Raw genomic sequence first — 115,343 nt, forward strand, 5'->3', positions numbered from 1 at the left:
TGATGAACGCCCCGGAGCCCATGACATTGGTGGCGATAGGGCCATTGACCAATATTGCGTTGCTACTGATGCACTATCATCGCTATCCGGGATGTGCTGATGAACGCCCCGGAGCCCATGACATTGGTGGCGATAGGGCCATTGACCAATATTGCGTTGCTACTGATGCACTATCCGGAGTGCCGCTTCAACATTCACCGGCTGGTGATTATGGGCGGTTCCGCAGGGCGCGGCAATTTTACGCCTAATGCTGAATTTAACATTGCTGTCGATCCGGAAGCCGCCGCCCACGTATTTCGTAGCGGCATTGAGATTGTGATGTGTGGGCTGGACGTCACCAATCAGGCCGTGTTGACGCCGGAGTATCTGGCTACGCTTCCTGCGCTTAATAAAACCGGCGGCATGCTGCATGCATTGTTCAGCCATTACCGCAGCGGCAGTATGCAAAGCGGTCTGCGGATGCACGATCTCTGCGCTATCGCCTGGCTGGTGCGTCCGGAGCTTTTTACCCTGCAATCCTGTTTTGTGGCCGTAGAAACGCAGGGGCAATATACCGCCGGTACCACGGTGGTGGATATTGAAGGGCGTCTGGGGCAGCCCGCCAACGCGCAGGTGGCGCTGGCGCTGGATGTGGACGGTTTTCGTCAGTGGGTGGCTGAGGTGTTTGCCTGTGCGCCGTAATTACATGTTGGCGCCATAATCTCATACTTTGCCGCGATAGAGTCTCTCCGGCCTGCCCACTTTCCCGTAGCTGATCTCCGCTTCGAGAAAGTTATTTTTCACGCCTTGTTCCAGATAGCGTCGGGCAGTGGTTTTACTGCTGCCCAGAATTTGCGCCAGAGTGTCTGCTGTATGTACTGCCTGCGGGTCGGCGAATATTTGTCGTACCCGGTTGAAGGTGTTTTCATCAATTCCCCGCAGTCCGCTATTCGGTTCTGCGGTTTGTTCTTTGGCCTGGATATTAAATAAGGCATCAACGTGCGTCTGGTTTGCCTGCTCACTGGAACGTAACGAACTGCGGTAACGGGTGAACCGCTCCAGGGTATGCTGCAGGCGCTGATAATGTACCGGCTTAATCAGATAATCGAATACGCCCATGCGTAAGGCATCGCTGATGGTATCCATATGATTGTCGGCGGTAATGAAAATAATTCGCCCCGTGTAGTTGGTGCTGATGGTATGACGAATTAAATCGATCCCTTTGCCATCGGGTAAAAAATTATCCAATAGAATTAACTGTGGTTGATAGAGGCGTATTTGCTTCTTTGCACTTTCCAGTTTGTCTGCGATGCCGACGATTGAAAACTGGGGAAAAAGCTTGATGGTGTCCACCAGGATTTCCGCTAGCATCGGTTCGTCTTCAACGATGAGTGTCGTAATGCTATCCATGTTATTCTTCTCTGGTAAAAGGGATATAGAGGGTAAAAATGGTGCCAAAAGGATTATTGTTATCGACGATAATGTCACCATTGGCCTGCTTGACGTAGCTGTGCACCAACCATAATCCAATTCCGTGATCGCCGTTGTTGTGGGTGGTCACTCCACGCTCGAAAATATGCTGGCGGATATTTTCGTCAATACCACATCCCTGATCGGCAACTTCAATAATGACTTCATTACCTTCGCTGTTGATCAGGCACTCAATCTGTCGCGAGCCTTCGCGATTGAGCAGGGTGGCGTTATAGGCGTTGTCCAATAAATTGCCAACAATCGAAATCCATTCATTATGCGAGAGCGATGACGGCAGGTGTTCAACAAAGCTTGAAGGATCGAAAATCAGCTCCAGCCCCAGCTCTTTTGCCCGATAATATTTACCGATTAATAGCCCCGCAAGGTGGTGGTCGCGGAAATTATGGGAAATAAAATCGAGTACTTTCTGGTGGCTTTCCGACTGCTGCTGAATCAGCGCCAGCGCATTATCGTAGCGCTTCAGGAACAGCAGTCCGGCAATGGTGGAAATAAGGTTGCGATGCTCATGCTGCACGGCGCGCAGGTTATCGGCGTATTGCCGCACCTGACTTAACTGCAGGCTGAGTGTATTGATATCGTCTTTGTTGCGAAAGCTAATAACCCAGCCCTGAGGCTGGTTGTCAATAATGACCGCCATGCGACTGGCGATGACTTTCATTTGGTTAAAGGTGACGATCTCATCTTTTTTGTTTTTTTGCGGCGCATCGTAAAAAAAAGCCTCCGGCAACACGATATGGTGGATTGCATAGCCAATGAGTTCAGACTCCGGTTGGCTCAGATTCAGTAAGCGGCGAGCCGTTTGGTTAATGGCGGTAATACGGTGATGGGAGTCAATGGCGATCAACCCTTCAAATACCGACTCAAATAACACGCTTTGCTGAATTAATAGTTGTGAAAGCTGCTGCGGCTCCATGTTAAGCATCTGCTTTTTAATATGCAGCGAGAAGCGGCGGGCGCAGTACAACAGCACCAGCAACAGTATCGCCATCGGGAACAGCAACGAGCTGATTTGTAAGTTAAGCCAGCTCTCCAACTGTTCCAGAGTATAGCCGACGGAAACAATACCGATGACTTTACCGGTACTGTCCTGAATCGGGGATTTACCACGTAAGGAAGAGCCTAATGAACCTTTACGCACCGATACGTAGCTTTTAGCGTTATACAGCGCGTCGTCGCTATCGCCGCCCTCCATATATTTGCCGATCTCATTCGGGTTGACGTGATACAGTCGCTGACCTTTTTCGTTGCCAACGGTAATGTAAGTCGCATCCGAAAACGAGCGCATTGGGTCAATCAGCGCTTTGATGCGTGGCAAATCATGCGCCTCTACGGCTTCAACTAATTCTGGCATAGCGGATATTTGCATTGCCTGAATAAGCGCACGTTGGCCCACCTGATAATGCAGGCGCTCTTTCGTGATATCGGTCAGATACCAGGTGATTGCCAGCATCACGATGGTGGATGTAAACAGGATCAGTAGAAATATCCGGTTTTGAAACGAGCGTCTGGCAAACCAGTGTGTAATTTCCCGTATAAACATATTGGTATTTAGATATTTAATTACGGTATTTTCTTGCATTCGGCATCACCGGAACCTGAACCAGTTCATACTTACTTTTCTTTCAGAAAAAATTTGGATGAAAATGGGATACGACATGCGTATCCCATCCACTATTACATCGCCAGCACGTATTTCAGCATCACGCCCGCCGCAATGGCCGAACCGATAACCCCCGCCACGTTCGGGCCCATCGCATGCATCAGCAGGAAGTTCTGCGGGTCCGACTCCAGGCCCACTTTGTTCGACACCCGTGCCGCCATCGGCACCGCCGACACCCCCGCCGAACCGATAAGCGGGTTGATTTTGTTCTTACTGCACAGGTTCAGCAGCTTCGCCATCAGCACCCCGGCCGCCGTCCCGATACCAAAGGCAATCACCCCCAGCAGCAGAATGCCCAGCGTCTGCGGCTGCAGGAACTTGTCCGCCACCAGCTTGGCGCCCACCGACAGCCCGAGGAAGATGGTCACGATATTAATCAGCCCGTTCTGTACCGTGTCGCTCAGACGCTCCACCACCCCGCTTTCACGCATCAGATTGCCAAAGCAGAACATCCCCAGCAGCGGCGCGGCGTCCGGCAACAGCAGGGCCACCAGCATGAGCAGCACCACCGGGAAGAGGATTTTTTCCCGCTTGCTGACGGTGCGCAGCTGCACCATGCGGATTTTGCGCTCAGTCTCCGTGGTCAGCGCCTTCATAATCGGCGGCTGGATTAACGGCACCAGCGCCATATACGAGTACGCCGCCACCGCGATGGCCCCCAGCAGCTCCGGCGCCAGCTTGCCCGACAGATAAATCGCCGTCGGGCCGTCCGCGCCGCCGATGATGCCGATGGCCGCCGCCTGCGGCAGGGTGAAGGAAATCAGGCCGAAGTAGTTCAGCGTCAGCGCCCCCAGTACCGTAGCGAAGATGCCGAACTGCGCCGCCGCGCCGAGCAGCAGGGTGCGCGGATTCGCCAGCAGCGGGCCGAAGTCGGTCATCGCCCCCACGCCCATAAAGATGACCAGCGGCGCGACGCCGGAGCCAATCGCCACTTTATAGAACAGCGCCAGTACCCCCGGCGTGTAGCCCATGTCCACCGCCAGGTTCTCCATCTGGCTCTGCACCGACGGCAGCGCCAGCGCTAACGCCTCCTTGATGGCATGAACGTCCGGCGCGCAGTTGAGCTTCGCGGCAATCACCGCCAGCTGCCCGGCGTCGTGATGCGCCAGCAGGCTTTCCAGCGCGGTCAGCGCCATGCCCGCTTCCGGGATGTTGGAGAGCAGCCCGCCGAAGCCAATCGGCAGCAACAGCAGCGGCTCGAACTTTTTCGCAATCGCCAGCCACAGCAGCAGCAGGCTGACCAGCAGCATGATGGCCTGGCCTGCGCCAAGGTGCATCAGCCCCATGCCCTGAAGCAGGGCGTTCAGACTTTCCATTTCAGTTCTCCGTTACGCCAGCGTCATCAGGGTGTCGCCCACAGAGACCGCGTCTCCGGACTTCACCGCGATACCGCGTACCGTCCCGGCCTGCGCGGCGCGGATTTCGGTTTCCATCTTCATGGCCTCCAGAATCAGCAGCACATCGCCTTCGGCCACCGTCTGGCCCTCGGTGGCAATCACCTTCCAGATATTCCCCGCCAGCGGGGCGGTGACCGGGGTGCCTGCGCCTGCGGGGGCGGCGGCCTGAACCGGTGCGGAAGAGGCCGCCGGTTCAGCCGCAGTGAGCTGGCTGATATCGCCGCCGTCGCTGACCTTCACCACAAAGGCTTTGCCTTCCACTTCCACGGTGTAGATACCGGAAGCTGCGGCTTTTGCCGGGGCAGCGGCAGGCTGCGCGGCTTCCGCCTGCGGCACCGGCTCAAACGCCGCCGGGTTGTGGCGGTTCTCAAGGAATTTGAGGCCGGGTTGCGGGAACAGCGCCACGGTGAGCACGTCGTCGATGGCGTTTCCCGCAAGCTGGATGCCCTTCTCCTGCGCCTGGCGCCTGACGTCCGCTTCCAGTTCAGCCAGTTCCGGTTTGAGTAAATCCGCCGGACGGCAGGTCACCGGGGCTGCCCCTTCCAGCACGCGGGCCTGTAACGCGGCGTTAACCGGCACCGGGGTGTGGCCGTATTCGCCTTTCAGAATGCCCGCCGTTTCTTTGGCAATGGTTTTGTAGCGTTCGCCGGTCAGGACGTTGAGCACCGCCTGGGTGCCGACAATCTGCGAGGTGGGGGTCACCAGCGGGATAAAACCGAGGTCCTCGCGCACGCGGGGGATTTCCGCCAGCACCTGGTCCAGCTTGTCCGCCGCATTCTGCTGCTTCAGCTGGCTTTCGAGGTTGGTCAGCATCCCGCCCGGTACCTGCGCCACCAGAATGCGGCTGTCGTAGCCTTTCAGCTGGCCTTCAAAGGCGTGATATTTTTTGCGCACCTCGCGGAAGTAGGCGGCGATGCTTTCCAGCTTCAGGATATCCAGCCCGGTGTCATATTTTGTGCCGGCAAGCGTGGCGACCAGCGCCTCGGTGGCCGGGTGGCCGTAGGTGGCGCTCATGGAGGAAATCGCCGTGTCCACGCCGTCAACGCCCGCCTCGATAGCCTTCAGCAGGGCCATCTCCGCCATCCCGGTGGTGGCGTGACAGTGCAGGTGCAGGCGCACCTCAAAACGTTTTTTGATTTCACTGACCAGCTCAAAGGCGGCCATCGGCGTCAGGATGCCGGACATATCCTTGATGGCAATCGAGTCAACGCCGGTTTCCAGCAGCTGTTCGGTCAGGTCCAGCCAGGTCTGCAGGGTGTGCGCCGGGCTGGTGGTGTAAGAGAGCGTGCCCTGGGCGTGTGCGCCGTGGCTGCGCACCGCCTGCAGGGCGGCTTTCATATTGCGCGGGTCGTTCATGGCATCAAACACGCGGAACACGTCCATGCCGTTTTTCACCGCGCGTTCGACAAAACGCTCCACCACGTCATCGGCGTAGTGGCGGTAGCCGAGCAGGTTCTGGCCACGCAGCAGCATCTGCAGCGGGGTTTTGGGCATGGCTTTTTTGAGTTCGTGCAGGCGCAGCCACGGGTCTTCGCCGAGAAAGCGAATGCAGGCGTCAAAGGTGGCGCCGCCCCAGCATTCGAGGGAGCCGTAGCCCACGTCATCGAGCGCGGCGGCAATGGGCAGCATATCGTCAAGGCGCAGGCGGGTGGCGAACAGGGACTGGTGGGCGTCGCGCAGGACGACATCGGTAATGGCAATAGTCATGGATCCCTCCGGGAATTAAGCGTTAAGGCGGTGATGGTGAATGGCGGCGGCAATCACCGGCTTTAAGCGGGTGAAGTCGTCCACGACGGGAACGGCGCGCGGTGCGGGCGCGGCGACGGGTTCCGGGAAGAAGCGAGTAATCACGGCAGACATGCCGCGAATAGCAAAGATGAGCAGGAACAGAAAGCTCAGTACGAACCCCATCCCTAAAAACATCAGGGTGAAACCTTCACCCAGTAGTACAGCTTCATTCATGAATCATTTTCCATAATGAGAGGCACGACGGTGGCCTTGACGACAACCTTCCTGGTGAATCCGGCTAAGGAGTAGAGTGGATTTCCCTTGGCCACCTCTGGCTTTGGCCTCTACTTTTCTCCAGGTCGTTTGCGGCAAAGACACCGCCGTGCGTTTTTTTACACCATCATGCTGAACACGATGCTAGCGATAACCAGCACAATACCGCCGCCCAGACGAGAGGAAATTTGTGCATATGAAATGAGGTTCATACGGTTACAGGCGGAGAGCACTTCCAGATCGCCGGAGCCGCCGCGGTTGGCCATACAAAGACCCGCAGTAATGGATGATTCAATCGGGTAGAAGCCAATCAACCAGCCCCCGATAGCTGCGCCAACGACAGCGCCGACCACAATGATTGCGGCGATAACGACGTTCGCGAACGTCAGGGCATCGATGATCTCTTGCAGATCGGTGTAGCAAACGCCCACACCGACCATCAGCACCCACAGCAGTTGTTTAGAGAAGAAGTCAGAAAGACGTTTCGCCCCGGCTTTAATCTCCGGTGAGCAAAGGCCTGATGCGTTCAGCGCAGCAACAATCAGGACCATCCAGGCGAAGTAGTGAATAGAGACGCCGCCGATGCTTGGCAGAATTTTTTTGGCAACGACATAGGCCAGCAGGAAGCAAGTGGTGGATAGCACCATGCCAACCGCCGTTTCACGATGGGTAATCTGACCGGCTTTTTCATCATCTTCGGTTTTGAAGGAAGCCTTACGAACCAACTCACCTTCACCGCTAAGCCAGGTGTATTTTTTGCCAATCATATCGAGGAGTGCAGCGAAAATAATGGCGAAGATGTTTGCGATGGTCAGAATGGCGATAGCCGTTGAGTAGTACTCTTCGCGAGAACGTCCGGTAACCGAGTGATAAATTTCAGACAGAGGCACGGCGCCCGCGCCGTTACCACCGCCCATAATCGGCAGAACGTACAGCATCATGATACGGTCGACCGGGATACCGAAGCACAGACCAATGACGATACCGAAAAGGGACGCGCCGACGATCCCGGCGAGGATGGTTGGGATATAGCCCAGCAGTGATTTTAATAGCAGCTTACGGTTTACCGACAGGATAGCGCCTGTGATCAACACCGCGATAAACAGGTTAAGGAAGTTGCTTTTATCCATTACGTTGCTGATCGCATCAATTTCTTTCTGCGTAAATATGCCAGCATAGACAAAATAAGCTGCAACCAGAAATATCATAACCGGTGCGCCGCCAATATATTTATTGAAGATCGGTAAACGTTTGCCGATTTCACCAAAAATGGCCCCCATCACAAACATAAGGGCAAAACCACCGACTAAGTCAGTAGGTATAGCATTATAAAAATGAGAAAGTAATAAAGTAATTAATGCAAAAGCATAAAGCGGTAGCGGCATACCAAAGATTTTGAATCTGAGTAAATCGCTAGCCCCCTTTCTCTCCGTAGCCGAAGCCTGGGTCATGTTGGTCATAAACATTTTCCTGTGTATTGATGGGTAACAAGACCTGCGCATACTAATAAATTCAATGAACCGTGAGATGTGACTATCTTCACTGAATGGTTGTGTTTTTAATTAATTTAATTGTTTTTATTAACTCTGATTAATTAAGGAAATAAAAACTATAAAGGTCATAAAGGCAGCGGGGAAAGTGTGATGTCTATTCCAGACGAATAATATAAACACTGGCGAAATATGCGGCGTTATTTGCTGACGGATGCTGAATAGAGTGAATCTGATATTTAAACGCATTTATTTGCAAAAGGATGTATTGCGTCGCGAGTCGGTCGCCATGTTTCTGAAGGGCGAGGGACTCGCCCTGGAAGACGATTGTGAAATCGCGGTATGCGCATATTGGCAGGGTGAGATAGTTGGATGCGGCTCGCTGGCCGGGAACGTACTGAAATGCATCGCTGTTTCCCCAGTTTTACAAGGGGAAGGGCTCAGCCTCAAACTGCTGACTGAGTTGCTTACATTGGCCTACGAGTTAAGCCGCAGCGAGCTTTTCCTGTTCACTAAGCCGCAAAATCGGTTGCTGTTTTCTGGCGCGGGGTTTTGGCCCATTGCGCAGGCAGGTGAGCTGGCGGTGTTAATGGAGAACAGCAGTGAACGGTTAGCGCGCTTTTGTCGCCAACTGGCGCTTTATCGTCAACCGGGAAAAACGATCGGCGCCATCGTCATGAACGCCAATCCGTTTACCTTGGGCCACCGTTATCTGGTGGAGCAAGCGGCTGCGGCCTGTGACTGGCTGCATCTGTTTGTGGTCAAAGAAGATGCTTCATTTTTTTCCTATACCGACCGTTGGGCGCTGATCGAACAAGGAATCGCGGGTATTGACAACGTCACGTTGCATTCCGGCTCCGCTTATATGATCTCGCGTGCGACGTTTCCCGGCTATTTCCTCAAAGAAAAAGGGGTTGTGGACGACTGCCATTGCCAGATCGATCTGCAACTCTTCCGTGAACATCTGGCTCCAGCTCTGGGGATTACCCATCGTTTTGTCGGCAGTGAACCGTTTTGTCCTCTGACCTGTGCCTATAACCAGCGAATGCACGACATTTTACACGATCCGAAGCGCAGCGGCCCGGTTATTGAGGTCGTCGAGCTGGCGCGGGTGGAGAAAAACGGCACGGCTATTTCCGCCTCTCGCGTCAGAAAACTGTATAGCGAACGTAATTGGCCGGCGATAAGCGCGCTGGTGCCTGCTGGTACCCTGGCATATCTGCAGCGGCATGCCGCCAGACACACTGAAACCATATGACGTAACACCGTTAACAAGGAACATAACTAATGAAAATCATTAAAGATGCCCTGGCAGGCACGCTGGAATCCAGCGATGTGATGATCAGGATTGGTCCATCCAGCGAGCCAGGAATTCGGCTGGAGCTAGAGAGTCTGGTGAAGCAGCAGTTTGGCGCGGCGATTGAGCAAGTCGTGCGCGAAACGCTGGCGAAGCTGGGCGTTGAACGCGCGCTGGTTAGCGTCGATGACAAAGGCGCACTGGAGTGTATTTTACGCGCCCGAGTGCAGGCGGCGGCGCTGCGCGCTGCAGAACAAACGGAAATTCAATGGAGTGCGTTATGAGACCACGTCGCAGTATGTTGTTTATCCCCGGCGCAAATGCGGCCATGTTGAGCACCTCGTTTGTCTATGGTGCGGACGCGGTGATGTTCGACTTAGAAGACGCCGTAGCGTTACGTGAGAAAGATACCGCCCGTCTTTTGGTTCATCACGCGCTTCAACATCCGTTCTATCAGGATGTTGAAAAAGTGGTGCGCATTAATCCACTGAACACGCCGTTTGGTCTGGCCGATCTTGAGGCCGTCGTGCGTGGTGGCGCGGATATTGTGCGTCTGCCGAAAACCGACAGCAAAAACGATGTGCTGGAGCTGGAAGCGCAGGTCGAACGGATCGAACGTGAATGCGGACGCGAGGTCGGCAGTACCAGGCTGATGGCGGCGATCGAATCAGCGAAAGGCGTGGTCAATGCCGTCGACATCGCCACCTCCAGCCCGCGCATGGTGGCAATTGCGCTGGCGGCATTTGATTACGTGATGGATATGGGCACCAGCCGGGGCGATGGCACCGAGCTGTTCTACGCCCGCTGCGCAGTGCTGCACGCGGCGCGTGTTGCGGGTATTGCCGCCTATGATGTTGTTTGGTCGGATATCAATAATGAAGAAGGCTTCCTGAAGGAAGTGCAGTTGGCGAAAGGACTTGGTTTTAACGGTAAGTCCTTAGTGAATCCACGTCAGATTGAGCTGTTACATCAGGCTTATTCTCCGACACGTAAAGAAGTTGAGCATGCGTATGAGGTGATTGCCGCCGCTGAAGAGGCTGAGTCTCGCGGTCTGGGCGTCGTTTCACTCAACGGCAAAATGATTGACGGCCCGATTATCGACCACGCGCGCAAAGTGGTGGCGCTGTCGGCTTCCGGTATTCGTGATTAAGGAAGGAACCATGAAAGAGACTGTAACCATGCTCAACCAGCAATATGTCGTACCGGAAGGATTACAGCCCTACCAGGGGGTAACAGCGAACAGCCCGTGGCTTGCCAGCGAAACGGAAAAGCGTCGGCGTAAAATTTGTGACTCGCTTGAAGAGGCTATCCGTCGTTCCGGGCTTAAAAATGGTATGACGATCTCCTTCCACCATGCGTTTCGTGGTGGCGACAAAGTCGTCAATATGGTGATGGCGAAGCTGGCGGAAATGGGATTCCGCGATCTGACGCTTGCCTCCAGCTCATTAATTGATGCCCACTGGCCGCTTATCGAACACATTAAAAATGGCGTGGTGCGGCAGATTTACACCTCCGGGCTGCGCGGCAAGTTAGGGGAAGAGATCTCCGCTGGCCTGATGGAAAACCCGGTACAGATCCACTCTCACGGCGGCCGCGTAAAACTGATTCAGAGCGGTGAGCTGAATATTGATGTCGCTTTCCTCGGCGTGCCGTGCTGCGACGAATTTGGTAATGCGAACGGCTTTAGCGGCAAGTCACGCTGCGGCTCTTTGGGGTATGCGCAGGTTGATGCGCAGTACGCTAAATGTGTGGTGCTCCTGACTGAAGAGTGGGTCGAGTTCCCCAATTATCCGGCCAGTATCGCGCAGGATCAGGTTGATTTGATCGTGCAGGTGGATGAGGTAGGGGATCCGGAAAAAATCACTGCGGGCGCGATTCGTCTGTCCAGCAACCCGCGTGAACTGTTGATCGCCCGACAGGCGGCCAATGTAATCGAACACTCAGGCTATTTTTGTGACGGTTTCTCGCTGCAAACCGGCACCGGTGGCGCATCTCTGGCGGTCACCCGTTTCCTGGAAGACAAAATGCGTCGCCACAACATTACGGCGAGTTTTGGCCTGGGCGGGATCACCGGCACCATGGTGGATCTGCATGAGAAAGGGTTGATCAAAGCGCTGCTGGATACGCAATCATTCGATGGCGATGCAGCCCGTTCGCTGGCGCAGAATCCACATCATATTGAAATCTCAACCAATCAATACGCGAACCCCGCCTCTAAAGGCGCGGCATGCGAACGCCTGAATGTGGTGATGCTGAGCGCACTGGAAATTGACGTGAATTTCAACGTTAACGTGATGACCGGTTCAAACGGCGTACTGCGTGGCGCATCGGGCGGCCATAGCGATACGGCAGCAGGGGCCGATCTCACCATTATTACCGCACCGCTGGTCCGTGGCCGAATCCCATGCGTGGTGGAAAAAGTGCTGACTACCGTCACGCCTGGGGCAAGTGTTGATGTGCTGGTTACCGACCATGGTATTGCGGTGAACCCTGCGCGTCAGGATCTGCTTGATAACCTGCGTGCTGCGGGCGTGGCGCTGATGACCATCGAACAACTGCAACAGCGCGCTGAGCAACTGACCGGTAAACCGCAGCCGATTGAGTTTACCGATCGGGTGGTGGCTGTGGTGCGTTATCGCGACGGTTCAGTGATTGACGTGATTCGCCAGGTTAAAGGCTGATGAAGGGCACAGACCTGCTGTACCAGGGCCAGGCAGTTACGCTGGAGGAGATGCTACAAGCGCGCGATAAACGTGCCGCCAGGCAGCGTCAGGCGTTGAACTGCTATCGGCTACCGTTGATTTCCCTCACGCTGGTTGCACCGGGCGCCGTTAAAAACTCAGCGGTCTGGCGGCGTGTCGCCGATTATGCAATTGCCGAAATACTGGCGCTTTGCGAACAGAAGGAGTGGGTCAACGTCTGGGAAATGCAGGTGAATGAACGCAGCGGCCCGGAATGGATGGCAGCGGTCTGTGCGCCGGCAATGGCGTTGAAACAGCACATGTCGACACTAGAGATGAGCCATCCGTTAGGGCGGCTTTGGGACATCGACATTATTGATAGCGACGGTAAGTCGCTATCACGCCGTGAACTCGGGCATCCTGCCCGGCCATGTTTGATATGCCAGCAGGATGCTCATCTCTGTGCCCGGGGCAAGCATCACACCCTTGACCTTTTGTTGGATGAAATTGCACGAAGGATTGAATGCTATGAACGTGAGCGTTGTGACTGAACGGCGTACGCCAGCGTACTCATCGCTGGCGGCTGGCGAACTTAATGGGTTGGTTGCAAGAGCGCTGCTGACGGAAGCCAGGCTGACACCAAAACCCGGTCTGGTCGATATTCGTAATTCGGGAGCGCATAGGGATATGGATCTGGCGGCATTTGAACGTAGCACTACCGCCATTGCTCCATGGATGGAAAAGTTTTTTATCATGGGCAACAACACGGCGGCGGTGGCGGCAGAAAATGTCCTGGTGATGCTGCGTCCGCTGGGGATGGCCTGTGAGAACGATATGCTACAGGCGACCAATGGTGTGAATACCCATCGCGGGGCGATTTTCGCTTTTGGCCTGCTGAGCGCAGCGATTGGCCGACTTCTCGCGCGGGGAGAACCGTTGGAGCAAAATCGTATCTGCGACCAGGTTGCCCGCCTGAGTCGGAATATTGTTGCCCACGAGCTCTCAGCAAAAAAAGCGGGAAAACTGACAAAGAGTGAAACCCATTTCCAGTGCTATGGCCTGTCGGGCGCGCGGGGAGAAGCGGAAAGCGGTTTTCGAACCGTCAGAACGCAGGCTTTGCCGGTGTTTAACCGGGTCGTACAGGAGCATGACGATACCCATCTTGCCCTGCTGCAAACATTGTTGCATCTGATGGCGTGGAATGATGATACCAATCTGGTGTCACGGGGAGGCCTGGAAGGGCTTTACTACGTGCAGCAGCAGGCACAAAAATTGTTGTGGCAAGGGGGCGTATTGGTTGAGGGGGGCATTGAAGCGATGCAGTCCCTCGATGATGAACTCATCCTGCGTAACTTAAGCCCTGGCGGTAGCGCGGATTTACTGGCAGTGACCTGGTTTTTAAGTCATTTTCCTGCCGGTTCCCTCTATCCTGAGTAAGTTTCTCTTCTTTCATTCTCTCCAGCAATGATTCATCCTGCGGGATGAATCATGTCTTTTACTGATATCGCTCCCTGTTTATCATTAATTTCTAATTATCGGCGATTTTAGATGGCGGCCTCCGGGCGCGCTGGTTACTCTGAAAACGGTTTACGCAATTTTTACAAAAGAGAATAGCTATGCATGAAGCACAGATCCGCGTTGCGATTGTCGGCGCCGGTGGCCGCATGGGACGGCAGTTAATCCAGGCCGCCATGGCGATGGAAGGTGTTCAGCTGGGTGCTGCGCTGGAGCGCGAAGGCTCTTCATTGCTGGGTAGCGATGCGGGCGAACTGGCAGGCGTGGGGAAAACGGGCGTCATCATTCAAAGCGATCTGGCGTCGGTCAAAGATGATTTCGATGTTCTGGTCGATTTTACCCGTCCTGAAGGCACACTGGCGCATCTGGCATTCTGCCGTAAATATGGTAAAGGGATGGTGATTGGTACTACCGGCTTTGACGACGCCGGTAAACAGGCCATTCGCGAGGCGTCGCAAGAGATTGCGATCGTTTTCGCCGCAAACTTTAGCGTCGGCGTTAACGTCATGCTCAAGCTGCTGGAGAAAGCCGCCAAGGTAATGGGCGACTACACCGATATTGAAATTATTGAAGCGCACCACCGCCATAAAGTGGATGCACCGTCGGGTACGGCGCTGGCAATGGGCGAGGCAATCGCCGGGGCGCTGGATAAAGATCTGAAGGACTGCGCGGTCTACTCGCGTGAAGGTTATACCGGCGAGCGCGTACCGGGAACGATTGGCTTTGCAACCGTTCGGGCGGGCGACATCGTCGGCGAACATACCGCGATGTTTGCCGATATTGGCGAGCGCGTAGAGATTACGCATAAAGCTTCCAGCCGCATGACGTTTGCAAATGGCGCGTTGCGATCGGCATTATGGCTAAAAACGAAGAAAAATGGGCTATTTGACATGCGGGATGTGCTGGGACTGGATGTACTATAACGACTAAATACCTTCGTGATGTGGTTGTGGTAATCAAGATTAATTGATTACAAAGGGCAATATATTATTGCCCTTTTGTTTTTTTGCCCCCCGGTTATTCGGTCAGATAAATAACGCCTTTCACCATTCATGTTTCGATAGTTTCTTCGCCCACGACATGTTCTGCCGTTGTTTTCGCGTTAAGAATAGTCACTTTAAAGACATCCGGGCCAACGGCATCCATTTGCGTGACGTAATTGCCATTACGATAAATGCGGTTAATTGGCCCTTCAGGCGCATCGGTACGGGTCATTACGTTCAACGGGAAAAAAATTACTGCCTGAACTGATGTTAGTCATATTCAGCCGCAGTGGCTTACCGTATGCAAAATGCACCTCGACCAGACTGATAAGACTGATATCCATCGTGGGGTTAGTGCTGTTCCACGGGGGGGGCGTTTTATCTCTTTTGTTTCAATAGGTTACCTTTTTTATGCTGTAGTGAGGCTGGTTGTGGTTCAATCGTATGCGCTAGTCTTAAAGAAAAAGAAGTTAGACCTTTATATCGCGATTGTGATTCTCATTACATTATCTTAATTTGCTGTTTTTGTCGATTTTTTGATGTGTTTGTTTTATTTTTTATGTTTTTAAAATATTGATTTTTAAAATGTTTTTGTCGTTAATTTTCGTAATTTTGAATTTTTATGCATTTAATGGAGTTGATGACTATTAAATGAATTTTTATCGTTGTTTTTTGTTGTTTTAATGTGAAATTTGACCATTTGGTCCACTTTTTATCATGCCAGCCAGTTTTTTGCGAACTCAAGGAAGCGCAAGCGTTTTCTATCGTCACTTAGTTGATCTTTTTGCCTCTTAAACAGAATAACTTCCTTATAATGTGCAAAATAACATAAAAAATACCCTCTTTAAGTTGACTTTTATCCGGCTTAACTTCAGAATGCCGCCGTTTGCCAGAAATCCACGGGTAAGCAAATTTGCATTGCTTCATACTGACTGAATGAATTAATATGCAAATAAAGTGAGTGAATATTCTCTGGAGGGTGTTTTGATTAAGTCAGCGCTATTGGTTCTGGAAGACGGAACCCAGTTTCACGGTCGGGCCATTGGGGCAACGGGTTCGGCGGTTGGGGAAGTCGTTTTCAATACTTCAATGACCGGTTATCAAGAAATCCTCACTGATCCTTCCTATTCCCGCCAAATCGTCACTCTTACTTATCCCCATATTGGTAATGTCGGCACCAATGAAGCCGATGAAGAATCTTCTCAGGTTCATGCGCAAGGTTTAGTGATTCGCGATCTGCCGTTGATTGCCAGTAACTTCCGTAACACAGAAGACCTCTCTTCTTACCTCAAACGGCATAACATTGTGGCGATTGCTGATATCGATACCCGCAAGCTGACGCGTCTGCTGCGTGAGAAAGGCGCACAGAACGGCTGTATCATTGCAGGCGATAGCCCGGATGCGAAGCTGGCGCTGGAAAAAGCGAAAGCATTTCCTGGACTGAACGGTATGGATCTGGCGAAAGAAGTGACCACGGCGGAAACCTACCGCTGGACGCAGGGGAGCTGGACGCTGAAAGACGGTTTACCGGAAGCGAAATCTGAGGATGACCTGCCGTTCCATGTGGTGGCCTACGATTTTGGCGCCAAGCGCAACATCCTGCGTATGCTGGTGGATCGCGGCTGCCGCCTGACGGTGGTGCCAGCGCAGACCTCTGCTGAAGAGGTGCTGAAAATGAACCCGGACGGCATCTTCCTGTCGAACGGCCCTGGCGACCCGGCGCCGTGCGACTACGCCATCGAGGCGATTAAGAAATTCCTCCAGACCGACATTCCGCTATTTGGCATCTGCCTCGGTCATCAGCTACTGGCGCTGGCGAGCGGTGCGAAGACCGTTAAGATGAAGTTCGGCCATCACGGCGGCAACCATCCGGTAAAAGATATGGACAGAAACGTGGTGATGATCACCGCGCAGAACCACGGCTTTGCGGTGGATGAAGACTCGCTGCCAGCCAACCTGCGCGTGACCCACAAGTCGCTGTTCGACGGCACCCTGCAGGGCATTCACCGTACCGACAAACCGGCGTTCAGCTTCCAGGGACACCCGGAGGCGAGCCCGGGCCCGCACGATGCGGCGCCGTTGTTCGACCACTTTATCGAGCTTATTGAGCAATACCGTCAGTCCGCGAAATAATCAGGAGTAATAAGAGCCATGCCAAAACGTACAGATATAAAAAGCATCCTGATTCTGGGCGCGGGCCCGATTGTTATCGGTCAGGCGTGTGAGTTTGACTACTCCGGCGCTCAGGCGTGTAAAGCGCTGCGCGAAGAGGGTTACCGCGTCATTCTGGTGAACTCCAACCCGGCCACCATCATGACCGACCCGGAAATGGCCGATGCCACCTACATCGAGCCGATTCACTGGGAAGTGGTGCGCAAAATCATTGAAAAAGAGCGTCCAGATGCGGTGCTGCCGACTATGGGCGGCCAGACAGCGCTGAACTGCGCGCTGGAGCTGGAGCGGCAGGGCGTGCTCGAAGAGTTCGGCGTCACCATGATTGGCGCCACCGCCGACGCCATTGATAAAGCCGAAGACCGTCGTCGCTTCGATATCGCGATGAAGAAAATTGGTCTCGACACCGCGCGTTCCGGTATCGCGCACACTATGGAAGAAGCGCTGGCGGTTGCCGCTGACGTGGGCTTCCCGTGCATTATTCGTCCGTCCTTTACCATGGGTGGCACCGGCGGCGGTATCGCTTACAACCGTGAAGAGTTCGAAGAAATCTGCGAACGCGGTCTGGACCTCTCGCCAACCAACGAGCTGCTGATTGATGAATCGCTGATCGGCTGGAAAGAGTACGAGATGGAAGTGGTGCGTGATAAAAACGACAACTGCATCATCGTCTGCTCTATCGAAAACTTCGATGCGATGGGCATCCATACCGGCGACTCCATCACCGTGGCGCCCGCCCAGACCCTGACCGACAAAGAATACCAAATCATGCGTAACGCCTCGATGGCGGTACTGCGTGAAATCGGCGTCGAAACCGGCGGTTCTAACGTCCAGTTCGCAGTAAACCCGAAAAACGGTCGTCTGATCGTTATCGAAATGAACCCGCGCGTCTCCCGCTCCTCGGCGCTGGCGTCGAAAGCCACCGGTTTCCCGATTGCCAAAGTAGCCGCCAAACTGGCGGTGGGTTACACCCTTGACGAACTGATGAACGACATCACCGGCGGGCGTACTCCGGCCTCCTTCGAGCCGTCCATCGACTATGTTGTCACCAAAATTCCGCGCTTTAACTTCGAGAAATTCGCCGGTGCCAACGACCGTCTGACCACCCAGATGAAATCGGTTGGTGAAGTGATGGCGATTGGCCGCACGCAGCAGGAATCCCTGCAAAAAGCGCTGCGCGGCCTGGAAGTGGGCGCTACCGGCTTCGACCCGAAAGTCAGCCTCGACGACCCGGAAGCGCTGACCAAAATCCGCCGCGAGCTGAAAGACGCGGGCGCCGAGCGTATCTGGTACATCGCCGATGCTTTCCGCGCGGGCTTGTCTGTGGATGGCGTCTTTAACCTAACCAACATCGACCGCTGGTTCCTGGTGCAAATTGAAGAGCTGGTGCGTCTGGAAGAGAAAGTGGCTGAAGTCGGGATTACCGGCCTCAACGCCGACTTCCTGCGTCAGCTCAAGCGCAAAGGGTTTGCCGATGCGCGTCTGGCGAAACTGGCGGGCGTGCGCGAGGCGGAAATCCGCAAGCTACGCGACCAGTATGACCTGCACCCGGTCTACAAGCGTGTGGATACCTGCGCGGCGGAATTCGCCACCGATACCGCCTATATGTACTCCACTTATGAAGATGAGTGCGAAGCGAACCCGTCCGTTGATCGCGATAAAATCATGGTCCTCGGCGGCGGCCCGAACCGTATCGGCCAGGGCATCGAATTTGACTACTGCTGCGTACACGCCTCGCTGGCGCTGCGCGAAGACGGTTACGAAACCATTATGGTCAACTGTAACCCGGAAACCGTCTCCACCGACTACGACACCTCCGACCGCCTGTACTTCGAGCCGGTGACGCTGGAAGACGTGCTGGAAATCGTGCGCATCGAGAAGCCGAAAGGCGTTATCGTGCAGTACGGCGGCCAGACGCCGCTGAAGCTGGCGCGCGCGCTGGAAGCGGCAGGCGTGCCGGTTATCGGCACCAGCCCGGACGCCATCGACCGCGCGGAAGACCGTGAACGCTTCCAGCATGCGGTTGACCGTCTGAAGCTGAAGCAACCGGCCAACGCCACCGTCACCGCCATTGAACAAGCGGTTGAGAAGGCGAAAGAAATTGGCTACCCGCTGGTGGTACGTCCTTCTTACGTGCTGGGCGGCCGGGCGATGGAAATTGTCTACGACGAAGCCGACCTGCGTCGCTACTTCCAGACAGCGGTCAGCGTCTCTAACGATGCGCCGGTACTGCTGGACCGCTTCCTTGATGATGCGGTTGAAGTGGACGTGGACGCTATCTGCGACGGCGAAATGGTGCTGATTGGCGGCATTATGGAGCACATTGAGCAGGCTGGCGTACACTCCGGCGACTCCGCCTGTTCCCTGCCAGCCTACACGCTGAGCCAGGAAATTCAGGACGTGATGCGCCAGCAGGTGCAGAAGCTGGCTTTCGAGTTGCAGGTGCGCGGCCTGATGAACGTGCAGTTTGCGGTGAAAGACAACGAAGTCTATCTGATTGAAGTCAACCCGCGTGCGGCGCGTACCGTACCGTTCGTCTCCAAAGCCACCGGCGTGCCGCTGGCGAAAGTAGCGGCGCGCGTGATGGCCGGCAAATCGCTGACCGAGCAGGGCGTGACCCAAGAAATTATCCCGCCGTACTACTCGGTGAAAGAAGTGGTGCTGCCGTTCAACAAATTCCCCGGCGTTGACCCGCTGTTAGGGCCAGAAATGCGCTCTACCGGGGAAGTGATGGGCGTCGGTCGTACCTTCGCGGAAGCGTTCGCCAAGGCACAGTTGGGCAGTAACTCCACGATGAAGAAACAGGGCCGTGCGCTGCTCTCCGTTCGCGAAGGCGACAAAGAGCGCGTGGTGGATCTCGCGGCCAAGCTGCTGAAACAGGGCTTTGAGCTGGATGCCACTCACGGTACGGCGATTGTGCTGGGCGAAGCCGGTATCAACCCGCGTCTGGTGAACAAGGTGCACGAAGGTCGTCCGCACATTCAGGACCGCATCAAGAATGGCGAATATACCTATATCATCAATACCACCGCAGGCCGCCGCGCGATTGAAGACTCCAGGGTGATTCGTCGTAGCGCGCTGCAGTATAAAGTGCATTATGACACCACGCTGAACGGCGGTTTTGCCACGACGATGGCGCTCAATGCCGATGCCACCGAGAAGGTAACCTCGGTGCAGGAAATGCACGCGCAGATCAAAAAGTCGTAAATAAAGAGTCCGGTGGATATTGCTCTAACCGGACCTGTAATATAATTCTGAAAGGGTTTCTGTAAAGAAACCCTTTTTTTATCTTGCGTAAGGTCATTCCTGGAGAAGTCCGTTTCCGTAACCACATTTTCTATGTAATAAGCACGATATTGCTCACACTAATCAATATTTAAGTCGCATACTATCTTGCATATCCACAATTTTAATATGGCTTAGTTTTTATTAGTTTGGACAGGCCGTAGCCAGATTTTTAATTTGTGAAATGGTGTGCTTATGTGTGAAAAATATGTTGAAAGACCGCTTTATTTGTTAATTGCTGACTGGATGATGGCAGAGAACCGATGGATCACGGCCAGGGAGATTTCCCGTCAATTTGATATTGAACACTGCAAAGCAATTAATACGCTCTCCTATATTCTGTCAGAAGTGGGGGAAATTGTTTGTGAAGTGAAGATGATCCCTAACCAGATTGCAGGACGAGGCTGCCAGTGCCAGCGTCTGGTGAAAGTCGTGAGTATCGACTCTCAACTCTATCGCCGATTGAATCATAATTTGCAGGAAAGAAAAGTGAGCGTGGCGAAAGCGCCGCGACTGTCTGCCGTTCCCCCCACAGAGCTAAACCGTGAGCAGAAATGGCAGATGATGCTCTCCAAGAGTATGCGTCGCTAATTGTCTGTTTACCTGATGGCGGGGTAAACGGTAATTGACGCGTAGGCCGGATAAGCGTGAGCGCATCCGGCATCAATTACTGTGCTGATTTTGGCTTCACGTCCGTCGTGCCTTTCAGGCGCGGCCGGTTTTCTTCGACCTGCGTTAACGGCTTCGTTTCAGATAACCCCGTTCGACAACGGATCGCAAGATCCTGATATTCTTTAGTGTTGAGGCGTTTCCAGTGCAGCTCCTGGTCCGTAACCTGGCGTAGTACGCGCGCCGGTGATCCCACCAGCAGTTGCCTTGCCTCACCCTGAAATCCGGCTTTGACAAAACTCATGGCGGCGACAATGCTCTCTTCGCCAATCACTGCGCCGTCCATAATGACGCTATTCATGCCGACCAGGGCGTCCCGTCCCACCACGCAGCCATGTAGAATAGCGCCGTGGCCGATATGGCCGTTTTCATGCACGATGGTATCGGTATCGCAGTAGCCATGCATAATGCAGCCATCCTGCAGATTAGAGCCTGCCTCCAGGATCAGGCGACCATAATCCCCACGCAATGACGCGAGTGGGCCAATATAAACACCAGCACCCACGATGACATCGCCAATCAGCACGGCGCTGGGATGGACAAACGCGTCCGGGTGCACCACCGGGATCAGTCCTTCAAAGGCGTAATAGCTCATGGTTGTACCTCGGTTTTTTTGCCGGATGGCGGCGTAAACACCTTATCCGGCCTACGGTTGCGCATGTGCTGTAGGCCGGATAAGCGAAGCGCCATCAGGCATAGTCACATTAACGACCCTTCCACACCGGATCGCGTTTTTCGGCAAATGCCTGCGGTCCTTCGAGCGCATCTTCTGAATGCAGTACCGACGGATAATGTTTCAGCACGCCGCTGCGGATGTAGCGGTAGCCTTCTTCTACCGGCATTTCGCTGGTCGCGCGATAAATCTCTTTCAGCGCCGCGATAGCCAGCGGGGCGCTATTGACCAGTTGTTGCGCCAGTTCGCGCGCGCTATCCATCAGTTCGCTCTGGCTGACAACGCGGTTCACGACTCCCCAACGCAGCGCTTCTTCGGCGCTCATTCGTCTGCCGGTCATTACCATTTCGTTGACGATAGCCGGTGGCAGCAGCTTAGGCAGACGCAATACGCCGCCGCTGTCAGGCACGATGCCTAGCTTTGCTTCCGGCAGCGCGAAGCTGGCGTTTTCGGCGCAGACAATAAAGTCCGCCGCCAGCGCCAGCTCAAAACCGCCGCCAAACGCGTAGCCGTTCACCGCGGCGATAACCGGCTTATCGAGGTCAAATATTTCGGTTAAACCAGCAAAGCCGCCGGGACCAAAATCAGCATCCGGCGCTTCACCTTCCGCTGCCGCTTTTAAGTCCCAGCCAGCAGAAAAGAATTTCTCCCCGCCGCCGGTAATGATTGCTACGCGTAATTCCGGATCGTCACGGAAATTAAGAAAAGCTTCACCCATTGCAAAGCTGGTTTTGGCGTCAATGGCATTCGCTTTAGGTCGGTCAAGGGTAATTTCCAGGATCGGGCCGTTACGGGTCAGATGTAATGACTCACTCATAGTTCATCTCCAGATAAATAGTTTCCCGGCGGGAGGGATTCCTGCCGGAAGGTTTATTTCAGATTTTTTTTGATTATTTTTCCTGAACAGTTGCGCGGCAGGTCAGTTCTGATCTCCATAAAAGAGGGAACCTTGAATTTCGCCATATTGTTTTCGCAGAAGCTGAAAAACTCGGCCTCGCTTAATGTTTCACCTTCATTAAGGACGATAAACGCTTTAATGGCTTCATCACGGATCGCATCTTTAATACCGACCACCACAATGTCCTGAATTTTCGGATGTGCAGAAATAATATTTTCCAGCTCGACGCAGGAGACATTTTCCCCGCCGCGTTTAATCATGTTGCAGCGTCTGTCGACAAAATAGAAATAGCCATCCTCATCCTGGTAACCCGAATCACCGGTATGTAACCAGCCCTCTGGTTCCAGCGCCCTGGCGGTTGCCTCCGGCTGCATGTAATACTCTTTGAAGATAGTCTTGCCGGGAATGCCTTTAATACAGATTTCGCCAATTTCTCCGGCGGGCAGCGGGCGATTTTGATCGTCGCGAATTTCAGCTTCATAGCTAAAACCCACGCGACCAATGGAAGGCCAGCGCCGTTTGTCTCCGGGACGGTCGCCAATAATTCCGACAATGGTTTCAGTCATACCATAAGAGGTCAGCAGCCTGACGCCAAAGCGTTCGGTAAAGGCGTCTTTTTCCTGCGCGGATAGATTGAGATAGAACATCACTTCGCGCAGATGATGCTGCCTGTCCGTTGGCGCGGCGGGCTGGACCATCAGCGTGCGGATCATCATCGGAATGCACTCGGTCACCGTCGCCTGATATTTACGTACCTGATCCCAGAATGCCCTGGCGCTGTACTTTTCCAGGAGCACAAAGGTGCTGCCGGCGGAAAAGGCTGGCATTGCGGCGGTACACTGGCAGTCGATATGAAACGCGGGCATCACCGTCATGTACACGTCATCATCGCGCAGGGCGATTTGCCAGGCAGAGTAGTAGCCTGCAAAACGCAGGTTGTAGTGGGTAATTACCACCCCTTTAGGCCGTGAGGTGGTGCCTGAGGTAAACAGAATTTCCGCCGTATCGTCAGTGGATAACGCGGGCGTATAGCACAGCGTGGTGGACTGGCGGGATTGCAGTTGGGTAAAGTGACTCACGCCGTCGTCAGCCGGAAGCTGCTCGCCAATCAGACAGATATGATTAAGCGGAGTGCTATTGTCCTGGCGTATTTCACGGTACATAGGATAAAACTGGGCGCTGGTAACCAGCAGACTCACCTGGCTGTTTTGCAGGATCCAGGCGCTTTCTTCGCCCAGTAAGCGGGCATTAATCGGCACCATAATGGCGCCGATTTTTGCCAGTCCAAACCAGCAAAAGATGAATTCCGGACAGTTATCCAGATGCAGCGCGACCCTATCACCCTTGCGGATCCCTAAGGAGTAAAAAAGGTTCGCCGTGCGGTTAATCTCTTCATTGAGCGAAGCATAGCTAAACTGCCGAACGATTCCCTCACAGGATTCGAAAATTAACGCCGTTTTATCTCCGTACACCCCGGCCAGGTCGTCCCACATCTGACGTAAGTTTTGTCCGCCAACGATATCCATATTGCTTTATCCACTGAAATCAGGCGTGAGCGCTAACCGGAAAACCGATTAGCGCATCGCGTTTAATCCTCAACTTTGGCCAGGCCTTTGCCGACCAGTTCCTTAATATCTGCTTCGCTATAACCAATGTTTTTCAGAATGGCGGCGGTATCCATGCCGTGTGACGGCATGCCACGCCAGATTTTCCCCGGGTTGTTTTTAAATTTCGGCATGATGTTCGGCCCCTTACAGGTGCGACCGTCCATTGTTTGCCACTGAGTAATCGATTCGCGGGCAACGTACTGCGGATTACCTTCCAGTTCCGGAATGGTGAGCACCTTCGCACAGGCGATATTCAGCTCAGCAAAGCGCGCCTGAACGTCGGCGATAGTGTGTGTTGCCAGCCAGGCGTCCAGTTTCTCTTCGACGAGCGGGCCGTAAGGGCATTCCACGCGATGGATGAGCTGCGTGCCTTCCGGAACTTCCGGCGTACCGAGAATGTGGGCCAGGCCAATATCTTTAAAACACTCGTTGATTTGCGTGATGCCGACCAACTCCATGACGATGTAACCATCGGCGCATTTATACAGGCCGCAACCGGCGTAGTAGGGGTCTTTCCCTTTCGTCATACGTGGACAGATTTCGCCGCCGTTGAAGTAGTCCATCATGAAGTACTGACCCATGCGCAGCATCACTTCGTACATGGCGATATCGATGCTTTCACCTTTACCCGTTTCGCGTACTTTGTGCAGGGCTGCCAGCGCGGCTGTCGTCGCGGTCATCCCGGAGAAGTAATCGGCGGTATACGGGAAGGCTGGCATCGGCTGATCAACGTCGCCGTTTTGGATCAGATAACCACTGAATGCCTGCGCGATGGTGTTATACGCCGGAAGATTGGTGTACTCCTCGGTACCATACTGGCCGAAGCCGGAAAGGTGGGCAATGACCAGTTTCGGGTTATGTTCCCACAGCACTTCATCAGTAATACCACGGCGGGCAAAGGCCGGGCCTTTACTGGCTTCAATGAAAATATCGGTGGTTTCCATCAGTTTCAGAAACGCTTCCCGACCTTCATCTTTGAAAATATTCAGCGACAGGGCGTGCAGGTTGCGGCGTGAGAGCTGCGGGTAGTTAGGCTGTACGCGGATGGTATCGGCCCATGCGACGTTTTCAATCCAGATAACCTCGGCGCCCCATTCGGCGAACATCTGTCCGGCGAATGGACCGGCGATTTCGATTCCTGAAAAAACAACGCGTACCCCAGCAAGCGGGCCAAAGGTTGGCATTGGTAAATGATTCATCATTTTTCTCCTGGCATTTTTTGTGGTATGTAGGCCGGATAAGCACAGCGCCATCCGGCATGATTGCCTGATGGCGACGCCCCGCGTCTTATCAGGCCTACAAGGGATCGATTAGCGGTATTGCTTAAGTACCGCACGACCCAACGTCAGGATCTGCATTTCATCAGAACCACCAGAAACACGGTCAACGCGCAGGTCACGCCAGAAACGCGTGATGCGGTGGTTGCCCGCGATACCAACACCTCCCAGTACCTGCATGGCGGTGTCTACCACTTCAAACGCGGCGTTGGCGCAGAAGTATTTGCACATTGCCGCGTCGCCGGAGGTAATAGTCCCGTTATCTGCTTTCCACGCGGCTTCCAGCAGCATATTTTTCATGGAGTTCAGTTTGATCGCCATATGCGCAAACTTCTCCTGAATCAGCTGGAAACGGCCAATAGCTTCACCAAACTGCACGCGCTGATTCGCGTAACGCGCAGCGTCTTCAAAAGCGCACATTGCGGTACCGTAGTTGGTCAGCGCGACGAGGAAGCGCTCATGGTCAAACTCTTCTTTCACGCGGTTGAAGCCGTTACCTTCCCGACCGAACATGTCTTTCTCGTCCAGTTCAACGTCGTCAAAGGTGATTTCACAGCAGCTGTCCATGCGCAGACCGAGTTTCTCCAGTTTGTTGACCTTGATACCTGCTTTGCTCATGTCCACAAACCACTCGGTGTAAACCGGTTTATCCGGCGATGCACCGTCTCTCGCCATGACCACGATGTACGGGGTATAGGCGCTACTGGTGATAAAGCACTTACTGCCATTGAGATAAACCTTACCATTTTTGCGTGTATAAGTGGTTTTCAGACTACCAACATCCGATCCCGCTCCCGGTTCGGTGATAGCAGAGTTCCACATCTGCTTACCGGTGCCCCGGAAGGCCATGATTTTATCAATTTGCTCCTGAGTTCCTTCACGCAGGAAAGTGTTAAAACCTCCCGGCAATTGGTACAACACGTAAGTTGGCGCGCCAAGACGTCCCAGCTCCATCCAGACGGCAGCGACGGTAACAAAACCCGCTTCCAGACCGCCGTGTTCTTCCGGGATCAGCAGGCTATCAATACCCATATCCGCCAGTGCTTTTACAAAACGCTCAGGGTAGACGCTGTCACGATCGCACTCGGCAAAATAAGCTTCCCAGTTCTCACTGGCCATCAGTTCGCGAATACCGGCGACAAACAGCTCCTGTTCGTCATTTAAGTTGAAATCCATCTTTCAGCCTCTTGATCAATTGGGTTAATAAGAATTACTTGTCTTTCCAGTGCACTTTGGCGTCTTTAATAAAGGACAGCGTCACCATAATGTTGACGAAGAACAGCGGGCATCCTCCGGCGATAATCGCGGTCTGAATCGGCTTCAACCCACCCAGCGCCAGCAGAACGATACCGATGATGCCGACCAGCACCGACCAGCCGATACGCACTAACAGAGGCGGCTCTTCACCATCGCGAACTTCACGACAGGTCGACATCGCCAGGGTGTAAGAGCAGGCGTTAATCAGCGTGACGGTGGCAATAAAGCAGAGGATGAAGAAGCCCCACATGGTGGCGGTGCTGAGCGGCAAGGCGGCCCAGGTTTCGATAATGGCGCGCGCCACGCCGTGTTGTTCAATCAACTGCGGAATGTTGAGGATGTTTTTATCCATCAGCAGCAGCGTGTTGCTGCCCAGCACTGTCCACAGGATCCAGGTAGACGCGGTCAGACCCATCACCATCCCGAAGCACAGTTCACGTACGGTACGACCACGGGAAATACGGGCCAGGAAGATACTCATCTGGATGGCGTAAATAACCCACCACGCCCAGTAGAAAACAGTCCAGCCCTGTGGGAAGCCGCCTTTACCGATGGCGTCGGTATAGAACAGCATCCGTGGCAGGTGCATTAACAGCATCCCGACGGAGTCGGTGAAGTAGTTCATGATGAAGCTGGCGCCGCTGACGATAAACACCCAGCCGAGCATCAGGAAGCTCAGGTAGCTACGCACATCGCTGGCGATTCTGACCCCTTTTTGCAGGCCGCAGGCCACGCAAATCGCGTTCAGAATGATCCAGCAGGTAATGATGATGGCATCCAATTGCAGCGTATGCGGAATACCGAACAGCCATTGCATACACTCGGTGACCAGCGGGGTAGCCAGACCGAGACTGGTGCCCATCGCGAAGATCAGCGCCACCAGGTAGAAGTTATCGACGATGGTACCGAACAACCCTTTCGCATGCTTTTCACCGACGAGCGGTACCAGCGTGGAGCTGGGACGGATGACATCCATCTTGCGTACAAAGAAGAAGTAGGCGAAGGCCACGGAAAGGAAGCTATAGGTTGCCCACGGTAGCGGCCCCCAGTGGAACAGGCTGTACGCCAGACCTATCTCTTTCGCGCCGGTGGAGTTTGGTTCTAGGCCGAACGGCGGGGTGGAGATATAGTAGTAGATCTCAATAGAGCCCCAGAACAGAACCGCAGCTGATGTACAGGAGGCGAACATCATGAAAATCCAGCTGGCGGTGCTAAACTCCGGTTTTTCGTCGCCTAATCTCTTTTTAGCATAGGGGCCAAAAACCAGCCAGAACCAGCCGAAGAGCATGACGACCATATACCATTCAAATGCCCAACCCCAGACGTTGGTGACATAACTGAATACCGCATTAATAACGACGTTAGCGGCATCAAGATCTCTGACTGTTAGCCAGCAAAGTATCCCGACAATTATTAATGGCGGAAAAAAAACCTTCGGTTCAATTCCCGATTTTTTCTTTTCATTTTTCATAAGTGAATTCCAGTGTGAAAACGAAATTTATTTAGCGTGCCAGTCCATGAACGTTTGTTTATTTATTATTAATGATTTGTTGATAAGTTTTTAACCTCTGGGACGCCTCAATGAGTAACTCATGATGGGTATTCACTTCGGGTGATTCTGTTATCTTCGTCACACTTTTTTGCGTTGATTATTTTGTGTCTAAATTTTGATTTTTTCTTTATTTATCAATTTGTTGGTTGTGGTTTTTTAACTTTTTTAAGTATCTGACGTTCAATATTGTTGAGCCAGCAAACAATATTGAAAATTTTCATATTTGGCATATTTCTTTCAATATTGGTGAGGTGCGTAACACTATTGAAAGTTACGAATATCAATGTGTGACATTTTCAATATTGGTGATTAAGGTTTTATTTCCGAATTAAAGAGCGTGATATCTGTATTTAACACCGCCGATATAAATACGTTTCCTTCATGATTTCTGGAGATGCAATGAAGATAATTACTTGCTACAAATGCGTACCTGATGAGCAGGATATTGCGATTAATAATGCTGACGGAACACTCGATTTCAGCAAAGCGGATAGCAAAATCAGCCAATATGATCTGAATGCAATTGAAGCTGCTTGCCAGTTAAAACAGCAGTTGGGAGACGCTCAGGTTGTCGCCATGAGCGTTGGCGGCAAAGCGCTGACTAATGCAAAAGGGCGCAAAGATGTCCTCTCTCGTGGCCCTGATGAACTGATTGTGGTCATTGACGATCAATTTGAGCAGGCGCTGCCGCAACACACCGCTACCGCGCTGGCCGCTGCCGCGCAAAAATCAGGTTTCGATCTGCTTATCTGCGGCGACGGTTCTTCCGATCTTTATGCTCAGCAGGTTGGTTTGCTGGTGGGCGAAGCGTTGAACATTCCGGCGATTAACGGCGTGAGTAAGATCCTCTCTCTTACCGACAGCACATTGACGGTAGAACGCGAACTGGAAGATGAAGTTGAAACGCTGAGCATCCCGCTCCCGGCGGTGATCGCGGTTTCCACCGACATTAACACCCCACAAATCCCTTCGATGAAAGCCATTCTTGGCGCGGCGAAAAAACCGGTTCAGGTCTGGTCGCCTGCGGATATCGGGCTGAACAGCGTACCCGCGTATTCCGCACAACAGGTTGCCGCACCGAAGCAGCGCGAGCGTCAGCGTGTGGTGATTGAAGGTGACGGTGAAGAACAAATCGCCGCGTTTGTCGAGAATCTGCGCAAAATCATTTAATTATCAGGGGATGTTATGAACAAATTTTCCAGTGTCTGGGTATTCAGCGATACCCCTTCTCGTCTGCCCGAACTGATGAGTGGCGCGCAGGCTGTAGGTGAAAAAGTTAACGCGTTCGTACTGAACGAAGCGGATAGCGCGACAGCATGTCACTTAGGCGCGGATCATGTCTGGCTGCTCAGCGGCAAACCAGAAGACCGCATGATCGAAGACTACTCTGCTGCGATGGCTGAGACTATTCGTCAGCATAGCGAGGGCGGCGCGGTGCTGCTGCCGAATACGCGTCGGGGCAAGCTGTTGGCGGCAAAGCTGGGCTATCGCTTGTCGGCTGCGGTTTCCAACGACGCCAGCGACGTCGCCCTGCAGGATGGAAAAGCGGCGGTTAAACATATGGTCTACGGCGGTCTGGCGATAGGGACAGAGACCATCGCTTCGCCGTTTGCCGTGATCACACTCAGCAGCGGAACGTTTGACGCACAACAACCGGATGCTTCCCGCAGCGGCGAGATGCACACCGTGCAGTGGCAGGCTCCGGCCACTGCCGTGACCCGCACCGCAACCCAGGCGCGTCAGAGCAACAGCGTTGACCTCGACAAAGCGCGTCTGGTGGTCAGCGTGGGACGCGGCATCGGCAGCAAAGAGAATATCTCGCTGGCCGAAGCGCTGTGCCAGACGATTGGCGCCGAGCTGGCCTGTTCTCGCCCGGTGGCGGAAAACGAGAAGTGGATGGAGCACGAGCGCTACGTCGGTATCTCCAACCTGATGCTCAAGCCTGAACTGTATCTGGCGGTGGGGATCTCCGGGCAGATCCAACACATGGTCGGCGCCAACGGCGCGCAGACGATTTTCGCCATCAACAAAGATAAAAACGCGCCAATCTTCCAGTATGCGGATTTTGGCATCGTTGGCGATGCGCTGAAGATCCTGCCTGCGCTGACGGCTGCCTTAGCGCGATAAACCATTTCGGGCAGGATGCGAAGGTATCCTGCCGCTGACAGGAGTACGTATGTCCGAAGATATCTTTGATGCCATCATCGTGGGTGCAGGTCTGGCCGGTTCGGTTGCGGCGCTGGTGCTTGCTCGCGAAGGTGCACAGGTGCTGGTTATCGAGCGCGGCAATTCTGCTGGCGCGAAGAATGTCACCGGTGGGCGCTTGTATGCACATAGCCTGGAACGCATCATTCCCGGCTTTGCGGATCAGGCCCCCATTGAACGCATGATCACCCACGAAAAACTCGCCTTTATGACCGACAAAGGGGCGATGACGATGGATTATTGCAACGACGAGGACGCCGCATCGTCGCAAGTTTCTTATTCCGTTTTGCGCAGTAAATTTGACGCCTGGCTGATGGAGCAGGCCGAAGAGGCGGGGGCGCAACTGATCACCGGTATTCGCGTCGATAACGTCGTTCAGCGTGATGGCAACGTCGTGGGCGTGGAAGCCGATGGCGATATTCTGGAAGCCAAAGTCGTAATCCTCGCTGACGGGGTGAATTCTCTGCTGGCTGAAAAGCTGGGCATGGCCAAACGCGTTGAGGCATCGCATGTTGCTGTCGGCGTGAAGGAACTGATCGAACTGCCGAAGTCGGTCATTGAAGATCGTTTCCAGTTACAGGGCAACGAAGGTGCCGCCTGTCTGTTTGCCGGGGCGCCAACCGATGGTCTGATGGGCGGTGGCTTCCTGTATACGAATGAAACAACCCTTTCCCTGGGGCTGGTCTGTGGACTTCATCATCTGAAAGACGCGAAAAAATCGGTCCCGCAAATGCTGGAAGATTTCAAACAGCATCCGGCAGTTGCGCCGCTGATCGCCGGTGGCAAGCTGGTGGAATATGCCGCACACGTTGTACCCGAGGCGGGAATGAATATGCAGCCTGAACTGGTGGGCGATGGCGTACTGATTGCCGGGGATGCTGCCGGCATGTGTATGAACCTCGGCTTTACCATCCGTGGTATGGATCTCGCCATATCCGCAGGCGAAGCGGCGGCGAAGACGGTGCTTTCGGCGATGAAGCGCGACGATTTTAGCAAGCAATCGCTGGGGGAATACCGTCAGCATCTGGACGAAGGTCCGATGCGCGATATGCGTATGTATCAGAAACTGCCGGCTTTTCTTGATAATCCCCGCATGTTTACCGCTTATCCCGAAATGGCGGTCAATATCGCGCGCGACCTGTTCACCGTGGATGGCTCCGCGCCGGTGCCCATGCGTAAAAAAATCCTGCGCCATGCGAAGAAAGTGGGCTTCATCAACCTGATGAAAGATGGCCTGAAAGGAGTGACCGTATTATGACATCTCCCGTTAATGTGGACGTCAAACTGGGCGTCAATAAGTTCAATGTGGATGAAGACAGCCCGCACATCATTCTCAAAACCGATCCTGATAAACAGGCGCTGGAGGTGCTGATTAAGGCCTGTCCGGCGGGACTGTATAAAAAGCAGGACGACGGCAGCGTTCGTTTTGATTACGCCGGGTGCCTGGAGTGCGGAACGTGCCGGATCCTCGGCCTTGATACGGCGCTGGAAAAATGGGAATACCCGCGCGGGACGTTTGGCGTGGAGTTCCGCTACGGCTAATAAGTACGAAGTTGTGCCCCCGTTGGCCGGATAAGATGCGGTAGCGTCGCCATCCGGCAATCATGTGGCGCCAATGCCGGATGGCGGCGGAAACGCCTTATCCGGCCTACAGATGACGCTTTGCCCGTGTTGAAACAGGACATCACCATGCCGCAGCCCAGGAACTTTGACGACCTTAAATTCTCCTCCATCCATCGCAGAATTATGCTGTGGGGAAGCGGCGGCCCGTTCCTTGATGGCTACGTGCTGGTGATCATTGGCGTGGCGCTGGAACAACTGACGCCGCTATTGCACCTTGATGCTGAATGGATTGGCGCGCTCGGCGCGGCTACGCTTGCCGGACTGTTTATCGGCACCTCGTTGTTTGGCTATATTTGCGATAAAGTCGGGCGGCGTAAAATGTTCCTGCTTGATATTATCGCTATCGGCGTTATCTCCGTGGCGACCATGTTTGTTTCCACGCCGCTTGAATTGCTGGTGATGCGCGTTTTAATTGGCATTGTTATCGGCGCGGATTACCCTATCGCCACTTCCATGATTACGGAGTTTTCCAACACCCGCCAGCGTGCGTTCTCCATCGGTTTTATCGCCGCGATGTGGTACGTCGGCGCGACCTGCGCCAACCTGGTGGGTTACTGGCTGTATGACATGGAAGGCGGCTGGCGCTGGATGCTTGGCAGCGCCTTTATCCCGTGCTTAATCATTTTGATTGGCCGCTTTGATCTGCCGGAATCGCCACGCTGGCTATTGCGAAAAGGACGGGTAAAAGAGTGCGAACAAATGATGATCAAACTGTTCGGCGAACCGGTCTGCTTTGACGATGAGCCGCCGCAGGAGACCCGCTTCCTGCAACTGTTTAATCGCCGTCATTTCCCGTTTGTACTGTTCGTTGCGGCTATCTGGACCTGTCAGGTAATCCCGATGTTCGCTATCTATACCTTTGGGCCGCAGATCGTCGGGTTACTCGGCTGGGAGCAGGGGCGCAACGCGGCGCTCGGCAATGTGGTGATTAGCCTCTTTTTTATGCTGGGCTGTATACCGGCGATGTTCTGGCTAAACAGTATTGGCCGTCGCCCTCTGCTTATTGGCAGCTTCGCCATGATGACTATCGCGCTGGCGCTGCTGGGGCTGGTGTCAAATCTGGGCATCATACTGGTCGTGGTGGCGTTTGCGGTATACGCCTTCTTTTCCGGCGGGCCGGGCATACTGCAATGGCTTTATCCTAATGAACTCTTCCCGACGGATATTCGCGCTTCGGCCGTGGGGGTCATCATGTCATTAAGCCGCATCGGAACCATTGTCTCCACCTGGGCATTACCGATTTTTATTACTCGTTACGGCATTAATAACGTCATGCTGATTGGCGCGTTGATTTCGTTAGTCGGGCTTGGCGTATCGGTGATGTTTGCCCCGGAAACTCGCGGCTTGACGCTAACACAGACCGGAAACATGACTTTGCGCGGAACGCCATCGGATAACCCTCGTTAAGAGTGTTCTGCATTTCTCCTTGCTTTTCGCCAATAACGCTACAGTTAACAGTCACATGCTAAAACAACTGAAAAGCAGGGAGAACACCATGCAAAAACGTCTTATGACCGCACTGTTTACCGCAGCAACACTATTCACCGTCGCAGGATGCTCTTCTAACCAGGCGGTTGAAACCACGAATGGCAAAACTATTGTCACCGACGGGAAACCCGAGGTCGATAACGATACCGGTATGGTGTCTTACAAAAACGCCGCCACCGGGAAAACCGAACAGATTAACCGCGATCAGCTGAAAAATATGAGCGAGCTGGATAATTAATTCAATTTTTTCTGATTAGCCGCTCAATAATATTCTCTCTTTATGCGCATCCATTTATTCCCATGCGAATAAACGGATGCCTGAACAGGCAGGGACGCCGGAAAACGTCGAAATACGTTAGACCATTCGCCCGTGTTCCCGCTTTCCCCACCGCGCTGTCCGCTTACATGAGGTTACACTCATCGACATTTCTCTGAACAGCGGCTCAACATTTCCCGGAAAAAAACATATCGCAGGGCATTTATCCTTATGATTAGGTATAAATGACCAGGTATAAGGAACAGGAGTCTGTAATGAAACTGAAACTAATACCTTTTTATTTGCTCGCGCTATTTTCTGCCGCCTCCGGAGCTACGGAGATAAACGCCTGCAAAGACCTGATCGGAACATGGAAAACCACGGCAGATAACCCGCCTTATACCATGACAATATTGCCGCCAGTAGAAGGCTGCGGGGAAAAATGTGTGAAACTGAACGTACAGTATGAACTTGACGTGACTCACCGCAACGCGCTTTATTGCCATGAAGGACAAGAGGGGGTAAAAGGGCAGGGCCCCATGGTGATAGCATTTGAAGGGGCGTATGGTGGACACGCTATTGGAACCTATAACCGACAGCTGCAATTACTTTGGGCTGGCGTAATACCGAAAAATAAAAAGGGGAAATGGATAACGAAAATGGAAAATTACTGGTTCAGGCAGGTAAAAGCGCACTAAATATTACCTTAAAACAGCCCGCAAAACCGTCTTATTCACGAAGGGCTTACTGCCTGCGCGCGCACATTCCAACGGCTTGCCTGCCCCGGATGAACTGTTGATAAAAAAGAGGGCCAGCATCTGTTTCCAGACGGCCCTGAGTGGATTGTGACGGAACATGGCACCTTGCTGGCGCTCTCTTATTATTTCATGCCTGTGCCCTCGTTATGGCGCAATCAGAGCTTTATTTCGTCGCATCGTTATAAACTTCGGCAACGGCTTCAAAATTCGGACCATGCTCACGTGCAGCGATAATATGGTAATATTTTCCGCCTTTCGCATCGGCTAATGCTGACAGTTTTTCGCGTAGATCAGAGGGTGAGGAAATCTGCCCGCCACTCTGGGACACATTTATGGTGCCGACCTTAACCAGTTTGAAGTGGCTGATTTCTTGCTTAGAGACCTGCTCTGCCGCAAGCGTGCTGAATGAAGCAACCGTTGCCAGTAATGCGGCGGCAATAATGCGTTTTTTCATGGTTCTGTTCCTGTTGCATTGATGATAAGGTTTGCGCAATATCAGTAATCCGTAACGAAATTATTTATCCCCTTCATACTTCAGGTTGCTTACGGGTTGGCTACGGATTACTCGGCCCACCTATGGGCCTCGCCCTGACGGGCCGTCGCACGCGACGTTCAAATCTGCTCCCGGCAGATTTGCCGCTCACCCCAGTCACATAATTATCTATGCTCCAGGGGACTCACTCCCTTGCCGCCTTTAAGCAACTCGAATTATTTTGGGTATATAACCTCGGTTGATTATCTGAAAATAGACTTATTTGGTGTGACCGTCTTATATCTTGTTATAGTCACCTCTTTATGTTGTTGTCAATGTAAAATAATGCACTGTCAGTTAAAAAGAAACTTAACCCCCTGTAAATAATAGTTTTTATATTATTTCTTGTAATGACGGAATTTTTATTGAATCACGCGGCAATACGATAGTTTTATTCATAAGCAATATAACAGAATTGAGTTATGTTTTAATTTCCCAGAGTGATATTACCGGTTGTATGTCTATGGTTGCGCGGCCTGTTACTGATAGTGTTTCTTTCGGGGAGATTTTCTTGTAGCGGCATAGGGTAATCACCGTAGCTGAAGGGAAAAGGCACGAACACAGCGCTATAGAGTATGTTTAATAATGTATTTTTTTATGAAGTAATGTCTGCAGTTGTATCTCTAAAATAAAAACAATGAACTTTTCATCTAAATAATTTTTCAGTGAATTATGGTTGTTTATTAATATATTTCTAATTTGAAATACAAATCAATTTATAACACATATTCTTACCCGGAAGGCATTGATACATATCCACGTTTCCTCGTACAGTAATAAATGAATATGTGATAAAGTTACTGACTACAGGTATAATAATATGAGTAATAAAAAAAATCTGTCCGCAGAAGAGACGGATCTTACGCGTAGGAAACTGTTAACCAGTGCCGGTATTCTTGCCGCAGGCGGTATGTTATCCGGCGCGGTAAAGGCTGATGAAAAATGCGCCGTCAAGGCGAAACCGGCGTGGGATAAACCGTTTACCGGCGAAATCCCGGAAAAATTGCCAGAAGGATATAATATTCTGTTAGTCGTGACCGACCAGGAGCGTTTTTTTCCTACGTTTCCTTTCCCGGTACCCGGCAGAGAGCGGCTCATGAAAACGGGGGTGACATTCTGTAATCATCAGAATACCAGTAATGTCTGTACGCCTTCCCGCTCCGTATTGTATACCGGCTTACATATGCCCCAGACAAAGATGTTTGATAATCTGGGATTACCCTGGATGCCTTATGACCTTGACCCCGCTCTTGGAACCACAGGCCATATGATGCGGGAACTGGGATACTATACGGCCTATAAAGGTAAGTGGCATCTTACAGAAAAACTGGAGAAGCCTTTGCCTGACGAAAAAGATGAGGATATTGATGTCGGGGATATTCCTGAACCAGAATTACATAAAATTATGGAAAAATATGGTTTTGCTGACTATCACGGCATCGGCGATATTATTGGCCATAGTAAAGGCGGCTATTTTTATGATTCAACCACCACGGCTCAGACTATAAATTGGTTAAGATGCAAGGGGCAGCCCTTGAATGACCAACACAAGCCCTGGTTCCTGGCCGTTAACCTCGTTAATCCTCATGATGTCATGTTTATTGATACCGATAAAGAGGGAGAAAAGGTACAGTGGCGTGGCGAGTTGGATCAGGATGATAATACCCTGGCGCCCACGCAGCCGCCGGAAAACGAGCTTTATCAGGCAAGCTGGCCGAACTATCCGCTGCCGGCAAACAGGCATCAATCATTCAATGAGCAGGGAAGACCGCCGGCGCATCTTGAATACCAGACGGCGCGCGCTGCGCTGGAAGGGCAGTTTCCTGATGAAGATCGTCGTTGGCGTAAACTGCTTGACTACTATTTCAACTGTATCCGCGATTGTGATACTCACCTTGACCGGATATTAAATGAACTTGATGCCCTCAAGTTAACTGATAAAACGATTGTTGTATTTACTGCCGATCATGGCGAATTAGGCGGAAGCCATCAGATGCACGGTAAAGGCGCTTCCGTTTATAAAGAACAGATCCATGTACCGATGATTATTTCCCACCCGGCGTACCCCGGTAATAAGAAATGTCAGGCGTTGACCTGTCATCTTGATATCGCGCCGACATTAGTTGGGCTGACCGGTTTGCCGGAAGAAAAACAGCACCAGGCGTTAGGCAACCGCAAAGGCGTTAATTTTAGCGGATTGCTAAAAAACCCGGAAGGCGTTGCGGTTAATGCGGTGAGAAATGCCAGCTTATATTGCTATGGCATGATCTTGTATACCGATGCCCATTATCTCCACCGCGTTATCGCGCTACAAAGAGATAAACAAAAAACGGTGGCGCAAATCAAGCAGGAAATATCCCATTTGCATCCTGATTTCAGCCATCGTTCAGGGACGCGGATGATTAACGATGGCCGTTATAAGTTTGCACGCTATTTCTCGCTAAGGGAGCATAATACGCCGGAAACCTGGGAGGATCTTATTAAGTACAACGATCTTGAACTTTACGATCTTAAAAATGATCCCGATGAGAACCATAACCTTGCTGCTGATAAACAGAAATATCAGGATCTCATTCTTACGATGAATGAAAAACTGAATAAAATTATCAAGGACGAAATTGGCGTGGATGACGGCAGTTTTATGCCGGATGCGGCCCATGAGCCGTGGGATCTTACTATTGAGCAGTTTAACCGCATGGCGAAAGATTAAGAGCCTGGCCATTAGGCTATTTTATTCGCCATTTTGGGACCGGGCAGTGCTCAAAATCCTCACGTACTACGTGTACGCTCCGGTTTCTGCGCGCTGGTCGGCCCCAAACTGGCTTCAACAATTACGCCTGGTGGGCCAGGCTCTAAGTACCTGACCCATTAGGTTAATTTATGCGTCGGCGATCTGGCATCCAGCGTGTCTGGAGGTTCAGATGCTGTTGGCGCTGCGCTTATTGGGCCTGTGTCATCATGTAATGGATTGATATTACAGTCATTACAGGCAAATTTAGCGCAGCGCCGCCCGACAAGAAGGCCTTAAACCGATTGGTCAGCGATTTAAGGCTGCTATCATCACCGACCTTTCCACACCGGATCGCGCTTTTCCGCAAACGCCTGCGGCCCTTCGAGAGCGTCTTCCGGGGGCAGGATGGCGTCAACTCCTTGCTGGCGTTAATTCAATTTTTTCTGGTTAGCCGCTCAATAATATTCACTATTAGCCTGGCGAATTTGTCACTACACTTTGTGATAAAAAACAGATCATCACAGGCTAATCATGATCCTCATTATTTATGCGCATCCGTATCCGCATCATTCTCATGCGAATAAACGGATGCTTGAACAGGCAGGGACGCTGGAAAACGTCGAAATACGTTCGCTTTATCACCTCTATCCCGATTTCAATATTGACGTTGCCGCCGAGCAGGAGGCGCTGTCGCGCGCGAGTCTTATCGTCTGGCAGCATCCGATGCAGTGGTACAGCGTCCCTCCTTTACTCAAATTATGGATGGATAAAGTCCTCACCCACGGCTGGGCTTACGGTCATGGCGGTACGGCATTACACGGTAAACATCTGCTGTGGGCGGTAACGACCGGCGGCGGTGAAAATCACTTTGCTATCGGCTCCCATCCGGGATTTGACGTCCTTTCTCAGCCGCTACAGGCGACGGCGCTCTATTGCGGCCTCAAATGGCTGCCGCCGTTTGCCATGCACTGCACGTTCATTTGTGATGATGACACCTTACAGGCGCAGGCGCGTCAGTATAAACAGCGTTTACTGGCATGGCAGGAGGTGAATCATGGATAGCCATACTCTACTGCAGGCGCTGATCTATCTTGGTTCGGCGGCGTTGATTGTGCCGATTGCGGTACGTTTGGGCTTAGGAGCGGTGCTGGGGTATCTGATTGCGGGGTGTATTATCGGCCCCTGGGGACTACGGCTGGTGACGGACGCCGAATCTATTCTGCATTTTGCGGAAATCGGCGTCGTGCTGATGTTGTTTGTTATTGGGCTTGAGCTGGACCCGCAACGGTTATGGAAGCTGCGCGCCTCGGTATTTGGCGGCGGCGCGTTACAGATGGTGGTCTGCGGCGGACTGATTGGTCTGTTCTGTATGTTTCTTGGCCTGCGTTGGCAGGTGGCGGAACTGATTGGCATGACGCTGGCGCTTTCGTCCACGGCTATCGCCATGCAGGCAATGAATGAGCGTAACCTGACCGTTTCACAAGTAGGACGTAGCGCATTCGCAGTGCTCTTGTTCCAGGATATCGCGGCGATCCCGCTGGTGGCGATGATTCCGCTGCTGGCCGCCAGCGGCGCATCCACCACGCTTGGCGCGTTTGCGCTATCGGCGTTGAAAGTCGCAGGCGCGTTGGCGCTGGTGGTGCTGCTGGGACGCTACGTCACGCGCCCGGCGCTGCGCTTTGTCGCGCGTTCTGGTTTGCGGGAAGTGTTCAGCGCCGTGGCGCTATTTCTGGTGTTTGGTTTCGGCCTGTTGCTGGAAGAGGTTGGGCTGTCAATGGCGATGGGCGCGTTCCTGGCGGGCGTTCTGCTGGCGAGTTCGGAATATCGTCATGCGCTGGAAAGCGATATTGAACCCTTTAAGGGGTTGCTGCTGGGGCTGTTCTTTATTGGCGTCGGCATGTCGATTGATTTCGGCACGCTGGTGGAGAATCCGCTGCGCATTCTGCTGTTGCTGGCCGGTTTTCTGGCAATCAAAATCGTCATGCTGTGGCTGGTCGCGAGGCCCCTGGGTGTACCGGCAAAACAGCGTCGCTGGTTTGCCGTCTTATTAGGCCAGGGAAGTGAGTTTGCGTTTGTGGTTTTTGGCGCGGCGCAAATGGCGGGTGTACTTGAGCCGGAATGGGCAAAAGCGCTGACGCTGGCGGTCGCGCTGTCGATGGCGGCAACGCCGATTTTTCTGGTGCTGCTGACGCGCATGGAGAAGACCGCGACGGGTGAAGCGCGCGAGGCGGATGAAATCGACGAAGAGCAGCCGCGGGTTATTGTGGCCGGGTTTGGACGATTTGGGCAGATAGCCGGGCGTTTGCTGCTGTCGAGCGGGGTGAAGATGGTGGTGCTCGATCACGATCCCGATCATATCGAAACGCTGCGTAAATTCGGCATGAAGGTTTTTTATGGCGACGCGACGCGTATGGATTTGCTGGAATCTGCCGGAGCGGCGAAGGCGGAGGTATTGATTAACGCCATTGACGATCCGCAAACCAATTTGCAACTGAGTGAACTGGTGAGGTCGCATTTCCCGCATCTGCAGATTATCGCCCGCGCCCGTGATGTCGATCATTACATCCGCCTGCGCCAGGCAGGTGTGGCGATGCCCGAACGTGAAACCTTCGAAGGCGCGCTCAAAAGCGGGCGACAGGCGCTGGAAGCGCTGGGGCTGGGGCGTTATGAAGCCCGCGAGCGCGCGGATCTGTTCCGCCATTTTAATACCCGGATGGTGGAAGATATGGCGAAAGGGGAAAACGATCCGTTATCTCGCGCCGCCGCCTATAAACGTACCAGCGCGATGTTGAGCGAAATTATTACCGAGGACCGGGAGCATCTGTCGTTGATTCAGCGCCACGGCTGGCAGGGAACGGCTGGGGGCAAACATTCCGGGGAGGCCGCTGATGAACCCGAGGTCAAACCGTCAATCTAAAGTAAAAAATGTGATGTTCTGCAAACTTTACTGCTAATTGGCTGTTTTTGAACTACTGTAATGCTGGCGCTCCACATCAAATGAGTGGCGTCGCCAGCAGAACGAAAAATTTTCGTGCTCATCCTCTTTTCGTCAGTCGACGAAAGATTGCGCTTTACGTATAGTGGCGGCAATTTTTTTTGTATCAGGAAATAATTAATGATCAGTCTGATTGCGGCGTTAGCGGTGGATCGCGTCATCGGTATGGAAAACGCCATGCCGTGGAACCTGCCTGCCGATCTCGCCTGGTTTAAACGTAACACGTTAAATAAACCTGTCGTTATGGGACGTCACACCTGGGAATCCATCGGACGCCCCTTACCGGGACGTAAAAATATTGTTATCAGCAGCCAGCCGGGCACCGACGATCGCGTGCAGTGGGTGAAGTCTGTCGATGAGGCGATTGCCGCTTGCGGCGATGCGCCGGAAATTATGGTCATTGGCGGCGGGCGCGTGTACGAGCAGTTCCTGCCAAAGGCGCAGAAGCTTTATCTGACGCATATTGATGCGGAAGTCGAAGGCGATACCCATTTTCCGGATTATGAACCGGATGACTGGGAATCGGTATTCAGTGAGTTTCACGATGCCGACGCGCAGAATTCTCACAGCTATTGTTTCGAGATTCTGGAACGTCGTTAACGCTGTAGTGCCGGATGGCGTCGAAACGCCTTATCCGGCCTACTCTTGAGCCGGATGTAGGCCTGATAAGCGTAGCGCCATCAGGCATAAACCTATCAGGCGTTGACCGCTTCGCCTTCGCCCATATCCATCTGGCGGTTTGACGGCTGCACAAAATACTGTTTATCTTCCCAGCGTAAACAGGTCAACTCCCCGCCCCAGCAGCAGCCGGTATCCAGCGCGTAAATACCTTCCGGCGTCCCTTTCCCTTCCAGCGACGCCCAGTGCCCGAACGCAATACTGTAAGCCTCGCTCACCGGCCCCGGAATGGCGAACCACGGCTTCAGCGGCGCAGGGGCATTTTCCGGCGACGCTTTACTGTACATATCCAGTTGACCGTTAGGAAAGCAGTAACGCATACGGGTAAAGGCATTAGTAATAAAGCGTAGCCGCGCCAGACCGCTTAACTCCGGCGACCAGTTATTTGGCATATCGCCATACATCGCGTCGAGGAAAAAGGGGTACGAGTCGCTCGACAGCACCGCTTCAACATCGCGGGCGCACTCTTTTGCCGTCTGCAAATCCCACTGCGGGGTAATACCCGCATGCGCCATGACCAGCTTTTTCTCTTCATCTACCTGCAACAGCGGCTGACGGCGTAACCAATTCAACAGCTCATCGGCGTCCGGCGCTTCAAGAAGCGGGGTCAGCCGGTCTTTAGGTTTGTTGCGGCTAATCCCGGCGAATACGGCCAACAGGTGTAAATCGTGATTCCCCAGCACCAAACGCACGCTATTGCCAAGCGATTTGACGTAGCGTAACACGTCCAGCGAACCGGGACCGCGGGCGACCAAATCGCCAGTCAGCCACAGAGTGTCTGTGTCTGGCGTAAATTCCACTTGCTGTAATAAGGCGATCAGTTCGTCGTAGCAACCGTGAACGTCGCCGATGAGATAAGTTGCCATTGTTATAATTTTAGTGAATGAGTGTAGGGACGGCGAGTCGAAACACGGGAATGTCGATGGTAAAGGCGTCGCCATTTTCATCGATCATTTCGTAATGACCCTGCATGGTGCCCAGCGGCGTTTCAATTACCGCGCCGCTGGTGTACTGATACTCTTCGCCAGGCGCAATGCGCGGCTGGACGCCAACCACACCTTCGCCCTGGACTTCGGTTTCACGGCCATGACCATTGGTAATCAGCCAGTAGCGGCCCAATAGCTGCACTGGCGCCCGGCCCAGATTGCGGATGGTTACGGTATAGGCAAAAACGTAACGTTCATCGTCAGGTGAGGATTGCGCCTCAATGTAGACGCTTTGCACCTGAATACACACTCTGGGCGAATTGATCATGTTTAACTCTCCTTCAAAGGCGCGTTTTCCGACAGATAATTGGCCATCTGGCAGTACTGCGCGACAGAGATATTTTCCGCGCGCATTGCCGGGTCAATACCCATTTCCGTCAACGTCTCAACGCTAAAAAGATTGCCGAGACTGTTACGGATCGTTTTACGGCGCTGGTTAAAGGCCTCGGTGGTAATACGGCTCAACACGCGAATATCTTTAACCGGGTAAGGCATTGTTGCGTGTGGAACCAGACGCACCACGGCGGAGTCCACTTTGGGCGGCGGCGTGAAGGCGGATGGCGGCACTTCAAGCACAGGGATCACCTGACAGTAATATTGCGCCATCACGCTTAAACGACCATACGCTTTGCTGTTCGGCCCTGCAACCAGACGATTTACCACTTCTTTTTGCAACATAAAGTGCATGTCGGCAATGGCATCAGTATAGCTAAAGAGATGGAACATCAGCGGGGTGGAGATATTATAGGGCAGATTGCCGAACACACGCAGCGGTTGGCCCAACTGCGCAGACAGTTCGCCAAAGTTCATGGTCATGGCGTCCTGCTGATAAATAGTCAGCTTCGGCCCTAAGAACGGATGGGTTTGCAAACGCGCCGCCAGATCGCGGTCAAGTTCAATGACCGTGAGCTTATCCAGTCGTTCGCCGACCGGCTCCGTCAGCGCCGCCAGACCGGGGCCGATTTCAACCATCGCCTGGCCTTTTTGCGGATTAATAGCAGAAACAATACTGTCGATCACAAACCGATCGTTGAGAAAGTTTTGCCCGAAGCGTTTACGGGCTAAATGGCCCTGATGGACTCGATTATTCATTGGGTATTAACAATCATTTTGATGGCGAGATTAAGCGCCGTAATAAAACTGCCGACATCCGCTTTTCCACGACCTGCCAGTTCAAGCGCGGTGCCGTGGTCAACGGAGGTTCGAATAAAAGGTAGGCCGAGCGTAATATTCACTCCCCGACCGAATCCCTGGTATTTTAGCACGGGCAGGCCCTGATCGTGGTACATCGCCAGCACCGCGTCGGCATTATCGAGATATTTGGGCTGAAACAGCGTATCAGCAGGTAGCGGCCCGTTGAGTTTCATCCCCTGCGCCCGCAGCTCGTCGAGCACCGGAATGATGGTGTCTATCTCTTCCGTGCCCATATGACCGCCTTCGCCCGCGTGCGGATTCAGGCCACAGACAAGAATGCGCGGTTCGGCAATACCAAATTTGGTCCGCAAATCGTGATGCAAAATAGCAATCACTTCGTGCAAAAGCGCAGGGGTGATGGCGTCTGCAATCGCCCGTAGCGGCAGATGCGTGGTCGCCAGCGCCACGCGAAGTTCTTCGGTTGCCAGCATCATCACGACTTTTGTCGCCTGCGAACGCTCTTCGAAAAACTCGGTATGACCGGTAAACGGAATGCCTGCGTCGTTAATAACGCCTTTGTGCACGGGGCCTGTGATCAGCGCGGCAAATTCACCGTTCAGACAGCCATCACACGCTCGCGCCAGCGTCTCTACCACATAGGGGCCATTTTCTACCGTCAACTGACCGGGGATGGCAGGCGCGCGCAGCGAGACCGGCAATAGGGTCAGCGTTCCCACGGGCTGCGGCGCAGCGGGGACATCAGGCGAGTAAGGGAGAAGCGAGAGGGGCAGGCCGAGCATGGCGGCCCGCTCCGTCAGGAGCGCGCCGTCCGCACAGACGACCAGTTCAATCGGCCACGCGCGTTGCGCCAGTTGGACAACAAGATCGGGGCCAATCCCGGCGGGTTCGCCGGGAGTAATAACAACGCGTTGCGCACTGCTCATTAGTTACTCAAAATCTTAACATAAGCGCTGGCGCGCTGTTCTTGCATCCAGGTCGCCGCTTCTTCTGAGAATTTACGGTTCATCAGCATACGATAAGCGCGATCTTTCTGCGCCGCATCGGTTTTGTCTACCTTACGCGTATCCAGCAATTCGATCAGATGCCAGCCGAAAGAGGAGTGTACCGGCGCGCTTATTTGGCCTTTATGCAGCTTCGTCAGCGCGTCGCGGAACGCCGGATCGAAAATATCTGGCGTAGCCCAACCCAAATCACCGCCCTGGTTAGCGGAGCCCGGGTCCTGAGAGTACTCTTTCGCCGCAGCGGCAAATGTGGTTTTACCACTCTTAATGTCAGCCGCGATTTCTTCCAGCTTCAGGCGCGCCTGCTGATCGTTCATGATCGGCGACGGCTTAAGCAGAATGTGACGAGCGTGAACTTCGGTCACGGAGATACTCTGGCTCTGACCGCGCAGGTCATTTACTTTCAGAATGTGGAAGCCGACGCCGGAGCGAATCGGGCCGACAATGTCGCCTTTCTTCGCAGTGCTCAGCGCCTGGGCGAAAATCCCCGGCAGCTCCTGGATGCGGCCCCAGCCCATCTGACCGCCTTTTAGCGCCTGCTGGTCGGCAGAGTAGGTAATCGCCAGTTTGCCGAAATCTGCGCCGTTACGCGCTTCTTCAACAATGCTTTCCGCCTGGCGCTGCGCGTCGTTAACCTGCTCGGAGGTTGGGTTTTCCGGCAGAGCAATCAGGATATGGCTCAGGTTCAGCTCGGTGCTGGCGTCGTTTTGGGTGCCAATCTGTTTTGCCAGCGCGTCAACTTCTTGCGGCAAAACGGTGATACGGCGACGAACCTCGTTGTTGCGCACTTCAGAGATAATCATCTCTTTACGAATCTGGTTACGGTAGGTTGAATAGTTCAGCCCATCGTAAGCCAGACGGCTGCGCATCTGATCCATCGTCATATTGTTTTGTTTGGCGATGTTGGCGATGGCCTGATCCAACTGCTCATCCGTGATCTTCACCCCCATCTTCTGACCCATCTGCAGGATAATTTGATCCATAATCAAACGTTCCAGGATCTGGTGACGCAGCGTGGCGTCGTCCGGAAGCTGCTGACCTGCCTGACCCGCGTTGAGTTTGACTGATTGCATTAAGCCATCAACGTCGCTTTCCAGCACGACGCCATTATTGACGACGGCTGCGACTTTATCGACTACCTGGGGGGCAGCGAAACTGGTATTCGCGATCATGGCGATACCGAGAAGCAGCGTTTTCCAGTTCTTCATACTTTTTCCATTTCAATTAACCGCAATGCGGATTACGTTGTAAATCAATCAGATTACATAGAGCTTTGGTACGGCAGAATGTTCGAACGCAACATTTCTTGCGTGCCGAGGCCGTAGTTAGAGCTCAAACCGCGCAGCTCAATGTTGAAGCCAATCGCGTTATCATAAATCGCGTGTTGTTTATCGTTATCCCAACCGTTCAGCTTACGTTCGTATCCGACGCGGATCGCATAGCAGCAAGAGTTGTACTGCAAGCCGAGCATCTGGTCTGCAGGTTTGCTCGAATTGGTATCGAAGTAGTACGCGCCGACAATCGACCAGCGATCGGCAATCGGCCAACTTGCCACCGCGCCCACCTGGTTGATGCCGTTTTTATACTGCTCTGCCGTGGAATAATACGAAGGCAACGTAGCCTGAATATATTCCGGGCTGGCATAGCGGTAGTTCAACTGTACCAGACGATCCTGATCCCGACGGTATTCGAGGCTGCTGCTGCTGGTAGCGACGCTATCCAGACGGGTATCGTACTGCACTCCGCTACGCAGCCCCCAGCGTTCTGAAATACGCCAGTAAGTGTCGCCTGCCCAAACCAGCGAACCGGTTTTGTCGTCATTCTCCCATTTAATGTTGTCATCGCCGGTGCGAGACTCCGTGAAATAGTAGATTTGACCAACAGAAACGTTAAAACGTTCAACGGCGGCATCATCATAAACGCGTGTTGTGACGCCGGTCGTGACCTGGTTGGCGGAAGCAATACGGTCGAGACCACCATAAGTGCGGTCGCGGAACAGGCCGTTATAGTCGGATTGCAGCAAAGAAGAATCGTAGTTATAGATGCCGCTCTGGTCGCGGTACGGCACATACAGGTACTGCACGCGTGGTTCCAGCGTCTGGGTATACCCCGGCGCCAGCATCGCCATATCGCGTTCGAAGACGAGCTTACCGTCGACTTTAAACTGTGGCATGACGCGGTTAACCGAATCTTCCAGTTTTTTGCTGTTATTGGCGTTGTACCAGTCCAGATTCGTTTGCTGATAGTGCGTCGCCATCAGCTTCGCTTCGGTGTTCAGGCTGCCCCAGCGGTTGGAGAGCGGCAAATTGATGGTTGGCTCCAGGTGGACGCGGGTCGCTTCCGGCATATTGTCTTTGGTGTTGACGAAATGTACCGCCTGGCCGTAAATCCGGGTATCAAACGGCCCGAGATCGTTATAGTAGTAGTTAACGTCTAACTGCGGCTCCGCAGAGTAGCTGCTGGTGTTCTGATCGTTAAACACCTGGAATTGCTTGGTCGACACCGTAGCGTCAAAGTTTTGTACGGCGTAGCCGACGCTGAATTTCTGCGTTGCGTAGCCGTCGGTACTCGAACCGTACTTACTGTCGAAATCATTAAAATAGCTGGAGTCGCTGACTTTGGTGTAATCGACGTTAAAACGCCACACCTGATCCATCACGCCTGAGTGCTGCCAGTAGAATAACCAGCGGTGCTTATCGCCCTCTTTGGGGTGATCGTCCTCGTAGACTTTATCAGAAGGCAGATAATCTAATTCCATCACTCCCTCGCCTGCCTGCGTGAGATAACGGAATTCGTTCTCCCACATAATATTGCCGCGGCGGTGCATATAGTGCGGGGTGATGGTGGCGTCCATATTGGGCGCGATGTTCCAGTAATACGGTAAGTAGAACTCGAAATAGTTCTTGGTCGTGTATTTCGCGTTCGGGATCAGGAAACCTGAGCGACGTTTGTCACCGACGGGGAGCTGTAAATAGGGGCTATAAAAGATCGGAACCGGACCTACTTTAAACCGGGCGTTCCAGATCTCCGCAACCTGTTCTTCACGGTCATGGATGACTTCACTCCCCACCACGCTCCAGGTATCGGAGCCAGGCAGACAGGAGGTAAAGCTGCCGTTTTCCAGAATGGTATAGCGGTTTTCGCCGCGCTGCTTCATGAGATCGGCTTTACCGCGTCCCTGACGGCCCACCATCTGGTAATCGCCTTCCCAGACGTTCGTGTCTTTGGTGTTCAGGTTCGCCCAGCCCTTCGGCCCTTTAAGGATGACCTGATTGTCATCATAATGCACATTACCCAGCGCATCGACGGTGCGTACAGGTTCCGGCTGACCTTCCGCCTGCTTCTGATGAAGCTGCACTTCATCCGCTTGCAGGCGGCTATTCCCCTGCATAATGTCCACGTTGCCGGTAAAAACGGCATCGTCCGGGTAGTTACCTTTAGCGTTATCGGCATTGATAGTAACCGGCAGATCGTTGGTATCGCCTTTTACCAGAGGACGATCGTAGCTCGGCACGCCCAACATACACTGTGAGGCGAGATCGGCTGCCAGCCCCTGATGACTATAAAGGGCGCTGGCGATCATGGTGGCCAGAAGAGTGGGAATACGTTTTTTCATACGTTGTATTTATTGTTCCATCATCGGTAGCGTTGCGCGTGACAAACGGTCACAGCCTAACTTACTCATCTTCGCTGCGCCAGTGTTAATCCTGCCGTTTAGCGTCTGTGGTGTTAGGCACGGCATTGAATGACAGGTATGATAATGCAAATTATAGGCGATGTCCCACAATTGACCGTAGCCTTCATTCGCAGAAAAGCACCTTATTTTGTGGGAGATAGCCTCACCGATAGCGTAACGTTTTGGGGAGTCTATGCAGTACTGGGGAAAGATAATTGGCGTCGCCGTAGCCCTGATGATGGGCGGCGGCTTTTGGGGCGTGGTCCTGGGTCTGCTGGTGGGCCATATGTTCGACAAAGCCCGCAGCCGAAAAATGGCGTGGTTTGCCAACCAGCGGGAACGGCAGGCGCTGTTTTTTGCCACCACCTTTGAGGTGATGGGCCACTTAACCAAATCAAAAGGACGGGTGACGGAAGCGGATATTCATATCGCCAGTCAGTTGATGGATCGCATGAATTTACACGGCGATTCACGTACTGCCGCGCAGAACGCCTTTCGGGTCGGAAAAGCGGATAATTACCCATTACGTGAAAAGATGCGGCAGTTTCGTAGCGTCTGCTTCGGGCGTTTTGATCTGATCCGGATGTTTCTGGAAATTCAGATCCAGGCGGCGTTTGCCGATGGCTCGCTGCACCCTAATGAGCGGGAAGTGCTGTATGTGATTGCGGAAGAGTTAGGTATTTCCCGCGTACAGTTCGATCAGTTTCTGCGCATGATGCAGGGCGGCGCGCAGTTTGGCGGTGGTTATCATCAACAGTCCGGCGGCGGCTGGCAGCAGGCGCAGCGCGGCCCGACGCTGGAAGATGCCTGTAATGTGCTGGGGGTTAAAACCACCGACGATGCAACCACCATTAAACGCGCTTATCGCAAACTGATGAGCGAGCATCATCCGGACAAACTGGTCGCGAAAGGTTTGCCGCCGGAAATGATGGAAATGGCGAAGCAAAAAGCGCAGGAAATTCAGAAAGCGTATGAGCTAATCAAAGAACAGAAAGGCTTCAAGTGATTGAATTGCCGGATGCGGCTAGCGCCTTATCCGGCCTACGTTAATGAATGTAGGCCGGGCAAGCGAAGCGCCCCGGCATAAATTGGCTCAGAATTTAAAAATCTGCCGGGACTTTAAACGTCATGCTGTTACCGTAAGCGGGATGGGTAATGGTCAGCATTTCGGCGTGTAACTGCAAACGCGGCGCCAGCGACAACGCTTCCGGCGAGGCGTAAAACCGATCGCCTAAAATCGGGTGGCCTAACGCCAGCATATGCACACGAAGCTGATGCGAACGTCCGGTGATCGGTTTTAGCACCACGCGGGCGGTATTATCCGCCGCAAACTCCACCACGTTATATTCCGTTTGCGCCGGTTTGCCGGTTTCATAACACACTTTCTGCTTTGGCCGGTTCGGCCAGTCGCAGATGAGCGGTAAGTCGACCAGTCCTTCCGCCGGGGAGGGATGCCCCCATACGCGCGCCACATACTGCTTTTTCGGCTCACGTTCGCGGAACTGGCGTTTTAGCTCCCGCTCCGCGGCTTTGGTCAGCGCCACTACAATCACGCCGCTGGTGGCCATATCCAGACGATGCACCGACTCTGCCTGCGGGTAGTCGCGCTGGATACGCGTCATAATGCTGTCTTTGTGCGCTTCCAGACGCCCCGGCACGGACAACAGGCCGCTGGGCTTATTGACCACCATAATGTGCTCATCCTGATACAGGATAACCAGCCAGGGTTCCTGCGGCGGATTGTAGTTTTCCATCCCCATGTACGGCTCCGTTATTGGTGCGTGACGACGATAAGACGCAGCGCGTCCAGACGCCAGCCTGCCTGATTCAGGCTTTCCAGCACCTGCTGACGGTTACTGTCGATAGCGGCAAGTTCGTCGTCGCGAATGTTCGGGTTGACGGCGCGCAGCGCTTCCAGACGCGACAGTTCCCCGGACAGTTTTTCATCCGCCTCGCGACGCGCGTTATCAATCAGCGCTCTGGCGGACTTTTCAATCTGCGTCTCACCCAGTTGCAAAATGGCGTGGACGTCCTGTTGCACGGCGTTCACCAGTTTGCTGCCGGTGTGGCGATTCACGGCGCTGAGCTGGCGGTTGAAGGTTTCAAACTCGACCTGGGCGGCCAGATTGTTGCCGTTTTTATCTAACAGCATACGTACCGGCGTCGGCGGCAGGAAGCGGTTCAGTTGTAGCTGTTTCGGCGCCTGCGCTTCCACGACGTAAACCAGTTCGACCAGCAGCGTGCCGACGGGCAGCGCTTTATTTTTCAACAGCGAAATGGTGCTGCTGCCGGTATCGCCGGAGAGGATCAGATCCAGTCCGTTACGGATGAGCGGATGTTCCCAGGTAATAAACTGCGCATCTTCGCGAGACAGGGCTACGTCACGTTCAAACGTGATAGTACAGCCGTCTTCCGGCAGGCCGGGGAAATCCGGCACCAACATGTGGTCAGACGGCGTCAGCACGATCAGATTGTCGCCGCGATCGTCCTGGTTAATGCCGACGATATCGAACAGGTTCATGGCGAACGCGATCAGGTTGGTGTCGTCGTCCTGTTCTTCAATGCTTTGTGCGAGCTGTTGGGCTTTTTCTCCGCCGTTGGAGTGGATCTCCAGCAGGCGGTCGCGGCCCTGTTCTAACTGGGCTTTTAGCGCTTCATGCTGTTCGCGGCAGGATTTGATCAGATCGTCAAACCCGTCGGTTTCTTCAGGCGCGGCCAGATAGTTAATCAGACTGGCGTAGGCTGAATCATAAATCGCGCGACCGGTCGGGCAGGTGTGCTCAAAGGCGTCCAGCCCTTCGTGATACCAGCGAACCAGCACCGACTGGGCGGTTTTTTCCAGGTACGGGACGTGGATCTGGATATCATGCGCCTGGCCGATACGATCCAGACGACCAATACGCTGTTCCAGCAGATCCGGGTTAAACGGCAAGTCGAACATCACCAGATTGCTGGCAAACTGGAAGTTACGTCCTTCGGAGCCGATTTCAGAACATAACAGCACCTGCGCGCCGGTATCTTCTTCGGCGAACCAGGCGGCGGCGCGGTCGCGTTCGATAATCGACATGCCCTCATGGAACACGGCGGCGCGGATGCCTTCGCGTTCGCGCAGCACCTGCTCCAGCTGTAACGCGGTGGTCGCCTTAGCGCAGATCACCAGCACTTTTTGCGAACGATGGCTGGTCAGATAGCCCATTAGCCACTCAACGCGTGGGTCGAAGTTCCACCAGGTGCCGGTATCGCCTTCGAACTCCTGATAAATTTGTTCCGGATAGAGCATATCGCGGGCGCGATCTTCCGCGCTCTTACGCGCGCCCATAATGCCGGAGACCTTAATGGCGGTCTGATACTGGGTCGGCAGCGGCAGTTTTACCGTATGCAGTTCACGTTTCGGGAACCCCTTGACGCCGTTACGGGTGTTGCGGAACAGAACGCGGCTGGTGCCGTGGCGATCCATCAGCATCGACACCAGCTCATCACGGGCGGCCTGCGCGTCGTCGCGATCGCTATTAGCGGCCTGCAACAGCGGTTCAATATTCTGTTCGCCGATCAGATCGCCCAGCCTGTTCAGTTCGTCGTTGCTGAGTTTATTGCCCGCCAGCAGCATGGCCACCGCATCAGCGACAGGGCGGTAGTTTTTCTGTTCTTCGACAAACTGTTCGAAATCGTGGAAACGGTTCGGATCGAGCAGGCGCAGACGGGCGAAATGGCTTTCCATCCCCAGTTGTTCTGGCGTGGCGGTCAGCAGCAGCACGCCCGGTACGCGTTCAGCTAACTGTTCGATGGCCATATATTCACGGCTCGGCGCATCGGTACTCCACACCAGATGATGCGCTTCGTCGACCACCAGCAAATCCCACTCGGCGTCGCACAAATGTTCCAGACGCTGCTTATTACGGCGGGCGAAATCCAGCGAGCAGATCACCAGTTGTTCGGTTTCAAACGGGTTATACGCGTCGTGCTGCGCTTCGGTATAGCGTTCGTCATCGAACAGCGCGAAGCGCAGGTTGAAACGGCGCAGCATTTCTACCAGCCACTGGTGTTGCAGGGTTTCCGGAACGATGATCAATACGCGTTCCGCCGCGCCGGATAATAACTGTTGATGCAGAATCATCCCGGCTTCAATGGTTTTACCTAAGCCCACTTCATCCGCCAGCAGTACGCGCGGCGCGTGGCGACGACCCACATCATGAGCGATATTAAGCTGATGCGGGATCAGGTTGGTCCGCTGACCACGCAGGCCGCTGTATGGCATCCGGTACTGCTCGCTCTGAAATTTACGGGCGCGATAGCGCAGCGCGAACCGATCCATTCGATCGATTTGACCGGCGAACAGACGATCCTGGGGCTTACTGAAAACCAACTTGCTGTCGAGCAGAACTTCGCGCAGCGTCACATTGGTCTCTTCGGTATCCAGGCGGGTGCCGACATAAACAAGCAGGCCATTTTCTTCTTTTACTTCATCGATATGTAGCTGCCAGCCTTCATGGCTTGTAATCGTATCGCCAGGGTTGAACATGACGCGGGTCACGGGAGAATCACTACGCGCATACAGGCGGTTTTCCCCCGTGGACGGGAAAAGTAAGGTGACGGTTCGCGCATCCATCGCAACAACGGTTCCAAGTCCCAGCTCGCTTTCTGTATCGCTGATCCAGCGTTGACCAAGTGTAAAAGGCATATGTGTTCGGCTCTATATCTTTAATTGCAGGCATTACTCGCCATTCCCAGGCGACAGCACTGGATAATTGCGAGTATACGACCCCGCTACCAGGCTAATGTGGTAGTGGCGTTAATTAGGTCCAGGAATGGAAAGGGCGCTATGGTACTGGAAGGCGGCGCTTTCGTCACGCGTCAAAATAGCCCCAGTTGCCCGGTCAGTAGTGTAGCAAAATTATCTTCAACGAAGGGAAGAATTCCTTCCGCCACGGGTTGTAGCTGGCGGGTAAGATAGTGTTCGTAATCCAGCGGCGACTGCTGGTAATCCACGGGCTCGGGGCCGTTAACAGTCCAGACATATTTTATGGCGCCGCGATTCTGATACTGCGCCGGACGACCCCGCTTCAGGTTTTGTTCATCCGCCAACCGGGCGGCGCGAACGTGCGGCGGGATGTTACGTTGGTACTCATGTAAAGGGCGACGCAGACGCTTGCGATAAACCAGCTGCGCGTCCAGTTCGCCCGCCATCAGTTTATCAATAGTCTCGCGCACATAGTCTTGATAAGGTTCATTGCGAAAAACGCGCAGATACAGCTCCTGTTGAAAGCGCTGCGCCAGCGGCGTCCAGTCGGTCCGCACCGTTTCCAGACCTTTAAATACCATGCGCTGACTGTCGCCTTCCTGAATCAGGCCCGCGTAGCGTTTTTTACTGCCAGTATCCGCGCCGCGGATGGTCGGCATCAGAAAACGGCAAAAGTGGGTTTCAAACTCCAGCTCCAGCGCGCTGGTCAAATTTTGCTGTTGTAACGTCTGCGCCCACCATTCGTTCACGTGACGCACCAGCCTGTGCCCGATTTCCGCCGCGTCGGCTTCTGAATGCGCGCGCCGGAGCCAGACGAAAGTGGAATCGGTATCGCCATAAATTACGTTATAACCCTGCGCCTCAATCAGCGCTTTGGTCTGGCGCATAATCGCATGGCCGCGCATGGTGATTGACGACGCCAGACGGGGATCGAAAAAGCGACAGGCCGTGGTGCCGAGTACGCCATAAAAGGCGTTCATAATGATTTTAAGCGCCTGCGAGAGCGGTTTATTACCCTGACGTTTGGCTTCATCGCGCCCGTGCCAGATTTGGCTAACAATTTCCGGCAGGCAGTGCTTTTCTCGTGAAAACCAGGCGTCAAGGAAACCTTCGGTACTGTGTTCCGGATCCGGCTGCGCCATGCCTTCGACCAGCCCGACGGGATCAATCAAAAACGTGCGGATAATCGACGGGTACAGGCTTTTATAATCCAGCACCAGTACTGAATCGTATAATCCGGGTTGTGAATCCATTACGTAGCCGCCGGGACTTGCCAGCGGCGGCACTTCGCCGAGATTGGGCGCGACATAGCCGGCGCGGTGCATTCGCGGAAAGTAAAGATGCCCAAATGCGGCGACCGAACCGCCGTGGCGATCGACCGGCAGGCCGTTGATCGTCGCGCGTTCCAGCAAAAACGGCATGATCTCGGTTTTATGGAAAATGCGCGTGACCAGCTCGCAGTCTTTCAGGTTGTAGGTGGCGAGGGCGGGTTTATCCTGGGCAAAGCGGCGATCGATCTCATCCATACGATCCCAGGGATTATCAATGGATTTTCCTTCGCCGAGCAGTTCCTGCGAGACGGCTTCCAGCGAAAAAGACGAAAAATTCCAGAACGCGGATTTAAGCGCGTCGATACCATCGATAATGACTCGCCCTCTGGCCTGGGCGAAAAAAACGCCGTTTTTGAAGCCATGTTCGCGCCACTCCAGTTCGCTATTGTCTCGCCCCAGCCGTAAAGGGATACGGTAGCGTTCGGCATGTTTTTGCAGCATACGCAGGTCGAACTGCACCACGTTCCAGCCGATGATGACGTCGGGATCATGTTCGGCAAACCAGGCGTTGAGTTTTTCCAGCAGCTGCGGGCGGCTGGCGACATACACAAGCTCGAAGTCCAGTTGGCGGTCATCGCCATTCGCCGGGCCCAGCATATAAACGGTACGCTGGCCGCAGCCTTCCAGACCAATGCAATACAGTTCGCCGTGTCGCGTGGTTTCGATATCCAGCGAGACCCATTTTAGCGGCGGTCGATAGTCGGGGTGGGGTTTAAGACGCGCATTGCGGATAACGCCGTTGCGCATCTCGCCGTCTACCCAAACGGGCGACGTAATAAAACGCTCCATCAGGTAACGTTCCGGCGGGCGTACATCCGCTTCATAAACGGTGACGCCGTTTTCGCGCAGCAGTTTCTCCATCCGCATAAGCTGGCGGTGAGTACGGCAATACAGACCGGAGACCGGCTGACGATGAAAGTCTCGCAGCTGGAGCGGCGTCAGGCGATAGTCTTTTTCCGCCTGTAGCAGCGAGGCGGCGCGGGAGGTCTGGCTGGTCGGAATAAACGCCACGGACTCTTGCGGCGCCAGCGTCGCCTGCACAGGGCCGTTGTCTGTCGCCAGCCAGAAAGAGACCTCCGTTCCTTGCGGCGTATCCCGCCAGTGCCGGGTTAAAATGAAACCTGCCTGCGCCACGATGATTACCTGTCTAAAAAATTCACGCTAATTATAACCTGTTTTAGGGGGTAATACTGTTATTTTGTACAGGCATATAACGTAAAAGCCGATATCCGCTGTAATAAAAAGTTTCTCGCAGTAAGAAGCGGGTTTTCGCCCACCAGGATTTATAGCGGGTGGATCGCGTGGGTGATGAGCGGCTATCGATACCATTATCCTGAGCGATAGTTTTCAGACGCAGCATATGCAGCGGATCGCTGACCAGTAACGCTGTGCGCCATTGTTGTTGCCGCTGTATCTGTTTTGCGTAACGAATATTTTCGCGCGTCACGGTAGAGCGCTCTTCAATAAAAATCGCCTTAGCCGGAATGCCTTTTTCCAGAACGTATTGACGGGCTATCGCCGCGTCGGAAACCGTTGCGCCAGCGCCGTAGCCGCCGGTTAATACCAACGCGCGGACAATGTGTTGTTGGTAAAGCCAGATGGCATGATCCAGTCTGGCCTGAAAAACGGGAGAAGGCGTTTTTCCGCTAACGCCTGCTCCTGCGACAATCGCGCAGTCAGCTACGCGCGTCTGGTCTTGCTGACTGAACTGATAAATAGCGATAGCGTTATTGATAAACACCGTGGCCATAATGAGAATTATGCCTGCCGCGATTCTGGTGATGTAGCGATATTTCATGAATGAGTTCGTTCCCCGTGACGGGTGTAATGAATATTTTAACGATAAAAGAACTTTTAGCGTCAGATATTTTTGCTGACGTGTATTTATCAATATAATGATGTCGGTGTAGACAGCTGATATAATTATCCTATAACTGCTAATTTTGAATCATGTTTATTTACAATTTTTATCCATAGGTTGGCTGTTTTGTGTCAAGTCTGTTTCCATACATTAAGTATTTTTCAGAATAGTGCTTGCTCGAATTTGTTACTTATTTCTCGGATTAACAAAAAAGCGATATTTTTTGTTTGTTTTAATTAATGAAAAGTGTAAGAATTTTATTTGAAACATCCGCACCGTCAGGTAGAAATATAATATTCCAATTGGCCGCTATGGTTAAATAAAAATGGATTACAGTGCGAATTCGTCGGGAACTCTCTGCATAATTTAATTTTTATTTTAGAATATAATTTTATTTTGACTTTCAGGTGCGGGTGTTTTTATCAAAATGTGTGGTATTCGGGAATTATCTTTTATGAATGTGAATATGCAGGCGTGTCCGGTAGGGAACGCACGTTATCTTTTCGTCAATACTCAACGCGCTAACCCTTCCATAAAAACCGTGAGTCGATTTTTTGAGTATAAAACATGGACAGATCAGATTTGGCGTACCGAAATTATTGAAAACGGCAATGCTTTTTTTCACTGGCAAGGGCACGACAGAAAAAACGGACATCTGGATACCATTATTAACTATCTGTTAAATGGGCAACGCTGGCAGTCAACAATCGAAGATTATATTTTCTTCCATGCGCTGGAAGGAAAAGTGTTGCAGGGACATTATGATAATATTATTGAATATGTGAGTTCTGATAATTACGTCTATCAAAGCGCATTTGCTGAATATATCACCGACCAGACTCATCAACGCGCCCCCAATGGGACGCGTTTTTAGAGGCATTACTGCCCGTAATAGGCTTTTGCGCCGTGTTTGCGTAGATAGTGTTTATCCAGCAGGGATTGCTGCATGTCGGGCAACTGCGGCGCAAGCTGGCGGCAGAAGATCCCCATATAGGCCACTTCTTCCAGCACGATGGCGTTATGCACTGCATCCTCGGCATTTTTACCCCAGGCAAACGGGCCGTGCGAATGGACAAGCACGCCGGGCATTTGAGCGGCGTCAATACCTTGTTTTTCAAAGGTTTCAACAATGACATTGCCCGTTTCCCATTCATACTCGCCATTAATTTCCGCTTCGGTCATTTTGCGAGTGCAGGGAATCGTACCGTAGAAATAGTCGGCATGGGTGGTTCCTGTCGCCGGAATCGGCTGACCCGCCTGCGCCCAGATAGTCGCGTGGCGCGAATGGGTGTGTACGATGCCGCCGATAGTCGGAAATGCCTGATATAACAAACGGTGGGTTGGCGTATCGGACGACGGTTTCTTATGACCTTCAACGACTTCACCGGTCTCCAGGCTGACCACCACCATATCGTCAGCGGTCATGACGCTATAATCGACGCCGGACGGCTTAATCACCAGTACGCCGCGTTCGCGATCGACGGCGCTGACGTTACCCCAGGTGAGGGTGACCAGGTTGTGTTTTGGCAGCGCCAGATTGGCTTCCAGTACCTGGCGTTTGAGATCTTCTAACATTGTTTTCTCCCTGCCGGATGGCGCTTCGCTTATCCGGCCTACGAGCGACGGTGTGCCGGATGGCGACACAAATGCCTTATTCGGCCTACAGGACCGTAGGCCCGGTAAACGCAGTGCCACCGGGCATTCAGACTTCACTTTTAGCGTTTTAAACCGTAATACACCTCGTTCCAGCGCAGCGCGTCCTTAAAGGCCGGCAGACGGGTATCGTTATCAATTACCGCGATTTCGATATCGTGTATTTCTGCGAACTGGCGCATATCGTTCAGATCCAGCGCGTGGCTGAAGACGGTATGGTGCGCGCCGCCAGCCAGAATCCACGCTTCGGAGGCGGTCGGCAGATCCGGCTGCGCCTTCCACAGCGCGTTAGCCACCGGCAGTTTCGGCAGGGAGTGCGGCGTTTTTACGGTGTCAATGCAGTTGACCAGCAGGCGATAACGATCGCCGAGGTCGATCAGGCTGGCGACGATCGCCGGGCCGGTTTGGGTATTGAAAATCAAACGCGCCGGATCTTCCTTACCGCCAATGCCGAGGTGCTGGACGTCGAGGATCGGTTTCTCTTCCACCGCGATGGAGGGACACACCTCCAGCATGTGCGAGCCGAGCACCAGATCGTTGCCTTTCTCGAAGTGGTAGGTGTAATCCTCCATAAATGAGGTGCCGCCCTGCAGACCGGTTGACATCACTTTCATAATGCGAAGCAGAGCGGCGGTTTTCCAGTCGCCTTCGCCCGCAAAGCCGTAGCCCTGTTGCATAAGACGCTGTACGGCCAGACCCGGGAGTTGTTTCAGACCGTGTAAATCTTCAAAGGTAGTAGTGAATGCGTGGAAGCCGCCCTGTTCCAGGAAACGCTTCATACCGAGTTCAATACGCGCCGCTTCCCGCACGTTCTGGCGTTTATCGCCGTGGATCCGGGTGGCGGGCGTCAGGGTATAGCTGCTTTCATACTCGTCAATCAGAGCGTTGATATCGCCGTCGCTGATGGAGTTCACCACCTGCACCAGATCGCCGACCGCCCAGGTATTGACCGAGAAGCCAAATTTGATTTGCGCGGCCACTTTATCACCGTCAGTCACTGCGACTTCACGCATATTGTCGCCGAAGCGGCAGACTTTTAGCTGGCGGGTATCCTGTTTAGAGACCGCCTGGCGCATCCAGGCGCCGATACGCGTATGGGCCTCTTTATCCTGCCAGTGGCCAGTGACGACCGCGTGCTGCTGGCGCATCCGCGCACCGATGAAGCCGAACTCGCGGCCGCCGTGCGCAGTCTGGTTCAGGTTCATAAAGTCCATATCGATGCTGTCCCACGGCAGGGCGGCGTTAAATTGGGTATGGAATTGCAGTAGTGGTTTGTTAAGGATACTCAGCCCGTTGATCCACATTTTGGCCGGGGAGAAGGTGTGCAGCCAGACCACCAGCCCCGCGCAGCGATCGTCATAATTGGCGTCACGACAAATAGCGGTAATCTCATCCGGCGAGGTGCCCAGCGGTTTTAATACCAGCTTACATGGCAGTTTGGCTTCGGTATTCAGTGCGTTGACCACATGCTCGGCATGTTGGGTGACCTGACGCAGGGTTTCTGCGCCATACAAATGCTGGCTGCCAATCACAAACCATACTTCATAATTATCAAAAATCGTCATTGTCGTGTCCTTAATGAGTCAGGATTGCCTGATTGGCCGGGGTCGTTGGCGCCGGCGCGGCAGTCGGAAGATAATGTTGTTCTGCACTTAGCGCCCACTGCTGGTAGCGGCGGTAAAGCTGTTCGAAGCGTTGAGCCTGTTCAGGGCGGGGGCGCAGAGTGCGTTCTACCGCGCTCGCCATGCTTTGCTGGGCGGCAGGAATATCGGCATGGACTTTCGCAGCGACGGCGGCAAAGATAGCGGCGCCTAATGCGCAGCACTGGTCGGAAGCGACGATCTGCAACGGACGATTCAGTACGTCGCAGCAGACCTGCATAATGACCTGATTTTTACGGGCGATGCCGCCAAGCGCCATCACGTTATTGACCGCGATACCCTGATCGGTAAAACACTCCTGAATGGCGCGCGCGCCGAAGGCGGTTGAAGCGACCAGACCGCCAAACAGCGCTGGCGCGTCGGTGGCGAGATTGAGATCGGTAATGACGCCTTTCAGACGCTGATTAGCGTTTGGCGTGCGGCGACCGTTAAACCAGTCGAGCACCACCGGCAGGTGATCCAGGGACGGATTTTTCGCCCAGGCGTCGGTGAGCGCTGGCAGTAGCTGCTTCTGGCTGGCGTTAATCTGGGTTTTCAGTTCCGGGTGCTGCGCGGCAAGTTGTTCCAGCGGCCAGCTCAACACGCGGCTAAACCAGGCGTAGATGTCGCCGAAAGCGGACTGGCCCGCTTCCAGACCGATAAAGTTCGGCACCACGCTGCCATCAACCTGACCGCAAATGCCTTTCACGGCGCGATCCCCGACGCTCTGTTTATCCGCAATCAGAATGTCGCAGGTAGACGTGCCGATGACTTTTACCAGCGTATTGGGCTGCGCGCCCGCGCCGACCGCGCCCATGTGACAGTCGAACGCGCCGCCGGAAATCACTACGCTTTCCGGCAAGCCGAGGCGCTGCGCCCATTCGGCGCACAGGGTGCCCACGGGCAGATCGGCGGTGAAGGTTTCGCTAAATAACGGGTAGCGCAGATGACGGTTAATGCACGGATCGAGTTCATCAAAGAAGCTCGCGGGTGGCAGGCCGCCCCAGCTTTCATGCCACAGCGTTTTGTGCCCGGCGCTGCAGCGGCCACGGCGGATATCCTGCGGGCGAGTGGTGCCGGAAAGCAGCGCCGGCACCCAGTCACACAGCTCAATCCACGAGACGGCGGCCTGCGCGACGGCGCTATCCTGACGGGTGACGTGCAGAATCTTCGCCCAGAACCATTCGCTGGAGTAAATGCCGCCAATATAGCGGGAGTAGTCGACCTTACCTGGCTTATGGCACAGACGAGTGATTTCGTCGGCCTCTTCCACGGCGGTGTGATCTTTCCACAGCACAAACATCGCATTCGGGTTCTCGGCGAACTCCGGACGCAGCGCCAGGACGTTACCGTCGGCGTCAATCGGCGCTGGCGTAGAACCGGTGCTGTCAACGCCAATGCCAACGACATTTGCGCGTTGCGCGGAGCTTAATTGTGCCAGAACGGCTTTCAGCGCGGCCTCCATTGACTCCATGTAGTCGCGCGGATGATGACGGAACTGGTTGTTCGGGCCGTCGCAATAACGGCCTTCTTGCCAGCGCGGATACCACTCTACGCTGGTGGCGATCTCGTCGCCGGTGGCGCAGTCCACTGCCAGAGCGCGCACTGAATCACTGCCAAAATCGAGGCCAATTGCAATTGCCATCGTCTTACTCCATCCAGAAAAACAGGTATGGAGAAACAGTAGAGAGTCGCGGCAAAAACCGTCAGGCAGGATCCGCTAATCTTATGGACAAAAATGCTAATGCTTTGCAAAGTGTGACGCTGTGCAAATATTCAATGTGGACATTCCAGCCATAGTTATAGACACTTCTGTTACTTAATTTTATCGCCTGAACTGTACGCTTTTGTTACAAAGCGCTTTTCACAAGCGGGGTTGATACGTGCTTTCATTAAGCGCAAGGTCTTGCGGAGACGTAAGCTCTGTCGTCCTGGTCAATATGGACAATTTGTTTCTTCTCTGAACATCGGGGGGTAGAGAAATCATGGCTGAAACGCAAAATGATCCGCTATTGCCGGGATATTCATTTAATGCCCATCTGGTCGCCGGACTGACGCCAATTGAAGCGAATGGATATCTGGATTTTTTTATCGATCGTCCGTTGGGTATGAAGGGATATATTCTTAACCTGACCATCCGCGGAGAGGGCGTCATTAATAATAATGGTGAGCAGTTTGTCTGTCGGCCTGGCGATATATTATTGTTTCCGCCGGGCGAGATTCATCACTATGGACGGCATCCGGACGCCAGCGAGTGGTATCACCAGTGGGTTTACTTCCGGCCCCGCGCCTACTGGCAGGAGTGGCTGACCTGGCCGACAATCTTTGCCCAGACAGGATTTTTCCGCCCGGACGAGGCGCGCCAGCCGCATTTCAGCGAACTGTTCGGGCAGATCATCAGCGCCGGGCAAGGGGAAGGTCGCTATTCTGAGCTACTGGCGATCAATCTGCTGGAGCAGTTGTTGCTCAGACGTATGGCGGTAATTAATGAGTCGTTGCATCCGCCGATGGATAGCCGTGTGCGCGATGCCTGCCAGTATATCAGCGACCATCTCGCGGACAGTCATTTTGATATCGCCAGCGTCGCCCAGCATGTCTGCCTGTCGCCCTCCCGGTTATCGCATCTGTTCCGCCAGCAGTTAGGCATTAGCGTATTGAGTTGGCGCGAAGATCAGCGTATCAGCCAGGCGAAACTCCTGCTTAGCACCACGCGAATGCCGATAGCGACCGTTGGGCGCAATGTTGGATTTGACGATCAGCTCTATTTTTCGCGGGTATTTAAAAAATGCACCGGGGCAAGTCCTAGCGAGTTCAGGGCCGGATGTGAATAAAAAGTGAATGATGTGTCCACAAAGATGTCATAAGCCGTAACTATTCGGATAATTGACGGCTTGACGAAGGGGGACGGGGTAAGCAGAATCCCTGCTTCATCACGCTGACGGACACACTATGCAAGCACTGCTGGAACACTTTATCACCCAATCCACTCTGTATTCGCTTATCGCCGTGTTGCTGGTCGCCTTCCTGGAATCGCTGGCGCTGGTGGGGTTGATTTTACCCGGCACGGTACTGATGGCGGGGCTGGGCGCGCTTATCGGCAGCGGCGAGCTCAATTTTTGGCATGCCTGGCTGGTGGGTATTATCGGCTGTCTGATGGGCGACTGGATTTCGTTCTGGCTGGGGTGGCGCTTTAAAAAGCCGCTACACCGCTGGTCTTTTATGAAAAAGAACAAGTCGCTGCTGGATAAAACCGAACACGCGCTGCATCAGCACAGTATGTTCACGATCCTGGTCGGACGTTTTGTCGGCCCGACGAGGCCGCTGGTGCCGATGGTGGCAGGGATGCTGGATCTTCCCGTGGCGAAATTTATTGGGCCGAACTTGATTGGCTGTTTGCTGTGGCCGCCGTTTTATTTCCTGCCGGGTATTCTGGCGGGAGCGGCAATCGATATTCCTTCCGATATGCAGAGCGGAGATTTCAAATGGCTGCTGCTGGCGACGGCGTTGCTGCTGTGGGGCGGAGGCTGGCTATGCTGGCGGCTGTGGCGCAGCGGCAAAGCGGCAGTCGATCGTTTAACCGCGTATCTCCCCCGCAGCCGTTTGCTGTATCTGGCGCCGTTGACGCTCGGGATCGGCGTGGTCGCGCTGGTGGTGCTGGTTCGCCACCCGCTGATGCCGGTATATATCGATATTCTGCGCAAAGTTGTGGGTTACTAATGATTCCTTTGCCGGATGGCGGCTTCGCCTTATCCTGCTTACAAAATATGAGATTTGATGCCCAATAGCGCTGAGGCGCTGGCTTGACCGCTTAGTAGCTCGTCTGTTTTGCCTTGCCACGCAATGCGTCCGTCGGCCACGACGATTGACCGGGGCGCAATTCGCGCCGCATCTTCCACGCTGTGCGAGACCATCAACAGCGTGAGCTGTCGCTCGCGGCAGATATCGCTGACCAACGTCAGCATCTCCTGACGCAGCGCGGGATCGAGCGCGGAGAACGGTTCATCCAGCAGCAGTACCGGCTGTTCACGTACCAGGCAGCGCGCCAGCGCTACCCGCTGACGCTGGCCGCCGGACAGTTCGCCCGGTAAACGCGTCATCAGACTCTCAATGCCCATCTGATGTGCGATAGCGTCCCGTTTTTCCCGCTGGCTGGCGTTGAGCGTTAACCCAGGGTTTAGCCCCAGACCGATATTTTGCTGCACATTCAGGTGGCTGAATAAATTATTCTCCTGAAACAGCATTGAGACCGGACGGCGTGAGGGCGGCGTAAGCGTATGATCGTCGCCGGCAATCAGTAGCGTACCGCTGGCAGGCTCAAGAAAACCGGCAATTAAATTCAACAACGTGCTTTTCCCCGCGCCGCTGGGGCCAAGAATCGCCACCTGCTCGCCGCGTTCTACCGCCAGCGTAAAACGCATCGGCAAATGATGGTAAAGCCAGGTGATATCAATCAGTTTTAGCATGTCGGCCCGGTAGTTTCTCTATGAGGGTAAATAACGTAAAGCAGAGCAGCAGCAGTATCAGCGCGGTCACCGCGCCGTCCTGGCTGCGGTAGGAGCCGATCTGCTGATACAGATAAAACGGCAGCGTGCGGAAATTGTCATTGCCGAAAAGCGCGACGACGCCAAAATCACCGATAGAAAGTACGCAGGCAAACGCCAGCGCCTGCGCCAGCGGACGTTTCAGCGCCCGCAGTTCCACGACCTTTAACCGCGACCAGCCTTCAATTCCTAATGACTGGCACAGCATTCCATAACGGGCGGTAATATCGCGCATTGGGTTTTCCAGGACTTTTAGCGCGTAGGGGATTGCCATCAGCGCATTGGTGAAAATCACGATGCCGTCGGCGGATTCCGGTAAGCCAACGCTGCTATTGAGCAGTAAAAAGAAGCCTGTCGCCAGCACGATCCCCGGCATCGCGAGGATCAACATCCCGCTGAGTTCCAGCGTTTGTCCGGCGAATAGTTGCTGGCGTTGGCGTAGCTCGCGGCTACTCCACAGCAGCATCATGGTCAGCACCACACACAGAACGCCCGCCGCCAGCGCAATGCGTAGCGATGTCCAGACAGCCTGCCACAGAATGGGTTGCGCCAGCACCTCCGGCAGGCTGCGGTTGACGCCATCGACCACCACGGCGACCAGCGGCGGAAGCAGCAGCAGCAGCGCCAGCACGATTAATAAGGCGTCAGTCAGACGGCTGTGGAGACGATCGTCAGGATCGCGCCAGCCCTGCGTCAGAGTCATCCCCGGCGCAATCGCTTTGCTCAACCGTTGGCTTAGCAGTACCAGCGCCAGGCAGCAGACCATCTGGATTAATGCCAGCATCGCCGCGCGGGCAGGATCGTAGTCATAACTGAGCGCCTGAAAGATAGCCAGCTCGATAGTGGTGGCCTGCGGGCCGCCGCCGAGCGACAGAACCGTTGCGAAACTGGCGAAGCAGAGCATAAAAATCAGCGCCGCGACGGGCGGAATTTGGCGGCGCAGCCACGGCCATTCGACAAAACGGAAAAAATGCCAGCCGCGCATACCGAGCTGGGCGGCGAGCTGGCGCTGCTCGCCGGGAATGCTTTCCAAAGATTGCAGCAACAAACGGCTCGCCATTGGCAGGTTAAAAAAGACGTGCGCCAGTAAAATGCCCTGCAAGCCGTAGGGGGAGAATGTCCACTGAAGCCCCAGCATCTGCCACAGCGAGGCCAGCCAGCCCTGACGGCCATACACGCTAAGAATGCCGAACACGGCAACCAGTACCGGCAGAATCAGCGTCATGGCGCACAGACGCAGCAGCACCAGACGCCCAGGAAAACGGCGTCGATAAAGCGCGCGGGCGAGAAAAACCGCCGGGACCACAGACAGCACTGCGGACAGAAACGCCTGCCAGAATGAGAAGCGCACCACATGCCACAGGTAGCTATCCCGCCAGATTGTCGACCACGCGCCCGCCGGCGCGTTCAGCCAAAGCGCCAGAAAGGCCGCCAGCGCGACGGTTATCATCAGCGCGGCGGCGCACAGCCCCGGAATCAGCCAGCCGGGAATTAACGGCTGACGGCGCGTTGCCATTCGCTAATCCATGCCTGGCGTTGTGCTGCCACTTGTTGCGGCGTGAATTCCAGCGTTGTGGCGGGTTTGGCCAATGATTCAAACCCTGCGGGTAAGGCGACGTCCGCTACCGGGTACATCCAGTTGCCGGTGGGTATGGCGTTCTGAAACGCCGGAGAAACCATAAATTTGAGAAATTTCTCCGCCAGTTCCGGCTGCTTACTGGCGACGGTACGCGCCGCGACTTCTACCTGTAAGTAATGGCCTTCGCTGAAGTTCGCGGCGGCGTAATTATCCTTCTTCTCTTCAATAATGTGATACGCCGGAGAGGTGGTGTAACTGAGCACCAAATCGCTTTCACCTTTCAGAAATAAACCGTAGGCCTCGCTCCAGCCTTTCGTCACCGTCACCGTTTTGGCCGCCAGTTTTTGCCAGGCCTGCGGCGCGTTATCGCCATAGACTTTGCGCATCCACAGTAACAGCCCCAGCCCTGGCGTACTGGTACGCGGGTCCTGATAAATTACCCGCCATTTTTGATCGCTCTCGACCAGTTCTTTCAGGCTTTTCGGCGGATTTTTCAGCTTGCTTTTATCGTAGACAAAGGCGAAATAGCCGTAATCGAACGGCACAAATGTGTCGTTTTTCCAGCCGCCGGGCACCTTGACCGCCTCATTCGCCACGCCGCTTTTGGCAAAGAGTTTAGTTTGCGTGGCCGCTTCCAGCAGATTGTTGTCCAGCCCCAACACCACATCGGCTTTGCTGTTCCTCCCCTCCATCCGCAGGCGGTTGAGCAGCGAAACGCCATCCTCCAGCGCCACCAGTTTCAGCTCGCAGTTGCAATCGGCTTCAAACGCTTTTTTCACCGCCGGGCCTGGCCCCCAGTCGGCGGCGAACGAGTCGTAGGTATAGACGGTGAGAACGGGTTTGGCGAAAGCAGGCGCCGCGCACAGGAGTAAAAGCGGAAGATATTTTTTTAACACTTTGCACCTCAGTTAAAGAGTGGCAAAGGACTTGAGAGGTAGCCTCAAATCCCTTCGCCGGCATTATCCGGATCAGGTTCGACGGGTATTTTCTCAGCGCGCGCATGAGCGCGGCACCCCGTTGAGTTCGGCGTTAGTGTAGTGATTTTGTTGCCGGGCAGCAATCAAGAGCTGGCGTTAAGGATCTGGCGGCGCAAACCACGCCGATTTAAAATCAAACCAGCCGAGGGTATTCATGCGCAGCCCGCGCATACTGCGCTGTCCCTGGATAATCAGCCAGTGGTGGATCAGCGGCACAATCGCTTTGTTGGCCAGCAGTTGCTGGCACCAGTTCGCCAGGTTCATCTCGCCAGCGCGCCACTGCGCGGCGTCGTCCTGCCAGTCGCGCGGAATGCAGTTCTGCAAGAGCGGTACTTCGCACAGGTGCGCGAACAGCGAGAAATCCAGCGGCAGCGTAAAGTTAGCGCTATTGAGCCAGATATCGCTTTCGATCTCGCCGGCGTGCCATTGATCGTAGTCGATCTCCTGAATATGCAAATGCACCTGATGTTCAGCCAGAAGCGCGCTCATGATACGGGCGATAACCCGGTGCTCAATGTGTTCGCGATAGAAGGTCAGCGTGAGGGTTTCCAGACCGGCGGGTTTTTCGCCCGGGCCTGGACGGGCGTGATGCCAGCGCGGTAAAAGCCCATAGGCCGGGAACCAGAGCTGCTGTAGCGGTTCATCGGCATGATAGAGTAAATTGGTGGGGGAGAGGACGTGGCTTACCCATTCTCTGACCTGCAGATGCGCGCCGCGCGGCGTTCTGGCGTCGAATAGCAGGTAATAGCACCCCTCTTCCAGTCGGCTTTCTATCGCTTTTTCACCGCCTTGTATCGGCCCTTCCAGCATCAAGCCGCAGGCCGGTTCTTCACTGATATCCGGCAGTACCCAGACGTTCACTTCGTCTATCAACGCCCGATAGCCGAAGTAGTCATCAAAGGCGAGTATCTTGAGTTGGTTCGGCGTATTACGCCGCACGGCATAAGGCCCGGTGCCGATAGGGTGGCTGGCGAAATTAGCCAGCGTTTCCCACTCCCGCGGCAAAATCATCGCCGGGACCTGGCCCAGCAGCCACGGCAACCAGCGATCCGGCTGTGAAAGATGAATATCCAGCGTCCACGCGGTAGGGGAGTCTATCTTTGTGATGTGCGAGTAAAGCGGAAGCGTATTGATACGCGTCAGCGAGGCGATGACATCTTCCATCTCCAGCTCGCGGCCATGATGAAAATGAATGCCGGGGCGCAGGTAGAAGCGCCACAGTAAAGGGGAAATTTGCTGCCAGTGGTGCGCAATGTCCGCTTCCAGTTCCCCGTTTTCCTCATTTACCCGCGTGAGCGAACTGAAAATTTGCCGGGCAATATGAGTTTCCGAGCGACGTAATGCGGTTCCCGGCAGGAGATTGTGCATCGGACGATAGTAAAGAACCCGCAGAATATGCCGCCCCTGGCGGAAGCTGCGTCCCAGATGGGAAATCAGCATTTGCCTGACAGCGCTTTTATCGCCGACCAGTTGTACCAGTTGATCGATTCGATCTTGTTCCAGCAGGTCTTCCGCCCGCTGCTGTTGCAGCGCCAGTCCGGTATACAGGAACGTCAGACGCGAACGCTTTCCGCGTCCAACTTCGGCTTCCCATGTTAGCCAACCGCGCGCCTGCATCGTATTTAGCAGCGTACGCATATGGCGACGCGAACAGTTCAGCAGATCCGCCAGCTCATTAAGCGTGGTGTCTTGCGTTTTACCGTCACAACATTGCCAGAGACGGATAAATTGTTGTTGCAGGCGACCTGAGGGCATAAAAGGGGAACTCCGATGAAAAACTCAGCAATTTTATTATCCCTATATTAGGCCAATAATATCTTTCGATGAAGCAAGAGGAAGAGGTCACTATGCACCAGTTCTGGTTGAGATATTTTGCCGTGACGGAAAAAACGTCCTGGCTGGCTTGCCTGAGCGCGCCGCAGCGCTTAAAAATGCTCGCGGAACTGATGCAGTGGGAGGCGACCGATTGAAGCCAATTGCAGACATCATGTGTGACTGAGTATTGGTGTAGGCGATAGCCTAAAATCACCCGCCAGCAGATAATATCTGCTGGCTTTTTTTATTTCGGCGGTTTCTGTGGTCACGCAGGTGGTGACCGGGCGAGTAAAAATCGTATAAAAAATGCCGGAATATCCCCGGCATGAGCGACTGATGAGTAACCCGGAGCTTGATGGCGCTACGCTTATCAGGCCTACAGAATATAATGGCAACCGGGTGATATTGCATAACCTGTAGGCCCGGTAAGGCGTGAAGGGTTACCGCATAAATGCCGGTTGTTTATTTTCGTAGGCGGCAATCGCGTCTTCGTGCTGCAGCGTCAGCCCAATGCTGTCCAGACCGTTCAACATGCAGTGGCGGCGGAAGTCGTCGATTTTAAAGCTGTAGGTCTTATCGCCTGCTTTCACCACCTGTGCTTCCAGATCCACTTCAAATTTAATGCCCGGATTGGCTTTCACCAGGGCAAACAGCTCATCGACCTGTGCGTCGCTCAGGGTTACCGGCAGCAGTTGATTATTGAAACTGTTGCCGTAGAAAATGTCGGCGAAGCTTGGCGCGATCACCACTTTAAAGCCGTAATCGGTCAGCGCCCACGGCGCGTGTTCGCGCGACGAGCCGCAGCCAAAGTTTTCTCGCGCCAACAGAATCGACGCGCCTTGATATTCCGGAAAGTTCAACACGAATTCCGGATTTGGCTGTTGGCCCTTTTCGTCCAGGAAGCGCCAGTCGTTAAACAGATGGGCGCCAAAACCGGTGCGCGTAACCTTCTGCAAAAACTGTTTAGGGATAATTGCATCGGTATCGATGTTGGCGGCATCCAGTGGGACAACCAGGCCGGTATGCTGGGTAAATTTCTCTGCCATGGTAGTTTCCTTATTTGATGCTGCGAATGTCGGCGAAGTGGCCGGTAACGGCGGCAGCGGCGGCCATCGCCGGGCTGACTAAATGCGTGCGACCCCCGCGGCCCTGACGGCCTTCAAAGTTACGGTTGCTGGTGGATGCGCAGCGCTCGCCCGGGTTCAGGCGGTCATTATTCATGGCCAGGCACATGGAACAGCCCGGTAAGCGCCATTCAAATCCTGCTTCGATAAAGATCTTGTCCAGACCTTCCGCTTCCGCCTGCGCTTTCACCGGACCTGAACCCGGCACCACCAGCGCCTGCACGCCAGGCGCGACTTTGCGCCCTTTGGCGACTTCCGCCGCCGCGCGCAAATCTTCAATACGCGAATTGGTACAAGAGCCGATAAAGACTTTATCAATAGCAACGTCCGTTAACGGTACGCCCGGCTGTAAGCCCATATAAGCCAGCGCTTTTTCGGCGCTGGCGCGCTCAACCGGATCGCTAAAAGAGGCGGGATCGGGGATGATGTCGGTGACGGAAATCACCTGGCCCGGATTCGTGCCCCAGGTCACCTGCGGCGCGATCTCTTCTGCTCGCAGGGTGACGACAGTATCAAAGGTCGCGCCGTCATCGGTTTTCAGCGTTTTCCAGTACTCGACGGCTTCGTCAAAATCGCGGCCCTTCGGCGCGTGCAAACGCCCTTTTACGTAGTTAAAAGTGGTTTCATCCGGGGCGACCAGACCGGCTTTGGCGCCCATCTCAATCGCCATATTGCACAGCGTCATGCGGCCTTCCATACTCAGCGCGCGGATAGCGTCGCCGCAAAATTCAACCACGTGCCCGGTGCCGCCGGCGCTGCCGGTTTTACCGATGATCGCCAGCACGATGTCTTTGGCGGTAATGCCCGGTGCGGCGTTGCCCGTGACTTCAATCTTCATGGTTTTAGCGCGCCCCTGTTTCAGAGTTTGCGTCGCCAGTACATGTTCTACCTCAGAAGTGCCGATGCCGAAGGCCAGCGCGCCAAACGCGCCGTGGGTGGCGGTGTGGGAGTCGCCGCAGACGATGGTCATGCCCGGCAGGGTGACGCCCTGTTCCGGCCCCATCACATGGACGATGCCCTGATATGGGTGATTCAGGTCATACAGCTCGACGCCGAACTCGTTACAGTTCTTAATCAGCTCCTGCATCTGGATACGCGCCATTTCACCGGAGGCATTAATGTCTTTAGTCTGCGTCGAGACGTTGTGATCCATCGTGGCGAAGGTTTTCCCTGGCTGACGTACCGGACGATGGTGCGCGCGCAGACCGTCAAACGCCTGCGGAGAGGTGACTTCATGCACCAGGTGGCGGTCGATGTACAGCAGCGGCGTTTCGTTTGGCGCCTCAAAGACCACGTGGGCATCAAATAATTTTTCGTATAACGTTTTGGCCATGATTACACCCCTTCTGCGACATAGCGGGCGATAATATCGCCCATCTCATCGGTACTGACTGCGGCAGCGCCCCTGGCTAAATCGCCGGTGCGAACGCCCTCTTCTAATGCGCGATTGATCGCCTGTTCAATGGCCGTTGCCGCATCGTTGGCATCCAGGCTGTAGCGCAGCAGCAGCGCCAGCGACAGGATCTGCGCAATTGGATTGGCGATATTTTTCCCGGCGATATCCGGCGCGGAGCCGCCAGCCGGTTCATACAGGCCAAACCCTTGCTCGTTCAGGCTGGCGGAGGGCAACATCCCCATTGAGCCGGTGATCATGGCGCATTCGTCGGACAGAATGTCGCCGAACAGGTTAGAGCACAGCAGTACGTCAAACTGCGACGGGTCTTTAATCAACTGCATGGTGGCGTTATCGATATACATGTGCGCGAGTTCCACATCGGGATACGTTTTCGCGACATCATTGACGATCTCACGCCACAGGATAGAGCTTTGCAGTACGTTGGCTTTATCAATAGAGGTGACTTTACGGCGGCGTTTACGCGCCGATTCAAAGGCGATACGGGCAATGCGCTCGATCTCAAAGCGGTGATAAACTTCGGTATCAAAGGCTTTTTCGTACTGACCGCTGCCTTCACGGCCTTTTGGCTGTCCGAAATAGATCCCGCCGGTCAGCTCGCGCACGCACAGGATATCGAAACCGTTAGCGGCGATATCGGCGCGCAACGGGCAAAATGCTTCCAGTCCCTGATACAGTTTCGCCGGACGCAGATTACTGAATAATTTGAAATGTTTGCGCAGCGGCAGCAGGGCGCCGCGCTCCGGCTGGCTTTCCGGGGGCAAATTTTCCCATTTCGGGCCGCCGACGGAGCCAAACAGAATGGCATCCGCCTGCTCGCACCCTTCAACGGTGGCTTTCGGCAGTGGATGACCATGATTGTCGATAGCAATACCGCCGACGTCATAGTGGCTGGTGGTGATACGCATATCAAAACGGCTGCGTACCGCATCCATAACTTTCAGGGCTTGCGCCATGACTTCCGGGCCGATACCGTCGCCCGGCAGTACGGCAATATGATAGTTCTTCGACATTACACGGTTTCCTTGTTGTTCTCTTTATTTTGAGCTTTGCGTTGCAATTCTTTTTCAACTTCGGCTGCGCGCCAGATATTGTTCAGTACGTGCACCATCGCTTTGGCGGAGGATTCGACGATATCCGTCGCCAGCCCGACGCCGTGGAAGCGGCGACCATGATGGTTCACGACGATATCGACCTGACCCAGCGCGTCTTTGCCCTGGCCTTTGGCGTTCAGGTCGTATTTAACCAACTCAACGTCGTAGCCAGTGATGCGGTTAATCGCCTGATAGATGGCGTCGACCGGGCCGTTGCCGTTCGCCGCCTCGGCCTTGATCTCTTCACCACAGGCCAGCTTCACGGAAGCAGTGGCGATATCGCTGGAGCCGGACTGCACGCTGAAGTAATCCAGACGGAAATGCTCTGGTTCTTCTTGCTGTTTATTAATAAACGCCAGCGCTTCCAGGTCATAGTCGAACACCTGGCCTTTTTTGTCCGCCAGCTTCAGGAACGCGTCGTACAGGTGGTCCATGTTGTAGTCTGTGTCCTTGTAACCCATCTCTTCCATGCGATGTTTCACGGCGGCACGGCCAGAGCGGGAGGTCAGGTTCAGCTGTATCTGGTTCAGACCGATGGACTCTGGCGTCATGATTTCATAGTTTTCGCGGTTCTTGAGGACGCCATCCTGGTGGATGCCGGAAGAGTGGGCGAAAGCGCCGCTGCCGACAATCGCTTTGTTGGCCGGGATCGGCATGTTACAGATCTGGCTGACGGTCTGGCTGGTGCGCCAGATTTCGTGGTGATTGATGTTGGTGTGTACGTTCATGATGTCTTTGCGCACTTTAATCGCCATGATCACTTCTTCCAGTGCGCAGTTACCGGCACGTTCTCCGATACCGTTCATCGCGCCTTCAACCTGACGCGCGCCCGCATGTACTGCCGCCAGCGAGTTGCCTACTGCTATCCCTAAATCGTCGTGGGTATGAACGGAGATGATAGCTTTGTCGATATTGGGGACACGTTCATACAGGCCGGAAATGATTCCCGCGAACTCAAACGGCATGGTATAGCCCACGGTATCGGGAATATTAATGGTTCTCGCGCCGGCGTTTATAGCGGCCTCCACCACGCGCGCCAGATCGTCAACAGGCGTCCGGCCAGCATCTTCGCAGGAGAACTCTACGTCATCAGTGTAATTACGCGCCCGCTTAACCATGTATACCGCGCGTTCGATGACCTCATCCAGCGTGCTGCGCAGCTTGGTGGCGATGTGCATTGGCGAGGTGGCGATAAAAGTATGGATGCGAAACGCGTCGGCGACCTTCAGCGCCTGTGCCGCGACGTCGATGTCTTTTTCTACACAACGCGCCAGGGCGCAAACGCGGCTGTTTTTAATGGTGCGGGCGATGGTTTGGACGGATTCAAAATCACCCGGAGAAGAGACCGGGAAGCCCACTTCCATGACATCAACACCCATGCGCTCAAGGGCCAGGGCAATCTGCAGCTTCTCTTTCGCGCTCAGGCTGGCCTGTAACGCTTGTTCGCCGTCGCGTAAGGTCGTATCAAAAATAATGACTTGCTGGCTCATGATGTGGTCCTTGTCTCCAGGGGCGCCTTGCGTCAGGCATAAAAAAACCCGCGCAACGGCGCGGGTTTTGTTTGACTTCGAGCTGACTTAATGTTGAATGCCGCCCACCGGTCTACCGCGCACAATAAATGCGTTGAGTAGTAGTAGCCCAGTGAAACGAACGATATGTGACATTAATTCAGCTCCAGCGAATGCGTTATGCTTTTAGTGGTACTGGATATGCCGTTTAATGTCAACTCTATTTTCTGTCGCCATTGCATTTTGTTGACCATATCCGGATACGTACTTTAGCTAATTGTGCTGGGCTACGCGTCCAATAAAGGATAAAAGAACGAGTGGACATTCATACTTTTCATTGTTTGAAATATTTAGGCATTTTTGTTTGCAAATTGGTTAGGGGAATGGCCTGTTAAAGGTATGCTAAAGGTTTGGTTTATCTTTTTGATTTATTTTATATTTTAACAAATAACCTTGTTTACTTAATGGATAAGGATAAAGTTATTGATAAATTAATGTTAACTTTTTAGCTATTAATAATATAAACATTTAATTGAAACTTAAATGATCATTCACTTGGTGTATGATTGTGTATTCGCCATAGTTATGGTTATATTGCTTGCGTAATTTAAACATTATGAATCGCAATGGTGTGACTCAGGACACATTACGCTTGCGCTGGCATTCTATTTGTCTCTGTCAGCGTCTTTATGTTTTCCGAATTTTAACGCTTTCCCTTTTTCTTATTTTATATGCATGGTAAATCATATTTTCAGGAATTATTTCTGCCTTCAGCCAGAAAAAGGGAGTTAAGCGTGACAGTGGAGTTAAATATGCCAGAGGTCAAAACCGAAAAGCCGCATCTTTTAGATATGGGCAAACCACAGCTTCGCATGGTTGATTTGAACCTATTGACCGTGTTCGATGCGGTAATGCAAGAGCAGAATATTACGCGCGCCGCCCACACGCTGGGAATGTCGCAGCCTGCGGTTAGTAACGCCGTAGCGCGTCTGAAGGTTATGTTTAATGACGAACTTTTTGTTCGATATGGACGAGGAATTCAGCCGACTGCCCGTGCATTTCAGTTATTTGGTTCAGTCCGTCAGGCGTTGCAATTGGTGCAAAATGAATTGCCGGGATCGGGGTTTGAGCCGACCAGCAGCGAACGTGTATTCAATCTTTGCGTGTGCAGTCCGCTGGATAATATCCTGACGTCACAGATTTATAATCGTGTAGAAAAAATTGCTCCAAATATTCATGTCGTTTTTAAAGCGTCGTTGAATCAGAATACTGAGCATCAGTTACGCTATCAGGAAACCGAGTTCGTTATTAGTTATGAAGAATTCCGTCGCCCTGAGTTTACCAGCGTACCGCTATTTAAAGATGAAATGGTTTTAGTCGCCAGCCGTAAACACCCGCGTATTAGCGGCCCGCTACTGGAAGGCGATGTTTATAATGAACAACATGCGGTTGTTTCTCTCGATCGTTATGCGTCATTTAGTCAGCCGTGGTATGACACGCCGGATAAACAGTCGAGCGTGGCTTATCAGGGCATGGCGCTTATCAGCGTTCTGAACGTGGTTTCGCAGACGCATTTGGTCGCTATTGCCCCGCGCTGGCTGGCGGAAGAGTTTGCGGAGTCGCTGGAGCTGCAAATATTGCCGTTACCTTTAAAACTGAATAGCCGGACATGCTACCTTTCCTGGCATGAAGCGGCTGGGCGTGATAAAGGGCACCAATGGATGGAAGATTTATTAGTTTCTGTTTGTAAGCGATAAAACCGGGCAGAATAAATCAGAAACAAATTCTGGTTTATTCTGCTTTTTATCGTATATCAAAAATTTTATGCTGAATTAACGGTGAGCGATTCTTTTCGTCGCTGTGAAAAATAGATGAATTGCTGTAAGTCTGCATTTATAAGCGATTATTTATTACCTGGTGTGATTCAGACGGAGTATTTCTCCATTTCTTCTCTTCTTGCCTCCTGATTATTCTAACCTTCCCCATCTTTACGTCATTCCACCCAATTGCCAGGCGTGATAGCGAGCGGTTAAGGTGTCCGTCAAACCGTGATGACAGGTATAAAGTGGAGGCAAGCCGTGGAGATGTTGTCTGGAGCCGAGATGGTCGTCCGATCGCTTATCGATCAAGGCGTAAAGCAGGTGTTCGGCTATCCTGGAGGCGCAGTGCTTGATATTTATGATGCGCTACATACCGTTGGAGGGATCGATCATGTGCTGGTGCGTCATGAACAGGCCGCGGTGCATATGGCGGATGGCCTGGCGCGAGCCACTGGCGACGTTGGCGTGGTGCTGGTGACTTCCGGACCGGGAGCGACCAATGCGATTACCGGGATTGCTACGGCCTATATGGATTCCATTCCGCTGGTGATTCTTTCCGGCCAGGTCGCCACCTCATTGATTGGCTATGATGCCTTTCAGGAGTGCGACATGGTGGGGATTTCCCGACCGGTGGTCAAACATAGCTTCCTGGTCAAACAGACGGAAGATATTCCCCAGGTGCTTAAAAAGGCCTTCTGGCTGGCGGCAAGCGGACGTCCTGGGCCGGTGGTCGTGGATTTGCCAAAAGATATTTTGAATCCGGCGAAAAAAATGCCGTATGCCTGGCCGGAAACGGTCAGTATGCGCTCTTACAATCCCACAACATCAGGTCATAAAGGACAAATTAAGCGTGCCTTGCAAACGCTGGCGTCGGCAAAAAAGCCGGTGGTCTATGTTGGGGGAGGGGCGATAAGCGCGGCCTGCTATACGCCGCTGCGCCACATCATTGAAACCTTTAACCTGCCGGTGGTCTCTTCATTAATGGGACTGGGCGCGTTTCCTGCTACTCATCGCCAGTCGTTAGGAATGCTGGGAATGCATGGCACTTATGAAGCCAATATGACCATGCATAACGCCGACGTGATTTTCGCTGTTGGCGTACGATTTGACGACCGCACGACGAATAATCTCGCTAAATATTGTCCGAACGCGACGGTATTACACATCGACATTGACCCGACGTCCATATCCAAAACGGTTAACGCTGATATCCCGGTGGTGGGCGATGCCCGCCTGGTACTGGAACAAATGCTGGAGCTACTGGCGCAGGATGCGCCGTCTCAGCCGCAGGATGATATTCGTGACTGGTGGCAGCAGATAGAGATCTGGCGCGCCCGTCAGTGCCTGAAATATGACGCGGAAAGCGAAAGCATTAAACCCCAGGCGGTGATTGAAACCCTCTGGCGTCTGACGAAGGGCGACGCTTACGTGACGTCCGATGTAGGACAACACCAGATGTTTGCCGCCCTCTACTACCCGTTCGATAAACCACGTCGCTGGATTAATTCCGGCGGGCTCGGCACGATGGGTTTTGGCCTACCGGCTGCGCTGGGCGTTAAAATGGCCCTGCCGAAAGAAATGGTGGTCTGCGTGACCGGCGATGGCAGTATACAGATGAACATTCAGGAGCTATCGACAGCCTTACAGTATGAACTGCCGGTACTGGTTCTGAATCTGAACAACCGTTATCTGGGGATGGTGAAACAGTGGCAGGATATGATCTATTCCGGTCGCCATTCTCAGTCTTATATGCAGTCGTTACCGGATTTTGTGCGCCTGGCGGAAGCATATGGCCATGTTGGGCTGCAGATTAACCGTCCGGATGAGCTGGAAAGTAAACTCAGCGAAGCCCTTGAGCATGTGCGTAATAACCGACTGGTGTTCGTCGATGTCACCGTTGATGGCAGCGAGCATGTCTATCCGATGCAGATTCGCGGGGGCGGGATGGACGAAATGTGGTTAAGCAAAACGGAGAGGACCTGATGATGCGCCGGATTTTATCGGTATTACTGGAAAACGAATCTGGGGCGTTATCGCGGGTTATCGGCCTCTTTTCGCAACGCGGATATAATATTGAAAGCCTGACCGTCGCGCCGACGGACGATCCGACGTTGTCGCGCATGACTATCCAGACGGTAGGCGATGAAAAAGTGCTTGAGCAAATTGAAAAGCAACTGCACAAGCTGGTTGATGTGCTGCGCGTCAGCGAGCTGGGACAGGGAGCGCACGTTGAGCGGGAAATCATGCTGGTGAAAATCCAGGCCAGCGGCTACGGACGGGAAGAGGTGAAGCGTAATACGGAAATTTTCCGTGGTCAGATTATTGACGTTACGCCAACGCTGTATACCGTTCAACTGGCGGGTACCAGCGATAAACTGGATGCTTTTCTGGCCTCGCTGCGCGACGTGGCGAAAATTGTTGAAGTGGCGCGTTCAGGCGTCGTCGGGCTTTCGCGCGGCGATAAGATTATGCTGAGCAGATTTGCCGGATGACGACGCGCGTGCGTTTTATCCGGTCTACAGGCTGATATCTGGCCCAGGTCCGATAAGCGTAACGCCATCAGGCAGGTTTGCCGGATATCAGCCAACAGGAATTATCGCCCAACCCAATATCACCGGTTGGGCTTTTTTTTGCGAAATCCGTGGTAACCCGGAATAAAAGCGGTTGCCGGAGTGATCAAACTGCGCTTAGATGTTAACGATTTTAACCCATGCCGACATAAAGGTTATGGTTTGTACAATTTACACAAGGGGCAATTGTGAAACTGGATGAAATCGCTCGGCTGGCCGGTGTCTCGCGCACAACTGCAAGCTACGTTATAAACGGTAAAGCAAAGCAATACCGCGTGAGCGACAAAACCGTAGAAAAAGTCATGGCGGTAGTGCGTGAGCACAATTACCATCCTAACGCTGTGGCTGCCGGGCTGCGTGCTGGACGCACACGTTCCATTGGTCTGGTGATCCCGGACCTTGAAAACACGAGCTACACCCGTATCGCAAATTATCTTGAGCGCCAGGCACGCCAGCGTGGCTACCAACTGCTGATCGCCTGTTCTGAAGATCAGCCGGATAACGAAATGCGCTGCATTGAGCACCTTTTGCAACGCCAGGTGGATGCAATCATTGTTTCAACTTCGTTACCGCCGGAGCATCCCTTCTATCAGCGCTGGGCCAACGATCCGTTCCCCATCGTCGCGCTCGACCGCGCGCTGGATCGCGAACATTTCACCAGCGTGGTCGGCGCCGATCAGGATGATGCCGAGATGTTGGCGGAAGAGCTGCGTAAATTCCCGGCGGAAACGGTGCTTTATTTGGGCGCGCTGCCGGAGTTGTCCGTCAGTTTCCTGCGCGAGCAGGGGTTCCGCACCGCATGGAAAGACGATCCGCGGGAGGTGAATTTCTTATATGCCAACAGCTATGAGCGCGAAGCCGCCGCGCAGCTGTTTGAGAAATGGCTGGAAACGCATCCTATGCCGCAGGCGCTCTTTACGACATCGTTCGCGCTATTACAGGGCGTGATGGACGTTACGCTGCGGCGCGATGGAAAACTGCCCTCGGATTTGGCGATTGCGACCTTCGGCGATCATGAGCTGCTGGATTTTCTGCAATGCCCGGTACTGGCGGTGGCGCAGCGTCATCGTGATGTCGCGGAACGCGTGCTGGAGATTGTGCTGGCAAGTCTTGATGAACCGCGTAAACCGAAACCTGGCTTAACGCGTATTCGGCGAAACCTGTATCGTCGCGGCATTCTGAGCCGTAGCTAAAGGACCGGCGGTAAAAGACTCTCTCTTCTGCCGCCGTCAAACAAATGCGTATCAGTAAAAATATCCCTTAAATAATTAAGATTATTCCTTAAAATTATCCGAAAATTCTTTTTTATTACCTTTCTTTTGTCCGAAATCGTCCATATTCCACTAATTAAGACGTAACGAGTCTTTTCCTTTGTCTTGTTTTGTTACAAGCAGGCAAGAAATCGTCGAATTAACAGCCACTTTTTGTCTTTGGCGCGACAGTCGCTCGTAGGCGCTGGTATAGCAGGCGCTGCACACGTTAAACAGGCACTGTTAACACGGTGCAATATGTCCTAAAATGCCGCTCGCGTCGCAAACTGACACTTTATATTTTTCTCGGATTATATTGAGTCCGTTTTAAACGGCGGTGGGTCTTTGGTTTTTTTCTTACAAATATTCATAACGTTAATTTGGCTTGCGCGCTGGACGGAAATTAATCAACGCAGATATTCGCCGTAAACATTGGCTTTTTTACTTCGGTAAGCGTTGTGACTTGCTTGACAAGCTTTTCCTCCGCTCCGTAAACTCCTTCGAGTGGGAATTTGTGGGATAAAGTGGTAAGAAGGGGTGAGACTGGCATGTTCCGGGGGGCAACGTTAGTCAATCTCGACAGTAAAGGGCGCCTGACCGTGCCGACCCGTTATCGGGAGCAACTGATCGAGAGCGCTACCGGTCAAATGGTATGTACCATTGACATCCATCACCCATGCCTGCTGCTTTACCCCCTGCCTGAATGGGAAATTATTGAGCAAAAGTTATCTCGTCTGTCGAGCATGAACCCGGTAGAACGTCGCGTACAGCGTTTACTGTTGGGCCATGCCAGCGAATGTCAGATGGATGGTGCAGGTCGATTACTGATCGCGCCAGTTCTGCGGCAACATGCCGGACTGACGAAAGAAGTGATGCTGGTTGGACAGTTCAACAAATTTGAGCTGTGGGATGAAACGACCTGGTATCAACAGGTCAAGGAAGATATCGACGCTGAACAGTCAGCTACCGAAACGTTATCGGAGCGGCTGCAGGACTTGTCTCTATAAGATGATGGAAAATTTTAAACACACTACGGTACTGTTGGATGAAGCCGTTAATGGGCTGAATATTCGTCCGGATGGTATCTATATTGATGGCACATTTGGTCGCGGCGGCCACTCGCGCCTGATCCTCTCGCAACTGGGCGAAGAGGGGCGCTTGCTGGCGATCGATCGCGATCCGCAGGCGATCGCTGTTGCGCAGACCATTAATGATCCTCGCTTCTCCATCATTCATGGACCTTTTTCCGCGTTGGCTGATTATGTAGCCGAGCGCGAGCTTACCGGCAAGATTGACGGGATCCTTCTCGATCTTGGCGTCTCTTCTCCGCAGCTTGACGATGCGGAGCGCGGTTTTTCATTCATGCGCGACGGTCCGCTGGATATGCGAATGGACCCCACGCGCGGCCAGTCTGCCGCCGAGTGGTTACAAACGGCGGAGGAGGCGGATATCGCCTGGGTGCTGAAAACATTCGGCGAGGAGCGTTTTGCCAAACGTATTGCTCGCGCCATTGTTGAGCGCAATCGCGAACAGCCGATGACCCGCACCAAAGAGCTGGCGGAAGTGGTTGCGGCGGCGACCCCGGTAAAAGACAAATTCAAACATCCCGCGACCCGTACCTTCCAGGCGGTGCGCATCTGGGTAAACAGTGAACTGGAGGAGATAGAGCAGGCGCTAAAAAGCTCGCTCAGCGTACTGGCCCCAGGCGGGCGGCTTTCAATCATCAGTTTCCACTCGCTGGAAGACCGTATTGTGAAACGCTTTATGCGTGAGCAAAGCCGCGGTCCGCAGGTACCGGCTGGATTACCGATGACGGAAGCGCAGCTCAAAAAACTGGGCGGTCGTGAGTTACGAGCGTTAGGCAAGTTGATGCCGGGTGAAAAAGAGGTAGCTGAAAATCCTCGGGCCCGTAGTTCAGTTCTGCGTATCGCAGAGAGGACGAACGCATGATCAGCAGAGTGACAGAAGCCCTAAGCAAAGTGAAGGGATCGATAGGAAGCAACGAGCGCCATGCCTTGCCTGGCGTGATCGGTGACGATCTTTTGCGGTTCGGGAAGCTGCCACTCTGCTTGTTCATTTGCATCATTTTAACGGCGGTGACGGTGGTCACGACGGCGCACCATACTCGTTTACTCACCGCGCAGCGTGAACAACTGGTTCTGGAGCGCGATGCATTGGACATTGAATGGCGCAACCTGATCCTTGAAGAAAATGCGCTCGGCGATCACAGCCGGGTGGAGCGGATCGCAACGGAAAAGCTGCAAATGCAGCATGTTGATCCGTCCCAAGAAAATATCGTAGTGCAAAAATAAGGATAAACGCGACGCATGAAAGCAGCGGCAAAAACGCAAAAATCGAAACGCCAGGAAGAACAGACCAACTTCATCAGTTGGCGTTTTGCGTTGCTGTGCGGCTGTATTTTACTGGCGCTGGTTTTTTTACTTGGACGCGCGGCGTGGCTACAGATTATCGCCCCGGATATGCTGGTGCGTCAGGGCGATATGCGTTCGCTGCGTGTTCAGGAAGTCTCCACCTCACGCGGTATGATTACCGACCGTTCCGGGCGTCCACTGGCGGTCAGCGTACCGGTTAAGGCGATCTGGGCCGACCCGAAAGAAGTTCATGACGCCGGCGGCATCAGCGTTGGCGATCGCTGGAAAGCGCTTTCTACTGCGCTAAATATCCCGCTCGATCAGCTCTCCGCCCGTATCAACGCCAACCCGAAAGGGCGTTTTATTTATCTGGCGCGCCAGGTAAATCCTGACATGGCGGACTACATCAAAAAACTCAAACTGCCGGGGATTCATTTGCGTGAAGAGTCCCGCCGCTACTACCCGTCAGGAGAAGTAACCGCTCACCTCATCGGTTTTACCAACGTCGACAGTCAGGGGATTGAAGGCGTTGAAAAGAGCTTTGATAAGTGGCTTACCGGTCAGCCTGGCGAGCGAATCGTGCGTAAAGACCGCTATGGTCGCGTGATTGAGGATATCTCCTCCACTGACAGTCAGGCAGCGCACAACCTGGCGTTAAGCATTGATGAACGCTTACAGGCGCTGGTTTACCGCGAACTGAACAACGCGGTGGCGTTTAACAAGGCGGAATCCGGTAGCGCGGTGCTGGTCGATGTCAATACCGGTGAAGTACTGGCGATGGCGAATAGCCCTTCCTATAACCCCAACAACCTTGCCGGTACGCCGAAAGACGCGATGCGTAACCGTACCATCACCGACGTATTTGAACCGGGTTCTACGGTTAAGCCGATGGTGGTGATGACCGCGCTTCAGCGCGGTATCGTCAACGAAAATACGGTGTTGAATACCGTTCCATACCGAATTAACGGCCACGAAATTAAAGACGTGGCGCGCTACAGCGAATTAACCCTGACCGGGGTTCTACAGAAGTCGAGTAACGTCGGCGTATCCAAACTGGCGTTAGCGATGCCGTCCTCAGCGTTAGTAGATACTTACTCACGTTTTGGGCTAGGAAAGGCGACCAATTTGGGGTTGGTCGGAGAACGCAGTGGCTTATATCCTCAAAAACAACGGTGGTCCGACATAGAGAGGGCCACCTTCTCTTTCGGCTACGGGCTAATGGTAACGCCGTTACAGTTAGCGCGAGTCTATGCAACGATCGGCAGCTATGGCATTTATCGCCCGCTGTCGATTACCAAAGTTGATCCGCCTGTACCCGGCGAACGCATCTTCCCTGAATCCACCGTACGCACCGTGGTGCATATGATGGAAAGCGTGGCGCTGCCGGGCGGCGGCGGCGTGAAGGCGGCAATTAAAGGCTACCGTATCGCGATTAAAACCGGTACGGCGAAAAAAGTGGGGCCGGACGGTCGCTACATCAACAAATACATTGCTTACACCGCAGGCGTCGCGCCTGCGAGTCAGCCGCGCTTCGCGCTGGTGGTTGTCATCAACGATCCGCAGGCGGGTAAATACTACGGCGGTGCCGTTTCCGCGCCGGTATTTGGTGCCATCATGGGCGGCGTTCTGCGCACCATGAACATCGAACCGGACGCGCTGACAACGGGCGAAAAAAATGAATTCGTAATTAATCAAGGCGAGGGAACAGGTGGCAGATCGTAATTTGCGCGACCTTCTTGCTCCGTGGGTGGCTGGACTACCCGCGCGAGAACTGCGAGAGATGACGCTCGACAGCCGTGTGGCTGCGGCGGGCGATCTCTTTGTAGCAGTGGTGGGTCATCAGGCGGACGGGCGTCGATATATCCCGCAGGCGATAGCGCAAGGCGTAGCTGCCATTATTGCAGAGGCGAAAGACGAGGCGAGCGACGGTGAGATTCGCGAAATGCACGGCGTACCGGTCGTCTATCTCAGCCAGCTCAATGAGCGTTTATCTGCGCTGGCGGGCCGCTTTTACCATGAGCCATCTGAAAACATGCGTCTGGTGGCGGTGACCGGCACCAATGGCAAGACCACCACCACCCAACTACTGGCGCAGTGGAGCCAGTTGCTCGGCGAAACCAGCGCAGTGATGGGGACGGTAGGTAACGGACTGTTGGGTAAAGTGATCCCGACGGAGAACACAACCGGTTCCGCAGTGGATGTTCAGCATGTGCTGGCCAGTCTGGTTGCGCAGGGCGCGACCTTCGGCGCGATGGAAGTCTCTTCTCACGGCCTGGTGCAGCATCGCGTGGCAGCGCTGAAATTTGCCGCCTCCGTGTTTACTAATTTGAGCCGCGACCATCTCGACTATCATGGCGATATGGCGCATTACGAGGCGGCAAAATGGATGCTTTATTCCACCCACCATCACGGTCAGGCAATCGTCAACGCCGATGATGAAGTTGGACGCCGCTGGCTGGCGTCGCTACCCGATGCGGTCGCGGTATCAATGGAAGGGCATATCAACCCTAACTGTCACGGTCGTTGGCTGAAAGCGGAGGCGGTGGAGTACCACGACCGCGGAGCGACGATTCGTTTTGCTTCAAGCTGGGGTGAAGGCGAAATCGAAAGCCGCCTGATGGGCGCGTTTAACGTCAGCAACTTACTGCTGGCATTGGCGACGCTACTGGCGCTGGGCTATCCGTTAACGGATTTGCTGAAAACCGCCGCGCGTTTGCAGCCGGTTTGCGGGCGGATGGAAGTGTTCACTGCGCCAGGCAAACCGACGGTGGTGGTGGATTACGCGCACACGCCGGATGCGCTGGAAAAAGCGTTGCAGGCGGCGCGCCTGCACTGCGCCGGAAAATTGTGGTGCGTCTTTGGCTGTGGCGGGGATCGTGACAAAGGTAAGCGCCCACTCATGGGGGCCATTGCCGAAGAATTCGCGGATATCGTCGTGGTGACTGACGATAACCCGCGTACCGAGGAGCCGCGCGCCATTATCAACGATATTCTGGCCGGAATGCTGGACGCCGGGCAGGTCAGGGTAATGGAAGGCCGCGCTGAGGCGGTAACCAATGCCATTATGCAGGCAAAAGACAATGACGTTGTGCTGATTGCAGGTAAAGGGCACGAGGATTACCAGATTGTCGGCACGCAGCGTCTTGATTATTCAGACCGCGTGACCGCAGCGCGTTTGCTGGGGGCGATCGCATGATTAGCGTAACGCTCAGCAAAATTGCCGATGTCCTTGGCGCCGAACACCGCGGGGCGGATCTCACGCTCGATACGGTCATTACCGACACACGGAAAGTGACGCCGGGATGCCTGTTCGTGGCGCTGAAAGGGGAACGCTTTGATGCGCATGATTTTGCTGATAAAGCAAAAGCGAACGGCGCTGGCGCCCTGCTGGTCAGTCGTCCTCTGGATATCGATCTTCCGCAGGTGATTGTAAAAGACACGCGTCAGGCATTTGGCCAACTGGCCGCCTGGGTACGTATGCAGGTACCGGCGCGGGTGGTGGCGTTAACCGGTTCGTCCGGCAAAACCTCGGTCAAAGAGATGACCGCCGCGATTCTTAGCCAGTGCGGAAATACTCTGTATACCGCAGGCAATTTTAACAACGACATCGGCGTGCCGATAACGCTGCTGCGCTTAAACCATGATTATGACTATGCGGTAATCGAGTTAGGCGCTAACCACCAGGGAGAAATCGCCTGGACCGTTAGCCTGACGCGCCCGGAAGCGGCGCTGGTCAATAACCTGGCGGCGGCGCATCTGGAAGGCTTCGGCTCGTTGGCTGGCGTGGCGAAAGCGAAAGGCGAAATCTATACCGGTTTGCCTGAGAACGGTATCGCGATTATGAATGCCGATAATAATGACTGGCTGAACTGGCAAAGCATTATTGGCGATCGTCAGGTGTGGCGCTTTTCGCCGAATGCGGCAAACAGCGACTTTACCGCTGCGAATATCCACGTGACGTCACACGGTACCGAATTTACCCTGCAAACGCCGATGGGCAGCATTGATGTGCTGCTGCCGTTGCCGGGGCGGCACAATATTGCCAACGCGCTGGCGGCCGCTGCTTTATCAATGGCGGTGGGGGCGACGCTGACGGCGGTTAAAGCAGGGCTGGCGGCGTTAAAAGCTGTACCCGGGCGTCTGTTCCCGATTCAGCTAAGTGAAAACCAACTGGTACTGGATGACGCTTATAACGCCAACGTCGGTTCGATGACCGCCGCTGTGCAGGTCCTTTCTGAAATGCCCGGCTACCGCGTGCTGGTGGTAGGCGATATGGCCGAGCTGGGCGCAGAAAGCGAAGCGTGCCACCTCCAGGTTGGCGAGGCCGCAAAAGCGGCGGGTATTGATCGCGTGTTAAGCACCGGAAAACTCAGTCAGGCTATCAGCCACGCCAGCGGCGTCGGCGAACATTTTGCCGATAAAGCCGCGCTCATTGCGCGTTTACACGCTCTGCTTCAGGAGCAACCAATGATGACTATTTTAGTGAAAGGATCACGCAGCGCCGCGATGGAAGATGTGGTTCATGCGTTACAGGAGAAAGGTTCATGTTAGTTTGGCTGGCCGAGCATTTGGTCAAATATTATTCCGGCTTTAACGTCTTTTCTTATCTGACGTTTCGCGCCATCGTCAGCCTGTTGACCGCGCTGTTCATCTCTTTATGGATGGGCCCGCGTATGATCGCTCGTCTGCAAAAACTCTCTTTTGGCCAGGTGGTACGTAACGATGGCCCGGAATCGCACTTCAGTAAACGCGGTACGCCGACGATGGGCGGCATCATGATCCTGACGGCGATTGTGATTTCCGTTCTGTTATGGGCTTACCCGTCTAACCCGTACGTCTGGTGCGTGCTGGTGGTATTGATCGGCTACGGCATTATCGGTTTTGTCGATGACTATCGCAAAGTGGTGCGGAAAGATACCAAAGGGCTGATTGCTCGCTGGAAATATTTCTGGATGTCGGTTATCGCGCTCGGCGTGGCCTTTGCGCTTTATCTCGTCGGGAAAGACACGCCCGCGACCCAACTGGTGGTGCCGTTCTTTAAAGATGTTATGCCGCAATTGGGGCTGTTTTACATTTTGCTGTCCTACTTTGTCATCGTCGGTACGGGTAACGCCGTAAACCTGACCGACGGGCTTGATGGTCTGGCGATTATGCCGACTGTTTTCGTTGCCGCCGGCTTTGCGCTGGTGGCCTGGGCGACCGGGAACATGAACTTCGCCAATTACCTGCATATTCCGTATTTACGCCATGCGGGCGAGCTGGTGATTGTCTGTACGGCGATTGTCGGCGCGGGATTAGGATTCTTGTGGTTTAACACCTATCCGGCGCAGGTTTTTATGGGCGATGTCGGATCGCTGGCGTTGGGCGGCGCGTTGGGCATTATCGCCGTGCTGCTGCGTCAGGAGTTCCTGCTGGTGATTATGGGCGGCGTCTTTGTGGTGGAAACTCTGTCGGTCATTCTGCAGGTGGGTTCCTTTAAACTACGCGGACAGCGTATTTTCCGTATGGCGCCTATCCATCACCACTATGAACTGAAAGGCTGGCCGGAACCGCGCGTGATTGTGCGCTTCTGGATTATTTCGCTGATGCTGGTCCTGATTGGCCTGGCAACGCTGAAGGTACGTTAATCATGGCTGATTACCAGGACAAAAACGTCGTCATTATTGGTCTGGGCTTAACCGGACTCTCTTGCGTGGACTTTTTCCTTGCCCGCGGCGTGACGCCTCGGGTGATGGATACTCGCGTGACGCCGCCGGGTCTGGATAAGCTGCCGCAAGAGGTTGAGCGTCACGTTGGCGGCCTGAACGACGAGTGGCTCTTAGCGGCGGATTTAATCGTCGCCAGCCCTGGCATCGCCCTGGCGCATCCCTCTCTTAGCGCTGCCGCCAGCGCTGGAGTGGAAATTGTCGGCGATATCGAACTGTTTTGCCGCGAAGCGCAAGCGCCGATTGTGGCCATCACCGGCTCGAACGGCAAAAGCACCGTGACCACCTTAGTGGGCGAGATGGCGAAAGCGGCGGGCGTCAATGTCGGCGTTGGCGGCAATATCGGTCTTCCGGCGCTGATGCTGTTGGATGCCGATCGCGAATTGTACGTGCTGGAATTATCCAGTTTCCAACTGGAAACCACGTCAAGTTTGCAAGCGGCGGCGGCAACGGTGCTCAACGTCACTGAAGATCATATGGACCGGTATCCGTTTGGTTTGCAACAGTACCGGGCGGCGAAACTGCGCGTCTACGAGAAGGCGAAAGTGTGCGTGGTGAATGCCGATGACGCGTTGACGATGCCGGTACGCGGGGCCGATGAGCGCTGCGTCAGCTTTGGCGTCAATATGGGTGATTATCACCTTAATCGTCAGCAGGGCGAAACCTGGCTACGAGTCAAAGGCGAGAAGGTGCTGAACGTGAAAGAGATGAAGCTTTCCGGTCAGCATAACTATACCAATGCGTTAGCGGCGCTGGCGCTGGCGGATGCCGTAGGTCTGCCGCGCGCCAGCAGTTTGAAGGCGTTGACGACATTTACCGGTCTGGCGCATCGCTTCCAGCTGGCGTTGGAGCATAACGGCGTACGTTGGATCAATGACTCGAAAGCGACTAACGTCGGCAGTACCGAAGCGGCGCTAAACGGTTTGCATGTGGACGGTACGCTACATCTGCTGCTGGGCGGCGACGGTAAGTCGGCAGACTTTTCTCCGCTGGCGCGCTATCTGACCGGCGACCGTATCCGCCTGTATTGCTTTGGGCGCGATGGCGCGCAGCTTGCCGCACTGCGTCCGGAAATCGCCCAACAGACTGAGACGATGGAAGAGGCGATGCGTTTGCTGGCGCCGCGCGTTCAGCCGGGTGATATGGTGCTGTTGTCGCCCGCCTGCGCCAGCCTCGATCAGTTTAAAAATTTTGAGCAACGGGGCGATGTCTTTACCCGTCTGGCGAAGGAGTTAGGTTGATGCGTTTATCTCTCCCCCGTCTGAGAATGCCGCGCGTACCAGGCTTTGGCCTCCTGGCCTGGCTGTTTGCGGCGCTTAAAGGCTGGGTGATGGCTTCGCGCGATAAAGACGCCGACAGTCTGATCATGTATGACCGCACGCTGCTATGGCTGACCTTCGGGCTGGCGGCGATTGGTTTTGTCATGGTGACGTCGGCCTCCATGCCAGTCGGGCAGCGCCTGGCGAACGATCCGTTTTTGTTTGCCAAACGTGATGCGCTCTATATCTTCCTGGCATTTTGTCTGGCGATGGTCACGCTACGTTTGCCCATGACCTTCTGGCAAAAATACAGCACGACGATGCTGATTGCGTCGATCATTATGCTGCTTATCGTGCTGGTCGTCGGGAGCTCGGTTAACGGGGCGTCGCGCTGGATTGCGCTGGGGCCGCTGCGTATTCAGCCTGCGGAGTTTACCAAGCTGTCGCTGTTCTGCTACCTCGCGAACTATCTGGTGCGTAAGGTTGATGAGGTGCGAAATAACCTGCGCGGCTTTTTAAAACCAATGGGCGTGATTCTGGTGCTGGCGGTGTTACTGCTGGCGCAGCCTGACCTCGGGACGGTGGTCGTACTGTTTGTCACCACGCTGGCGATGCTGTTTCTCGCCGGGGCGAAATTATGGCAGTTCATCGCCATTATCGGGATGGGCATCTCGGCGGTGATTCTGTTAATCCTCGCCGAACCGTATCGTATTCGCCGCGTTACCTCGTTCTGGAACCCCTGGGAAGATCCGTTCGGCAGCGGTTATCAGCTGACGCAGTCGCTGATGGCTTTTGGTCGCGGTGAGATATGGGGGCAAGGGCTGGGGAATTCGGTGCAGAAACTGGAGTATTTGCCGGAGGCGCACACCGATTTCATCTTCGCCATTATTGGGGAAGAACTGGGTTATATCGGTGTGGTATTGGCGCTTTTAATGGTATTCTTCGTCGCTTTTCGCGCGATGTCGATTGGCCGTAAAGCGCTGGAGATTGACCACCGTTTTTCCGGATTTTTAGCGTGTTCTATCGGTATTTGGTTTAGTTTCCAGGCGCTGGTAAACGTTGGCGCGGCCGCGGGGATGCTGCCGACCAAAGGTCTTACGCTGCCGCTGATCAGTTATGGCGGGTCGAGTCTGTTGATTATGTCGACGGCCATTATGTTTTTATTACGTATTGATTATGAAACGCGTCTGGAAAAAGCGCAGGCGTTTACACGAGGTTCTCGATGAGTGGTCAACCGAAGCGGTTAATGGTGATGGCGGGCGGTACCGGCGGGCACGTGTTCCCGGGACTGGCCGTTGCGCATCATTTAATGGCCCAGGGCTGGCAGGTTCGCTGGCTGGGTACCGCCGATCGTATGGAAGCGGATTTAGTGCCGAAGCATGGCATCGACATTGACTTTATTCGGATCTCCGGTCTGCGCGGTAAAGGCGTAAAAGCGCTTCTGGCGGCGCCGCTGCGGATTTTTAACGCCTGGCGGCAGGCGAGGGCGATCATGAAGCGGTTTAAGCCGGATGTCGTACTGGGAATGGGCGGTTATGTTTCCGGCCCCGGCGGTCTTGCTGCCTGGTCATTGGGTATTCCGGTCGTTTTGCATGAGCAAAACGGTATCGCCGGACTAACCAATCAGTGGCTGGCCAAAATCGCGACCACGGTGATGCAGGCGTTTCCCGGTGCGTTCCCGAACGCGGAAGTGGTGGGTAACCCGGTGCGTACCGACGTACTGGCGTTGCCGTTGCCGCAGGTGCGTCTGGCCGGTCGTGACGGCCCGATTCGCGTGTTGGTGGTCGGCGGTTCTCAGGGGGCGCGAGTCCTGAACCAGACGATGCCGCAGGTTGCCGCCAGACTGGGCGATACGGTTACAATCTGGCATCAAAGCGGAAAAGGCGCGCAGCTCACGGTAGAGCAGGCATATGCCGGGGCGGGACAACCGCAGCATAAGGTAACGGAATTTATCGATGACATGGCCGCCGCCTATGCGTGGGCGGATGTGGTGGTATGTCGTTCCGGCGCTTTAACGGTGAGCGAGATCGCCGCCGCCGGATTACCGGCGATATTTGTGCCGTTTCAGCATAAAGACAGGCAGCAGTACTGGAATGCGCTGCCGTTAGAAAACGCCGGCGCAGCTAAGATTTTTGAGCAGCCGCAGTTTACTGTAGAGGCTGTCGCCGACACCCTGGCGGGGTGGTCGCGCGAGGCGTTGTTAACCATGGCGGAGCGTGCCCGCGCGGTATCCATTCCGGATGCTACCGAGCGCGTCGCCAGTGAAGTCAGCCGGGTTGCCCGGACATAATTTGTGGCGGTGCCTTTTGCATCGCAGGGTTTTTCTACCCTCAATAATTTGGGTTGCAGGCAAGCCAACGCATCTGCAATTTGAAGTATGGCGGGTATTGGAGTTAATGGCGTAAAGAATGAATACACAACAACTGGCAAAACTGCGTTCCATCGTGCCCGAAATGCGTCGCGTTCGGCACATTCACTTTGTTGGCATCGGTGGTGCTGGTATGGGCGGTATTGCCGAAGTTCTGGCCAATGAAGGGTATCAGATCAGTGGTTCCGATTTAGCGCCGAATCCGGTGACCCAGCAGTTGACGAGCCTGGGGGCGACGATTTTCTTTAATCATCGTCCGGAAAATGTGCGTGATGCCAGCGTGGTCGTCGTTTCCAGCGCAATTTCCGCGGATAACCCGGAAATTGTCGCGGCGCATGAAGCGCGTATTCCGGTTATTCGCCGTGCGGAAATGCTGGCGGAACTGATGCGTTTTCGCCACGGCATCGCCATTGCCGGGACGCACGGAAAAACCACAACGACCGCGATGGTGTCCAGTATTTATGCCGAAGCGGGGCTGGACCCGACTTTCGTGAATGGCGGACTGGTGAAAGCCGCAGGCGTTCATGCGCGTCTGGGCCATAGTCGTTACCTGATTGCCGAGGCAGATGAGAGCGACGCGTCCTTCCTGCATTTGCAGCCGATGGTCGCGATCGTCACCAACATCGAAGCCGACCATATGGATACCTATCATGGCGACTTTGAAAATTTAAAGCAGACGTTTATTAACTTCCTGCATAACCTGCCGTTCTACGGTCGCGCGGTAATGTGCGTCGACGATCCGGTCATCCGCGAGCTGCTGCCGCGGGTGGGGCGTCAGACCACGACGTATGGCTTTAGCGAGGATGCTGACGTCCGCGTAGAAGATTATCAGCAGATTGGGCCGCAGGGGCACTTTACGCTGTTGCGCCAGGGAATGCCGGATCTGCATGTCACATTGAATGCGCCGGGTCGCCACAATGCCCTGAATGCCGCTGCGGCAGTGGCGGTAGCGACCGAAGAAGGCATCGACGATAACGCTATCCTGCGCGCGTTGGAAAGCTTCCAGGGGACTGGGCGTCGTTTTGACTTCCTCGGCGAGTTCCCGCTTGAGCCGGTGAATGGTAAAGCCGGGACGGCGATGCTGGTGGATGACTATGGCCATCATCCGACTGAAGTAGACGCCACCATTAAAGCTGCGCGAGCAGGGTGGCCGGATAAAAACCTGGTGATGCTGTTTCAGCCGCACCGTTACACGCGCACGCGCGATCTGTATGACGATTTCGCCAATGTGCTGACCCAGGTTGATGCGCTGCTGATGCTGGACGTTTACCCGGCGGGCGAAGCGCCGATTCCGGGCGCGGATAGCCGTTCTTTATGTCGTACGATTCGTAATCGGGGAAAAATTGACCCGATTCTGGTTTCCGATCCGGCTCAGGTTGCGACAATGTTAGCGCCGGTGCTGACGGGTAACGACTTGATATTAGTGCAAGGCGCAGGAAATGTTGGCAAAATTGCGCGTTACTTATCTGAAATCAAGCTGAAGCCGCAAATCCAGGAGGAAGAACAACATGGCTGATAAAATCGCGGTCCTGTTGGGCGGAACCTCTGCGGAGCGGGACGTTTCGTTAAATTCCGGCGCGGCAGTGTTGGCCGGGTTACGTGAAGGCGGCATTGATGCGCATCCCGTCGATCCGCAAGAGGTCGATGTCGCGCAGCTTAAAGCAATGGGCTTTCAGAAGGTCTTTATTGCGTTGCATGGCCGCGGCGGTGAAGATGGCACCTTACAGGGAATGCTTGAACTGCTCGGCCTGCCCTATACCGGCAGCGGCGTGATGGCCTCGGCGCTTTCAATGGATAAACTGCGCAGTAAATTGCTGTGGCAGGGCGCAGGCTTACCGGTTGCGCCGTGGGTCGCGCTGACGCGCGCTGAGTTTGAAAAAGGCCTTAGCGAAGAACAAAAAGCGCGAATTTCGGCGCTGGGTTTACCGCTGATCGTCAAACCCAGCCGTGAAGGCTCCAGCGTCGGTATGACGAAAGTAGTAGAAGAAAATGCTTTACAGGGTGCGTTATCATTGGCTTTTCAGCATGATGACGAAATACTGGTTGAGAAATGGCTGTGCGGTCCGGAATTTACGGTGGCGATAGTTGGCGAAGAAATTTTACCGTCAATTCGTATCCAACCGGCAGGAACCTTCTATGATTATGAGGCGAAGTATCTCTCTGATGAGACTCAGTATTTCTGCCCTGCCGGTTTAGAAGCGTCCCAGGAAGCCGCGCTACAGTCTCTCGTCCTGCAGGCATGGAAAGCTTTAGGCTGCACGGGATGGGGGCGTATTGACGTCATGCTGGACAGCGATGGTCAGTTTTATCTGCTGGAAGCCAATACTTCTCCGGGGATGACCAGCCATAGTCTGGTGCCGATAGCGGCGCGTCAGGCGGGAATGAGCTTCTCGCAGTTAGTGGTACGAATTCTGGAGTTGGCGGACTGATATGTCGCAGGCTGCGCTGAACACGCGAAACAGTGATGAAGAGACACCTTCTTCACGCCGCAATAATGGAACGCGTCTTGCAGGTATTTTATTTCTGCTGACGGTACTGTGCACCGTGTTTGTTAGCGGGTGGGTCGTGTTAGGGTGGATGGAAGATGCGCAGCGTTTACCGTTATCAAAGCTGGTATTAACCGGCGAGCGTCACTACACGCGTAACGATGATATCCGTCAGGCGATACTGGCTCTGGGCGCGCCGGGAACCTTCATGACGCAGGATGTGAACATTATCCAGAGCCAGATTGAGCGTTTGCCGTGGATTAAACAGGCCAGCGTCAGAAAACAGTGGCCTGATGAATTGAAGATTCATCTGGTTGAATATGTGCCGATTGCGCGTTGGAATGATCAACATATGGTCGATGCTGAAGGGAACACCTTCAGCGTGCCGTCAGACCGCATCGGCAAACAGGTTTTACCCATGTTGTATGGCCCGGAAGGCAGCGCGAGTGAAGTGTTGCAGGGATACCGCGAGATGGGGCAGGTGCTGGCTAAGGATAAATTCACTCTAAAGGAAGCGGCGATGACCGCACGTCGCTCCTGGCAATTGACGCTTAATAACGGCATTAAGCTCAATCTCGGCAGGGGCGATACGATGAAAAGGTTGGCTCGCTTTGTAGAACTCTATCCGGTTTTACAGCAGCAGGCGCAAACCGATGGCAAACGGATTAGCTACGTTGATTTGCGTTATGACTCAGGTGCGGCAGTTGGCTGGGCGCCGCTCCCCCCTGAGGAATCTAATCAGCAACAGAATCAGGCACAGGCAGAACAACAATGATCAAGGCGACGGACAGAAAACTGGTAGTAGGACTGGAGATTGGCACCGCGAAGGTTGCCGCTTTAGTAGGGGAAGTTCTGCCCGACGGTATGGTCAATATCATTGGCGTGGGCAGTTGCCCATCGCGGGGTATGGATAAAGGCGGGGTGAATGACCTTGAGTCAGTGGTGAAATGCGTTCAGCGCGCCATTGACCAGGCGGAATTGATGGCTGATTGCCAGATCTCCTCGGTATATCTGGCGCTTTCCGGCAAACATATTAGCTGTCAGAATGAAATTGGTATGGTGCCCATTTCCGAAGAGGAAGTGACGCAGGAAGATGTGGAAAACGTCGTGCATACTGCGAAGTCAGTGCGCGTGCGCGATGAACATCGCGTGCTGCATGTGATTCCTCAGGAGTACGCCATTGACTACCAGGAAGGCATTAAAAATCCGGTCGGTCTTTCCGGCGTGCGTATGCAGGCGAAAGTACATTTGATTACCTGCCACAACGATATGGCAAAAAACATTGTCAAAGCTGTTGAACGTTGTGGTCTGAAAGTTGACCAACTGATATTTGCCGGACTGGCGGCCAGTTATTCCGTGTTAACGGAAGATGAACGTGAACTGGGCGTCTGTGTCGTGGATATCGGCGGTGGTACAATGGATATCGCCGTTTATACTGGCGGCGCGCTGCGTCATACCAAAGTGATCCCTTACGCGGGGAACGTGGTGACCAGCGATATCGCTTATGCCTTTGGTACGCCGCCGAGCGATGCTGAAGCCATTAAAGTCCGCCACGGTTGCGCGCTGGGTTCCATCGTCGGTAAAGACGAGAGCGTTGAAGTACCGAGCGTAGGCGGGCGTCCGCCGCGCAGCCTGCAACGTCAGACGCTGGCGGAAGTGATTGAGCCGCGTTACACCGAGCTGCTCAATCTGGTCAACGAAGAGATATTGCAATTACAGGAACAGCTTCGCCAACAAGGGGTAAAACATCACCTGGCGGCGGGGATTGTGTTAACCGGCGGCGCGGCGCAAATCGAAGGGCTTGCTGCTTGCGCTCAGCGCGTGTTTCATACGCAGGTGCGTATCGGCGCGCCGCTGAATATTACCGGTCTGACGGATTATGCCCAGGAGCCGTATTACTCAACGGCGGTGGGATTGCTTCACTACGGGAAAGAGTCCCACTTAAACGGTGAAGCAGAAGTGGAAAAACGTGTTACGGCATCAGTTGGCTCGTGGATCAAGCGACTTAATAGCTGGCTGCGAAAAGAGTTTTAATTTTTTATGAGGCCGCCAGATATTACGGCCTCAGGCGACAGGCACATGACGGAGAGAGATTATGTTTGAACCTATGGAACTAACCAACGACGCGGTGATTAAAGTCATCGGCGTCGGTGGTGGCGGCGGTAACGCTGTTGAACACATGGTGCGCGAGCGCATCGAAGGTGTTGAATTCTTCGCGGTGAATACCGACGCTCAGGCGTTGCGTAAAACGGCGGTTGGCCAGACCATTCAAATTGGTAGCGGCATTACCAAAGGTCTGGGCGCCGGCGCTAACCCGGAAGTCGGTCGTAACGCGGCGGACGAAGACCGTGAAGCGCTGCGTGCGGCGCTTGAAGGCGCAGACATGGTATTTATCGCGGCAGGCATGGGCGGCGGTACCGGTACCGGCGCGGCGCCAGTGGTTGCTGAAGTGGCAAAAGATTTAGGTATTCTGACCGTTGCCGTGGTGACTAAGCCTTTCAATTTTGAAGGCAAAAAGCGCATGGCATTTGCGGAGCAGGGTATCACCGAGCTGTCCAAGCATGTGGACTCGTTGATCACCATCCCGAACGACAAGCTGCTGAAAGTGCTGGGCCGTGGTATCTCCCTGCTCGACGCGTTCGGCGCGGCTAACGACGTGCTGAAAGGCGCGGTTCAGGGTATCGCAGAGCTGATCACCCGCCCAGGCCTGATGAACGTCGACTTTGCTGACGTGCGTACTGTGATGTCTGAAATGGGCTACGCAATGATGGGCTCCGGCGTGGCGAGCGGTGAAGACCGTGCGGAAGAAGCGGCTGAAATGGCTATTTCTTCTCCGCTGCTGGAAGATATCGACCTGTCCGGCGCGCGCGGCGTGTTGGTCAACATTACGGCGGGCTTCGACCTGCGTCTGGACGAGTTTGAAACCGTCGGTAACACTATTCGCGCGTTTGCGTCGGATAACGCCACCGTGGTTATCGGTACCTCTCTGGACCCGGATATGAATGATGAACTGCGCGTGACGGTAGTGGCGACCGGTATTGGTATGGACAAACGTCCGGAAATCACCCTGGTCACCAATAAACAGGTGCAGCAGCCGGTGTTGGATCGTTATCAGCAGCACGGTATGGCGCCGCTGACGCAGGAGCAAAAAACGGTCGCGAAAGTGGTTAACGACAATACACCACAGGCGGCGAAAGAGCCGGATTATCTGGATATCCCCGCATTCCTGCGTAAGCAAGCTGATTAAGAATTAGCTGGAATTTGGGATTCTGGGCTCTTTGTGCTAAACTGGCCCGCCGAATGTATAGTACACTTCGGTTGGATAGGTAATTTGGCGAGATTATACGATGATCAAACAAAGGACACTTAAACGTATCGTTCAGGCGACTGGCGTCGGTTTACACACCGGCAAAAAAGTCACCCTGACATTACGCCCTGCGCCGGCCAATACCGGGGTCATCTATCGTCGCACCGACTTGAATCCACCGGTAGATTTCCCGGCCGATGCCAAATCTGTGCGTGATACCATGCTCTGTACGTGTCTGGTGAATGAGCATGATGTACGGATTTCAACCGTTGAGCACCTGAACGCTGCTCTGGCGGGCTTAGGTATCGATAACATCGTTATTGAGGTTAATGCCCCGGAAATCCCGATCATGGATGGCAGTGCCGCTCCGTTTGTCTACCTGCTGCTTGATGCCGGTATTGATGAACTGAACTGCGCCAAAAAATTCGTACGCATCAAAGAGACTGTTCGGGTTGAAGATGGCGATAAATGGGCTGAATTCAGACCGTACAATGGTTTTACGTTGGATTTCACCATCGACTTTAACCATCCGGCGATCGATTCCAGCAGCCAGCGCTACGCGATGAACTTCTCTGCGGATGCGTTCATGCGCCAGATCAGCCGTGCGCGTACCTTCGGTTTTATGCGTGATATCGAATATCTGCAGTCCCGCGGCCTGTGCCTGGGCGGCAGCTTCGATTGTGCCATCGTTGTTGACGATTATCGCGTATTGAACGAAGACGGCCTGCGTTTTGAAGATGAATTCGTTCGTCACAAAATGCTTGACGCGATCGGTGACTTGTTCATGTGTGGTCACAATATTATTGGTGCGTTTACCGCGTATAAATCCGGTCACGCATTGAATAACAAATTGTTACAGGCAGTCCTGGCAAAACAGGAAGCCTGGGAATTTGTGACCTTCCAGGACGACGCAGAACTGCCGTTGGCTTTCAAAGCGCCTTCGACGGTACTGGCATAACGACATACGCTGTCGTATAAAATTCGACTGGTTAACCTGGCACTCTCTCCGGCCAGGCGAGCCAGTCGTTTTTTTTACTATTCTTTATCTGCGCTTTCCTTAATACAGCCATTTTGACAGGGTTAAATGGAAACACGGCGCGTTCGCTGTTTTCTTAGCCGATTTTCACCTTAGCTTCTCGTCATTACTGCTGTAGCGCGTACGCTTTAATGATAAGATTTGTGCGCAAATTGTTTTGATTCCGTAAGCCCATGAGGGGCATATCAGGTGGCAATGACGTGAGTGGAATACTGACGCGCTGGCGACAGTTAGGCAGACGATACTTCTGGCCGCATCTCTTATTAGGGATGGTCGCGGCGAGTTTTGGTTTGCCCGCGCTCAGTAACGCCGCCGAAACCAATACGCCTGCAAGGACGACCGCCAGCACCGCGTCTAAAGTTAACTTTAGCCATCTTGCGCTGTTAGAAGCCTCTAACCGTCGTCCCAATTTCACCGTAGATTACTGGCATCAGCACGCTATTCGCACGGTGATTCGCCACCTTTCTTTTGCAATGGCGCCGCAAACGCTGCCCGTTGCCGATGCGCCGTCGCCATTACAGGCGCATCATATCGCCTTACTGAATACGCTCAGCGCGATGCTCACGCAGGAGGGCACGCCGCCGGCGATTGTTCGCCGCCTCTCCCTGGCGTATTTTGCGCCACAAACCGCATTTAGCATCCCGGCCTGGATAAGTCAGGCGCAGGGTATCCGCGCCGGTCCGCAACGTCTCAGCTAACGAAAAAAGACCCTTTTACTTTATTTGTAGCTCCGCGGCGCGGGGCATTTGAGACTTTATTATGCTAATCAAATTATTAACCAAAGTATTCGGTAGCCGTAACGATCGTACGCTGCGTCGTATGCGTAAGGCCGTCAGCCTTATTAATGCGATGGAACCGGAGATGGAAAAACTCTCCGATGACGAACTGAAAGCGAAAACCAACGAATTTCGCGCCCGTATTGAAAAAGGCGAAAGCGTAGAGAGCCTGATTCCGGAAGCGTTCGCGGTGGTGCGTGAAGCCAGTAAACGCGTCTTTGGGATGCGTCACTTCGACGTTCAGCTATTGGGTGGTATGGTGCTCAACGATCGCTGTATCGCCGAAATGCGTACTGGTGAAGGTAAAACGCTGACCGCAACGCTGCCAGCCTACCTGAACGCGCTGTCCGGTAAAGGCGTTCATGTGGTAACCGTGAACGACTATCTGGCGCAGCGTGACGCCGAAAACAACCGTCCGCTATTCGAATTCCTCGGCATGTCCGTTGGTATCAACCTGCCAGGTATGCCTGCGCCAGCTAAACGTGAAGCTTACGCTGCCGACATCACTTACGGCACTAACAACGAATACGGTTTTGACTACCTGCGCGATAACATGGCGTTCAGCCCGGAAGAGCGCGTGCAGCGTAAACTGCATTATGCGCTGGTGGATGAGGTCGACTCCATCCTGATCGATGAAGCGCGTACGCCGCTGATTATTTCCGGCCCGGCGGAAGATAGCTCGGAAATGTACAAAAAAGTGAACAAAATCATTCCGCACCTGATTCGTCAGGAGAAAGAAGATTCTGACACTTTCCAGGGAGAAGGCCACTTCTCCGTTGATGAGAAAGCGCGCCAGGTTAACCTGACCGAACGCGGTCTGGTGCTGATCGAAGAGCTACTGGTGCAAGAAGGCATTATGGATGAAGGCGAGTCGCTCTACTCGCCTGGCAATATTATGCTGATGCATCACGTCACCGCCGCGCTGCGCGCGCACGCGCTGTTTACCCGTGACGTGGATTACATTGTGAAAGACGGCGAAGTCATCATTGTTGATGAACATACCGGTCGTACCATGCAGGGGCGTCGCTGGTCTGACGGTCTGCACCAGGCGGTAGAAGCGAAAGAAGGCGTTGAAATTCAGAATGAAAACCAGACGCTGGCGTCTATTACCTTCCAGAACTACTTCCGTCTGTATGAAAAGCTGGCCGGTATGACCGGTACGGCGGATACTGAAGCCTTCGAATTTAGCTCTATCTATAAGCTGGACACCGTCGTTGTTCCGACCAACCGTCCGATGATCCGTAAAGATTTGCCGGATCTGGTCTACATGACCGAAGCGGAAAAAATCCAGGCCATTATCGAAGATATTAAAGAGCGTACCGCGAACGGTCAGCCAGTGCTGGTCGGGACGATTTCTATCGAGAAATCTGAAGTGGTCTCCAGAGAGCTGACCAAAGCGGGCATCAAACATAACGTCCTGAACGCAAAATTCCACGCCAACGAAGCAGGCATCGTTGCGCAGGCTGGTTATCCAGCGGCGGTCACTATCGCTACTAACATGGCGGGTCGTGGTACCGATATTATGCTGGGCGGTAGCTGGCAGGCGGAAGTCGCCGCGCTGGAAGCGCCGACGGAAGAACAGATTGCGCAGATTAAAGCGGACTGGCAGGTACGCCATGACGCGGTTCTGGCTGCCGGCGGTCTGCATATCATTGGCACCGAGCGCCATGAATCCCGCCGTATCGACAACCAGCTGCGAGGCCGTTCCGGTCGCCAGGGCGATCCGGGTTCTTCCCGTTTCTACCTGTCGATGGAAGATGCGCTGATGCGTATTTTCGCCTCCGATCGTGTCTCCGGTATGATGCGTAAACTGGGGATGAAGCCGGGCGAAGCGATTGAGCACCCGTGGGTGACGAAAGCTATCGCTAACGCGCAGCGTAAAGTAGAAAGCCGTAACTTCGATATTCGTAAGCAACTGCTGGAATATGATGATGTGGCGAACGATCAGCGCCGTGCAATTTATACCCAGCGTAACGAACTGCTGGATGTGTCTGACGTGAGCGACACCATTAACAGCATTCGCGAAGATGTCTTTAAGGCGACTATCGACGCCTACATTCCGCCGCAGTCGCTGGAAGAGATGTGGGATATCCCGGGTTTGCAGGAACGCCTGAAAAACGACTTCGACCTGGAGCTGCCGATTGCCGAATGGCTGGATAAAGAGCCGGAGCTGCATGAGGAGACGCTGCGTGAGCGCATCCTGGCGCAGTCTATCGAGGTGTATCAGCGTAAAGAAGAGGTGGTTGGCGCTGAAATGATGCGTCATTTCGAAAAAGGCGTGATGCTGCAAACGCTCGATTCCCTGTGGAAAGAGCATCTGGCGGCGATGGATTACCTGCGTCAGGGTATTCATCTGCGCGGCTATGCGCAAAAAGATCCGAAGCAGGAATACAAGCGCGAATCCTTCGCTATGTTCGCCGCGATGCTGGAATCGCTGAAATATGAAGTGATCAGTACCCTGAGCAAAGTCCAGGTACGCATGCCGGAAGAGGTCGAAGCGATGGAAATGCAGCGTCGCGAAGAGGCGGAGCGCCTGGCGCAGATGCAGCAGCTAAGCCATCAGGATGACGATACCGCCGTGGCTGCCGATCTGGCCGCCCAAACAGGCGAACGTAAGATTGGACGTAACGATCCTTGCCCTTGCGGTTCCGGTAAGAAATACAAACAGTGTCACGGTCGCCTGAGCTAATGCGATAAACTTACCGGCCTGATAAGACATAATGTGTTGCCATCAGGTCGGTGCTGGCATCATTGCCGAAGGGCGCTACGCTTATTCGGCCTGGCATTGAACACAGATAAAAAGGCGCAGGCGGCTGCGCCTTTTTTATGGATGCAACAAGATGAAAAAACTGCAAATCGCGGTTGGGATTATCCGCAACCCGAACGATGAAATTTTTATTACCCGACGCGCCGCGGATGCGCATATGGCGAACAAGCTGGAATTCCCCGGCGGAAAAATTGAAGCCGACGAAACACCAGAGCAGGCGTTGATCCGGGAGCTACAGGAAGAGGTGGGGATTACGCCAACACAGGTAACATTATTCGACACTCTGGAATATCAATTCCCGGACCGACACATTACGCTGTGGTTTTGGCTGGTTGAACGCTGGGAGGGCGAACCGTGGGGGAAAGAAGGACAGCCGGGACGGTGGATCGCGCAGAACGCGTTGAATACGGACGATTTTCCGCCAGCCAATGAACCGATTATTCGTAAATTACGCCAATTTGCGCCTTAGTGGGGGATCGCAACACGATCCCCATCGATCTTATTAGCGATTTAATGTCGACATAATTTCCGGCCAGTAGCGGGGGCCGGCCGCGGCGTCGTGAGGAAAAACCGCCTCAATTGCCGCCAGCTCTTGCGGGCTTAGGGTCAGTGATAACGCGCCAGGGTTTTCTGGCGCAGTGGCGGCTACGTTTCTGTTATAGCCTAATCTCGCCGATTTTATTTGTATTATCCCGGCCGCGCGCATATGGCGCCAAAACTACGCGTATTTATTGATTATTTTTGTCATAAGGCGATATTGCCGTCTCAACAGAGCCCTCTCCGTTAGCGCTCTTCGCTCCAGTCGTCGCTATCAGACTGGTCGCCGCTGCTGGCGATTCGTTTCTCTTCGGCGGCCCATTCGCCCAAATCAATTAACTGACAGCGTTTAGAACAAAATGGGCGGAAGGGGCTAATTTCCCCCCAGACGACCGGTTTACCGCAGGTCGGACAGTTTACGACGGTCACGTCAGACATTTTTACTCCTTAGCAACAGGCCAGTTCAAAATCAAGACGCTCCGGCACCAGACCATTTTCACTATCCAGCGGCATAAAGCGAATGGCAAAACGGCTCTTATGGCCGGAAATTTGCGGATAAAGTTGTGAATCGAGCGTCAGCATAAGACGCAGCAAATCGGCGTCGTCCCCGTTATCCTGATAAAAACCGTTCAGGCTGGTTTGCTTACGGAAAGGTGCTGAATTACGGATCAGATCAAGCACCAGCGTCAGCGCCTGGGTGAGGGGATTCAGGCTGGCAAGCCAGCTTTCAATCTGGGCGTCGCGCTGCGCCTGTTGTAGGTGCAACCAGATATGTAGAGTGGGTAAATCGAAACTGCAACAGCCGCCAGGAATACTTAGGCGTTGACGCACAAGGGCAATCAAGCGATCTTCGCGTAGCTGCTGGCCAATCCTCGGGGCGGAGATCAGCACGCTGCCCGCGGATTTTAACTGCTGGCGCAGGGCTTCAATACGGTCTTGATCGACGCCGGGAACCTCAACCCAGGCCTGTAATTTACGCTGCTGGCGCTCCAGTTCTTTCAGCAGTTCGGTACGGACTTCGCCCCGTTCGAACACATCCAGTAGATCGCTGATGTTACGGAAAAAATGCAGTGCGCCAGCATGGTCTGCAATTGGCAGGTTGATGGAGAGCTGTTGGATCAAAAACTCTATGCGCAGCCACGTACGCATCTTCTCATTGAGAGGGTGTTCAAATAGGACCTGGGTGTGCATTACGGTTTTTCCTGTGAGACAAACTGCGACGCGAGCTTAAGATAACTGGCGTGCAGGCGGGCCACATCTGATGCGATAGCATCCGGTGCGCCGTTATTATCAATAACATCGTCCGCCACGGCAAGGCGCGCTTCACGCGTCGCCTGCGCAGCGAGAATGTGTTCAACATGCTCGCGCGTAACATCATCACGCTGCATTGTGCGCATAAGCTGCGTTTCGGGCGTAACGTCAACCACCAGTACGCGGTTGGCTTTTTGATACAGCCTGTTTTCAACCAGCAGAGGCACAACCCATAACACATAGGGCGACGTAGCCTGTTGAAACTGTCGTTGGGTTTCCTGCTGAATTAAGGGATGAAGCAGAGCGTTAAGCCAGGCTTTTTCTTCCGGATGCGAAAAAATACGCTCACGCAGCGCCCGGCGACGTAACGTGCCGTCGGCGGCGATAAGTTCAGAACCAAAATGTTCCGCTATTGCGTTCAGGGCGGGCTGCCCTGGCTCAACCATCTGGCGCGCGATAATATCCGCGTCGATGACGGTTATTCCGAGGTCAGCGAAGGCATCAGCGACGGTACTTTTACCGCTGCCAATACCGCCGGTTAAGGCTACGGTATACCTCATATCTCCAGCTTCCGGAATTTTAGTTTGATAATCAAAAGGTTAAATTTTAAACATACAAAGACGATGCGCTCTGAGCATTAACCTACTATTCGCCAGGTAAATTTATGGGATTGTAACGTAAAAAAAGAGAATTTCGCAGTCTTGTACGGCCATGATTAGTGCGTATGATAGCGTCACTGGAGTTGTGAGTTTCGATTTTTCGCCATTAACCCCAGGAATCCGCACATGCGTATTGAAGAAGATCTGAAGTTAGGTTTCAAAGACGTTCTTATCCGTCCTAAACGTTCTACCCTCAAAAGCCGTTCCGATGTCGAACTGGAACGTCAATTCACCTTTAAACACTCAGGTCAGACCTGGTCTGGCGTACCGATTATCGCGGCCAATATGGATACCGTCGGGACGTTTGAAATGGCGCAAGCATTGGCCGGGTTTGATATTCTGACTGCTGTACATAAACATTATACCGTTGAAGAGTGGGCAGCTTTTATCAACAAGGCTTCGGCTGATGTTCTCAAGCATGTGATGGTTTCCACCGGGACCTCTGATGCTGATTTCGAAAAAACCGTGCAGATTCTGGCGCTGAATCCTGCGCTGAACTTTGTCTGTATTGATGTGGCCAATGGCTATTCAGAACATTTTGTGCAGTTCGTCGCGAAAGCACGTGAAGCATGGCCGACAAAAACAATCTGCGCAGGCAATGTGGTAACGGGCGAGATGTGCGAAGAGCTTATCCTCTCCGGCGCCGATATCGTGAAAGTGGGAATTGGTCCCGGCTCCGTATGCACGACGCGTGTAAAAACTGGCGTTGGTTATCCGCAACTGTCGGCGGTTATCGAATGTGCTGACGCGGCGCATGGCCTGGGCGGCATGATCGTCAGCGATGGCGGCTGCACCATGCCAGGCGACGTAGCAAAAGCCTTCGGCGGCGGTGCGGATTTCGTTATGTTGGGCGGCATGCTGGCGGGTCACGAAGAGAGCGGCGGCAGCGTGGTAGAAGAGAACGGCGAGAAATTTATGCTGTTCTACGGCATGAGTTCGGAATCTGCGATGAACCGTCATGTCGGCGGCGTCGCGAAATACCGCGCGGCAGAAGGTAAAACGGTTAAATTGCCGCTGCGTGGGCCGGTGGGCAATACTGCCCGCGATATCCTGGGCGGTCTACGCTCAGCCTGCACTTATGTCGGCGCGTCTCGCCTGAAAGAGTTGACCAAACGCACCACCTTTATTCGGGTGCAGGAACAAGAAAACCGCATTTTCAATAGCCTCTAATATTCTGGCTGGCGTAAATGTGCGCCAGCCTTATCCCATCCCGCTCATCGCGTCTCCCAGATGAAAAATCGGCAAATACATCGCCACCACCAGCGTACCGATAATTAAGCCGGTGATGATCAATAACGCCGGTTCCAACAGCGACGCCAGATTATCGGCCAGCGCCAGCGTAGTTTCACTGTGGTGACGGGCAAGGTTATGCAGCATGATATCGAGTGAACCGGACGCTTCGCCCGTTCTGACCAGTTGCAGGCATAGCGGACTAAATTCCTGGGTATTTTTTAGCGCCAACCAGACCGGATTGCCCGCGGCGATCTCCTGATGTACCTGCGTTAAACGCTGTGACCAGTAAGGGCAGCCGAGACTCTCGATAGCGCTTTCCAGTCCCTGAAGAAAAGGAATGCCTGCGCTTTGGGTCAATGCCAGTACGGTGAATATTTGCGCTAGTTTCTGGCCTCTTATCAGGCGACCCATAACGGGGAGCCGTAGCAGAAGACGCTGCCGCTGCGCTTGCCAGGACGGCTTTTGTTTTACCCTGCGGTGAGCGATAGCAACGAGCATCGTCAGGAACAAGATGAGCCAACCCCATGCCGACCCCCATTGCGCTATCGCGATAATACCGCGCGTCAGAAGAGGGAGCGGGGTATTAAAGCTACGGTAAATGGCGGCAAATTCCGGCAGAACAAAGTGCAGCATGGCGAAAACGACCAGAGCGGCCATTGTCAGAATAATGGCGGGATAGCGCAGCGCCTTTTTCACGCTAACCGTAATCTGCCGCTGCGCTTTTTGCTGACGGGCCAGTTCAAAGCAGCAGTCGGCCAGTTTGCCGGTCAGTTCTCCGGTGCGGATCATCGTCTGGTAGAGCGGCGGAAATACCTGCGGCCAGGAGACTAATGCGCTGGAAAAAGGGACGCCCTGTTCAAGCTCGTGAGCCAGCGTGCGCAACAGCGCTTGCCATTGTCGGTGGGGATGCTGTTTCGCAAGGAGTTCCAGCCCTTCAGAAAGCGTCAGCCCGGCATGAATGAGCGTGGCCAACTGATGAATAATTTCAGCGCTTTGCTCTTCTTTCCACAGTGCGGCGTTAACGCCCATGCGCTTGATGCGAAGCGGCATAATGCGCTGATGTTGCAGGGTGATGATCAGCGCCAGACGATTGTCCACCCATACAACGTCTTGTTCCAGTTGACCTTTATCGTTAACGCCTTGCCAGCGCCAGAGCTGTTTAACGCTCATGGGGCATTCCCAGAACGCGCAGTATCTCTTCAAAGGACGTCATGCCTTGCTCAACGGCGCGACAGCCATTTTCAAAAAGCGTCCCTGTACCGGTCTGTTGGAGGTGGGCTTCCAGTGCTTGCGCCGATGCGCCGCTCGCAATTAACTGACGTAATGTCGGGGTAACGGTTAACACTTCGAATAACGCGGTTCGGCCATAAAAGCCGTGGTAGCAATGCTGACAGCCGCTTGCCTGCCAGCGCGGTAGCGCGCTGGGCCAAAGATTGGGCGATAGCACCACGGGATCGCTCAGGCGCTGTTTGCAGTGCGGGCAAAGCTTCCTTACCAGGCGTTGCGCTACCACCAGCGTAAGCGCCGATGAGATCATCCAGCGTGCTACGCCCATTTGCTGCAAACGTATCAGGGTTTCGCTGGTGGAGTTTGTATGGAGCGTTGAAAGTACCAGATGGCCCGTTTGTGCCGCCTTAATGGCGATTTCTGCGGTGTCGCCGTCACGAATTTCACCTACCATGATGATGTCAGGGTCCTGGCGTAAAAGCGCGCGCAGCACATTTTGAAAGGTGAGCCCGGCGCGGGGATGGATCTGCGTCTGGTTAATCCCATCCAGTGGAATTTCTATCGGATCCTCAACGCTACAGAGGTTGATACCCGGCATATTCCGGGTTTGTAGCGCGCTGTATAGCGTGACTGTTTTTCCGCTACCGGTGGGGCCAGTCACCAGTACCAGCCCCTGAGGTTGCTGTAGGGCTTGTCTAAAAGCGGTAAGTTGTGCCCCGTACATGCCCAGCGTGTCCAGATCCAGCGTTTGTTCAACCTGATGCAACAACCGTAAGACGACTTTTTCGCCTTCTTTACAGGGAAGCGTGGCGATACGAAAAGAGATGCTGTCGCCCGCCAGGTCAACGGTAAATTGCCCGTCCTGCGGCAGCCGATGTTCAGCGATGTCCAAATTTCCCAGGACTTTCAATCTGGCCGTCAGCGCAAGCCCCGTCTCTTTGGCGATGTCCTGCAGAATATGAAGAACGCCGTCGATGCGGAGTCTTATCCGGTAGCGGCTGGCGCCTGGTTCGAGATGGATATCAGAGGCGCGTTTCGCCATCGCCGAGCGTAATGTCTGATTGAGAAGCTGGGCCGCGGTTTCTCCGCCTTTCGCGGCGTTTGCCGAGGGAGCCTGATCCGGCTTATGCCGATGATTTTCCATTTGCTGGCGAGTCCAGCACACAATATCAATCTGTTTTTGCGTGGCGAAATGCAGAGCGTCCAGTAACGCATGAGAGGGCGCGTCGACCACCGCAACAGTGATACTGTTGCTGGCGCTATTGATCAGTACAGCCTGATGACGTTGACACAAGGTGTTGAGCTGAGCGTCTTTCATCTTGTCTCCTTAGTTGGCGTCAAAACGGAAGACATCTTCACAAGCCTGTTGTAACGCGCTGTCGCTTTGAATATTGCAGTTACGCGTCCAGCCGGTAATGCCGTTAGCATTGTCCCAGGCGGGCGTCATGATGACGCTAAGCCCGCTCAGACTCTCCTGGCCGGTAAGCGTGATGACGCCTTTTTCCACGCTCATGCCCGAAACATAACGGGTGATGACGGGCGAGGGGATACCGTTGATGCCCGCATCGCATGTGCTCGTCCCACCATGTTCCAGAGCGCAGAGTTCGACGGCGGTACGGTAGGGGACAAACGTTTGCAACATATCCGTCAGCGCCGCTTTACGCAGATAGTTCTGGTAAGCCGGAATGCCGATGGCGCTTAAAATGGCGATGATGCCAATAACGACCATCAGTTCGATAAGCGTGAAACCGCGTTGTTTTTCCATTGTTCGCTCCTTGAGTTAGCTGGCGCTACTGTGGCAAACGCGGCAAGAGCGGGCGAGCGGCAAAAGGTAAAACGGGAAGGCGGATTCTGAAGATTTTCGCTGCGTTACATGACACGACAACGTTATTGCGAGGCGCTACGAATATTTTACCGAATAATGGCGCGGATCTCCGGACAGGTGATTTATAGACCCGACGGCACAGCGCCATCGGGCGGAGAGGATCAGCAAAAACGCATGGAGAGATCGAGCGCGCGTACGTGCTTGGTCAGCGCGCCAACGGAGATGAAATCCACCCCGGTTTCAGCAAATTCGCGTAAGGTTTCCGCGGTGACGTTGCCGGATACTTCCAGCCGCGCCTGGCCGTTGACGCGTTTCACCGCCTCGCGCATCTGGTCGGTGTTGAAATTATCCAGCATGATAATATCCGCGCCTGCTTTCAGCGCATCGTCCAGTTCATCCAGATTTTCGACCTCGACTTCTACCGGCACGTCCGGATGTAACCAGAACGCTTTTTCCACCGCCTGACGAACCGAACCGGAGGCGATGATATGGTTTTCTTTAATCAGGAACGCGTCAGTGAGGCCCAGACGATGATTGGCGCCGCCGCCGCATAAAACCGCATATTTGAGCGCGGTGCGCAGACCCGGCAGCGTTTTACGCGTGTCGAGCAACTGGGTTTGGGTGCCAGCCAACAGTCCAACGTAGCGGCGTACTTCACTGGCGACGCCGGAAAGGGTCTGGACAAAGTTTAGCGCCGTGCGCTCGCCGGTCAGCAATACGCGAGCGGGGCCGTTCAGTTCAAACACTGTTTGGTTGGCATAAATGGCGTCGCCGTCATCGACATGCCAGGTGAGGCGTACATCATCGCCCGCCAGTTGGATGAAGACCTCTTCAACCCAGCGCTTGCCGCAGAAAACGCCGTCTTCACGAGTGATCACCGTGGCATGGGCTTGCGTATCTGCCGGCAAAAGTTGCGCGGTGATATCGTTGCCAGCATCGACTTCTCCACCTAAATCTTCACGCAGCGCCTGAGCAACGGCGGCAGGGATATCGAGATTAATGCGTTCCAGTAGCGCGTCACGTCGGTCGTCTGGGTTATAACGGCGAGGCGGCATGATAAAACTCCAAATTGCTAACGAATCATAAGGTAGAAACATGCTACTCTGAAGCAGCTATAAGCACCACTCAAAAGGAGACTCTGCATGTTGCCAGATAAGGGTTGGTTGGTAGAGGCGCGACGCGTCCCTTCTCCGCATTATGATTGCCGTCCGGATGACGAAAAACCGTCCTTGCTGGTGGTGCATAATATTAGCCTGCCCCCCGGCGAGTTTGGCGGTCCGTGGATCGATGCATTATTCACCGGAACGATAGATCCAGACGCCCATCCTTTTTTTGCAGAAATCGCTCATCTTCGTGTTTCGGCCCATTGTCTGATTCGTCGCGACGGTGAAATCGTCCAGTATGTGCCTTTTGATAAGCGTGCGTGGCATGCGGGCGTATCAAACTATCAGGGGCGGGAACGTTGTAATGATTTCTCCATTGGTATTGAGCTGGAGGGGACGGATACGCTGGCTTATACCGATGCGCAGTATCAGCAGCTAGCCGCCGTGACGCGCACGCTTATCGCTTGCTATCCGGCGATCGCCGACAATATGACCGGACACTGCAACATTGCGCCTGACCGTAAAACGGACCCTGGCCCTGCCTTTGACTGGCCGCGCTTTCGCGCTTTGGTAGCCCTTTCGTCGCACAAGGAGATGACATGACGCTGTTTACGACATTACTGGTGCTGATTGTCGAGCGCCTGTTTAAGCTGGGCGAGCACTGGCAGCTCGATCATCGGCTGGAGGCGCTATTCCGTCGGATTACGCATTTTTCGATGTTGCGCACGATGGGAATGACGGCGATCGCGATGGTGGTGACTTTTCTACTGCTCCAGGCGTTAAAAGGGCTGCTATTTAACGTGCCGACGCTGGTGGTGTGGATTCTCCTGGGCGTGCTGTGTATCGGCGCGGGCAAAGTGCGAGTACATTATCACGCCTGGCTGAAAGCGGCGTCCCGTAACGATCCGCATCCTTGTGAGGCGATGGCCAGCGAGCTTACGCTAATCCACGGCGTGCCGCCGGATTGTAATGAGCGTGAATTTTTGCGTGAGCTGCAAAATGCGTTGTTATGGATAAATTTCCGTTTTTACCTCGCACCGCTATTTTGGTTTATCGTTGGCGGTCCGTGGGGGCCGGTAACGCTGGTGGGCTATGCGTTTTTACGGGCCTGGCAGACCTGGCTGGCGCGCTATCAGACGCCACACCAACGTTTGCAATCCGGCATTGACGCTATTCTTCATGTGCTGGACTGGATTCCGGTACGTCTGGCGGGCGTAGTGTATGCATTACTGGGGCATGGCGAGAAAGCGTTGCCGGCCTGGTTTGCCTCGCTGGCGGATCTGCATACTTCGCAGTATCAGGTGCTCACACGTCTGGCGCAGTTCTCACTGGCGCGCGAACCGCATACTGACAAAGTAGAAACCCCCAAAGCGGCGGTATCGATGGCGAAGAAGGCCTCGTTTGTGGTGGTGGTGATTATTGCGTTGCTCACCATTTATGGGGCATTAGTGTAGCGTTGTGCCGATGGCGCTAACGCTTATGCGGCCTACAATGGAAAAATCTGTAGGCCCGGTAAGCGTTAGCGCCACCGGGCAGTGCAACGGCTTAGATCGTATCGGCTGGCGGTACGCCAAAATCAGGCATCCCGTTTTCGTCCCAGCGCACCCGTTTCAGACGCGTATGGCGGTTGGGATCGTACAACGGATCGCCTTCAATTTCGGTGTAATTTCTCGCGTGGTACACCAGTACATCTTCACCTTCCGGCGTTTGCGTAAAGCTGTTGTGTCCCGGCCCATACTGGCGATTCTCATAGCTGGTGGTAAAGACCGGGCGCGGTGATTTATGCCAGTTGGCCGGATCGCGCGGATCGTCGTTTACGTTAATCCACAGTAACCCCATACAGTAGTTTTCATCGGTGGCGCTGGCCGAATAGCTGATAAACAGCTTGTCGCCATGCACCACGACGGCCGGACCTTCGTTAACCCAAAAACCCCGACACTCCCAGTCGTACTCTGGCTTACTGAGTCTTACCGGCTCGCCTTTAAGAGTCCACGGGTTTTCCAGTTCAGCCAGATAAATATTTGAGTTACCGGCAATATCCGGCGCTTTTTGCGCCCACAGATACCACTGTTTTCCCTGATGATAAAAAGTGGTGGCATCGAGGGCGAAGGTATCAAACGGTGTTTTAATTTGACCTTTCTCCGTCCACTTGCCGGTGAGTGGGTCGGCATCGGCGCACTCCAGGGCAAACATGCGGTGCTGGAACATTCCCAGCTTATCAAGCGCTTGAGTATGGGTAGCGGCAAAATAGATGTACCACTTACCGTTGATGCGGTGCATTTCCGGTGCCCAGATGAGCTGGCTCATCGGGCCGCTTTCCGGTTTGCGCCAGACGACAACGGGGTCGGCGGCGCGCAACCCTTCCAGCGAATCAGCCCGGCGGATTTCCAGCCTGTCATATTCCGGTACGGAGGCAATAAAGTAGTAATCGCTGCCGTCGCGTAAAATAAACGGATCGGCACGTTGTTCAATAAACGGGTTTGGCCAGTTTGCCATCAGGCTTTCCTTACGCTTTCAGCGGCTTTGAGCTCCTGCAACTCACTCAATTCGCGGTAATTAGTGCGACGTTTTTCCAAATCGTCCTGGATTTTTTTCATCAGTTCACGGTCAACTTTCAGCAGACGTACCACGCCTGCGGTAATCAGATAGCCAACGCCAGGGATAACGGTAAACAACAGCATAATACCGTTCATCGCCGAAGCGCTTTGCGCTTTGGCGCTGGCGTCATAACCGTACCAGGAGAGCAAAAAGCCGACCATCGCCCCGGCAATCGCCAGGCCCAGTTTCAGGAAGAACAGATTACCGGAGAAGCTAATACCGGTAATGCGTTTGCCGGTTTTCCATTCGCCGTAATCATCGACGTCCGCCATCAGCGACCAGTGCAACGGGGAAGGGATCTGATGCAGAATATTGAGCAGGAAGTAGAGCGCCACTATCATCACGGTAGCTTTCGGATCAAAGAAATAGAACGCGCAGGAGAAAATCGCCAGCGCGATATTGGTCCAGAAAAATACCTTCAATTTACACCAGCGATCGGTTAAGACTTTTGCCAGCATACTGCCGATCATCATACCGACCACGCCAAGGCTAATAAAAAGCGTAGCGAAATGGGTGCTTTGTCCCATCACCCAGGTGACGTAATACATGGTCGCCGCCATACGGATAAACCCCGGGCAGACGTTACATAAGGTCAATAGCAGAATGCGTACCCATTGATCGTTTTTCCACACGTCTTTGAAATCATTCTTCATATCATCGTGCGTCGGAATGGCAGGGCGAACGCGTTCGCGGACGCTGGCAAAGCAGAACAGAAACATACCCATGCCGATAATCGCCAGCACGGTCATCGCCAACTGATAGCCTTTGGCTTTGTCGCCGCCGCCAAACCAGTCCACCATCGGCAATAGCGTTAACGATAACAACAGCGTCGCGATGCCGACTAACACGAAGCGATAAGCCTGACAGGCCACGCGCTCTTTTGGATCGTTGGTGATCACGCCGCCCAGTGAGCAATAGGGAATATTGATGGCGGTGTAGGTCACGGAAAGCAGAAAATAGGTGACGAAAGCATAGACAACTTTGCTGTTATAGCCCCAGTCCGGCGTCGTGAACATCAGCACGCTGAACAGCGCGTAGGGAAATGCAATCCACAGTAGCCAGGGGCGGAAACGACCATATTTACTTTGGGTACGATCGGCAAGCGCGCCCATCACCGGATCGGTAACGGCATCGATAACGCGTACTGAAAGGAGTAAAACACCGACTAACGCCGGGGCAAGACCAAAAATATCCGTATAAAAATAATTAACAAACAGCATGATAGCGCCAAAAATAATGTTACATCCGGCGTCACCCATGCCATACCCGATTTTCTCTCTTACCGAAAGTCTGCCCTTATCCATTGAGACTTCTCCCCATCAGATGATGGCGGTAATTATTCGCCTGCGAGCTTTTATTTGCGTAGCAGGATCACGCCGCTGATATGGATAAAATGGTTATACGTGGGAAACTGTGAGACAGATAACACCCTCCCCGGACGGGGAGGGCGGAAAAGTAACGCCACGATCAGTGGGCTTTCACCGTTTTTGCCGTTTTTTCTTTACACAGGTAGCCGACGCCCAGGATGAGCAGCCATACCGGAATCAGCCACACGGAGATCGCCATACCTGGCGTCATCAGCATAATGATCAATACCGCCGCCATAAACAGCAGACAGAGAACGTTGCCGAACGGATAAAACAGGGCCGGGAAGCGGGTTTTCACGCCCTGCTGCTGTTTTGCGCGACGGAACATCATATGGGCAAGGCTAATCATCGCCCAGTTAATGACCAGCGCGGAGACCACCAGCGCCATCAGCAGTCCGAATGCGGACTCTGGGGCCAGGTAGTTGAGCAGCACGCACAACGCCGTCACGACGGCGGAAACCAAAATGGAGCTCACCGGCACGCCGCGTTTGTCGACGTTCAGCAGCGCTTTCGGCGCATTTCCCTGCTGGGCCAGACCGAACAGCATACGGCTGTTGCAGTAAACGCAGCTGTTATAAACCGATAGCGCGGCGGTGAGAACCACGATATTCAGCGCATTGGCGACAAACGTATCGCCCAGTTCATGGAAGATAAGGACAAACGGGCTGGTATCGGCGGTGACGCGAGTCCATGGCAGCAGCGAAAGCAGGACCGCCAGCGAGCCGATATAAAAAATCAGGATGCGATAGATAACCTGATTGGTAGCTTTGGGGATGCTCTGTTCCGGGTTATCGGCTTCAGCGGCGGTGATCCCTACCAGCTCCAGTCCGCCAAACGAAAACATAATAATGGCCATCATCATCACCAGCCCGGTCCAGCCATGCGGCAGAAAGCCGCCCTGTTCCCACAGGTTGCGCACGGTTGCCTGCGGACCAGCGGTATCGCTGAAGAGTAACCACGCGCCGAACAGAATCATAGCGATGACGGCGATCACTTTAATAATGGCGAACCAAAACTCCATCTCACCGAACACTTTAACGTTGGTCAGGTTGATGGCGTTGATAATCACAAAGAAGGCTGCCGCAGAAGCCCAGGTGGGGATCTCCGGATACCAGAACTGGATATATTTACCCACTGCGGTCAGTTCCGCCATGGCAACTAATACGTACAGCACCCAGTAGTTCCAGCCGGAAGCGAATCCGGCAAAGCCGCCCCAGTATTTATAGGCGAAGTGGCTAAAAGAGCCGGCGACCGGTTCTTCAACCACCATCTCCCCCAGCTGGCGCATAATCAGAAAGGCAATAAAGCCTGCAATCGCATAGCCCAGGATAATTCCTGGCCCCGCCGACTGAATAACGGAGGCGCTTCCCAGGAACAAGCCTGTCCCTATCGCGCCGCCCAATGCGATAAGCTGAATATGGCGGTTTTTCAGGCCGCGCTTGAGCTGCTCGCCGTGCTGCTGACTGTCCATTATAAAACCTCGTGTATCGGGCGCGGTTTATTCATAACGCGCTTATTTTGAACGATGCAGTAGTGCGTGTGTAAGTTTGCAATTCCGCTTTTTGTATTGATTTATTTACAAGCTCGTTTTTTAAAATGTCACTTCAACTCTTTCGTCTTGATCAGAATAATGGTATGTGGCCGCGAATGCACCTGCTTTGTGCAGGGGTGATGACGAGTTGCGTAAAAAGAAAGCACTTGTAAATACCTCCTTTTATTTTCCCTTACAGATGTTAATTTGTTTTTATTCATTTTTTATGCATAAAAATGCATTTAATCTACTGTTGAATCGGTTCAGATGAGATTTTTTATCGTTTCAAATACGTTAAATCTACCTCCTGGTGGGTAAATTTAACATTTGTGCACAGTTACAGTTTTGAAACATGATTTCTGTAAAATTGTTAAAATGTGCCTCCTTTACTGATTTCAATCAAAACCTGTATGGACAGAAGGTGAATACTTTGTTACTTTAGCGTCACAGACATGAAATTGGTAAGACCAATTGACTCCGGGCAAATGGCTTAAGACAGGAAATCATGGCCTACAGCAAAATCCGCCAACCAAAACTCTCCGATGTGATCGAGCAGCAGCTGGAGTTTTTAATCCTTGAGGGAACATTGCGTCCCGGAGAAAAACTCCCACCGGAACGTGAACTGGCAAAACAGTTCGACGTCTCCCGTCCCTCCTTGCGCGAGGCGATTCAACGTCTCGAAGCGAAGGGATTGTTGCTTCGTCGTCAGGGCGGCGGAACCTTCGTGCAGAGCAGCCTGTGGCAGAGCTTTAGCGACCCGCTGGTGGAACTGCTCTCCGATCACCCTGAATCCCAGTTTGACCTGCTCGAAACGCGCCATGCGCTGGAAGGCATTGCGGCTTATTACGCGGCACTGCGCAGCACCGACGAAGATAAAGACCGTATTCGCGAGCTGCACCACGCTATTGAGCTGGCGCAAGAGTCCGGCGATCTGGATGCCGAGTCTGAAGCCGTGCTCCAGTATCAAATCGCCGTCACCGAAGCGGCGCACAACGTGGTATTGCTTCATCTGCTAAGGTGTATGGAGCCGATGCTGGCGCAAAACGTGCGGCA

The 115,343-nt window shown here is 53.8% G+C and carries 99 protein-coding genes, 4 pseudogenes and 1 riboswitch (1 of these 104 running past the window's edge); of the genes and pseudogenes, 55 read left to right on the top strand and 48 right to left on the bottom strand.

The window, feature by feature from the left end:
• Positions 1-78 precede the first annotated feature (78 nt).
• Positions 79-681 (top strand): annotated as a pseudogene (locus tag ACLJPE_RS14160) (nucleoside hydrolase); the annotation flags it as partial.
• 21 nt (positions 682-702) lie between these two features.
• Here the strand turns inward: ACLJPE_RS14160 and ACLJPE_RS14165 are convergent.
• The 6 genes from ACLJPE_RS14165 to citS form a co-directional block, all read right to left on the bottom strand.
• Positions 703-1,389 carry a response regulator gene (locus ACLJPE_RS14165; protein WP_000377415.1) on the bottom strand — a complete coding sequence of 229 codons (687 nt, stop codon included), beginning with the start codon at positions 1,387-1,389 and terminating at the stop codon, positions 703-705.
• Between the two features lies 1 nt (position 1,390).
• Positions 1,391-3,010, bottom strand: coding sequence for a sensor histidine kinase (locus tag ACLJPE_RS14170; protein ID WP_001563099.1), 1,620 nt, complete (start codon positions 3,008-3,010; stop codon positions 1,391-1,393).
• Positions 3,011-3,144: 134 nt separating this feature from the next.
• A complete protein-coding gene (locus ACLJPE_RS14175; RefSeq protein ID WP_000444883.1) occupies positions 3,145-4,446 on the bottom strand; it encodes an oxalacetate decarboxylase subunit beta in 1,302 nt (433 codons plus the stop codon).
• 12 nt (positions 4,447-4,458) lie between these two features.
• Positions 4,459-6,234 (bottom strand): sodium-extruding oxaloacetate decarboxylase subunit alpha, encoded by a 1,776-nt coding sequence (oadA, locus tag ACLJPE_RS14180; RefSeq protein WP_052905100.1) that lies wholly within the window; start codon positions 6,232-6,234, stop codon positions 4,459-4,461.
• A 15-nt stretch (positions 6,235-6,249) separates the two neighbouring features.
• On the bottom strand, positions 6,250-6,489 hold the full coding sequence (locus tag ACLJPE_RS14185) for an oxaloacetate decarboxylase subunit gamma (RefSeq protein WP_001001155.1): 240 nt from the start codon (positions 6,487-6,489) through the stop codon (positions 6,250-6,252).
• 158 nt (positions 6,490-6,647) lie between these two features.
• A complete protein-coding gene (gene citS, locus ACLJPE_RS14190; protein ID WP_024797394.1) occupies positions 6,648-7,988 on the bottom strand; it encodes a citrate/sodium symporter CitS in 1,341 nt (446 codons plus the stop codon).
• Positions 7,989-8,232: 244 nt separating this feature from the next.
• Between citS and citC the strand changes: the two genes are divergently transcribed.
• The 7 genes from citC (at position 8,233) to dapB (ending at position 14,434) form a co-directional block, all read left to right on the top strand.
• Positions 8,233-9,276 carry a [citrate (pro-3S)-lyase] ligase gene (gene citC / locus ACLJPE_RS14195; protein ID WP_072102275.1) on the top strand — a complete coding sequence of 348 codons (1,044 nt, stop codon included), beginning with the start codon at positions 8,233-8,235 and terminating at the stop codon, positions 9,274-9,276.
• A 29-nt stretch (positions 9,277-9,305) separates the two neighbouring features.
• Positions 9,306-9,599 (top strand): citrate lyase acyl carrier protein, encoded by a 294-nt coding sequence (gene citD, locus ACLJPE_RS14200; protein WP_000691461.1) that lies wholly within the window; start codon positions 9,306-9,308, stop codon positions 9,597-9,599.
• Complete coding sequence (gene citE, locus ACLJPE_RS14205) at positions 9,596-10,465, top strand: citrate (pro-3S)-lyase subunit beta (protein ID WP_001247811.1); 870 nt, start codon at positions 9,596-9,598, stop codon at positions 10,463-10,465. The genes citD and citE overlap by 4 nt, the downstream gene beginning before the upstream one ends.
• A 10-nt stretch (positions 10,466-10,475) precedes the next feature.
• Positions 10,476-11,996, top strand: coding sequence for a citrate lyase subunit alpha (gene citF / locus ACLJPE_RS14210; RefSeq protein ID WP_000665573.1), 1,521 nt, complete (start codon positions 10,476-10,478; stop codon positions 11,994-11,996).
• A complete protein-coding gene (citX, locus tag ACLJPE_RS14215) occupies positions 11,996-12,547 on the top strand; it encodes a citrate lyase holo-[acyl-carrier protein] synthase (RefSeq protein WP_000679050.1) in 552 nt (183 codons plus the stop codon). The genes citF and citX overlap by 1 nt, the downstream gene beginning before the upstream one ends.
• Complete coding sequence (gene citG / locus ACLJPE_RS14220; protein WP_001103245.1) at positions 12,525-13,433, top strand: triphosphoribosyl-dephospho-CoA synthase CitG; 909 nt, start codon at positions 12,525-12,527, stop codon at positions 13,431-13,433. Before citX ends, citG begins: the two co-directional genes overlap by 23 nt.
• Positions 13,434-13,612: 179 nt before the next feature.
• Complete coding sequence (dapB, locus tag ACLJPE_RS14225) at positions 13,613-14,434, top strand: 4-hydroxy-tetrahydrodipicolinate reductase (RefSeq protein WP_039513885.1); 822 nt, start codon at positions 13,613-13,615, stop codon at positions 14,432-14,434.
• 127 nt (positions 14,435-14,561) lie between these two features.
• On the opposite strand, the gene ACLJPE_RS14230 is transcribed toward dapB, so the two are convergent.
• A complete protein-coding gene (locus ACLJPE_RS14230) occupies positions 14,562-14,726 on the bottom strand; it encodes a hypothetical protein (protein WP_023225635.1) in 165 nt (54 codons plus the stop codon).
• Between the two features lie 752 nt (positions 14,727-15,478).
• On the opposite strand from ACLJPE_RS14230, the gene carA reads away from it, so the two are divergent.
• From carA to caiF, 3 genes are all read left to right on the top strand, one after another.
• Positions 15,479-16,627: a glutamine-hydrolyzing carbamoyl-phosphate synthase small subunit gene (carA, locus tag ACLJPE_RS14235; protein ID WP_000597273.1), complete on the top strand. Its 1,149-nt coding sequence runs from the start codon at positions 15,479-15,481 to the stop codon at positions 16,625-16,627.
• Positions 16,628-16,645: 18 nt separating this feature from the next.
• Complete coding sequence (carB, locus tag ACLJPE_RS14240; protein ID WP_001126323.1) at positions 16,646-19,873, top strand: carbamoyl-phosphate synthase large subunit; 3,228 nt, start codon at positions 16,646-16,648, stop codon at positions 19,871-19,873.
• 273 nt (positions 19,874-20,146) lie between these two features.
• Positions 20,147-20,542 carry a carnitine metabolism transcriptional regulator CaiF gene (gene caiF, locus ACLJPE_RS14245; RefSeq protein ID WP_000333324.1) on the top strand — a complete coding sequence of 132 codons (396 nt, stop codon included), beginning with the start codon at positions 20,147-20,149 and terminating at the stop codon, positions 20,540-20,542.
• 76 nt (positions 20,543-20,618) lie between these two features.
• Here the strand turns inward: caiF and caiE are convergent, their stop codons facing one another.
• From caiE to caiT, 6 genes are all read right to left on the bottom strand, one after another.
• The gene (gene caiE / locus ACLJPE_RS14250; RefSeq protein ID WP_000122863.1) at positions 20,619-21,215 is read right to left on the bottom strand and encodes a carnitine operon protein CaiE; all 597 of its coding nucleotides are present in this window, start codon (positions 21,213-21,215) and stop codon (positions 20,619-20,621) included.
• A 109-nt stretch (positions 21,216-21,324) separates the two neighbouring features.
• Positions 21,325-22,110: a crotonobetainyl-CoA hydratase gene (gene caiD, locus ACLJPE_RS14255; protein ID WP_000004383.1), complete on the bottom strand. Its 786-nt coding sequence runs from the start codon at positions 22,108-22,110 to the stop codon at positions 21,325-21,327.
• A gap of 53 nt (positions 22,111-22,163) precedes the next feature.
• Complete coding sequence (gene caiC, locus ACLJPE_RS14260) at positions 22,164-23,717, bottom strand: crotonobetaine/carnitine-CoA ligase (RefSeq protein WP_023211097.1); 1,554 nt, start codon at positions 23,715-23,717, stop codon at positions 22,164-22,166.
• A 62-nt stretch (positions 23,718-23,779) separates the two neighbouring features.
• Entirely contained in the window at positions 23,780-24,997 is a 1,218-nt protein-coding gene (caiB, locus tag ACLJPE_RS14265) for an L-carnitine CoA-transferase (protein ID WP_001016212.1), read from the bottom strand.
• A gap of 111 nt (positions 24,998-25,108) precedes the next feature.
• On the bottom strand, positions 25,109-26,251 hold the full coding sequence (gene caiA / locus ACLJPE_RS14270) for a crotonobetainyl-CoA dehydrogenase (protein WP_000347134.1): 1,143 nt from the start codon (positions 26,249-26,251) through the stop codon (positions 25,109-25,111).
• Between the two features lie 34 nt (positions 26,252-26,285).
• Positions 26,286-27,803 carry an L-carnitine/gamma-butyrobetaine antiporter gene (gene caiT, locus ACLJPE_RS14275; RefSeq protein WP_000787073.1) on the bottom strand — a complete coding sequence of 506 codons (1,518 nt, stop codon included), beginning with the start codon at positions 27,801-27,803 and terminating at the stop codon, positions 26,286-26,288.
• Between the two features lie 480 nt (positions 27,804-28,283).
• On the opposite strand from caiT, the gene ACLJPE_RS14280 reads away from it, so the two are divergent.
• The 7 genes from ACLJPE_RS14280 to ACLJPE_RS14310 all read left to right on the top strand — a co-directional run bounded on the left by ACLJPE_RS14280 (position 28,284) and on the right by ACLJPE_RS14310 (position 34,154).
• Entirely contained in the window at positions 28,284-29,054 is a 771-nt protein-coding gene (locus ACLJPE_RS14280) for an electron transfer flavoprotein FixA (RefSeq protein WP_000692185.1), read from the top strand.
• Positions 29,055-29,069: 15 nt separating this feature from the next.
• Positions 29,070-30,011 carry an electron transfer flavoprotein subunit alpha/FixB family protein gene (locus ACLJPE_RS14285; protein ID WP_001032206.1) on the top strand — a complete coding sequence of 314 codons (942 nt, stop codon included), beginning with the start codon at positions 29,070-29,072 and terminating at the stop codon, positions 30,009-30,011.
• Positions 30,012-30,060: 49 nt separating this feature from the next.
• Complete coding sequence (locus ACLJPE_RS14290; RefSeq protein WP_023251625.1) at positions 30,061-31,347, top strand: FAD-dependent oxidoreductase; 1,287 nt, start codon at positions 30,061-30,063, stop codon at positions 31,345-31,347.
• Complete coding sequence (gene fixX / locus ACLJPE_RS14295) at positions 31,344-31,631, top strand: ferredoxin-like protein FixX (protein ID WP_000203736.1); 288 nt, start codon at positions 31,344-31,346, stop codon at positions 31,629-31,631. The genes ACLJPE_RS14290 and fixX overlap by 4 nt, the downstream gene beginning before the upstream one ends.
• Before the next feature lie 147 nt (positions 31,632-31,778).
• A complete protein-coding gene (locus ACLJPE_RS14300; RefSeq protein ID WP_001136169.1) occupies positions 31,779-33,119 on the top strand; it encodes an MFS transporter in 1,341 nt (446 codons plus the stop codon).
• Positions 33,120-33,207: 88 nt separating this feature from the next.
• Positions 33,208-33,438, top strand: coding sequence for a YgdI/YgdR family lipoprotein (locus ACLJPE_RS14305; protein WP_039513882.1), 231 nt, complete (start codon positions 33,208-33,210; stop codon positions 33,436-33,438).
• 299 nt (positions 33,439-33,737) lie between these two features.
• Complete coding sequence (locus tag ACLJPE_RS14310; protein ID WP_000767274.1) at positions 33,738-34,154, top strand: hypothetical protein; 417 nt, start codon at positions 33,738-33,740, stop codon at positions 34,152-34,154.
• A gap of 223 nt (positions 34,155-34,377) precedes the next feature.
• On the opposite strand, the gene srfN is transcribed toward ACLJPE_RS14310, so the two are convergent.
• Complete coding sequence (gene srfN, locus ACLJPE_RS14315; RefSeq protein WP_000745957.1) at positions 34,378-34,668, bottom strand: DUF1471 family virulence protein SrfN; 291 nt, start codon at positions 34,666-34,668, stop codon at positions 34,378-34,380.
• An 898-nt stretch (positions 34,669-35,566) separates the two neighbouring features.
• On the opposite strand from srfN, the gene ACLJPE_RS14320 reads away from it, so the two are divergent.
• Positions 35,567-37,456 carry a sulfatase-like hydrolase/transferase gene (locus ACLJPE_RS14320; RefSeq protein WP_000066315.1) on the top strand — a complete coding sequence of 630 codons (1,890 nt, stop codon included), beginning with the start codon at positions 35,567-35,569 and terminating at the stop codon, positions 37,454-37,456.
• Positions 37,457-37,806: 350 nt separating this feature from the next.
• On the opposite strand, the pseudogene ACLJPE_RS14325 reads toward ACLJPE_RS14320, so the two are convergent.
• Positions 37,807-37,887: pseudogene (locus tag ACLJPE_RS14325) on the bottom strand (hypothetical protein); the annotation flags it as partial.
• 121 nt (positions 37,888-38,008) lie between these two features.
• Between ACLJPE_RS14325 and kefF the strand changes: the two are divergent.
• The 3 genes from kefF to folA all read left to right on the top strand — a co-directional run bounded on the left by kefF (position 38,009) and on the right by folA (position 41,072).
• Positions 38,009-38,539: a glutathione-regulated potassium-efflux system oxidoreductase KefF gene (kefF, locus tag ACLJPE_RS14330; RefSeq protein WP_000600706.1), complete on the top strand. Its 531-nt coding sequence runs from the start codon at positions 38,009-38,011 to the stop codon at positions 38,537-38,539.
• On the top strand, positions 38,532-40,394 hold the full coding sequence (gene kefC / locus ACLJPE_RS14335; RefSeq protein ID WP_000377152.1) for a glutathione-regulated potassium-efflux system protein KefC: 1,863 nt from the start codon (positions 38,532-38,534) through the stop codon (positions 40,392-40,394). Before kefF ends, kefC begins: the two co-directional genes overlap by 8 nt.
• A 198-nt stretch (positions 40,395-40,592) precedes the next feature.
• Complete coding sequence (gene folA, locus ACLJPE_RS14340; protein ID WP_000624379.1) at positions 40,593-41,072, top strand: type 3 dihydrofolate reductase; 480 nt, start codon at positions 40,593-40,595, stop codon at positions 41,070-41,072.
• Positions 41,073-41,167: 95 nt separating this feature from the next.
• Here the strand turns inward: folA and apaH are convergent, their stop codons facing one another.
• The 6 genes from apaH to lptD are packed head-to-tail and all read right to left on the bottom strand — an operon-like array spanning position 41,168 to position 47,908.
• A complete protein-coding gene (gene apaH, locus ACLJPE_RS14345; protein WP_000257211.1) occupies positions 41,168-42,016 on the bottom strand; it encodes a bis(5'-nucleosyl)-tetraphosphatase (symmetrical) ApaH in 849 nt (282 codons plus the stop codon).
• Positions 42,017-42,026: 10 nt separating this feature from the next.
• Positions 42,027-42,404 (bottom strand): Co2+/Mg2+ efflux protein ApaG, encoded by a 378-nt coding sequence (apaG, locus tag ACLJPE_RS14350; protein WP_000610894.1) that lies wholly within the window; start codon positions 42,402-42,404, stop codon positions 42,027-42,029.
• 2 nt (positions 42,405-42,406) lie between these two features.
• Positions 42,407-43,228, bottom strand: a complete 822-nt coding sequence (gene rsmA, locus ACLJPE_RS14355; protein ID WP_001065397.1) for a 16S rRNA (adenine(1518)-N(6)/adenine(1519)-N(6))-dimethyltransferase RsmA — start codon at positions 43,226-43,228, stop codon at positions 42,407-42,409.
• Positions 43,225-44,214 carry a 4-hydroxythreonine-4-phosphate dehydrogenase PdxA gene (gene pdxA / locus ACLJPE_RS14360; protein WP_023251514.1) on the bottom strand — a complete coding sequence of 330 codons (990 nt, stop codon included), beginning with the start codon at positions 44,212-44,214 and terminating at the stop codon, positions 43,225-43,227. Before pdxA ends, rsmA begins: the two co-directional genes overlap by 4 nt.
• Positions 44,214-45,500: a peptidylprolyl isomerase SurA gene (gene surA, locus ACLJPE_RS14365; RefSeq protein ID WP_000800482.1), complete on the bottom strand. Its 1,287-nt coding sequence runs from the start codon at positions 45,498-45,500 to the stop codon at positions 44,214-44,216. The genes pdxA and surA overlap by 1 nt, the downstream gene beginning before the upstream one ends.
• Before the next feature lie 53 nt (positions 45,501-45,553).
• The gene (lptD, locus tag ACLJPE_RS14370; protein ID WP_023232760.1) at positions 45,554-47,908 is read right to left on the bottom strand and encodes an LPS assembly protein LptD; all 2,355 of its coding nucleotides are present in this window, start codon (positions 47,906-47,908) and stop codon (positions 45,554-45,556) included.
• A gap of 253 nt (positions 47,909-48,161) precedes the next feature.
• Here lptD and djlA point away from each other — a divergent pair, with 253 nt between their 5' ends.
• Positions 48,162-48,974, top strand: a complete 813-nt coding sequence (gene djlA / locus ACLJPE_RS14375; RefSeq protein ID WP_001200595.1) for a co-chaperone DjlA — start codon at positions 48,162-48,164, stop codon at positions 48,972-48,974.
• Between the two features lie 94 nt (positions 48,975-49,068).
• Here the strand turns inward: djlA and rluA are convergent, their stop codons facing one another.
• The 4 genes from rluA to ACLJPE_RS14395 all read right to left on the bottom strand — a co-directional run bounded on the left by rluA (position 49,069) and on the right by ACLJPE_RS14395 (position 55,835).
• The gene (gene rluA / locus ACLJPE_RS14380) at positions 49,069-49,728 is read right to left on the bottom strand and encodes a bifunctional tRNA pseudouridine(32) synthase/23S rRNA pseudouridine(746) synthase RluA (RefSeq protein WP_000525196.1); all 660 of its coding nucleotides are present in this window, start codon (positions 49,726-49,728) and stop codon (positions 49,069-49,071) included.
• An 11-nt stretch (positions 49,729-49,739) separates the two neighbouring features.
• Positions 49,740-52,646: an RNA polymerase-associated protein RapA gene (gene rapA, locus ACLJPE_RS14385; protein ID WP_039513881.1), complete on the bottom strand. Its 2,907-nt coding sequence runs from the start codon at positions 52,644-52,646 to the stop codon at positions 49,740-49,742.
• A 173-nt stretch (positions 52,647-52,819) separates the two neighbouring features.
• Positions 52,820-55,171, bottom strand: coding sequence for a DNA polymerase II (gene polB, locus ACLJPE_RS14390; protein WP_000035717.1), 2,352 nt, complete (start codon positions 55,169-55,171; stop codon positions 52,820-52,822).
• A gap of 43 nt (positions 55,172-55,214) precedes the next feature.
• Positions 55,215-55,835, bottom strand: a complete 621-nt coding sequence (locus ACLJPE_RS14395; RefSeq protein WP_001628131.1) for a YdcF family protein — start codon at positions 55,833-55,835, stop codon at positions 55,215-55,217.
• Between the two features lie 517 nt (positions 55,836-56,352).
• On the opposite strand from ACLJPE_RS14395, the gene ACLJPE_RS14400 reads away from it, so the two are divergent.
• Positions 56,353-56,772 (top strand): DUF4751 family protein, encoded by a 420-nt coding sequence (locus ACLJPE_RS14400; protein ID WP_015406122.1) that lies wholly within the window; start codon positions 56,353-56,355, stop codon positions 56,770-56,772.
• A 5-nt stretch (positions 56,773-56,777) separates the two neighbouring features.
• Here ACLJPE_RS14400 and araD read toward each other — a convergent pair whose 3' ends face one another.
• From araD to araB, 3 genes are all read right to left on the bottom strand, one after another.
• Positions 56,778-57,473 (bottom strand): L-ribulose-5-phosphate 4-epimerase, encoded by a 696-nt coding sequence (gene araD / locus ACLJPE_RS14405; RefSeq protein ID WP_000888685.1) that lies wholly within the window; start codon positions 57,471-57,473, stop codon positions 56,778-56,780.
• A gap of 140 nt (positions 57,474-57,613) precedes the next feature.
• On the bottom strand, positions 57,614-59,116 hold the full coding sequence (gene araA / locus ACLJPE_RS14410; protein WP_023212446.1) for an L-arabinose isomerase: 1,503 nt from the start codon (positions 59,114-59,116) through the stop codon (positions 57,614-57,616).
• A gap of 10 nt (positions 59,117-59,126) precedes the next feature.
• Positions 59,127-60,836 (bottom strand): ribulokinase, encoded by a 1,710-nt coding sequence (araB, locus tag ACLJPE_RS14415; protein ID WP_000951825.1) that lies wholly within the window; start codon positions 60,834-60,836, stop codon positions 59,127-59,129.
• 340 nt (positions 60,837-61,176) lie between these two features.
• On the opposite strand from araB, the gene araC reads away from it, so the two are divergent.
• Positions 61,177-62,022, top strand: a complete 846-nt coding sequence (gene araC, locus ACLJPE_RS14420; RefSeq protein ID WP_000852387.1) for an arabinose operon transcriptional regulator AraC — start codon at positions 61,177-61,179, stop codon at positions 62,020-62,022.
• Positions 62,023-62,140: 118 nt separating this feature from the next.
• The gene (locus ACLJPE_RS14425) at positions 62,141-62,908 is read left to right on the top strand and encodes a DedA family protein (protein WP_023213702.1); all 768 of its coding nucleotides are present in this window, start codon (positions 62,141-62,143) and stop codon (positions 62,906-62,908) included.
• A gap of 38 nt (positions 62,909-62,946) precedes the next feature.
• Here the strand turns inward: ACLJPE_RS14425 and thiQ are convergent, their stop codons facing one another.
• The 4 genes from thiQ to sgrR all read right to left on the bottom strand — a co-directional run bounded on the left by thiQ (position 62,947) and on the right by sgrR (position 68,043).
• Positions 62,947-63,654, bottom strand: a complete 708-nt coding sequence (thiQ, locus tag ACLJPE_RS14430; RefSeq protein ID WP_023232759.1) for a thiamine ABC transporter ATP-binding protein ThiQ — start codon at positions 63,652-63,654, stop codon at positions 62,947-62,949.
• A complete protein-coding gene (gene thiP / locus ACLJPE_RS14435; RefSeq protein WP_023213700.1) occupies positions 63,638-65,248 on the bottom strand; it encodes a thiamine/thiamine pyrophosphate ABC transporter permease ThiP in 1,611 nt (536 codons plus the stop codon). Before thiP ends, thiQ begins: the two co-directional genes overlap by 17 nt.
• Positions 65,224-66,207, bottom strand: coding sequence for a thiamine ABC transporter substrate binding subunit (gene thiB, locus ACLJPE_RS14440; RefSeq protein WP_001527218.1), 984 nt, complete (start codon positions 66,205-66,207; stop codon positions 65,224-65,226). The genes thiP and thiB overlap by 25 nt, the downstream gene beginning before the upstream one ends.
• 31 nt (positions 66,208-66,238) lie before the next feature.
• Positions 66,239-66,338, bottom strand: a riboswitch (TPP riboswitch).
• A gap of 46 nt (positions 66,339-66,384) precedes the next feature.
• Positions 66,385-68,043: an HTH-type transcriptional regulator SgrR gene (gene sgrR, locus ACLJPE_RS14445; RefSeq protein WP_039513877.1), complete on the bottom strand. Its 1,659-nt coding sequence runs from the start codon at positions 68,041-68,043 to the stop codon at positions 66,385-66,387.
• Between the two features lie 92 nt (positions 68,044-68,135).
• Between sgrR and sgrT the strand changes: the two genes are divergently transcribed.
• Positions 68,136-68,258: a glucose uptake inhibitor SgrT gene (gene sgrT, locus ACLJPE_RS14450; RefSeq protein WP_038805502.1), complete on the top strand. Its 123-nt coding sequence runs from the start codon at positions 68,136-68,138 to the stop codon at positions 68,256-68,258.
• Positions 68,259-68,543: 285 nt separating this feature from the next.
• Here sgrT and leuD read toward each other — a convergent pair whose 3' ends face one another.
• The 5 genes from leuD to leuL form a co-directional block, all read right to left on the bottom strand.
• Complete coding sequence (gene leuD / locus ACLJPE_RS14455) at positions 68,544-69,149, bottom strand: 3-isopropylmalate dehydratase small subunit (RefSeq protein WP_000818258.1); 606 nt, start codon at positions 69,147-69,149, stop codon at positions 68,544-68,546.
• 10 nt (positions 69,150-69,159) lie between these two features.
• Positions 69,160-70,560, bottom strand: a complete 1,401-nt coding sequence (gene leuC, locus ACLJPE_RS14460; protein WP_001140632.1) for a 3-isopropylmalate dehydratase large subunit — start codon at positions 70,558-70,560, stop codon at positions 69,160-69,162.
• Positions 70,561-70,562: 2 nt separating this feature from the next.
• On the bottom strand, positions 70,563-71,654 hold the full coding sequence (gene leuB / locus ACLJPE_RS14465; RefSeq protein WP_000042325.1) for a 3-isopropylmalate dehydrogenase: 1,092 nt from the start codon (positions 71,652-71,654) through the stop codon (positions 70,563-70,565).
• Positions 71,654-73,225, bottom strand: a complete 1,572-nt coding sequence (gene leuA, locus ACLJPE_RS14470) for a 2-isopropylmalate synthase (protein WP_000082819.1) — start codon at positions 73,223-73,225, stop codon at positions 71,654-71,656. Before leuA ends, leuB begins: the two co-directional genes overlap by 1 nt.
• A gap of 87 nt (positions 73,226-73,312) precedes the next feature.
• Positions 73,313-73,399 (bottom strand): leu operon leader peptide, encoded by an 87-nt coding sequence (gene leuL, locus ACLJPE_RS14475; protein WP_001575587.1) that lies wholly within the window; start codon positions 73,397-73,399, stop codon positions 73,313-73,315.
• A gap of 656 nt (positions 73,400-74,055) precedes the next feature.
• Here leuL and leuO point away from each other — a divergent pair.
• From leuO to mutT, 23 genes are all read left to right on the top strand, one after another.
• Complete coding sequence (gene leuO / locus ACLJPE_RS14480) at positions 74,056-75,000, top strand: transcriptional regulator LeuO (protein WP_001115421.1); 945 nt, start codon at positions 74,056-74,058, stop codon at positions 74,998-75,000.
• A gap of 321 nt (positions 75,001-75,321) precedes the next feature.
• Positions 75,322-77,046, top strand: coding sequence for an acetolactate synthase 3 large subunit (ilvI, locus tag ACLJPE_RS14485; RefSeq protein ID WP_039513871.1), 1,725 nt, complete (start codon positions 75,322-75,324; stop codon positions 77,044-77,046).
• 2 nt (positions 77,047-77,048) lie between these two features.
• Positions 77,049-77,555 (top strand): acetolactate synthase small subunit, encoded by a 507-nt coding sequence (ilvN, locus tag ACLJPE_RS14490; protein WP_024132263.1) that lies wholly within the window; start codon positions 77,049-77,051, stop codon positions 77,553-77,555.
• A 266-nt stretch (positions 77,556-77,821) separates the two neighbouring features.
• Positions 77,822-78,826 carry a catabolite repressor/activator gene (cra, locus tag ACLJPE_RS14495; RefSeq protein ID WP_000762406.1) on the top strand — a complete coding sequence of 335 codons (1,005 nt, stop codon included), beginning with the start codon at positions 77,822-77,824 and terminating at the stop codon, positions 78,824-78,826.
• A gap of 605 nt (positions 78,827-79,431) precedes the next feature.
• Positions 79,432-79,890: a division/cell wall cluster transcriptional repressor MraZ gene (gene mraZ / locus ACLJPE_RS14500; protein WP_000488294.1), complete on the top strand. Its 459-nt coding sequence runs from the start codon at positions 79,432-79,434 to the stop codon at positions 79,888-79,890.
• A 1-nt stretch (position 79,891) separates the two neighbouring features.
• Positions 79,892-80,833 carry a 16S rRNA (cytosine(1402)-N(4))-methyltransferase RsmH gene (gene rsmH / locus ACLJPE_RS14505; protein WP_000970444.1) on the top strand — a complete coding sequence of 314 codons (942 nt, stop codon included), beginning with the start codon at positions 79,892-79,894 and terminating at the stop codon, positions 80,831-80,833.
• Positions 80,830-81,195 carry a cell division protein FtsL gene (ftsL, locus tag ACLJPE_RS14510; RefSeq protein WP_000625651.1) on the top strand — a complete coding sequence of 122 codons (366 nt, stop codon included), beginning with the start codon at positions 80,830-80,832 and terminating at the stop codon, positions 81,193-81,195. The genes rsmH and ftsL overlap by 4 nt, the downstream gene beginning before the upstream one ends.
• A 15-nt stretch (positions 81,196-81,210) precedes the next feature.
• Positions 81,211-82,977, top strand: coding sequence for a peptidoglycan glycosyltransferase FtsI (gene ftsI / locus ACLJPE_RS14515; protein WP_000642236.1), 1,767 nt, complete (start codon positions 81,211-81,213; stop codon positions 82,975-82,977).
• Positions 82,964-84,451 (top strand): UDP-N-acetylmuramoyl-L-alanyl-D-glutamate--2,6-diaminopimelate ligase, encoded by a 1,488-nt coding sequence (gene murE / locus ACLJPE_RS14520; protein ID WP_023251892.1) that lies wholly within the window; start codon positions 82,964-82,966, stop codon positions 84,449-84,451. The genes ftsI and murE overlap by 14 nt, the downstream gene beginning before the upstream one ends.
• Entirely contained in the window at positions 84,448-85,806 is a 1,359-nt protein-coding gene (gene murF / locus ACLJPE_RS14525) for a UDP-N-acetylmuramoyl-tripeptide--D-alanyl-D-alanine ligase (RefSeq protein ID WP_000626640.1), read from the top strand. Before murE ends, murF begins: the two co-directional genes overlap by 4 nt.
• The gene (mraY, locus tag ACLJPE_RS14530) at positions 85,800-86,882 is read left to right on the top strand and encodes a phospho-N-acetylmuramoyl-pentapeptide-transferase (RefSeq protein WP_000964138.1); all 1,083 of its coding nucleotides are present in this window, start codon (positions 85,800-85,802) and stop codon (positions 86,880-86,882) included. The genes murF and mraY overlap by 7 nt, the downstream gene beginning before the upstream one ends.
• Positions 86,883-86,884: 2 nt before the next feature.
• Positions 86,885-88,201, top strand: a complete 1,317-nt coding sequence (murD, locus tag ACLJPE_RS14535) for a UDP-N-acetylmuramoyl-L-alanine--D-glutamate ligase (protein ID WP_000796443.1) — start codon at positions 86,885-86,887, stop codon at positions 88,199-88,201.
• Positions 88,201-89,445: a cell division protein FtsW gene (gene ftsW, locus ACLJPE_RS14540; RefSeq protein ID WP_001239803.1), complete on the top strand. Its 1,245-nt coding sequence runs from the start codon at positions 88,201-88,203 to the stop codon at positions 89,443-89,445. The genes murD and ftsW overlap by 1 nt, the downstream gene beginning before the upstream one ends.
• Positions 89,442-90,509, top strand: coding sequence for an undecaprenyldiphospho-muramoylpentapeptide beta-N-acetylglucosaminyltransferase (murG, locus tag ACLJPE_RS14545; protein WP_000016613.1), 1,068 nt, complete (start codon positions 89,442-89,444; stop codon positions 90,507-90,509). The genes ftsW and murG overlap by 4 nt, the downstream gene beginning before the upstream one ends.
• A gap of 118 nt (positions 90,510-90,627) precedes the next feature.
• Positions 90,628-92,103, top strand: a complete 1,476-nt coding sequence (gene murC, locus ACLJPE_RS14550; RefSeq protein ID WP_023232752.1) for a UDP-N-acetylmuramate--L-alanine ligase — start codon at positions 90,628-90,630, stop codon at positions 92,101-92,103.
• Positions 92,096-93,016 (top strand): D-alanine--D-alanine ligase, encoded by a 921-nt coding sequence (locus ACLJPE_RS14555; RefSeq protein ID WP_039513865.1) that lies wholly within the window; start codon positions 92,096-92,098, stop codon positions 93,014-93,016. Before murC ends, ACLJPE_RS14555 begins: the two co-directional genes overlap by 8 nt.
• Position 93,017: 1 nt before the next feature.
• On the top strand, positions 93,018-93,848 hold the full coding sequence (gene ftsQ / locus ACLJPE_RS14560; RefSeq protein WP_000075728.1) for a cell division protein FtsQ: 831 nt from the start codon (positions 93,018-93,020) through the stop codon (positions 93,846-93,848).
• On the top strand, positions 93,845-95,107 hold the full coding sequence (gene ftsA, locus ACLJPE_RS14565; RefSeq protein ID WP_000588463.1) for a cell division protein FtsA: 1,263 nt from the start codon (positions 93,845-93,847) through the stop codon (positions 95,105-95,107). Before ftsQ ends, ftsA begins: the two co-directional genes overlap by 4 nt.
• A gap of 61 nt (positions 95,108-95,168) precedes the next feature.
• Entirely contained in the window at positions 95,169-96,320 is a 1,152-nt protein-coding gene (gene ftsZ / locus ACLJPE_RS14570; RefSeq protein ID WP_000462785.1) for a cell division protein FtsZ, read from the top strand.
• Between the two features lie 100 nt (positions 96,321-96,420).
• Positions 96,421-97,338 carry a UDP-3-O-acyl-N-acetylglucosamine deacetylase gene (lpxC, locus tag ACLJPE_RS14575; RefSeq protein WP_000595487.1) on the top strand — a complete coding sequence of 306 codons (918 nt, stop codon included), beginning with the start codon at positions 96,421-96,423 and terminating at the stop codon, positions 97,336-97,338.
• Positions 97,339-97,616: 278 nt separating this feature from the next.
• Positions 97,617-98,114 (top strand): secA translation cis-regulator SecM, encoded by a 498-nt coding sequence (secM, locus tag ACLJPE_RS14580; RefSeq protein ID WP_000014336.1) that lies wholly within the window; start codon positions 97,617-97,619, stop codon positions 98,112-98,114.
• Positions 98,115-98,175: 61 nt separating this feature from the next.
• Positions 98,176-100,881 carry a preprotein translocase subunit SecA gene (secA, locus tag ACLJPE_RS14585; RefSeq protein ID WP_000905755.1) on the top strand — a complete coding sequence of 902 codons (2,706 nt, stop codon included), beginning with the start codon at positions 98,176-98,178 and terminating at the stop codon, positions 100,879-100,881.
• A 151-nt stretch (positions 100,882-101,032) separates the two neighbouring features.
• Positions 101,033-101,428, top strand: coding sequence for an 8-oxo-dGTP diphosphatase MutT (mutT, locus tag ACLJPE_RS14590; protein WP_000736058.1), 396 nt, complete (start codon positions 101,033-101,035; stop codon positions 101,426-101,428).
• Between the two features lie 33 nt (positions 101,429-101,461).
• On the opposite strand, the pseudogene ACLJPE_RS14595 reads toward mutT, so the two are convergent.
• Positions 101,462-101,602: pseudogene (locus ACLJPE_RS14595) on the bottom strand (aldo/keto reductase); the annotation flags it as partial.
• Between the two features lie 30 nt (positions 101,603-101,632).
• On the opposite strand from ACLJPE_RS14595, the pseudogene ACLJPE_RS14600 reads away from it, so the two are divergent.
• Positions 101,633-101,746 (top strand): annotated as a pseudogene (locus ACLJPE_RS14600) (LysR family transcriptional regulator); the annotation flags it as partial.
• Here the strand turns inward: ACLJPE_RS14600 and yacG are convergent.
• From yacG to coaE, 3 genes are read right to left on the bottom strand one after another with little or no spacing between them, the layout of a single operon-like run.
• Entirely contained in the window at positions 101,743-101,934 is a 192-nt protein-coding gene (gene yacG, locus ACLJPE_RS14605; RefSeq protein WP_001286419.1) for a DNA gyrase inhibitor YacG, read from the bottom strand. The pseudogene ACLJPE_RS14600 and the gene yacG overlap by 4 nt on opposite strands.
• A gap of 9 nt (positions 101,935-101,943) precedes the next feature.
• Positions 101,944-102,687 carry a cell division protein ZapD gene (gene zapD / locus ACLJPE_RS14610; RefSeq protein ID WP_000557441.1) on the bottom strand — a complete coding sequence of 248 codons (744 nt, stop codon included), beginning with the start codon at positions 102,685-102,687 and terminating at the stop codon, positions 101,944-101,946.
• Positions 102,687-103,307 carry a dephospho-CoA kinase gene (gene coaE, locus ACLJPE_RS14615; RefSeq protein WP_001270914.1) on the bottom strand — a complete coding sequence of 207 codons (621 nt, stop codon included), beginning with the start codon at positions 103,305-103,307 and terminating at the stop codon, positions 102,687-102,689. The genes zapD and coaE overlap by 1 nt, the downstream gene beginning before the upstream one ends.
• A gap of 225 nt (positions 103,308-103,532) precedes the next feature.
• On the opposite strand from coaE, the gene ACLJPE_RS14620 reads away from it, so the two are divergent.
• Complete coding sequence (locus ACLJPE_RS14620) at positions 103,533-104,576, top strand: GMP reductase (protein ID WP_001217361.1); 1,044 nt, start codon at positions 103,533-103,535, stop codon at positions 104,574-104,576.
• 30 nt (positions 104,577-104,606) lie between these two features.
• Here ACLJPE_RS14620 and hofC read toward each other — a convergent pair whose 3' ends face one another.
• The 4 genes from hofC to nadC all read right to left on the bottom strand — a co-directional run bounded on the left by hofC (position 104,607) and on the right by nadC (position 108,746).
• Positions 104,607-105,809 (bottom strand): protein transport protein HofC, encoded by a 1,203-nt coding sequence (hofC, locus tag ACLJPE_RS14625; RefSeq protein WP_023232751.1) that lies wholly within the window; start codon positions 105,807-105,809, stop codon positions 104,607-104,609.
• Positions 105,799-107,184 carry a type II secretion system protein GspE gene (gene gspE / locus ACLJPE_RS14630; protein WP_000650588.1) on the bottom strand — a complete coding sequence of 462 codons (1,386 nt, stop codon included), beginning with the start codon at positions 107,182-107,184 and terminating at the stop codon, positions 105,799-105,801. Before gspE ends, hofC begins: the two co-directional genes overlap by 11 nt.
• Before the next feature lie 9 nt (positions 107,185-107,193).
• The gene (gene ppdD / locus ACLJPE_RS14635; protein ID WP_023232750.1) at positions 107,194-107,631 is read right to left on the bottom strand and encodes a prepilin peptidase-dependent pilin; all 438 of its coding nucleotides are present in this window, start codon (positions 107,629-107,631) and stop codon (positions 107,194-107,196) included.
• Positions 107,632-107,852: 221 nt separating this feature from the next.
• Positions 107,853-108,746 (bottom strand): carboxylating nicotinate-nucleotide diphosphorylase, encoded by an 894-nt coding sequence (gene nadC, locus ACLJPE_RS14640; protein WP_023232749.1) that lies wholly within the window; start codon positions 108,744-108,746, stop codon positions 107,853-107,855.
• A gap of 87 nt (positions 108,747-108,833) precedes the next feature.
• Here nadC and ampD point away from each other — a divergent pair, with 87 nt between their 5' ends.
• Both ampD and ampE read left to right on the top strand, forming a co-directional pair.
• A complete protein-coding gene (ampD, locus tag ACLJPE_RS14645; protein ID WP_000936326.1) occupies positions 108,834-109,397 on the top strand; it encodes a 1,6-anhydro-N-acetylmuramyl-L-alanine amidase AmpD in 564 nt (187 codons plus the stop codon).
• Entirely contained in the window at positions 109,394-110,248 is an 855-nt protein-coding gene (gene ampE, locus ACLJPE_RS14650; RefSeq protein WP_000172039.1) for a beta-lactamase regulator AmpE, read from the top strand. Before ampD ends, ampE begins: the two co-directional genes overlap by 4 nt.
• A gap of 91 nt (positions 110,249-110,339) precedes the next feature.
• On the opposite strand, the gene ACLJPE_RS14655 is transcribed toward ampE, so the two are convergent.
• The 3 genes from ACLJPE_RS14655 to aroP form a co-directional block, all read right to left on the bottom strand.
• Positions 110,340-111,290, bottom strand: a complete 951-nt coding sequence (locus ACLJPE_RS14655; protein ID WP_000024771.1) for a family 43 glycosylhydrolase — start codon at positions 111,288-111,290, stop codon at positions 110,340-110,342.
• Positions 111,290-112,696, bottom strand: a complete 1,407-nt coding sequence (locus ACLJPE_RS14660) for a glycoside-pentoside-hexuronide (GPH):cation symporter (RefSeq protein ID WP_023137246.1) — start codon at positions 112,694-112,696, stop codon at positions 111,290-111,292. Before ACLJPE_RS14660 ends, ACLJPE_RS14655 begins: the two co-directional genes overlap by 1 nt.
• A gap of 163 nt (positions 112,697-112,859) precedes the next feature.
• On the bottom strand, positions 112,860-114,233 hold the full coding sequence (gene aroP, locus ACLJPE_RS14665; RefSeq protein WP_000969487.1) for an aromatic amino acid transporter AroP: 1,374 nt from the start codon (positions 114,231-114,233) through the stop codon (positions 112,860-112,862).
• 562 nt (positions 114,234-114,795) lie between these two features.
• Between aroP and pdhR the strand changes: the two genes are divergently transcribed.
• A protein-coding gene (gene pdhR / locus ACLJPE_RS14670) for a pyruvate dehydrogenase complex transcriptional repressor PdhR (protein ID WP_000331771.1) crosses the window boundary here: on the top strand, positions 114,796-115,343 show its 5' portion. It continues 217 nt past the right edge of the window; 548 of the gene's 765 nt are visible here — the first part of the coding sequence; it begins with the start codon at positions 114,796-114,798; the stop codon falls past the right edge of the window.

This window comes from Salmonella sp. SAL04196 (assembly GCF_046550835.1).
In the GTDB taxonomy this organism is placed as follows: Bacteria; Pseudomonadota; Gammaproteobacteria; order Enterobacterales; family Enterobacteriaceae; genus Salmonella; species Salmonella enterica.

Bases quoted from the DNA above. Each gene is read 5' to 3' on its own strand.
- ACLJPE_RS14165 (WP_000377415.1), bottom strand. From the start codon at position 1,389: ATGGATAGCATTACGACACTCATCGTTGAAGACGAACCGATGCTAGCG.
- ACLJPE_RS14170 (WP_001563099.1), bottom strand. From the start codon at position 3,010: ATGTTTATACGGGAAATTACACACTGGTTTGCCAGACGCTCGTTTCAA.
- ACLJPE_RS14175 (WP_000444883.1), bottom strand. From the start codon at position 4,446: ATGGAAAGTCTGAACGCCCTGCTTCAGGGCATGGGGCTGATGCACCTT.
- oadA (WP_052905100.1), bottom strand. From the start codon at position 6,234: ATGACTATTGCCATTACCGATGTCGTCCTGCGCGACGCCCACCAGTCC.
- ACLJPE_RS14185 (WP_001001155.1), bottom strand. From the start codon at position 6,489: ATGAATGAAGCTGTACTACTGGGTGAAGGTTTCACCCTGATGTTTTTA.
- citS (WP_024797394.1), bottom strand. From the start codon at position 7,988: ATGACCAACATGACCCAGGCTTCGGCTACGGAGAGAAAGGGGGCTAGC.
- citC (WP_072102275.1), top strand. From the start codon at position 8,233: ATGCTGAATAGAGTGAATCTGATATTTAAACGCATTTATTTGCAAAAG.
- citD (WP_000691461.1), top strand. From the start codon at position 9,306: ATGAAAATCATTAAAGATGCCCTGGCAGGCACGCTGGAATCCAGCGAT.
- citE (WP_001247811.1), top strand. From the start codon at position 9,596: ATGAGACCACGTCGCAGTATGTTGTTTATCCCCGGCGCAAATGCGGCC.
- citF (WP_000665573.1), top strand. From the start codon at position 10,476: ATGAAAGAGACTGTAACCATGCTCAACCAGCAATATGTCGTACCGGAA.
- citX (WP_000679050.1), top strand. From the start codon at position 11,996: ATGAAGGGCACAGACCTGCTGTACCAGGGCCAGGCAGTTACGCTGGAG.
- citG (WP_001103245.1), top strand. From the start codon at position 12,525: ATGAACGTGAGCGTTGTGACTGAACGGCGTACGCCAGCGTACTCATCG.
- dapB (WP_039513885.1), top strand. From the start codon at position 13,613: ATGCATGAAGCACAGATCCGCGTTGCGATTGTCGGCGCCGGTGGCCGC.
- ACLJPE_RS14230 (WP_023225635.1), bottom strand. From the start codon at position 14,726: ATGACCCGTACCGATGCGCCTGAAGGGCCAATTAACCGCATTTATCGT.
- carB (WP_001126323.1), top strand. From the start codon at position 16,646: ATGCCAAAACGTACAGATATAAAAAGCATCCTGATTCTGGGCGCGGGC.
- caiF (WP_000333324.1), top strand. From the start codon at position 20,147: ATGTGTGAAAAATATGTTGAAAGACCGCTTTATTTGTTAATTGCTGAC.
- caiE (WP_000122863.1), bottom strand. From the start codon at position 21,215: ATGAGCTATTACGCCTTTGAAGGACTGATCCCGGTGGTGCACCCGGAC.
- caiD (WP_000004383.1), bottom strand. From the start codon at position 22,110: ATGAGTGAGTCATTACATCTGACCCGTAACGGCCCGATCCTGGAAATT.
- caiC (WP_023211097.1), bottom strand. From the start codon at position 23,717: ATGGATATCGTTGGCGGACAAAACTTACGTCAGATGTGGGACGACCTG.
- caiB (WP_001016212.1), bottom strand. From the start codon at position 24,997: ATGAATCATTTACCAATGCCAACCTTTGGCCCGCTTGCTGGGGTACGC.
- caiA (WP_000347134.1), bottom strand. From the start codon at position 26,251: ATGGATTTCAACTTAAATGACGAACAGGAGCTGTTTGTCGCCGGTATT.
- caiT (WP_000787073.1), bottom strand. From the start codon at position 27,803: ATGAAAAATGAAAAGAAAAAATCGGGAATTGAACCGAAGGTTTTTTTT.
- ACLJPE_RS14280 (WP_000692185.1), top strand. From the start codon at position 28,284: ATGAAGATAATTACTTGCTACAAATGCGTACCTGATGAGCAGGATATT.
- ACLJPE_RS14285 (WP_001032206.1), top strand. From the start codon at position 29,070: ATGAACAAATTTTCCAGTGTCTGGGTATTCAGCGATACCCCTTCTCGT.
- ACLJPE_RS14290 (WP_023251625.1), top strand. From the start codon at position 30,061: ATGTCCGAAGATATCTTTGATGCCATCATCGTGGGTGCAGGTCTGGCC.
- fixX (WP_000203736.1), top strand. From the start codon at position 31,344: ATGACATCTCCCGTTAATGTGGACGTCAAACTGGGCGTCAATAAGTTC.
- ACLJPE_RS14300 (WP_001136169.1), top strand. From the start codon at position 31,779: ATGCCGCAGCCCAGGAACTTTGACGACCTTAAATTCTCCTCCATCCAT.
- ACLJPE_RS14305 (WP_039513882.1), top strand. From the start codon at position 33,208: ATGCAAAAACGTCTTATGACCGCACTGTTTACCGCAGCAACACTATTC.
- srfN (WP_000745957.1), bottom strand. From the start codon at position 34,668: ATGAAAAAACGCATTATTGCCGCCGCATTACTGGCAACGGTTGCTTCA.
- ACLJPE_RS14320 (WP_000066315.1), top strand. From the start codon at position 35,567: ATGAGTAATAAAAAAAATCTGTCCGCAGAAGAGACGGATCTTACGCGT.
- kefF (WP_000600706.1), top strand. From the start codon at position 38,009: ATGATCCTCATTATTTATGCGCATCCGTATCCGCATCATTCTCATGCG.
- kefC (WP_000377152.1), top strand. From the start codon at position 38,532: ATGGATAGCCATACTCTACTGCAGGCGCTGATCTATCTTGGTTCGGCG.
- folA (WP_000624379.1), top strand. From the start codon at position 40,593: ATGATCAGTCTGATTGCGGCGTTAGCGGTGGATCGCGTCATCGGTATG.
- apaH (WP_000257211.1), bottom strand. From the start codon at position 42,016: ATGGCAACTTATCTCATCGGCGACGTTCACGGTTGCTACGACGAACTG.
- apaG (WP_000610894.1), bottom strand. From the start codon at position 42,404: ATGATCAATTCGCCCAGAGTGTGTATTCAGGTGCAAAGCGTCTACATT.
- rsmA (WP_001065397.1), bottom strand. From the start codon at position 43,228: ATGAATAATCGAGTCCATCAGGGCCATTTAGCCCGTAAACGCTTCGGG.
- pdxA (WP_023251514.1), bottom strand. From the start codon at position 44,214: ATGAGCAGTGCGCAACGCGTTGTTATTACTCCCGGCGAACCCGCCGGG.
- surA (WP_000800482.1), bottom strand. From the start codon at position 45,500: ATGAAGAACTGGAAAACGCTGCTTCTCGGTATCGCCATGATCGCGAAT.
- lptD (WP_023232760.1), bottom strand. From the start codon at position 47,908: ATGAAAAAACGTATTCCCACTCTTCTGGCCACCATGATCGCCAGCGCC.
- djlA (WP_001200595.1), top strand. From the start codon at position 48,162: ATGCAGTACTGGGGAAAGATAATTGGCGTCGCCGTAGCCCTGATGATG.
- rluA (WP_000525196.1), bottom strand. From the start codon at position 49,728: ATGGGGATGGAAAACTACAATCCGCCGCAGGAACCCTGGCTGGTTATC.
- rapA (WP_039513881.1), bottom strand. From the start codon at position 52,646: ATGCCTTTTACACTTGGTCAACGCTGGATCAGCGATACAGAAAGCGAG.
- ACLJPE_RS14395 (WP_001628131.1), bottom strand. From the start codon at position 55,835: ATGAAATATCGCTACATCACCAGAATCGCGGCAGGCATAATTCTCATT.
- ACLJPE_RS14400 (WP_015406122.1), top strand. From the start codon at position 56,353: ATGAATGTGAATATGCAGGCGTGTCCGGTAGGGAACGCACGTTATCTT.
- araD (WP_000888685.1), bottom strand. From the start codon at position 57,473: ATGTTAGAAGATCTCAAACGCCAGGTACTGGAAGCCAATCTGGCGCTG.
- araA (WP_023212446.1), bottom strand. From the start codon at position 59,116: ATGACGATTTTTGATAATTATGAAGTATGGTTTGTGATTGGCAGCCAG.
- araB (WP_000951825.1), bottom strand. From the start codon at position 60,836: ATGGCAATTGCAATTGGCCTCGATTTTGGCAGTGATTCAGTGCGCGCT.
- araC (WP_000852387.1), top strand. From the start codon at position 61,177: ATGGCTGAAACGCAAAATGATCCGCTATTGCCGGGATATTCATTTAAT.
- ACLJPE_RS14425 (WP_023213702.1), top strand. From the start codon at position 62,141: ATGCAAGCACTGCTGGAACACTTTATCACCCAATCCACTCTGTATTCG.
- thiQ (WP_023232759.1), bottom strand. From the start codon at position 63,654: ATGCTAAAACTGATTGATATCACCTGGCTTTACCATCATTTGCCGATG.
- thiP (WP_023213700.1), bottom strand. From the start codon at position 65,248: ATGGCAACGCGCCGTCAGCCGTTAATTCCCGGCTGGCTGATTCCGGGG.
- sgrR (WP_039513877.1), bottom strand. From the start codon at position 68,043: ATGCCCTCAGGTCGCCTGCAACAACAATTTATCCGTCTCTGGCAATGT.
- sgrT (WP_038805502.1), top strand. From the start codon at position 68,136: ATGCACCAGTTCTGGTTGAGATATTTTGCCGTGACGGAAAAAACGTCC.
- leuD (WP_000818258.1), bottom strand. From the start codon at position 69,149: ATGGCAGAGAAATTTACCCAGCATACCGGCCTGGTTGTCCCACTGGAT.
- leuC (WP_001140632.1), bottom strand. From the start codon at position 70,560: ATGGCCAAAACGTTATACGAAAAATTATTTGATGCCCACGTGGTCTTT.
- leuB (WP_000042325.1), bottom strand. From the start codon at position 71,654: ATGTCGAAGAACTATCATATTGCCGTACTGCCGGGCGACGGTATCGGC.
- leuA (WP_000082819.1), bottom strand. From the start codon at position 73,225: ATGAGCCAGCAAGTCATTATTTTTGATACGACCTTACGCGACGGCGAA.
- leuL (WP_001575587.1), bottom strand. From the start codon at position 73,399: ATGTCACATATCGTTCGTTTCACTGGGCTACTACTACTCAACGCATTT.
- leuO (WP_001115421.1), top strand. From the start codon at position 74,056: ATGCCAGAGGTCAAAACCGAAAAGCCGCATCTTTTAGATATGGGCAAA.
- ilvN (WP_024132263.1), top strand. From the start codon at position 77,049: ATGCGCCGGATTTTATCGGTATTACTGGAAAACGAATCTGGGGCGTTA.
- mraZ (WP_000488294.1), top strand. From the start codon at position 79,432: ATGTTCCGGGGGGCAACGTTAGTCAATCTCGACAGTAAAGGGCGCCTG.
- rsmH (WP_000970444.1), top strand. From the start codon at position 79,892: ATGATGGAAAATTTTAAACACACTACGGTACTGTTGGATGAAGCCGTT.
- ftsL (WP_000625651.1), top strand. From the start codon at position 80,830: ATGATCAGCAGAGTGACAGAAGCCCTAAGCAAAGTGAAGGGATCGATA.
- ftsI (WP_000642236.1), top strand. From the start codon at position 81,211: ATGAAAGCAGCGGCAAAAACGCAAAAATCGAAACGCCAGGAAGAACAG.
- murF (WP_000626640.1), top strand. From the start codon at position 84,448: ATGATTAGCGTAACGCTCAGCAAAATTGCCGATGTCCTTGGCGCCGAA.
- mraY (WP_000964138.1), top strand. From the start codon at position 85,800: ATGTTAGTTTGGCTGGCCGAGCATTTGGTCAAATATTATTCCGGCTTT.
- murD (WP_000796443.1), top strand. From the start codon at position 86,885: ATGGCTGATTACCAGGACAAAAACGTCGTCATTATTGGTCTGGGCTTA.
- ftsW (WP_001239803.1), top strand. From the start codon at position 88,201: ATGCGTTTATCTCTCCCCCGTCTGAGAATGCCGCGCGTACCAGGCTTT.
- murG (WP_000016613.1), top strand. From the start codon at position 89,442: ATGAGTGGTCAACCGAAGCGGTTAATGGTGATGGCGGGCGGTACCGGC.
- murC (WP_023232752.1), top strand. From the start codon at position 90,628: ATGAATACACAACAACTGGCAAAACTGCGTTCCATCGTGCCCGAAATG.
- ACLJPE_RS14555 (WP_039513865.1), top strand. From the start codon at position 92,096: ATGGCTGATAAAATCGCGGTCCTGTTGGGCGGAACCTCTGCGGAGCGG.
- ftsQ (WP_000075728.1), top strand. From the start codon at position 93,018: ATGTCGCAGGCTGCGCTGAACACGCGAAACAGTGATGAAGAGACACCT.
- ftsA (WP_000588463.1), top strand. From the start codon at position 93,845: ATGATCAAGGCGACGGACAGAAAACTGGTAGTAGGACTGGAGATTGGC.
- ftsZ (WP_000462785.1), top strand. From the start codon at position 95,169: ATGTTTGAACCTATGGAACTAACCAACGACGCGGTGATTAAAGTCATC.
- lpxC (WP_000595487.1), top strand. From the start codon at position 96,421: ATGATCAAACAAAGGACACTTAAACGTATCGTTCAGGCGACTGGCGTC.
- secA (WP_000905755.1), top strand. From the start codon at position 98,176: ATGCTAATCAAATTATTAACCAAAGTATTCGGTAGCCGTAACGATCGT.
- mutT (WP_000736058.1), top strand. From the start codon at position 101,033: ATGAAAAAACTGCAAATCGCGGTTGGGATTATCCGCAACCCGAACGAT.
- yacG (WP_001286419.1), bottom strand. From the start codon at position 101,934: ATGTCTGACGTGACCGTCGTAAACTGTCCGACCTGCGGTAAACCGGTC.
- zapD (WP_000557441.1), bottom strand. From the start codon at position 102,687: ATGCACACCCAGGTCCTATTTGAACACCCTCTCAATGAGAAGATGCGT.
- coaE (WP_001270914.1), bottom strand. From the start codon at position 103,307: ATGAGGTATACCGTAGCCTTAACCGGCGGTATTGGCAGCGGTAAAAGT.
- ACLJPE_RS14620 (WP_001217361.1), top strand. From the start codon at position 103,533: ATGCGTATTGAAGAAGATCTGAAGTTAGGTTTCAAAGACGTTCTTATC.
- hofC (WP_023232751.1), bottom strand. From the start codon at position 105,809: ATGAGCGTTAAACAGCTCTGGCGCTGGCAAGGCGTTAACGATAAAGGT.
- gspE (WP_000650588.1), bottom strand. From the start codon at position 107,184: ATGAAAGACGCTCAGCTCAACACCTTGTGTCAACGTCATCAGGCTGTA.
- ppdD (WP_023232750.1), bottom strand. From the start codon at position 107,631: ATGGAAAAACAACGCGGTTTCACGCTTATCGAACTGATGGTCGTTATT.
- nadC (WP_023232749.1), bottom strand. From the start codon at position 108,746: ATGCCGCCTCGCCGTTATAACCCAGACGACCGACGTGACGCGCTACTG.
- ampD (WP_000936326.1), top strand. From the start codon at position 108,834: ATGTTGCCAGATAAGGGTTGGTTGGTAGAGGCGCGACGCGTCCCTTCT.
- ampE (WP_000172039.1), top strand. From the start codon at position 109,394: ATGACGCTGTTTACGACATTACTGGTGCTGATTGTCGAGCGCCTGTTT.
- ACLJPE_RS14655 (WP_000024771.1), bottom strand. From the start codon at position 111,290: ATGGCAAACTGGCCAAACCCGTTTATTGAACAACGTGCCGATCCGTTT.
- ACLJPE_RS14660 (WP_023137246.1), bottom strand. From the start codon at position 112,696: ATGGATAAGGGCAGACTTTCGGTAAGAGAGAAAATCGGGTATGGCATG.